Below are 92,938 nucleotides of genomic sequence, written 5' to 3'. Positions count from 1 at the left end.
CGGTCCCATTCCGAACCCGGTCGTTACGGCTTCCAGCGCCGATGGTACTGCACTCGCGAGGGTGTGGGAGAGCAGGACACCGCCAAACATATACATGCAGCAGCCCCGCCGGGCTACCCGGCGGGGCTTTTTCATACCCTCTCCCGGATCGGGGAGGGGCGGACGCCCACCATGAAAAAGACCGCAACCTTCCCGGTTGCGGCCCTTCACGCTGAATTCTTGGAGATCGGTGTTCGGGGGTAGTGGTATTACGAGGACATCATGTCCCGGAGCTTGTACATGCCGGCGCCGACGCCGAAGATGGCTCCTGCCACGAGGAACGCCATCAACGACACGCTGACGAGTAGGATCGCGACTCCAACAGCTCCGGTGACACTAAGAAATGTGCTCACTTGGCCTCCTCCATTGCAGGCTCGGGTGGCGGTCTGCCCTTCCAAGCATTGTCGCACATCGATGCATAGCTCGTTATGCGCATCACAAGTTAGACAGGTCACACTAGTGAACAGCAAACATATCTCGCGACTCCCGAACGCGCAACTTCCCGAGTCGGCCGGCCAGCGACTGGCCGCTGTCGGCCGCGACCCGATCAACCTCCATCGCGCCGTCGCCCATGCTCCGGCGATGCTGCTACCGCTGCTCGACCTCATTCACGCCGTGCGGTATGACGCCACCGTCTCACGGGCTCACCGGGAGCTGCTGATCTGCCGGATCGCGCAGATCGAGGACTCGGCCTACGAGCTGGCCCACCATCTCCCGATGGCGCGGGACGCCGGAATCGGTCAGGAGCAGCTCGACGCACTGGAACACTGGCACGACGCGGAGTGCTTCGACGCGCCGCAGCGGGCGGTGCTCGCGTACGCCGAGCATCTGGCGGCCGGCGCCGAACGAGACGACGATCAGCTCGAGGCACACTTCAGTGCGACCGAGCAGACCGAGCTCACCGTCGCCGGATCGGCCTACGTCGCCGTGGCCCGAATCCTCAGAGCACTCGACGTAGAGATCGATGACCATCTCTGTTGAGCCCTCACCGGCATTTGCGTCATTTCATATCGCCCCGCACCGAACCGGCTTACGATTTCGGGCATGTAGCGGCCACAGGGCGGGTACGGGGGAGGATATGACGACGGACAATGAAGGACCGACCGAAACCGGAACCGTCAAGCCCACGGCAGTCGTGTTCGTTTCGGCCGCAGCAGCTCTCGGTGGATTCCTCTTCGGTTACGACACTGCCGTCATCAACGGGGCGGTCAACGCCCTGCAGTCAGGCTTCGAAATCTCGGCGGTAACGGTCGGCTTCGTCGTGTCCTCGGCGCTGCTCGGCTGCGTCGTCGGCGCCTGGTTCGCCGGCGCCCTGGCCAACCGGCTCGGGCGCACGCGAGTCATGCTCCTGGCGGCCATCTTCTTCTTCGCCTCCTCCTTGGGCAGCGCACTCTCCACCGGTCCGCTCGACCTGACCGCATGGCGCATCCTCGGCGGGCTCGCGGTCGGTGCGGCCAGTGTCATCACCCCGGCCTACATCGCCGAGATCGCGCCGGCGAACCTGCGTGGACGACTGGGTTCGTTGCAGCAGTTCGCGATCGTCACCGGCATCTTCACCTCCCTGCTGATCAACTACGTCATCCAGGCCTCGGCCGGCGGCGCCAGCGAGCTCGCGCCCTGGGGCGGCACGGCCTGGCGCTGGATGTTCGCCGCGGAGTCGATCCCGGCATTCCTCTACTTCATGATCGCGCTGCAGATTCCCGAATCGCCTCGCTACCTGGTATCGAAGCGACGGTTCAAGACGGCGAAGCAGATCCTGCAGAAGTATGTCGGAGGGGATGTCGAATTCCGTGTCCAAGAGATCGAGGAGTCGCTCCACAGCGACAAGCCCATTCGCTTCGCCGATGTGCGCGGGCCGCGGCTGGGGCTGATGCCGATCGTGTGGATCGGCATCCTGCTGTCGGTCTTCCAGCAGTTCGTCGGCATCAACGTCATCTTCTACTACTCCACGACACTGTGGCAGGCGGTCGGGTTCTCCGAGAACGACTCGTTCCTGACCAGCGTGCTGCAATCGCTGGTCAACATCATCGCCACCATCATCGCGATCCTGCTGATCGACAAGATCGGCCGCAAGGTGCTGCTGCTGTTCGGCTCGTCGCTCATGCTGGTCATGCTGACCGCGATGGCGATCATCTTCGCGACCGCTCCGATCGTCGACGGCGAACCGAACCTGACCGGCGCGGGCTCGGTTCTCGCGCTCATCGCCGCGAACCTCTACGTCGTCGGATTCGCGAGCTCCTGGGGCCCGGTCGTGTGGGTGCTGCTGGGAGAGATGTTCCCCAACCGGATTCGCGCCTCGGCACTGGCCATCGCGGCCGCGGCACAGTGGCTGGCCAACTGGGTCATCACCACGACCTTCCCGCAACTGGCCGAGATCGGTCTCGGTCTGGCGTACGGGCTCTACGCGAGCTTCGCCCTGCTATCACTGCTGTTCGTGTTCAAGGCCGTGCCCGAGACCAAGGGCATCGAGCTCGAGGACATGGAAGATCTGAAGAGGATCGGCAAGGCGCAGCCTTCGGCGTAGCGAGAGGGAAGGGGCGGCCCCGCGGGGCCGCCCCTTCGTTTCCGGTTTCCTGGACAGGTCTATTCGTACGCGATCGCTCCGAGGATGTTGACCTTCGAGGCGCGGACCGCCGGCGCGATGGCCGCCAGCAGGCCCACCACGACCGCCGCGCACACGTACCCGATCATCAGACCGGTCGGCACGGCGAACACGTCGATCCCCTCCTCGCTGAGCGCCTGCTGCAGCACCCAGGCGAGGCCGATGCCGACGCCGATGCCGAGCAGCGCCCCGAACAGGGCGATGGTGACACTCTCGACGGTGACCATGCGGGTGGTCTGGCCTCTGGTCATGCCGATCGCGCGCAGCATCCCCAGCTCGCGGGTGCGTTCGAGGACCGACAGGACCAGCGTGTTGATCACGCCGATCACCGCTACCACCATCGCCAGTCCCAGCAGCAGCTGAATCGCGATGATCGCGAAGTCGAAGAGCACCGTCACCTGCGCGAGGTACTCGTCGTGGTTCTGGACGCTCACCTCGGGTTCGTCGGCGAGGACGCCCTCCAGGTCGGCGGTCACGGCCGCGATGTCGGCGTCGTCGGCCACGTCGACCAGCGCCATGGTCGGCTTGGTCGTGAAGAACTCCTCGGTGTGGGCCGTGGAGACGTACCAGCCGTCGGTGTTCTCGTTGTCGGCCAGGACCGCGGCGACGGTCAACTCGTGCGCCTCACCGCCGCGGCTGAACGTCGCCTCGACCGTGTCCCCGAGGCCCACCCCCAGGTCTTCGGCGCCTGAGGCGTTCACGGCGATCTCATCGTCGGCCAGGTCCGAGATGGAGCCTTCGGCGAGCTCGCCGCCGAACAGGTCGATGATGCCGTCGAAGTCGGTGGTGGCGTTGACGTACTGCTCGGTGCCGTCGATCTGGGACACGTCGTAGTACACGTCGACCGCGGTCTCGACGCCGTCGACGGCCCTGATCCGGTCGACCGAGGCCGGCTCGAACGTGGCCGGGATCGTCGAAGTCGCCGGACCGGTGACGAACAGCTCGGCCTCGATAGTGTCGTCGAAGTAGTTCTCGAAACTGGTCTTGACGCTGGTGAGCAAGGTCGCCGTGGCCGTCACCAGGGTGACGCCGATCATGAGCGCGGCGGCGGTGATGGCCGTTCGCCGCGGATTGCGGGCGGCGTTGCGTCGCCCGAGCTTCCCGGCGAAGTTCCACGACCACAGGCCGCCCAGAAGCCCGACCAGCGGCCGCGAGAGCCACGCGGTCAGCAGCGTCGCTCCGATGAACACCGCTCCGGCCCCCAGCGCGGTGCCCATGAGGTTCCGGTCGCCGAGATTCTCGGTCAGTCCCAGGGCGATCAGGCCGACGCCGACGGCGGTGACGATCGCGCCGGCGACGGTGACGCCGGTGACCGGCTTGTCGGTCTTGGCCGCGTCGCGCATCGCCTCGACCGGTGCGACCCGCGAGGCGCGCACGGCCGGAACCAGCGCCGCCAGGACCGTGACGCCGATGCCGACGATCAAGGCGGCGAGCACCGCCGAGAGCGGGACCGACTGGGCGACCTCAGCGGTGTCGAGGAGCACGCTGGAGGCCAGCCTCGTCAATCCGATGCCGCCGGCGACGCCGACAGCGGCGCCGATGATCGCGGCGATGGATCCGAGGACCAGCGCTTCGGTGAGGACCGAGCGGACGATCTGATCGCGACTGGCGCCGATGGCGCGCATCATCGCGATCTCCTTGAGGCGTCCGGCGATCACGATCGAGAAGGTGTTGGCGATCAAGAACACCGACACGAAAACGGCGATGGCCCCGAACCCGAGCAGGAAGTTCCCGATGATGCCGGTGGCCTCGGCACTCTCGGCGCTCTCCTCGGCGACGAACTCCTCGTGGGTGACCACCTCGGCGTCGTCGCCGACGGCCGCGGCGAGCCGGTCGCGCAGTTCGGCGGCGGTGGTGCCCTCCTCGGCGTGAACGGCGAACGCGGAGTACGAGTCGGCGCCGTCGAACACGAGCAGCTGCGCCGTGGCGGTGGTGAAGGCCAGCTCGGTGGAACCGTCGATCGAGTCGCGGCCTCCGGGATAACCGTAGACGCCGACGATGTCGTATTCGGTCTTGTCGCTCGAGAGCGAGTAGGCGGTGACGGTGTCGCCGAGGCCGAGACCGGAGTCGGCGGCGAACTCGGCCGAGACGGCGACCTCATGGTCGGCGGACGGACCGCGGCCCTCTCGCAGTTCGCGTTCGGTCCACTCGTCGCCCCAGTTGACGGCCATGGTCGGCACGAAGCCGCCCACGAGCTTCCCGTCGGCGCCGATGGCGTTGACCATCCAGGAGACGCTGGTGGTCACTTCGGCGACGCCGTCGGCGGCTTCGACCGCGGTCAGCGTCTCGCCGCTGATCCCGTCACGCACCATCCGCTCGCCCCGCGTCTCGGGCTCGACCGGCTCGACGATCACGTCGACGCCGGCGTACTGGTCCGAGTTGAGGTCGTTGACGGTGGCCTCGATGGAGGCGGTGAGGACCAGCGCCGCGGCGATGAAGGCCGAGCCCAGGACGACGGCGAGGCTGGTGAGGGCGAGGCGGGCCTTGCGGCCGGCCATGCCCTTGAGCGTGGCTCGCAGCATTGCTAGAGGGAACCTCCATGTGCGAGCTTCTCGAAGCCGCGCATCGTGTCGATGACCGAGTCGGCGCTCGGTTCATGCAATTCCTCGACGATTTGTCCGTCGGCGAGGAAGACGACGCGGTCGGCGTAGGCGGCGGCGGTGGGGTCGTGGGTGACCATGACGATGGTCTGGGCGAATTCGTCGACGGAGGTGCGCAGGAAGCGGAGGACTTCGGCTCCGGAGCGGGTGTCGAGGTTGCCGGTGGGTTCGTCGGCGAAGACGACTTCGGGGCGGGAGGCGAGTGCGCGGGCGCAGGCGACGCGCTGCTGTTGTCCGCCGGAGAGTTCGGTGGGTTTGTGGTCGAGGCGGTCGCGCAGGTCGAGGGTGTCGATGATGCGCTTGACCCATTCGGGGTCGGCTTTGGATCCGGCGATGGCCGAGGGGAGGGTGATGTTCTCTTCGGCGGTGAGGGTGGGCAGGAGGTTGAACTGTTGGAAGATGAAGCCGATTTTGTCGCGGCGGAGTTTGGTGAGGGCTTTGTCGCCGAGGCCGGTGATGGTGGTGTCGCCGATGGTGACGGTGCCGCGGTCGGTGTTGTCGAGGCCGGCGAGGCAGTGCATGAGGGTGGATTTGCCGGAGCCGGAGGGGCCCATGATGGCGGTGAACGCGCCGGAGGCGAACTCGACCGAGACGTCGCGCAGCGCGACGACCTGCGCCTCACCAGAACCATAGGCCCTCCAGAGGCCGGAGGCGGAGACGGCCGTGCGCGTCGCGGGCGGCGCCGGGGGATTTGCTATTGGCACGGGATGGCCTTTCTAGGACGGCGTTCCTTGCTTCTGGCCCAAGGCTATGGGCGCGCCGCTCCGGATGCTTCGGCCCGCGGGCCGGACTTCTCCTCATACCGAAGGCGGAGAAGTCCGGCGCGACTCGGCCGAATGGCGGAGACCCGGCGCCTGTGCCGAGCGAAGCCGTCGGCGGACGGGACGGCGAAAGGGGACGGCGCATCGCGCCGTCCCCTCCTTTCCCGGTTTCCTTCAGAGAAAGCTGTTACTCGTAGGCGATGGCCCCCAGCACGTTGAGCTTGGCCGCCCGCGCGGCGGGGGCGATAGCCGCCAGCAGGCCCACGACCACCGCCGCGATCAGGTAGATCACGATCAGGAGCCATGGCAGCGCGAAGTGGGACAGTCCCTCGGACTCGAGCGCCTGCTGGACCGTCCATCCCAGACCTATGCCGACGCCGATGCCCAGCACCGCGCCGAACAGGCAGATGATGATGCTCTCGACGGTGATCATCCGGCGCGCCTGACCGCGGGTCATGCCCACCGCCCGCAGCAGACCCAGCTCCCTGGTCCGCTCGAGGACGGACAGGACCAGCGTGTTGATCACGCCGATGATCGCGATGATGATCGCCAGCGCCAGGAGGACCTGCACCGAGGCGACCAGTGTGTCGAGCCCGGCGGTCTGCTGCTCGACGAACTCGGCGTTGTTGGTGACGCCGACCTCGGGCTCGTCCACGAGGACGTCCTGGACCCGTTCCTGGACCACCGTCACGTCGGATCCTTCGGCGACGTCGATGTAGGCCTGCATCGGCTTGGGGATCGAGAAGTGCTCGATCTGGTCGGGGGCGACCCACCAGCCGTTGGTCAGCGTGTAGCCCTCCAGGAGCGCGTCGACGCGCAGTTCAGCGGTCGTGCCGTCGGCGTAGGAGACCTCGACCGTGTCGCCCAGGGCCAGGCCCCGGTCCTCGGCGGTGCCCTCGTCGATCACGACCGAATCCGGCGCTAGATCGGCCACCGATCCCTCGGCGACGGTGCCGCCGAAGATCGCCAGCGACGATTCGAGGTCCTCACTGGAGGACAGCGCCGCCGGCTGCCCGTCGACTTCGACGCCCATGTAGTCGATGTAGACGTCGCCGACCGACGCGACGCCGGACACCTCCTTGAGCTCGGTGAGCGTCTCACGCGAGAACGTCGGGACGTTGGCGCCGGTCTGGGCGCCGCTGACGACCAGGTCCGAGTTCAGGTTGAGCTCGAGCGTCTCGGTGGTGGTGGCCTTGAGGCTCTGGACGATCGTGGCGATCCCGGTGATGAGCGCGACGGCGATCATGAGCGCCGATGCGGTGATCGCCGTTCGGCGCGGGTTGCGGCCGGCGTTGAGCCTGCCGAGCTTGCCCGCGAACGTCCAGGACATCAGCGCCCCGAGCCCGGCCACGAGCGGGCGCGACAGGAACGGCGTGAGCATGGTGATGCCGACGAACGCGATCCCGATGCCGCTGAGCATGCCGGTCAGCGTCTGGTCGCCGAGGTTGTCGGTGAGGCCGAGGGCGATCAGCGCCACGCCGACGGCGGTGACGATCGCGCCTGCGATGGTGATGCCGCGCAGCGGCTTGGGCGGGTTGACCGCCTCGCGCATCGCCGCGACCGGCGGCACCCCGGAGGCCTTGACCGCGGGGAACAGCGCCGCGAGCACCGTCACTCCGATGCCCACGACCAGCGCCCAGAGCGTGGTCGGCGGGACCATCAGTGTGACCGGCAGGCCGTCGAGGGCCATCGAGCTGACCGCCTGCGACAGGCCCCAGCCCAGCAGGACGCCGAGTCCGAGTCCGACGACGGAGGCGATGGCGCCGATGATGAGCGCTTCGGTCAGCACCGAGCGGACCACTTGCCCGCGTTCGGCGCCGATGGCGCGCAGCAGCGCCAGTTCGCGCTGGCGCTGGGCCACGATGATGGTGAAGGTGTTGATGATCAGGAAGACCGAGACGAACACGGCGACCAGGCCGAAGCCGAGGAAGATGTAGCCCATGACGTCGGCGACGACCGCGAAGCCCTGAGCGGCCTCTTCGCTGGCCTCTTGGCCGGTCTGGACCTTGTATTCGGGGCCGAGCGCGGCGGCCAGGTCGTCGGTGTCGACGTCGCCTTCGATGTAGATGTTGGAGTAGACGTCTTGGCCTTCGGTCATGAGCCGCTGGGCCTCGTCGGTGGTGAAGATCATCTGCGTCTCGCCGACGAGCGAGTCGCGGCCGCCGCTGAGACCGTAGACGCCGACGATGGTGTAGTCGGCCCGGTCGGCGGTGTAGGAGTACACGGTGACGGTGTCGCCGATGTCGAAGCCCGACTCGGAGACGAACTTGGCCGACACGGCCGTCTCGTCGTCGGCGGTCGGCCCGCGGCCCTCCCGCATTTCGACGTAGCCGTCCTGGGCCTCCAGGGACTCCCAGTTGAAGCCGATCGTGGGGGCGAAGGTGCCGACGAGCTTGCCGTTGGAGCCGATGGCGTTGATCTCGCCTTCGATCGCCGGACCGACGTCTTCGACGCCCGGGACGGATGCGACCTGCTCGACCGCTTCGGCCGGCACGGTGCCGGTGGGGCCCGCGCCGGCGGCCCAGTCGGTCTCGGACTCGTCGGCGGAGACCACGGCGTCGACGCTGGAGTAGCCGTCGGAGATGGTGCCCCGGACCGAGTTGTCCATGGTGGCGGTCAGGATCATGGCCGCCGCGACGAACATGGTGCCGAGGACGACGGCGAGGCTGGTGAGGACGAGGCGGGCCTTGCGGCTCGCCATGCCTTTGAGAGTTGCTCGGAGCATGGGTCAGGCGACCTTGCTTTCCACGGCGGCGACCAGTTCCTCGAAGTGCTTCATCTTGTCGATGATGGCGTCGGCGGTGGGGTCGGCCATGTCTTCGACGATTTGTCCGTCGGCGAGGAAGACGACGCGGTCGGCGTAGGCGGCGGCGGTGGGGTCGTGGGTGACCATGACGATGGTCTGGGCGAATTCGTCGACGGAGGTGCGCAGGAAGCGGAGGACTTCGGCTCCGGAGCGGGTGTCGAGGTTGCCGGTGGGTTCGTCGGCGAAGACGACTTCGGGGCGGGAGGCGAGTGCGCGGGCGCAGGCGACGCGCTGCTGTTGTCCGCCGGAGAGTTCGGTGGGTTTGTGGTCGAGGCGGTCGCGCAGGTCGAGGGTGTCGATGATGCGCTTGACCCATTCGGGGTCGGCTTTGGATCCGGCGATGGCCGAGGGGAGGGTGATGTTCTCTTCGGCGGTGAGGGTGGGCAGGAGGTTGAACTGTTGGAAGATGAAGCCGATTTTGTCGCGGCGGAGTTTGGTGAGGGCTTTGTCGCCGAGGCCGGTGATGGTGGTGTCGCCGATGGTGACGGTGCCGCGGTCGGTGTTGTCGAGGCCGGCGAGGCAGTGCATGAGGGTGGATTTGCCGGAGCCGGAGGGGCCCATGATGGCGGTGAACGCGCCGGAGGCGAACTCGACCGAGACGTCGCGCAGCGCGACGACCTGCGCCTCACCAGAACCATAGGCTTTCCATACGCCTTGGGCCGCTACGGCTGTGGTCTTGACAGGGGATGCGGTGGACACGAGGCTCTCTCTTTCCACGATGGTGGGTGTTCCGTTGATGAAGCTAAGTGACATCGATGAGTCAGTTGATGGCATCATACATGACGTCATCTAGCATCGCTGTACTCGAGAAGTCATGCCTCGAACCTAGGCGACGGTGCGGGCGTTCGCATCCGCTTTCAGAACGGTCTATCGCTCCGCCTTGCGACGTAGGGAGGAGTACCCCGGTACTACTCGCTGAGGAGTCCGGCCAGGGGAGTCCTCCGAGGCGTCACCGCGAGGGCTTGACCAGGCCGCTTTCATAGGCGAGGACGACCGCCTGGACCCGGTCGCGCACCCCGAGCTTCGTCAGGAGGTGTCCTACGTGCGTCTTGACCGTCGTCTCGCCGACGGTCAACCGGTCGGCGATCTCGGCGTTGGTCAGTCCCTTCGCCAGCAGCATGAGCACTTCGCGCTCCCTCGAGGTCAGCGACTGGAGCAGCGCCGGCGCCTGGTCGTTCTCGGTTCGGTGCGCCTGGGCGAACCGGCCCAGCAGCGTGGAGAGGATGTGCGGGGCCACCACGGCCCCGCCCCGGTGCACGGTGCGAATGGCCTCGACGAGGTCGCTGGCCGGGGCGTCCTTGGTCAAGAAGCCTGCGGCGCCGGCGCGGAGCGCCCCGACGACGTATTCGTCGAGGTCGAATGTGGTCAGTACCAGCACTCTGGTCTGCAATGACGCCTCGACGATGTCGCCGGTGGCGGCAACCCCGTCGCGTCGCGGCATGCGGATGTCCATGAGCACGACGTCGGGGACGAGGCGTCGGCACAGGTCGAAGGCCTCCACGCCGTCGCCGGCCTCGCCGACGATGTCGATGTCGGGTTCGGCGCCGAGCACCATCTTGAAGCCGGCGCGCAACAGCTGCTGGTCGTCGGCAAGGATCACGCGGATCGGTCGCTCGCTCATCGTTCGACTCCCTGGAGGTGGGCGTTCTTCGGGAACCTCGCCTCGATGAGGTAGCCGCCGCCGGGCTGCGGTCCGGATTGGAGGCTACCGCCGTAGAGCGTGGCGCGTTCGCGCATGCCGATGAGTCCGTGGCCGCCCGAGAATCCGGCCGCGACCGGCGCGCCGCGCCCCGAGTCGCCGACCGACACCCTGAACTCGCTGTCGCCGTAGTCGACCACGACCCCTGCCTTCGCCTTCGGCCCTGCGTGCTTGATGGTGTTGGTGAGTGCTTCCTGGACGATCCGGTAGACGGCCAGGCTGACGCCGGTCGGCAGCGGGTACTCCTCGCCGCGGACGCTGTATCGCACCGGCAGCCCGGCCTCCTTCGTCTGGCTCACCAGCGCTCTGAGGGAGTCGACGGTCGGCTGCGGTTCCAGGTCGGCGCTGTAGCCCTCGTCCTGGCCGTGGCGCAGCACGGTGAGGATGTCGCGCATCTCCCGCAGCGCGGTGCGCGCGGTCTGGTTCACGGTCGTGAGCGCTTCCTCGGCGGCGTCCGGGTCGGTGCGCAGGACTCGTTTGGCCCCCTCGGACATGACCCCGATGACGGAGATGTGGTGGGCCACCACGTCGTGCAGCTCGCGGGCGATGCGCCGCTGCTCTTCGGCCACGGCCTGCGCGGCGAGCGCCGCCTGGGTCTCCTCGGCGATGCGGGCCCGGTCCGAGAGCTCCTCGACTTTGATACGCCGGTTGCGGATGACCCATCCGATGAAGAAGGCGGTGGAGGCCAGCAGGCAGTTCACCAGCGTGTTGAGGGCCGCGATGGTGGTCTCGCCGCCCGTCCCGTCCAGGTAGTGGAAGAAGATCGCCACCGAGCCCGGCACCCACACCGCCAGGCTCACGGCGACCGCTCGCAGCGGCCTGCGGTAGGCCGCCGCGGTGTAGGTCAGGGCGAACCAGGTGATGCCGCTGTCGCCGACGAACCACGGCTGATCGAGCAGGAGCCACGCGGCCAGCGCGGCGTTGGTCAACACCACCGCGATCCACAGCGCCCGGCGGCGCAGCGCGATGGGGCTCATCCCGGCGGCCATGATCGCCGCCTGCCCCCACCCGAACTCGGTGCCTTCGAACGCCGCGGGCGCAGAGGTGTTGGCCACGGCGCAGATGAGCGTCACGATCGCCCACAGGGTGGCCGCGAGGAGGGTGTCGGCGATCAGTGGTCTGGTGCGGAGCCAGAGGCGGAGGCGGGTGAAACGGGAGGCGGCGTGCACGTCTTAAACGGTATATGCCGAACGCCCCGACCTCATCGAACGTGAGAATGACTACCGTCTCCCTCTCAAGTAGGAGGCATCTCCAAACCCGGGAGGACGGTCGGCAGCGGATAGTCGGGCGGCTCGCCGCCGAACTCGGGGCACTGCGCCCGGAAGGAGCACCAGCCGCACAGCTTCGACTTCTGCGGGCGGAACTGGCCGGTGGCGATCGCCTCGCGCATGGTCGCCCACAGGGCCTTGACCGACTTCTCGAAGCTCTCGAGCTCGGCCTCGGTGGGGGAGTAGTCGAGCACTTGGGCGTTGCCGAGGTACATCAGTCGCAGCAGCTTGGGCACCGTCCCCCGGGTGCGCCACCAGACCAGGGCGTAGAACTTCATCTGGAACAGCGCCTTGTCGGCGAAGCGGTCCGGCGGACGCTTGCCGGTCTTGTAGTCGACCAGCCGCACCAGGCCGTCGCGGTTCACGTCGGCGCGGTCGATGAAGCCCTTGAGCTGGGTGCCGTCGTCGAGCGTGGTCGTCACCAGGCATTCGGTGCGGTGCGGCTCGAGCCGCGTGGGGTCCTCCATCTTGAAGTAGGTCTCCACCAGCCGCCGGACCCCGCGCAGCCACGTCGTCTCGTCGTCGAGTCCTTCGAACAGCGCCGAGACCTCGTTCCCGGCCTGCAACTGCGTCCATTCGGGCTCGATCATCGCCAGCGCCTCCTCGGGGGTGCGCCGGCCGGCGTCGACCTCGTAGAGGCGCTCGAGCACGGAGTGGACCAGGGTGCCCTGCACCTGGGCCTTCGACGGCGGCTCGGGCAGCCGGTCGACCGCGCGGAACCGGTAGAGCAGCGGGCACTGCTTGAAGTCGGCGGCGCGCGAGGGTGACAACTGGGTCGGACGGGTGGCCTGCGGCATTCTTCGAGCATATGACGGCCCGGCTCGCACCGATCAAGGGCCACCGGCCCCTCCGGGACTATCTAACATAACGGATGTACTGTTAAATCATGCACGCCGACGACACGCCTCCGCCCGGGCCCCGAGCGCTCTCCTTCGGCCAAGCCGCCGACCTCTACGACGCCGCCCGGCCCCAATACCCTGCCGAGGCCCTGGCCTGGCTCACCGGCGACCGGCCCGCGGACGTGGTCGACCTCGGCGCCGGAACCGGACTGCTCACCCGCGGACTCATCGCCCTCGGCCACCGCGTCACCGCCGTCGAACCGGACCCTCAGATGCTCGACAAACTGGCCGCGACCAGCCCCGGCCTGACCGCCCATCACCGAGGTCCCGCAGAAGACCTGCCCCTGCCCGACGCCAGCGCCGACCTCGTCTGCGCCGGCCAGGCCTACCACTGGTTCGACCCCGACCGCGCCCTCCCGGAGATCCGCAGGGTCCTGCGGCCCGACGGCGTCTTCGCGCCCGTCTGGAACACCCGCGACGAGACCGTCGACTGGGTCCGCGCGCTCTCGGCGATCATCGGCACCTCCCAAGGCGAGCACGCCGCCGTCGCCGCCACCGAGCCCGGCCACTTCGGTCCCCACTTCGCCGACCCCGACATTCGCGTCTTCCGGCACGAGAAGACCTTCGACGCGGCCGGCCTCATCCGCCTCGCCCAGTCCCGCTCCCACTACCTCACCGCCGACCAGGACCGCCGAGACGCCATCGTCGAAGGCATCCGGGAACTGCTCGCCACCCACCCGCGGCTGGCCGGACGCGACACCGTCGCCATGCCGTACGCCACCTATGCCTTCCGGGCCCGCCCCGCCCGAACATGAGGAACACCGCAGCGACTGCGGCGACCGGGCCCCGCCCGGCCGCGTAGCATTGCCGCCGATGTCCACCGTGTCGCCGCTGCGCCGCTCCGGTTTCACCCTCTGCCGCGTCAGAGGCATCCCCGTCGTGCTCGGCTACACCTGGCTGCTCCTGGCCGCGATGGTCGTGGCCGTCTACGCCCCGATCGTGGGCCGCTCGATCGACGGCCTCTCCGAGGGTGCCGCTTATCTCGTCGCCGCCCTGTTCGCACTCACGCTGCTGCTGTCGGTCTTCCTCCACGAACTCGGGCACGCACTGGTCAGCCTGCGCGCCGGCATCCCCGTCCGCCAGATCAACCTCGACGCGCTCGGCGGCTTCACCGAGATGGAGCGCGAAGCCGCCCGGCCCGGAACCGCCGCCGCCATCGCGCTGGCCGGCCCGGCCGTCTCGGCCGCCCTCGGCGCCGTCGGCATCGGCGGCCTCGTCCTCACCGAGCCCGGCACCCTCTCCTGGCAGCTGAGCTTCCACATCTGCCTCGCGAACCTCCTGGTGGCCGTCTACAACCTCCTGCCCGGCCTGCCGCTGGACGGCGGCAAAGCCGTCCAGGCCGGCGTCTGGGCCGCCACCGGCAACCGGTGGACCGGCTACCGCCTCGCCGGGTGGACCGGCCGCGTCATCGCCGTCGCCACCGGCGCGGGGGCCCTCTGGCTGTTCTCGGTCGGCTGGTTCTCCTGGATCGGCCTGATCCTGCTCGCCTTCGTCGCGGTCGAACTGTGGCGCGGGGCGTCCTCGGCGATCAAGGCCGGCGACATGGGGCCCAAGATCAACTCACTCAACGCCGCCGCGCTGGCCCGGCCGGTGGTCATGGTGCCGGCCACCGCGACGTTGGCCGAGGCCCTCGAGGCCGCCGACGGCGGCGAGGTCGTCGCCGTCGCCGACCGGCCGGTGGGCATCCTCGACCACGCCTCGGCCCGGGCCGTCCCGGCCGACCAGGTCGCCTCGATGCCTCTGAGCGGCCTGCTGCGCTCGGCGCGGTCGATCCCCGGCATCGAGGCCGGGCTCGGCGGCCAGGCCCTGGTCGACGCGATCGGCCGCAGCCGCGCCGAGCAGTACTTCATCGTCACCGAGGGCCGCCTGACAGGCCTGCTCTACACCGCCGACGTGGTCAAGGCCCTCCGCTAAGATGCTTCGGGCCCATCACCCGAAGGAGAAGGAAACACCGTGGAATCAGACGTGCTCAAGGCGGGCGACCGCGTCCAGTTGACCGACGCGAAGGGCCGCAAGGCCACCATCACCCTGACCGACGGCGGTGTCTTCCACACCCACCGGGGGCAGATCCTCCACGACGACCTCCTCGGCCGCCCCGACGGAGTGACCGTGACCTCCTCGGGCGGGACCGCCTACCTGGCGCTGCGCCCGCTCCTTCCCGACTACGGGCTCTCGATGCGGCGCGGGGCCCAGGTGATCTACCCCAAGGACATCGCCCAGATCCTCACCTTCGGCGACATCTATCCCGGCTCGCGCGTGGTCGAGGCCGGGGCCGGCTCGGGGGCGCTGACCAACTGGCTGCTGCGGGCGGTCGGACCCGAGGGCCGGGTCCACTCCTGGGAGCTGCGCGAGGACTTCGCCGAGATCGCCCGTCAGAACGTGGCCGGCTGGTACGGCAAGGAGCCCGACAACTGGAGCCTCACCGTCGGCGACGTCGCCGAAGCCGACCTCGAGCCGGTAGACAGGGTGATATTCGACATGCTCAGCCCCTGGGAAGCTCTGGACACTGTAGACCGGATCCTGCGTCCCGGAGGCGTCTTCGTCGGCTACGTAGCCACCACCACGCAGATGTCCGACCTGGTCGAAGCCCTCCGGGAGCGGCGCGTGTTCACCGAGCCGGAGGCCTGGGAGACGATGCTCCGCGGCTGGCATCTCGAAGGCCTGGCCGTGCGGCCCGACCACCGCATGGTCGCCCACACCGCCTTCCTGGTCACCGCCCGCAAGCTCGCGCCCGGCACCGTCGCCCCGACCCGCAAGTACAAGCCCTCCAAGGGCCAGCAGGCCCTGCGAGAGCGCAACGCCCGCAACGCCCGGCGGGCCGACGAGGCGGAGTCGGATTCCTGACCGTCAGCGGTCGGTCCTAATCGGCGCCGGGCCCGGCCACCGGCTGCTTGTCGGCGCGGTCCCGGACGTAGATGCACTCGCCCGGGCAGTCATGAGCCGCGTTCACAATGTCCAGACGCCGGTGCTCGGGCACCGCCGCCTGCGCACCTTCGGTGGTCATGAGCTCACCGTCGGTGCTCTTGACGTAGGCCAGGCCGTCGATGTCGAACTCGAACACGTCGGGCGCGTACTGTACGCACAAGCCGTCTCCGGTGCAGGCGTCCTGGTCGATCGACACTTCGAGTTCCCGTTCCTCAGCCATGTCCCCCACATTAATTGCCGCCGAGAATGTAGCGCAATGTCGGTGTCGAGTCTTACTATTGGCGTCCCCAGCCAGCTACGGTTGGAGTAGGACCCTCACTCGGGAGGTGTGACCCGTGGCACGCAACAATGATGACCGTCGACAGGGACTGGGTCGGGACTCAGAGCACGACGAACTGTCAGGACAGGTCGAAGAGCTCCAGGAGGAACTGGCCGCGGCCCGGCGTCGACTCACCGAAACGCCCCGGCATGTCCACATTCTGGAAGAGCGGCTCGCCGCCGCTCAATCCCAGATCGACAGGCTGTCGGAGCAGAACGAACGCCTCGTGGCGACGCTCAAGGAGGCCCGCGAGCAGATCGTCTCGCTGAAGGAGGAGATCGACCGGCTTGCGCAGCCGCCGTCCGGCTACGGCGTCTTCCTGGGCGCCCGCGAGGACGGCACCGTGGACGTGTTCACGTCCGGCCGGAAGTTCCGGGTCGCGCTGGCCCCGTCGATCGACGTGGACGAGCTCGAGCGCGGGCAGGAAGTCCTGCTCAACGACGCCATGAACGTGGTGGAGGTGCTCGACTACGAGCGTATCGGCGAGGTGGTGACGCTCAAGGAGCTCATCGAGTCGGGGGAGGGCGGCCCGCCGGACCGGGCCCTGGTGACCAGCCACGCCGACGAGGAGCGGGTCGTGCTCCTGTCGGACGCGCTGATGAACCAGCCGCTGCGCGCCGGCGATTCGATCATGATCGAACCAAGGGCCGGCTACGCCTATGAGCGCATCCAGAAGAGCGAGGTCGAGGAGCTGGTCCTCGAGGAGGTGCCGGACGTCGACTACTACGACATCGGCGGCCTCGACGGCCAGATCGAGCTGATCAGGGACGCGGTCGAGCTGCCGTTCCTGCACGCCGACCTGTTCCGCGAGCACCAGCTGCGCGCCCCCAAGGGCGTGCTGCTGTACGGCCCGCCCGGCTGCGGCAAGACGCTCATCGCCAAGGCCGTCGCCAACTCGCTGGCCAAGAAGGTCTCCGGGATGCGCGGCGACGACGCCTCGACCAAGAGCTACTTCCTCAACATCAAGGGCCCGGAGCTGCTGAACAAGTACGTCGGCGAGACCGAGCGGCACATCCGCCTGGTCTTCCAGCGGGCCCGCGAGAAGGCCTCGGAGGGCATGCCGGTCATCGTCTTCTTCGACGAGATGGACTCCATCTTCCGCACCCGCGGATCCGGGGTCTCTTCCGATGTGGAGAACACGATCGTCCCGCAGCTGCTCAGCGAGATCGACGGCGTCGAAGGCCTGGAGAACGTCATCGTCATCGGCGCCTCGAACCGCGAGGACATGATCGACCCGGCGATCCTGCGGCCCGGCCGCCTGGACGTCAAGATCAAGATCGAGCGGCCCGACGCCGAGTCGGCCAAGGAAATCTTCTCCAAGTACATCACCGCCGAGCTGCCGCTGCACTCCGACGACCTCGCCGAGCACGACAAGGACCGTGACGCCACGGTCGCCTCGATGATCCAGGCGGTCGTCGAGCGCATGTACTCCGAGGTCGAGGAGAACCGGTTCCTGGAGGTGACCTACGCCGACGGGGACAAGGAGGTCCTGTACTTCAAGGACTTCAACTCCGGCGCCATGATCGAGAACATCGTGGCACGGGCCAAGAAGATGGCCATCAAGGACTTCCTGACCCACGAATCCAAGGGCCTGCGCCTCAACCACCTCATCGACGCCACCGTCGACGAGTTCCGCGAGAACGAGGACCTGCCGAACACCACCAACCCGGACGACTGGGCGCGGATCTCCGGCAAGAAGGGCGAGCGGATCGTCTACATCCGCACGCTCGTCTCCGGCAAGGGCTCCGATTCCGGACGCAGCATCGACACCGTGTCGAACACCGGCCAGTACCTGTAACGCGCGCTTCGCGCGTGCCGGACGAATCCGGCACCGAGTGGGAGTCACGATCGGCCGGCGGGAGGACCCGCCGGCCGATCGGCTCGCTCGGGCACCTGCAAGATCAGCAGCGACAGATCGTCGCGGCGCACATAGCCGCCCTTGTAGAAATCGTCCCTGAGCCTCGACCGGAGCGCGTCGGGATCCCGGTGCCCGGCGGCCACGTGCGCGTTGATCCGCGAGACCAGCGGGAACGCCTCGCCGTTGCGGTTGCGGGCCTCCACCAGCCCGTCGGTGTAGGCCACGATCAGATCCCCGCGCAGCAGCGGCGCCTCCAGCAGCTCGGTTCCCGACGGTGAGGAATCGGCCACGCCCAGCGGCGGGCAGACCTCGGGGGCCAGGCGCTCGACCCGCTGGTGCACCAGCAGCGGCGCCGGGTGCCCGCACAGCACCACCCGCACCAGCGTCTCCCCGGGCGGGATCTCGATCAGCGCCGCGGTCGCGAACGTCTCCTCCCATTCGGCCCGCCCCCGGTTGTCCAGGGTCGCGCGCCGCTCCAGGCGGGCCGCCAGCGCGCACAGGTCGCCGTCGTCGAGCACGCCCTCCCGGAAGCTCCCCAAGAGCGCCTCGGTGAGCCTCACGGCGGTCAGATCGTGGCCCTTGACGTCACCGACGACCATGCGCACCCCGTACTCGGTGTGCTGGACGTCGAAGAAGTCCCCGCCGATCAGCCCCGGGCTGCCCTCGGGAGTCCGGTAGACCGCGGCGACCCGCAGCGACCCGACCTGCGAGGGCACCTCGGGCAGGATCGCCATCTGGGCCGCCTCGGCCACGTTGGTCATCCGCAGCAGCCGCAGCACCACCCGGTCCCTGACCCACGCCAGCAGGATCGACAGCGACCCCAGCGAGAGCACCGCCGCCACGTCGAGCCAACCGCTGGCGGGCAGCGTGAGCAGGCCCAGCGCCTCCGAGCCCGAGGCGACGAACAAGGCCACCGCCAGCACGGCGAACGACGTGGCCACCGGGCCGTTGACCAGGGCCGTCAGGACCGGGAACGTGAAGATCAGATACGTGTAGCGCAGGAAGTCCTGGTTGAAGGCGAACAGCACCAGCGGGGTCATCGCCAGCAGCGGCAGCAGCCGCAGCCACAGCACCGACCGCGGGTCCCCGCCGGTCATCCGCGACCACGGGCTCCCGTTCGTGGTGTACGACCGCGTGACGCCCTGGTCCCGCAGCTCGCCGCTCGCCCCCATCGGGGTGATCGTAAGCGCCCGCTCCGGATCGGGCGGGAAGAACGCGCACACCGCCGCCGGTCGGCGCGCCGCCGGGGCGTGAGACGGCGCGGAAATTTCAAGCGGCCTCGTGCTGGAGGGGTGCACGGGCCGCGGGACCGACTACGCTCGAAGGCATGACCGTTCGCCGCATTATGGGCACCGAGATCGAATACGGGATCAGCGTGCCCGGCCAGCCGGGGGCCAACCCCATGGTGACCTCATCTCAGATCGTCAACGCCTACGCCGCCCGCCCCGAGCTGTCCAAGGGCGGCCGCGCGCGGTGGGACTACGAGGAAGAGACCCCCCTGCGCGACGCGCGCGGCTTCACCTACACCGGGGCGCTCTACGACCCCGCCGAGAACCTGGCCGACGAGGACACCGGGCTCGCCAACGTCATCCTCACCAACGGGGCGCGCCTGTACGTCGACCACGCCCACCCCGAGTACTCGACGCCGGAGGTGACCAACCCCCGCGAGGCGGTCCTGTTCGACAAGGCCGGCGAGATGACCATGGCCGAGGCCGCCCACCGGGCCGCGCACACGCCCGGCATCGGAGCGATCAACCTCTACAAGAACAACACCGACAACAAGGGCGCCTCCTACGGCGCGCACGAGAACTACCTGATGAGCCGGCGGACGCCGTTCGCCGACATCGTCGCCCACTTCACCCCGTTCCTGGTCACCAGGCAGGTGTTCTGCGGGGCCGGGCGCGTCGGCATCGGCCAGGACGCCTCCGAGCCGGGCTTCCAGATCTCCCAGCGGGCCGACTTCTTCGAGGTCGAGGTCGGCCTGGAGACCACGCTCAAGCGCCCGATCATCAACACCCGCGACGAGCCGCACGCCGACGCCGAGCGCTACCGGCGCCTCCACGTCATCATCGGCGACGCGAACCTGGCCGAGTACGCCACCTTCCTCAAGGTCGGCACCGCCTCGATCGTGCTGGCGATGATCGAGGCCGGCGCCTTCGACGACTCGCTGGCCGTCAGCGAGCCGGTCGCCGAGCTGCGCGCGGTCAGCCACGACCCTGGCCTGACGCACAAGATCGAGCTGCGCAACGGCAAGCGCATGACCGCCGTCGAGTTGCAACAGTCGATCCTGGAACAGGCCGAGCGCTTCTGCGGCGACGACGCCGACCCCGACACGCGCGAGGTGCTCGACAAGTGGGCCTTCGTGCTCGACGCGCTGGCGCGCGACCCGTTCGAGCTGTCCGACATGCTCGACTGGCCCGCCAAGCTGGCGCTGCTGCACCGCTACCGGGACCGCGAGGACTTGGAGTGGGGCTCGTCGAAGCTGCAGGCGATCGACCTGCAGTACCACGACGTGCGTCCGGAGAAGGGCCTGTACCACCGGCTCATCGCCCGCGGGTCGATGCAGCGGCTGCTGACCGACCGGGAGGTCATGGAGGCCATGGTCGAGCCGCCCGAGGACACCAGGGCGTTCTTCCGCGGACGGTGCCTGGCCCGCTATCCCTCCGAGGTGGTCGCCGCCTCGTGGGACTCGGTCATTTTCGACGTGGGCGCCGATTCGCTGGTGCGGGTGCCCATGATGGAGCCCGAGAGAGGCACCAAGGCGCATGTGGGGGATCTGTTCGACCGGTGCGAGGCCGCCAAGGACCTGCTCGATGTGATCACCGCGGAGTAGACCGCCGGCAGGCGGCGCCCGCGAATGGAAAGAATTCTCTTATCGGTTTCGAGTCCGCCGCGGCCGCACTCTTGAGATGTGGATCACATGCCGTTCGGCGCTGGCGGGCGGCCCTGACCTGGCACTTTCGGTGGTCGCCTCATCGCCGAGGGTGTCCGGATCCGGCGCCACCGGGCCCGCGCCGGGGCGGAATATTGCCCGTCCGTATGGCGTCGTACGTGGCGTGGTGTCGCATCTTCGCGGTACGGTTTATGCACCGTCGGTCGAAGGTAGAAGGGAACAGCGATGGCAGCGAAAGACTCCGGCGGGCAGTCGCAGTCGCAGCGGTCACGGCAGGAAGAAGATGCCGAGACCACCGAGGCCGCTGTCGACCCTGAGATTGCCGAGCGTCACGAAGAGATCACCGAGGAAGTAGACGACCTGCTCGACGAGATCGACGAGGTCCTGGAGACCAACTCCGAGGAATTCGTCCGATCGTTCGTGCAAAAGGGCGGCCAGTAGACGGCCCCCTGCATTACGGACATAGGGTTACCTGGTGTGCGGTCCGGCAGCGGTTCTCAAGCCCTGATCGGTACGGCGCACCAGGTGCTCTATATCATCGACGGCCCTCGGGCCCGAAAGGCCGCAAGCGGCGGGCCGCGCTGTTGAATATAGAAATAGGGAGGTCAAGTCGTGACAGGTGAAGGATTCCCAGGCAAGCTACCGAGCGCGTATATGACGGCTGGAACCTCCTCGTTCTCGGAGTTTCTTACGTCCGCCGCCCCGGAACTGCTCCCGGGCCGGCGCCCTCTGCCCCCCGGCGACCACGCCGAGATCAGTTCGCACGCCACCACGATAGTCGCGCTCAAGACCGCCGACGGCGTCCTGATGGCCGGCGACCGGCGGGCCACAATGGGCAATTACATCTCGAGCCGCGACATCGAGAAGGTCTTCTCGGCGGACGGCTACTCGCTCATCGGCATCGCCGGGACCGCGGGTCTCGGCATCGAGCTGGTCAAGCTCTACCAGGTCGAGCTGGAGCACTACGAGAAGATCGAGGGTTCGCCGCTGACGTTGAGCGGCAAGGCCAACCGGCTGGCCACGATGCTCCGCGGCAACCTCGGCATCGCCCTCCAGGGCCTGGCGGTGCTTCCGCTGCTGGCCGGATTCGACAACGACGCCGCCGAGGCGGCAGAGGCCGGAAAGATCTTCAGCTTCGATGTCGTCGGCGGGGTCTACGAGGAACGCGACTTCGACTCGATCGGCTCGGGCTCCATCTTCGCCAAGAGCTCCTTGAAGAAGCGCTTCCGGCGCGGGATCGCCACCGACCACGCCATCGGGATCGCGATCGAGTCGCTCTACGACGCGGCCGACGACGACTCGGCCACCGGCGGCCCCGACCCCACCCGCGACCTCTACCCGGTGGTCATGACCGCCACCGCCGAGGGCACCAAGCGCATCGACGAGGCCACAGTGGCCGAGGTCGCGCGCTCGGTCATCGCGTCTCGCACCGAGAACCCTTACGGCTGAGAGAGGATCACGGACTATGGGAATGCAGTTCTACACCAGCCCCGAGCAGATCATGCGGGACCGGGCCGAGTACGCCCGCAAGAACATCTCCCGGGGCCGCAACGTCGTGGTGCTCTCCTGCGCCGACGGAGTCCTGTTCGTCGCGGAGAACGTCTCCTCGGCCCTGCACAAGCTCTACGAGCTCTACGACCGCATCGGCTTCGCGGCCGTGGGCCGCTACAACGAGCTGGAGAACCTGCGCACCGCCGGCGTCAGGATGGCCGACCTGCGCGGCTACTCCTACGACCGCCGCGACGTCACCGCCGGCAGTCTCGCCAAGGCCTACGCCCAGACGCTCGGCGCGATCTTCTCCGAGCAGACCAAGCCGTTCGAGGTCGAGATCTGCGTCGCCGGCGTGGGGTCCACCCCCGAGGCCGACGAGCTGTACCGACTCACCTTCGACGGCTCGATCCTCGACGAGCCCGGCTACCTGGCCATGGGCGGCCAGGCGGAGCAGCTGGTCGAGGTCCTCAAGGACGGCCACGACTACCACATGCCGCTGGCCGACGCCTTCGAGCTGGCGCTCGGCGCCCTCACCTCCGGCGGCGACAACGGCTCGCGGCGCGAACTGACCACCGACGTCATGGAGGTGGCGGTGCTCGATCGCTCCCGCCCCGGCCGGGTCTTCCGCCGCATCGAAGGCCTGGCGCTCGAGGCGCTCATGCCCTCGACCGAGGCCTCCGGCGAATCCGAGTCGGAGGGGTCCGGCGGATCCTCCGACACCGAGTCCTGACGCCGATCCGCGGACCCCGTCGCCCGATCCCGGTTTCCGCCGGCGGGCGGCGGGGAACCACGGAGAGTCCGGCCGAAGCCGCGATCCAGTGGCCCGGCCGGTCCGGTGCGGGACGCATCGATCCCACTCAAGTGGACGGTCGCCGCCGCCCACTTCAGGTGGTCTCCTAGTTCTCCATAGCACCCGTAGCGGTCCGGAATCGGTTGATCGCAAGGGGTGTTCACCTCAAGCGAATCGGGGTAGTGTTTCGACATGGACAGGCGAATTTTCGGACTAGAGACCGAATACGGGGTCACTTGTACTTTCAGGGGACAGCGCCGCCTGTCTCCCGACGAGGTGGCCCGGTACCTCTTCAGGCGCGTGGTCAGCTGGGGCCGCTCGTCCAACGTCTTCCTCCGCAACGGCGCCCGCCTGTACCTCGACGTCGGCAGCCACCCCGAGTACGCCACCCCCGAGTGCGACTCGGTCGAAGACCTCGTCCGCCACGACCGCGCCGGGGAACGCATCCTCGAAGGCCTCATGATCGACGCCGAGAAGCGCCTCCACGACGAGGGCATCGCCGGCGACATCTACCTGTTCAAGAACAACACCGACTCCGCCGGCAACTCCTACGGCTGCCACGAGAACTACCTGGTCAGCCGCCACGGCGAATTCGGACGCCTCGCCGAGGTCCTCATCCCGTTCCTGGTCACCCGCCAGCTCATCTGCGGCGCCGGGAAGGTCCTGCAGACCCCGCGCGGAGCCCGGTACTGCCTCTCCCAGCGCGCCGAGCACATCTGGGAGGGCGTCTCCTCGGCCACCACCCGCTCGCGGCCGATCATCAACACCCGCGACGAGCCGCACGCCGACGCCGAGCGCTACCGACGCCTCCACGTCATCGTCGGCGACTCCAACATCAACGAGATCACCACGATGCTCAAGATCGGCACGGCCGACCTGGTCCTGCGCATGATCGAGACCGGCGTGACCATGCGCGATCTGACCTTGGAGAACCCGATCCGCGCCATCCGCGAGATCAGCCACGACACCACCGGCAAACGCCTGGTGCGCCTGGCCTCGGGCCGCGAGGCCTCGGCCCTGGACATCCAGCGCGAATATCTCGAGAAGGCCATGGACTTCGTCGACCAGCGCGGCGCCGACGCGGTGACCAAGCGCGTCCTCGAACTGTGGGGCCGCGTGCTCCAGGCCGTCGAGACCGGCGACCTCGACAACGTCTCCCGCGAGATCGACTGGGTCGCCAAGCTCAAGCTCATCGAGCGCTACCGCGAGAAGCGCGGCCTGGCCCTGTCCAGCCCGCGCGTCGCCCAGCTCGACCTGGCCTACCACGACATCCGGCGCGGCAGAGGCCTGCACCACCTGATGGAGGCCCGCGGGGACGCCGAGCGCCTCACCCACGACGTCGAGGTCTTCGAGGCCAAGGAAGTGCCGCCGCAGACCACCCGGGCCCGCCTGCGCGGGGAGTTCATCCGCCGCGCTCAGGAACGCCGCCGTGACTTCACCGTCGACTGGGTCCACCTCAAGCTCAACGACCAGGCCCAGCGCACCGTCCTGTGCAAGGACCCGTTCCGTTCCCGCGATGAGCGAGTCGACAAGCTCATCGCCAGCATGTGAGGACCCCGGTGAGCCGCGACCACCGCGCCGACCGGCCCGACCAGCGCCGCAGGCGATTCGACATGTACGACATGTACGAGCGCCGCAAGGCCCGGATCCGCGAGGAGATCGCCCGCAACCGCCGCGGCGAGTACACGGTGCCCACCTGGGTGCTCTCGCTCGCGCTGGCGGGCGTCATCGCCCTGTGGATCGTGGTGCTGTTCGTCCTTTAGGCCGCGTTCAGCAGCCTCGCCGCGTGGCGGCCGGCGGCGGCCTCGGCCACGAAGTAGACCCGGTCGCGGTCCAGGCCGCGGCCCATCGTCGACAGCCGCACCGGCAGCGCCTCCATCGCCTCGACCAGCCCCGAGCAGTCGACCTCGACGAGCCGGTGCCGCTCGGGCAGCCGCGCCAGCTGCGCCTTGATCCTGTCCTCCAGCTCGGCCGGCAGCTCGTCGGGCACCGGGATGTCGGCCGGCGCGAGCGCGACCTTCCCGTACGAGGTCAGCGAGTGGTGCGAGACGCCCAGGTGCCGCTCGCGGGCGTCGCCCTCGGAGATCCGCAGGCTGGCCACCGGCCGGCCCTCGAGCACGGCGGCCGCGTTGACCGCCTCGCCGGCGGCGGTGCCGGAGAAGCCCCACACCGTCCCGGTGCCGAGGTTGCCCGGGCCTTGAGCGACGACGGCGATGTCGGCCCCGCCGACGACCTTCGCGGCGATGAGCGCATTGTGCACGTTGGTCGCCTCCAGGTCGCCGCCGAAGCACTGCCCGGCGGTCACGACCGTGCACAGGCGGTCGGCCAACCGGTCGAGCTGGCGGGAGAACCACGCCGGCAGCGATCCGCCGTCGGTCATCACGTAGGCGACCTTCGCCTCCGGCGCGGTCGCGGCGATGCCGGCCAGGACCGGCGCGAGCGCCGAATGCAGGTCGGCCACGACCACCGGCATGCCGTCGAGGCCCTCGCAGCCCTCCACGGCCGCGCGGTGCGGCGAGTCGTCCTCGTCGACGGCCAGCCGCATCGCCTGCATCGGCGTGTAGCGGGCCTTGACGATGTGCCCGGGCGCGTCGACGTCCGGCGGCAGCCGCTCGGGCACGGCCACCACCAGCGCGTATCCGCCGGTGCCCAGGCCCTTGGCGATGGCGTTGCAGTTCAGCAGCACCCGCTCGCCCTCCCGAGGGACGCCCACGAGCTCGTCGTACGCCAGCGCCTTGCAGGCGAAGGCCGCCTCGCCCTCGCGGGGCTCGACGTCGACCTCGAGTTCGGTGCAACCGCGCCAACCGCCCCGAACTTCGCGAACGGTTCCGTATCGCCATCTGATCACGACCGGACACTATCAAGCGACGCACGCAGGACCCGTCCATGCCTCACCTGCCGCGCCGATGGGCGACCTGTGTGGCGCGCGACGACTCGACGGCATAACCTGGGCAGGTGTCGAACGAACGCACTGAACGGCTGGTGAACCTGGTGTTGTGCCTGCTGTCGTCGCGGCGGTTCCAGACGGCGAGCAAGATCGCCAGGACCGTCCCGGGATACGAGCACGACCCCGAGGACAAACGCGCCCACGAAGCGTTCCAGCGCAAGTTCGAACGCGACAAGGCCGAGCTGCGCCGCATCGGCGTCCCGCTCCAGTCCGGCGTCGACCCCTACTTCGACACCGAGCCGGGCTACCGCATCGCCCGCGGCGACTTCGAGCTGCCGCAGATCGAGTTCACCGACGCCGAGGCCGCCGCCGTCGCCGCCGCGGCCCGGCTCTGGCAGCAGCCCGACCTCCAGTCGGGGACCGCGCAGGCGCTGCGCAAGCTCCGCGCCGCCGGCATCGACGTCGAGTCCCACACCGCCGTCTCCCCGGTCAAGAACCTCCCCGGAACGGAGGAGTCGCTCTCGCCGCTGCTGGAGGCCATCGCCTCCCGGCGCGCGGTCGCCTTCGACTACCTGGGCGCCCGCGACGAGGCCCCGCAGAAGCGCCGCCTCCAGCCGTGGGGCTGCGCGGCCTGGCGCGGCCGCTGGTACGTCGCCGGCTACGACCTCGACCGGACCGCCCAGCGGGTATTCCGGCTCTCCCGCATCACCAGTCGGGTGCGTCTGACCGGTCCCGAGGACGCCTACACCATCCCCGCCGGCGTCGACGTGCTCGCCTTCGCCTCCGAAGCCGAGGCCCGGCAGGCGCCCTCCCGCGCGAAGGTCCTGGTGCGGCCGCGCCGCGCCTGGGGCGTGCGGCGCCGCGCCGACCAGATCGGCCCCCGGCGCGCCGAGGGCGACGAGGTGTGCTTCTCCTACACCGACACCGCCTTCACCGCCTCCTGGCTGGCCTCCTTCGGCCCCGACGTGCTCGTCCTCGAGCCCCCGGAACTGGTCAAGGAGACCGTCGCCTGCCTGCAGCACCTGGCCGAGGAGGACCCCCGATGAGCGTCAACACGCGACTGGCGCGCCTGCTGAACCTCGTGCCCTACCTCGTGGCCCGCCCCGGAGGGGTCCCCATCGAGGAGCTGGCCGCCGACTTCGACGTCTCGGTCGCCCAGATGCGCGCCGACCTGACCCTGCTGTGGATGTGCGGCCTGCCCGGGTACGGGCCGGGGGACCTGATCGACATCGCCTTCGACGCCGACGCCGTGCGCGTCAACTTCGCCGCCGGCATGGACCGGCCCGTCCGCCTGGCCGGCCACGAGGCCCTGGCGCTGTCGGTCGCGCTGCGCGTGATGGCCGACACGCCCGGCGTAGGCGACCGCGCCGCCATCGAATCGGCGCTCGGCAAACTCGCCGCCGCCGCCGGAGTCGAGACCGCCGACGTGCCGGTCCGCGACACCGTCGCCGAATCCGACGTCGAGCGTTACGCCGGCCTGGTCGCCTCCGGGCGGGCCGCCCGCATCACCTACTACTCGGCCAGCCGCGACTCCACCTCCGAGCGGGTCGTCGACCCCATCGAGGTCGTCGCCGCCGACGGCCACGCCTACCTGCGGGCCTGGTGCCGCACCGCCGGAGAGGTCCGCCAGTTCCGCCTCGACCGCATCGACGCCTGCACCGAACTCGACGAAGAGGCCGCGGCCGGGCTCGCGAGCGGAAACCCGGCGCAGTCGCCGCGGTCGGCCGAGCCGGCGCCGACGGCCTTCCTCGAGGGCGAACTGCCGATCATCGAGCTGCGCCTGAGCCCGGGCGCGAAGTCGATCACCGACTCCCACCCGTGCGAGGAGATCATCGGCGAGCCCGACGGCCACCGGCGCGTCAAGATGCGCGCCCGCGACCTCGACTGGGCCCGCCGCTTCGTCCTCAGCCTCGGCGGCGAGGCCCGCGTCCTGGCCCCCGCCGAACTGCGCGAGGCGGTCAGAACCACCGCGAAGGCAGCACTTGACCGATACGAGGACGCCGCTAGACTGTCGCCATGACCATCTGGGCTGTATCGGGCATATTGGCGCTGGCCGGGCTCGTGCTCCTGGCCGTGGCGGCGATCAAGCTCATGGCGCGAGTACGCGAACTCAACGTCGGCCTCGACCGCCTCAAGGACCGCGCCGAGCAGGCGCAGGAACTGCAGGAACGGCTGAACATCACCATGGCGGACGGACAGCGAATCGCGGGCGAAATGCCCGGAAAGTGACCCTCTCCCCGCGCGCACGCCACATTCTGGTAAAGATCCGCCTAAGCGAAGGCCCCCGTGTTGACGGAGGCCGAAGCGGTCGGGCATGCTTGTCCGGCTCGACGATCCCATGCCTCGGCCGCCCCACGGCCGAAGCGGGCCTCCGAGGCTCAGTGGCCGGCGGCGATCGGGGGGCATACGATGGTTGACGTATCTGACTTGTATCCGGAGGGATCGAACAATGGGCGCATTGAAACCCTGGCACATCATCGTTCTCGTCATTGTGATCCTGCTGCTGTTCGGCTCGAGGAAGCTTCCGGACATGGCCAGGGGACTGGGACGCTCCATGCGCATCCTCAAGTCCGAGACCGAGGCGATGAAGTCCGACTCGAGCAACCCCGACTCCGACACGGACGACCGTGCCGAGCCGAAGCACTCGCGTGAGCCGCTGGAGCCGCCGGCGTCGGTCAAGGACGACGTCATCGACGGCGAAGCGGTCCAGTCCGACCGCAAGAAGACGCAATAGCGTTTAGCAGCCGCGCACTCAGATGGCTGTTAAACCCCGACGCGAGCGGAGACGCAGGAGCAAGTTCCAACGCGCCGCCGACGGCTCCATGACCCTCATGGAGCACCTGCAGGACCTGCGCACCCGCCTGATGATCGCGATCATCGTGGTCCTGCTCGGCACCGCGCTGGCGATGGTCTTCTCCAAGACCGTCATCGAGTTCCTCGCCGAACCCTACTGCAACGCCCAGGGCTCGGGGGCGAACGTCGAGGACAGCGAGCAGGTCCTCTGCAACTTCACGTTGAACTCGCCGGTCTCCCACATCGGCCTCTACCTCAAAGTCTCGCTCTACATGGCCCTGGTCGGCACCGCCCCGGTCTGGCTCTACCAGCTGTGGGCCTTCATCGCCCCGGGCCTGCACCGCAACGAGCGCCGCTACGCCTACATGTTCATCGGCATCGCCGCGCCGCTGTTCCTCGCCGGCGCGGCCCTGGCGTACTTCGTGGTCAGCCACGGCATCCAGTTCATCCTGCTGCTCCAACAGGACACCGGGCTCGCCATCGCGCTGAACCTCGAGAACTACATCAACTTCTACCTGGCCGTCATGATCGTGTTCGGCCTCGGGTTCGAGTTCCCGCTGATCATGCTGATGCTCAACGTCCTGGGCATCGTGACCGCCAAGCGGATGCTCGGCTGGTGGCGAATCGTGGTCTTCGTGAGCTTCCTGTTCACCGCGGTGTTCACCCCGACCCCCGACCCGTTCGGCATGACCGCGCTGGCGATCTGCATGCTCATCCTCTACCTGGGCGCCTGCGGCATCGCCTACCTCAACGACAAGCGACGCGGCGTCTACGACGACCCCGAGTGGTCCGACGACGAGGCCGGTGACATCGGCGAGGTCGACGAGGTCGGGGCCGTGGCCCCGGTCGGACCGGAGGAGCTCGACGGCGACGACGAGGAGCAGGTGCGACGCAACCGCCTTGGCCGCCGCGTCGACGGATACGACGACATCACCTGACGGCGGCCCGAGGGTCGTGAAGAAGAGGACAGCGCATTAGGACGGGCCGGGTCTCAGCACCCGGCCCGTACCAGTCGCAGCACGGCCTCGAGGCCGACGATGCGGCCGGCCTCGGTGTGCGGCAGCAGGTAGGTCCGGGCCCCGATCCGGCCGGCGCCCGCGTCGGCGATCGAGTCGCCGACCATGAGCACCCGCGAGGGCTCCACGTCCAAGGCGTGGCAGGCGGCGTAGAAGATCTTCTCGTCGGGCTTGCAGTACCCGACCTCGTACGACAGGATCCAGGCGTCGATGAACCGGTCCAGACCCAGATGCCGCAGCACCGGGCGGGCGTCGAAGCCGATATTGCTGACCAGCGCGATCGGGTAGCCCTGCGCCTTGAGCGCCACCAGCGTCGCCAGGGTGTCGGCGTAGGCCACCCAGCCCTCCGGCGACGAGAGGCGGTCGTAGAGCGCATCGGCCAGCCCGTCGAAGACCCCGTGGGCCTGCGCGGCCAGCTCCGTGAAAGCGATCCGGTGGGATTCGGCGTCCAGGTCCCGGTCGGCCCACGCGTCGGCGAAGTGCGGCCGCACCCGGGCCTCCAGGCCCGATCCGAGCCAGCCCTGGGCGCCGATGGCATCGGCCAGCGCCGTGGCCGCCAGGGGAGTGAGCCGCTTCCCGCACGCCTCGGCGGCGAGCGACACCGATCGTGTCAGCGGTTCGAGTTGCGCGAGCGTGCCGTGGAAATCGAACAGGACCGCGTCGACGCCCCCGCGGCCACCCTCATCGTCGCCTGGTGAGGAATCCTGATGCACAACCGGACGATACCCGGCCGTGTAGGCGTCGTCACAACCGGGTGAGCATTCGCAGCGCCGGAGTGTCGTTGTCGCCCCAGGCCACTAGGCTTGAGCGCATGGTGTCTTCCACCGGCGACGTGCCCTACGCCGACGACCGATCCCCGGCCAAGCGCCACGCCGCCGCCAAGGCACGGCAGCAGTGGCCCGAGCTCGCCGCATTCGCCGGCTCCTACCCGTTCGAACTCGACGACTTCCAGGAGCGCGCCTGCCGCGTCCTGGAGGACGGCCACGGCGTGCTGGTGTGCGCGCCCACCGGCGCGGGCAAGACCGTGGTGGGGGAGTTCGCCGTCCACCTCGCCCTCGCCGAGGGCGCCAAGTGCTTCTACACCACGCCGATCAAGGCCCTGTCGAACCAGAAGTTCCACGACCTGGCCGAGACCCACGGGGCCGACAACGTCGGCCTGCTCACCGGCGACACGGTCATCAACGGCGAGGCCCCGATCGTGGTCATGACCACCGAGGTGCTGCGCAACATGATCTACGCCGGCTCGCCGACCCTCAAGGGCCTGCGCTACGTGGTCATGGACGAGGTCCACTACCTCGCCGACCGGTTCCGCGGCGCGGTCTGGGAGGAGATCATCATCGAGCTGCCCCAGGAGGTGCGCGTGGTGAGCCTCTCGGCGACCGTGTCCAACGCCGAGGAGTTCGGCGACTGGCTCAAGAGCGTCCGCGGCTCCACCGAGGTCATCGTCTCCGAGATCCGCCCGGTGCCGCTGTGGCAGCACATGATGGTCGGCGGCGCCCTGCTGGACCTGTTCGAACCCGACGGCGAGTACGTCTCCAAGGAACTGCTCAAGAAGGACCAGCGGGCCCGCGAGCGCACCGAGCGCCACGGCCGCCGCCGGGGACGACAGTTCGTCGACCGCGGCCGGGTCGTCACGCGCCTGGACTCCTCGGCGCTGCTGCCGGCGATCTACTTCATCTTCTCCCGCGCCGGCTGCGACGCCGCGGTCGACGAATGCGTCCGCGCCGGCCTGCGCCTGACCGACTCGGCCGATCGCGACGAGATCCTCGACTACGCCACGGCCGCCACCGCCCACATCGACGCCCGCGACCTGGAGGCGGTCGGCTTCGACCGGTGGCTCGACGGGCTCGCCGCCGGGATCGCGGCCCACCACGCCGGCCTGCTCCCGGTCTTCAAGGCCGTGGTCGAGAAGCTGTTCGAACGCGGCCTGCTGAAGGTCGTCTTCGCCACCGAGACCCTGGCCCTCGGCATCAACATGCCCGCCCGCTCGGTGGTGCTCGAACGGCTCATCAAATACGACGGCTCCGACCACGTCATGCTCACCCCCGGCCAGTACACGCAGCTGACCGGCCGGGCCGGTCGCCGCGGCATCGACGTCGAAGGCCACGCGGTCACCGTCTGGGCCGAGGACATCCGCCCCAAGGAGGTCGCCGGCCTCGCCTCCAAGCGCACCTACCCCTTGAACTCGTCGTTCGCCCCCTCCTACAACATGGCCGTCAACCTCATCGGCGCCGCCGGCGTCGACCGCGCCTTCGAGGTCCTGGCCTCCTCGTTCGCCCAGTTCCAGTCCGACACCGAGGCCGTCCACATCGCCGAGCAGGCCCGGGCCGTCGGCCGCAAGGCCGCCGAATCGGCCGAGGCCGCCCGCTGCGACCAGGGCGACTTCCTGGAGTACTACGAGCTCACCCAGCGGCTCTCGAAGGCCGAACGCGGCGCCCAGAAGCGCCGCAAGGGCCTGCGCCGCGACGAGGCCCGGACCTCCCTGAGCAACCTGCGCGGCGGCGACATCGTCTGGATCGGCCGCGGCAAGCACAGCGGCTGGGCGGTGTTCCTGCGACCGACCAGCCACCGCAAGGCCGGCCACGACCCCCGCTGGTCGGTCGTCACCGCCGACGCCTGGACCGGCAGCATGGACACCTCCGTCTTCGAAGGCGGCCTCGAGGTCGCCGGCCGCGTCCGACTGCCCAAGCACTTCAACCGCAAGGACCCCCGGCAGCGGGCCGACGTGGCCGCGGCGCTGCGCGAGGCCACCCGCGACCTGCCCCGGCCCACCCGCCGCGGCGGCGCCCCCGAGACCCCCGAGATCGCCGAGCTGCGCGAACAGGTCAAGGCCCACCCGTGCCGCTCCTGCCCCGAGGCGGGCCAGCACACCGTCCACGCCTCCCGCTGGATGCGGCTGCACCGCGAAGAGGAGCACCTGCGCCGCCGCGCGGGCCGCCGCGAGCACTCACTGGCCCGCCAGTTCAGCGCCGTGCGCGAGGTCCTCAGCGAGTTCGGCTACCTCGACGGCGAGACGGTCACCGACGCCGGCCGGCTGCTGCGCAACATCTTCTGCGAGACCGACCTCCTGGTGGCCCAGTGCCTGCGCGACGGCGTCTGGGAGGGCCTGGACGCCCCCGCGCTGGCCGCGATCGCCTCCACGGTCATCTACAACTCCCGCTTCGAAGAGGACGAGTTCTTCGTGGCCGTCCCCGGCCCCATCAGCGAGCGGGTGGCCGCCACCGCGCGCCGCTGGGAGGCCATCCGCCGCGCCGAGAACTCCCGGGGCCTGTCGCTCACCGGCAAACCGCAGCTCGGCCTCGCCTGGCCGATGTACCGCTGGGCGCGCGGCGAGGAGCTCTCCAAGGCCCTGGCCGCCTCGGACGGGCCCTGGCCGATGCCCGGCGGCGACTTCGTCCGCTGGGCCCGACGCACCGCCGACCTGCTGCACCAGCTGGGCACGGCCGCCCGGCAGATCGGCACCAGACCGTCGAACGCGCTGGCCGACGCCGCGTTCGACGCGGTGGACTCGATCCGGCGCGGCGTGGTCGCCGACGTCTAATTCGGCCGCCGGGGTCCCGATCGCCTCGCCGAATCGGCGCATCGCCGATCCGATGCCCCACCGCTCGGTCAGCTCGGCGACCAGGTCCGCGTCGGCCGGGCCGGCCGGCAGCGCCGAGTCGGTCAGCGGCAGGTCGACGTCGTCGGCCACGGTCGAGACCGCCAGGGCCTTGTCGAGGTAGTCGCCGGCCTCGAGGATCGCCGCGCGCTGGCGTGCGGGCAGGTCGGAGCCCTCGTCGAGTGCCGCGGCCCGGATGCCGCTGATGCCGCCGTAGGCGTTGACCAGGCTCACGGCGGTCTTGGCGCCGATGCCCTTGACGCCCGGCAGGCCGTCCGAGGGGTCGCCGCGGAGCACGGCGAAGTCGACGTAGTGGTCGGGGCCGACGCCGAACTTCGCCGTCACGGCCTCCGCATCGAACAATTCGGCTTTGGATATCCCGCGCGCGAGGTATACAACGGTGCGGCCCCGCTCGTCGTCGACGAGCTGGAACAAGTCCCGGTCGCCGGTCACCGCGCACACCGGCTCGGCCGTGCGCGCCGCGAGCGTGGCGATCACGTCGTCGGCCTCGTAGTCCGGGTGCGAGGCCGTCGCGACCCCCAGCGCGGGCAGCAGCGCCTCAATGGCCGCGACCTGCTCGTCCAGGCCCTCCGGGGTGTCCTCCGAGCCGTCCTCCCTGGCCCGGGCGAACTTGTAGCCCGGCATGAGGCCGGTGCGCCACTCGGGCCGCCAATTGCCCTCCAGGCAGCACACCAGACCCGTGGGGGAGTAGCGCCTGACCAGCACGGACAGGCCGTCGAAGAAGCCGCGCACCGCACCCGACCGCGCCCCGCCGGGCGCCTTGATCGAAGAGGGCAGCGCGTAGTACGCCCGGTACCACAGCGAAGCGGCGTCGATGAGCATGAGCATGCCAACCACTGTCCCACAACCCGAACGCGACGCCCGTCGGCTTCACCCGTCGGCGGCGCCGGGCCGCCGCGGCGCTTTCGGTCGCCGCAAAACGCGAAACCGGCCATATTCCGGGCGAATTGCCAGACGATGGAAGGTGCCCGGTCCGCGAGAACGGGTCCCATCCGCACAGAACAAGGAGCGCCTCGGTGAACACCATCTCCCGCGCTGTCGCCGCCCTCGCCCTGATCGGGACCGGCCTGGCCGCAGCATGCACGTCCGACACCGGCGACGACGACACCCTGACCGTCTGCACGAACGTGCCCTTCGTGCCGTTCGAATCCCGCGAAGGCGACGAGTACGTCGGCTTCGACATGGACCTCATGCGACTGCTGGCCGACCGGCTCGGCCAGGAGATGGAGGTCGTCGAGATCGACTTCGACGCGATCCAGTCCGGCTCGGCCCTCAACTCCGGCACCTGCGACATCGCCGCCGCCGGGATCTCCATCACCGAGGAACGCCAAGAGGCCATGGCCATGTCCCAGGCCTACTTCCGCGCCGACCAGGCGCTCGTCGCCGTCGAAGGCGGCGACATCGGCGGACTGGACGACCTCGAGGGCGCCCGCGTGGCCGTCCAGTCCGCCAGCACCGGCGAGTCCCACGCGAACTCCATCGCCGAGGAGCACGGATTCGAAGTCGTCTCCTACGAGTCGATGGGCGACATCGTCTCCGCCCTGACCTCCGGCGGCGCCGACGCCTCCATCGCCGACCTGGCCACCTGGACCGAGATGGTCTCGCTCTCCGACGACCTCGCCCTCGTCGAGTCCATCGAGACCGACGAGCACTACGCCTTCGCCGTCCAGCAGGGCAACGACGAACTCCTCGCCGAAGTCAACGCCATGCTCGACGAGGCCTTCGAGGACAGCACCTACGCCGAGCTCTACGAGAAGTGGTTCCACGAGCCCTACACCGAGGAAAACGCCGAATAGTGACCGCCGAGACCACCAGCGGCCTGACGGTCCGCCAACGGCGGCGCCTGTCCCGGGCCGCCCAATACGCCGTCGCCGCGGCCGCGGTCGTCCTCATCGCCGTCTTCGCCGACTGGGGCCGCATCGCCGACGCCTTCCTGCGCACCGACATCGCCGCGGGCATGTTCCCGGCGGTCTGGACCGCCTTCGGCAACACCGTCGCCTACACGCTCCTGGCCTTCGCCTTCGGCATGGTCGTCGGCGTCCCGATCGCCCTGATGCGCACCTCCGGCTTCGGACCCTACCGCTGGTTCGCGACCGTCTACGTCGAAGTCTTCCGCGGCCTGCCGGCCCTGCTGGTGCTCTTCCTCGTCGGCTTCGGCGTGCCCCAGGCATTCCCCGGCATCCAGTACCCCGGCGGCGTCTACGGCCAAGTCGCCCTCGGCCTCGGCCTGACCTCCTCGGCCTACATCGCCGAAAGCGTCCGCGCCGGCATCCAAGCAGTCCCCAAAGGACAGATCGAGGCGGCCCGGTCGCTCGGCATGAGCCACACCCGCACCATGATCACCGTGGTCCTGCCCCAAGCCCTTCGCATCGTCGTCCCGCCGCTGACCAACGAACTGGTACTGCTCACCAAGGACTCCAGCCTCGTCTACGTCCTCGGCGTCACCACCGCCACCATGGAACTGACCAAGTTCGCCCGCTCCGAACTGACCACCACCGCCAACGCCACCCCGCTGCTGGTCGGCGGCCTGCTCTATCTGCTGCTCACCGTCCCGCTCTCGGCGCTGGCCCGCCGACTCGAGAACAGGGAGGGCCACAAGTGAACGCGCCGCTGGTCTCCATCAAGAACCTCCACAAGCGGTTCGGCGACCACGAAGTCCTCCGCGGCATCGACCTCGACATCGCCGAAGGCGAAGTCGTGTGCGTCATCGGCCCCTCCGGTTCCGGCAAGTCCACGCTGCTGCGCTGCGTCAACCTCCTGGAGACCCCCACCGCCGGCACCGTCCTGGCCGCGGGCCACGACATGATCGGCCCCGACGTCGACCTCGACGCCGCCCGCCGCGACATCGGCATGGTCTTCCAGCACTTCAACCTCTTCAGCCACCTGACCATCCTCGACAACGTCGCCATCGCCCAGCGCCGCGTCCTCGGCCGCTCCCGCGCCGACGCCGAAGCCGAAGCCCGCCACCGCCTCGACGAAGTCGGCGTCGAAGGCAAGGAGAAAGCCAAACCCGCCCAGCTCTCCGGCGGCCAGCAGCAGCGCGTGGCCATCGCCCGCGCGCTGGCCATGGGGCCCAAACTCATGCTGTTCGACGAACCGACCAGCGCCCTCGACCCCGAACTGGTCGGCGAAGTCCTCGGCGTCATGAAGCGCCTGGCCTCCGAAGGCATGACCATGCTCGTGGTCACCCACGAGATGAGCTTCGCCCGCGAAGTCGCCGACCGCGTCGTGTTCATCGACGGCGGCGTCATCGTCGAACAGGGCCCGCCCGGCGAAGTCCTCACCGAACCCAGGACCGAACGCGCGCGGAGCTTCCTCCACCGCGTCCTGCATCCGGTGGACTGAGACAATACGAGGCATGAGCCTCCAGAAGACACTGTGGCGCGGCGGACGCGTACTGAGCCCCACCAGCCCGGACGCGACCGCCCTCATCGTCGAAGGCGACACCATCACCTGGGTCGGCGCCGACGACGAAGCCCCGAGCGCCGACCGGACCGTCGACCTCGCCGGAGCGCTGGTGACGCCGGCGTTCGTCGACTCCCACGTCCACCTCACCGGCACCGGCGCCACCCTCACCGGACTCCACCTCGCCGGCCCCGCCTCGGCCGCGGCCTTGCTCGAGAAGGTCTCCGCCCACGCCGCCGCGCTCCCCGACGACGCGCTCGTCCTCGCCCACGGCTGGGACGAGACCACCTGGGACGACCCGGCCACGCCGACCGCACGCGAAGTCGAGAACGCCGCCGGAGGCCGCCTGGCCTACCTCTCCCGAGCCTGCGGACACACCGGCATCGCCGGACCCCGCGTCCTCGCCGAGCACCCCGAACTGGCCGCCCTCGACGGCTTCGACCCCGCCGGCGTCCTCACCCGAGACGCCCACAAAGCCGCCCGCGCCGCCCTCAACAGCGCCGTCCCCGTCTCACAGCGCCTGGCCCTGGCCCAGGCCGCCCTCGACCGGGCCGCGAGCCTCGGCATCGCCGCCGTGGTCGAGCACGCCGTCCCCGCCGACGCCGACCCCCACGCCGAAACCGAGTTCACCGGACTGGTCGCCCTCGGCGCCGAACCGGGCAACCCGCACGTCTACGCCTGGTGGGGCGAACTGTGCGCCGCCGACAAGGCCCGCGACCTCGGCGCCCACGGCTGCGGCGGCGACCTGTCCGTCGACGGGTCCCTCGGCGCGCGCACCGCCTGCCTGCGCGAGCACTACCGCGACGACCCCTCCACCTCCGGGGCCCGCTACCTCACCGCCAGGCAGGTCCGCGACCACCTCGCCGACTGCCACCGCGTCGGCATGAGCGCGGCCTTCCACGCCATCGGCGACGGCGCGATCGCGACCGTCCTCGACGGCCTCGACGACGCCGAGACCGCCATCGGCCTGGAGGCCCTCCGCCAGGCCCGCCACCGCATCGAACACGCCGAACTGCTCGACACCGCCATGACCGCCCGCATGGTCCGCTACGGCCTCCACGCCTCGGTCCAACCGGCCTTCGACGCCGCCTGGGGCGGCGCCTCCGGCATGTACGCCGCCCGTCTCGGCACCGAGACCGCCCTCGAAGCCAACCCCCTCGCCTCCCTCTCCGGCGTCGGCGTACCCCTCGCCTTCGGCTCCGACGCCCCCGTCACCCCCCTGGACCCCTGGGGCGGCGTCAGAGCCGCCGTCCGACACCACAACCCCCGGCACCGGCTCGGCACCGCCACCGCCTTCACCGCCGCCACCAGAGGCGGCTGGCGCGCCCTCGGCATCGACGACGCCGGCGCCCTGTCACCGGGCATGCGCGCCGAATTCGCCGTGTGGGATCTCACCGACGACGCCCTCCCCGATCTGAGTGACCCGGCCGTCCCGCACCCGAAGTGCGCCACCACCGTCGCCGGAGGCCGCGTCATCCACGACGAGTCGTGACCTGCGCCGATGCGAACGCGCGCAGCGACGTGAGAAAAATTGCCGGGCCAATATCGCCACCCGGTTGACGCCGACGGGGCGGTTTGGCTTACGGTGGTCTGGTCCTCGGCGATCAGCCCGAAACGGGCAATCGCCGAACGTCGGGGGCGACTCGACTTGCTTTGCTCCCACGCAGACTGGACAAGACAGCAACGCGGCCGCATTGCTGTCGGCGGCCAGGTCCAGATCGCGGGGGTCGGCGGAGGAAGGCGAGCCGGTCGCCGGTGGTGGACCCGCAGCAGACGTAGGTGATCCCTAGACAACAACCCGCAGTCGGTCAGCCAGACGGCTGCGAGTTGGTCCGAAGATCACCAGCCGACGCCGCCGGGGACACCGGCCGTACAGGGACTGGGAGAAACCCGTGCGAGGGGCGTAGCCGGACACAGCTACGCCCCTTTGCCGTCCCTGCGGGTAGGCTGGATCAGCCCCCGACACGCACAAGGAGCACCTCGATGAGCACCGTCATCGACGACCGCGCGGCCACGGACGAGCCCGAAACCGCTCCGCGGCCCCGTCGCCGGCCGCTCACCGACACCCCCCTCGGCCCCCGCCTCAACCTCCCGGCCGCGCTCGCGCTCGCCGCGCTCTCCGGCGCCCTCGCCGTCCCCGCGTTCCCGCCCTACGGCTGGTGGCCCCTCGCGGCGATCTCGGTCGCCGGCCTCGGCGCCGCCGTGCACCGCCGCCGCCTCCGCGCCGGCCTGGGCCTCGGCTTCGTCTACGGCCTGGCGTTCTTCCTGCCGCTGCTGTCGTGGACCTCCACGCAGGTCGGCCAGTGGCCCTGGGTCTTCCTCGGCGCCCTCGAAGCGCTCGGCACCGGCCTGCTCGGCGCCGGCCTGGCCGCCTGCTCCCGCCTCATCGACCGCCACCGCTGGATCTGGGCGCCGCTGACCGGCGTCGCCTGGGTCGCCCAAGAGGCCCTGCGCGACCGCCAGCCCTTCGGCGGCTTCCCATGGGGCCGCCTGGCCTTCAGCCAAGCCGACGCGCCCACCGCCGCCGCCGCATGGCTCGGCGGCGCACCCCTGGTCACCTTCACCGTCGCTCTCACCGGCGGCCTGCTCCTGACCGCCGTCCACCGCCGCCCCGACTGGCGCAAAAGCGCCTCCTTCATCGCCGCCGCGGCCCTGACCACTCTCGCTCCCGCCGCCCTCCCGACCGACGCTACCGCCCCCGACGGCCCCACGATCAACGTCGCCGTCGTCCAAGGCAACGTGCCGCGCCTGGGCCTGGAGTTCAACGCACAGCGCCGCGCCGTCCTCGACAACCACGTCACCGCCACCTTCGACCTCGCCGAAGCCGTCGACGCGGGCACCGCCGAACGACCCGACCTGGTCGTCTGGCCCGAGAACGCCTCCGACATCGACCCGCTGCGCAACCAGGACGCCCACGACCTGATCAGCCAGGCCGCCGCCGCCATCGACGCGCCCATCGTCCTGGGCGGCATCGTCCACGGCGACAACGGCGAGCGCTACAACATGAGCATCGTCTGGGACCCCGCCGACGGCCCGGTCTTCCAGTACGCCAAACGCCACCCGGTGCCCTTCGCCGAATACGTCCCCCACAAGGACTTCTTCCGCACCGTCGCCGGCTGGATCGACCAGCGCATGGCCGACGGCATCGACTCCGTCGCCGGCTTCGAGGCCGGAACCGAACCCGGCGTCATCGAAGTCGGCGACACGACCCTCACCGGCCTGATCTGCTTCGAGATCGCCTTCGACGCCGAGACCACCGCCTCCGTCCGCGACGGCTCCCAGCTGTTGGCCGTCCAGACCAACAACGCCACCTTCAACACCGCCGAAGCCCGCCAGCAACTGGCCATGGTCCGGATGCGCTCGATCGAACACGGCCGCGACGGCCTCATGGCCTCCACCGTCGGCGTCTCGGGCTTCACCGACCACACCGGCACGGTCCACCAGGCCACCGGATTCAACACCGCCGCCGTGATCCAAAAAGATCTCACCCTCTCCGAGCGGTCCACACCGGCCACGCGAGCCGGTATCCTGCCCGAAGCAGCACTCACCGGCGCCGCCGCGGCCGCACTGGTGGCCGCCGGAGCGATCGGCCTGCGCCACCGCCGCGCCGACCGGCACCGGCCGGACACCGCCACGTCGACGCCAGCGGAGACGTAGCCCCACCAAGAAAGCACCGTCATGAGCACCACTCCGGACCGGCCGACGACCGGCAACGACACCGGCCCGGCGCTCGTCGCCATTCCCACCTACAACGAGATCGACAACCTCGAACACACGGTCGCGGCCGCCCGCGCCGCCTGCCCCACCCTCGAGGTCCTCATCGTCGACGACAACTCTCCCGACGGCACCGGCGACCTCGCCGACACCCTCGCCGAACGCGACGACCGCATCCACGTCCTCCACCGGCCCGAGAAGCACGGCCTCGGCGCCGCCTACCTGGCCGCCTTCGACTGGGCCTCCCGACACGGCTTCCGCACCGTCGTCGAAATGGACGCCGACGGCTCCCACGACCCAGCCGACCTGCCCCGCCTCCTGGAAGCCCTCGACGAAGCCGACCTGGCCATCGGCTCGCGCTACATCCCCGGCGGCCGCGTCCGCAACTGGCCCTTCCACCGCCTGGCCCTCTCCCGCGGCGCCGGCATGTACACCCGCCTCCTGCTCGGCCTCGATGTGCAGGACGTCACCGCCGGTTACCGCGCCTACCGGCTCGACGCGCTCTACAAGCTCGAACTCGACACCGTCGCCTCCATCGGCTACTGCTTCCAGATCGACCTCACCTGGCGCGCGGTCAAAGCCGGCCTCGCCATCCGCGAAGTCCCCATCACCTTCACCGAACGACGCGCCGGCGCCTCCAAGATGAACCGCTCCATCACCGTCGAAGCGCTCCGCAACGTCACCCGCTGGGGCCTGGCCCACCGCACTCGGCGACTGCGGAACGCGTTCAGGCGTGGCAGAATCGAAGCGTGACCCACAGCCGAACGCCGCAGACCCCGACCAGGGCGCCCTATCCGATTCGGCTGGCGCTGGCGGGGTGGATCGTCGCCGAGGCCGCCGCGTTCTTCGGGCTGGCCCACCTGATCGGCGCCGGCTACACCGTCCTGGTCTTCATCGCCACCAGTCTCCTGGGCCTCGCCGCGCTGCAGTACGCCGGCGCGAAGTCGCTCAAGGCCGCGCGCGAGTACCTCGACTCCGGCGGCGATCCGTCGCGCCGGCCGCCGGGCGGCTACGCCGTGGCCGGGGCGATCTGCCTGATCGTCCCGGGGTTCGTCACCGACCTGGCCGGAGTGCTGCTGCTGTTCCCGCCCACGCGGGTGCTCTTCCGCGGCCTGGGCCGTTACCTGGCCTCGCGGACCCCGCCGTTGCGGTTCGGCCGCCGCCGCGGCGGCGACGTCATCGACGGCGAGGTGCTCGACGAGCGCGACGCCGGACCCGAATCCGGGCACGGAAAAGGGCCCCGGTCCCTAGAGTGACCGGAGCCCGTGAGCCGCTTGACCGCTAGTTCTCGCCGCGGCGGGCGCGCATCTCCTGGAGACGCTCGTCGAGGATCTCTTCGAGCTCCTCCATCGACCGGCGCTCCAGCAGCATGTCCCAGTGCGTGCGCGGCGGCTTGGTCTTCTTCGTCTCGGGCTCCTCGCCGTCGACGAGCTTGGCCGTGGAACCGTCGAGACGGCACTCCCACGTGAGCGGGATCTCGGCCTCGACCGCGAAGGGCACCTCGAAACGGTGGCCCTGCGGGCACACGTAATCGCGGGTCTGGCGCGGGGCCAGCTCCGTGTTGCGGTCTGATTCGTAGCTGACGGCCCCCAGACGCGAGCCCCTCAGCATTCTGTCGCCCATGTTCCCCTGCACTTTCTTGAGCACTTGCCCGGAAAAACGCTGCCGGCCTTCTCGGCCGCCCCGCCCATCACGCCGAATCGCGGGGGTTCGCAGTGTGCAACGCCGTGGCCCGTCCGAATGTTTCCTGACGCCGACCCCCAAGTCTGACGCGGTAGGGCTTCGGTCGCCACGGTCGTCCCCTTGAAGTGTGACACAACACCGTCTCATTTCCGCCACGGCGAACTCCCACGCCGGTAACGGTGTCCCAAAGCACGGGAACAGTGTACCGCTATGTGGCAACGCGAGCGCGGATCGTCAAAGCCGGTGCGGCGGCGTGTTCCCGACCGCCTCGATCGCCCGACGCATCGGCACCAGCGCCAACAGCAGCAGACCCAGCGCGAAGAACGCCACCAGCCCCACCACGCCGGCCCGCATGTTCCCGGTGAACTGCACGACCAGACCGAACATCAACGGGCCGATCCACGAAGTGCCCCGATCGGCGATCTGGTACACCCCGAAGTACGCCGCCTCCTTGCCCGCGGGGACCAACTGGCTGAACAGCGACCGCGACAGCGCCTGCGTGCCGCCCATGACACACCCCAGCAGCACCCCCAGCCCCAGGAACGCCAGCACGTTCCCCACCGGCAGCCAGTAGGCCGCGACGACGATGCCGCTCCAGCCCACCAGCCCGAGCATGACCGTCTTGTACGCCCCGATGCGCACCGCGATCTGCTTCATGCCCAAAGCGCCGCCGAAATTGACGAACTGCACCAGCAGGATCGCCAGCACCAGCGCGTCGGCGCCCAGCAGCAGCTCCTGGTCCCCGTAGGTGCCCACCATCGCCAGCACCGTCGAGATCCCGTCCGAATACAGCAGGAACGCCGCCAAGAACAGCAGCGTGTGCGGATAGCGGCGCATCTCGGCGAGCGTCGACCCCAATTGCCGCAGCAGCGGCACCGTCGTGTCCACCACCGGCCGGCGGTCCGGGAGCCTGACCAACGCGAACAGCGTCCAACCGGCCCACCACAGCCCCGTCGCGGCTATGCCGTACTGCACCGCCGTCAGCTCCGAGACCCCCAACGCCTGCGCGGTGTTGATCGAAACGAGGTTCAGCGCCAAGAACACCGCCGCCGCCAAGTAGGCGAAGGCCCACCCGGTCGCCGACATCCGGTCCCGATCATTCGGGCCGGCCATCTGGGGGAGGAACGAGTCGTAGACCACGATCGAGGCGCCGTAGCAGACGTTCGCGGCCAGCACCAGGAACGCCGCGAGCAGATACTGCCCCGAATCGGCCGCCACGAAGATGAACGCGAACACCAGCGCCGACCCGGTGAAGGCGAACACCGCCAGCATCCGCCGCTTGTAGCGGGTCCGATCGGCCGCCGCCCCCACGATCGGCAGCGCCACCACCGTCAACAGCACCGAAGCCGAAGTCGTGTACGCCCACAGCGACCCGATCGGCACCGCCGCCCCGAACACGTCGACCCGCACGCTCGAACAGCCCTCCGAGCAGCCGGCGGCCACCGACGCCAGGCGAGTGAGATACACCGTGCCCAGCACCGTCATGACCGTCGTGATGAACGGCTGGTTCGCCCAGTCGTAGGCGTACCAGCCGATCCGTTCGCGACGGGTCGAACGCGGCTGTGATTCCATGAGCAAGGACAACTTCGGGCTCGCTTTCGAATACCGGGCCGGGCGAGTGCCACGGGAGCTCCGACAAGGGCAGACAGCCATCCTCCCACCGTCCCGGTGAACGCCTCTCATCGCCCGCGTGAACACTGACAGGGTCTCATCGCCGATGCGCGGCACCAGTAAGGTGTGGGCAGACTTGGCTCATTTACGGCTCGCAAGCATCGCCGAGGGAGAGTTCTCACATGCACGTGCTCGGAATCGATTTCGGAACCTCGAACACCGTCGCCGTGCTGCGCTCGGCCGACGGGCGCGTCCGGCCGCTCCTGTTCGACGGTGCGCCGATCCTGCCCTCGGCGGTCTACTACAACTCCGACGGCCGCATGCTCGTCGGCCGCGACGCCGAACGCAACGCCCGCATGGACCCCGCGCGATTCGAGCCCAACCCCAAGCGCCGCATCGACGACGGCTCGATCTTCCTCGGCGCCTCCGAGATCCCGGTGCCCCAAGTGTTCGCCTACGTCCTCCAGCAGGTCGCCCTCGAAGCCCAGCGCCAAGCCGGCCAGATGCCCGGACAGGTCCGCCTGACCCACCCGGCCCGCTGGGGCGAACGCCGCCGCTCGATCCTCGTCGACGCCGCCCGCCTCGCCGGACTGCCCCAGCCCCAGCTCATCCCCGAACCGGTCGCCGCCGCCTCCTACTTCACCTCCGTGCTCGGCACCGCCGTCCCGCCCGGCCGCAGCCTCGCCATCTACGACCTCGGCGGCGGCACCTTCGACGCCACCGTCGTCCGCCGCACCCAGACCGGCTTCGAAGTCCTCTCCGAAGAAGGCATCGGCGACATCGGCGGCCTCGACTTCGACCACGGCATCGTCGAACACCTCGGCAAGACCTACGGCGTCTCCCACCCCGACGACTGGCGCCGCCTGCTCAGCCCCGCCGACGACCGCGACCGCCGCTACCGGCGCATGCTCTACGAGGACGTCCGCGGCGCCAAGGAGACCCTCTCGCGCACCGCCAGCGCCGACATCCACCTGCCCGCGCTCGAAGTCGACGCCCACCTGACGCGCGCCGAATTCGAGGACATCGCCCGCCCGCACCTGGAGCGCACCGTCGACTGCCTCCAGCGGGCCATCGGATCGGCGCGCATGAACCCGGCCGACCTGGTCGGCATCTTCCTGGTCGGCGGCTCCTCGCGCATCCCGATGATCTCGCAGCTGATCCACACCAAGCTCGGCGTGCCGCCGCAGACCTTCGAACAGCCCGAGACCGTCGTCGTCGAAGGCGCCGTGCGCGCCTCCACCGGCCCGGCCCACCCCGAGACGCCCGCAGGGCCCACCTCCGGCGGGCCCGTCTCGCCGTCGGCGGGCATGAACGCGGGCCCGCGCCCGCCCGTGCAGGCCCCGCAGATGCTGCCGCCGCAGACGCCGATGCGCCCGCAGGCCACCACCCCGCAGCCGATGGCCCAGCAGCAGCCCGCCAGGCGCCCCCTCCACCAGGAGCCGGCGGTGCTGGTGACCGTCGCTTCGGTGGTGATCTTGTTCGTGGTCTTCTTCGTGCTGCTGGCGAACATCCTCAACTAGGGCCTAGTCGCCGGCGCGCTGGCGGACGGCGGTGTAGCCCGCGCGGCGGTTGAGTTCGCCGATCTGGCGCTCGAGCCATTCGATCTCGGTGAGGTTGACCGAGCGGTGGATCTGCATGAGTCCTTTGCGGAACGGTGATTCGAGCAGTTCGGGCGGCACGGGCCTGCCGTGCTCGTCGAAGAACAGCTGGGTCGGCTGATGGAGGAATTCGCGCCGCCTGGCCAGCACGATGGCCTGTTCGCGCGGGTTCTCCAGGTGGTGCATGAACGCCAGGAGGACGTACCACTTGTTGTCGTCGGTGATGAACGTCTGCTCGGGGTTGCGCAGCCAGCGGCGCAGCTGGTCGGTGCCGTCCTGAGTGATCTCGAGCATATGGCGGGGCGCGGCGACCGAGCCGGGCGCGGTGCGCCTGGTGAGGCAGCCGGCCTCTTCGAGCTTCTTGATGGTCGGGTAGAGGGTGCCGTCCGCGATGGGGCGGACGTGGCCGGCCAGTGCCGCGACGCGGTTCTTGAGGTCGTACCCGTGCAGCGGGAAGTCCCGCAGGAATCCAAGTATCGCCATCTTCAACATGCGTCCATTATGGCAGAAACTGCAATATATATCGACACCAATGTAAGAAGCATTTGTCAGCGTCCGCCGCATTCGAACACCCCAATGAGGAGCGCGGGCTCCGCCCGCGTCATCGGCGACGATCTTCAGGGTCGCAACGGCGTTCTCGGCGTGCCGATTCCACATGGGGCCGCGGTGCGTCGACCCAGGGAGCGGCGAAGTAGTTGATGGATTAAGAGATATATCGACTCCGAGGTAAGTGACCTCGTCGCATTCCTCACCTTAAGGCCAAACCGAAAAGGCGCGCGGGCTCCGCCCGCGCACTCACCGAAAAACAATGCGGAGTGACCTTAGAGGAGGCCGAAGAAGCGGAGTGCCATGTAGCCGGAGGCGCCGAGAAAGGCGATGAGGAGCAGGAGTACCACCCATCCCGCGGCGGCTTCGAAGAGGCTCGGTCGGCCGCTGTCGCCGGTGGCCTGGACGACCGGCTCCCAGTGCTCGTCGTCGAACAGGCGCATCGGGGCGATCGCTTTGGCCGGCGGGTACCAGGCCTTGGCCTGGCGGTCGGCGGCGGTGCGGTTGACCGGTTGGATGCGGCCGCGCCGGTTGTATGTGAAGATGGCCACTTCGGACTCGTCGGCTTTGGTCGCCAGCTCCTGGGAGCACGGCATGGAGCAGTACAGGTGCCGTTTGACGTGCGGGGAACCGGTGCCGACGATCATGGGGATGTCGCCGGCCCCGAGTTCCCGGCCGGGGGGTTTGATGGCGGCCACGGTCCGGGCGGACTCGACCGCGGCGGTCCACTGGGGTGTCGCCAGTCCGTCGGCGTCGTCCTTGTCCAGGTGGCGCAGGTGGCTGCGCATGAGGCTCTGCAGTGCGAAGGCGTGCGGCGGGACGTTCGGAGCGATGTCCATGCTCGATATCCTTTCGGTTCCGGGCGACCGTGGACGTCGACGGCGCCGCCGAGGCGAGACGGAGCCACCTGCTGCAGTCTCACACAAATCGGGCGTCTCAGTCGTCCCAGAAGACCTCGATTTCGGCCCCGAGTTTCCGCAGGCGCTCGACCAGCTGCTCGTAGCCGCGGTTGATGACGTTGACATGCCGGAGCACCGAGGTGCCCTTGGCCCGGAGCATCGCCAGCAGCAGCACGACCGCCGGGCGCAGCGCCGGCGGGCAGACCACCTCGGCGCCCGACCAGCGCACCGGACCGTCCACATAGATTCTGTGAGGGTCGAGCAGTCGGACTCTGGCGCCCAGTCGGTTCAGCTCGGTCAAATAGATCGCGCGGTTCTCATAGACCCAGTCGTGAATCAGCGTCGAGCCCTCGGCGCACGAGGCGATCAACGCGAAGAACGGCAGATTGTCGATGTTCAGACCCGGGAACGGCATCGGGTGGATCTTGTCGATCGGAGCGTGCAGCTGCGAGGGATAGACCGTGACGTCCACCAGTCTGGTGCGCCCGTTCGCCGCCAGGTACTCCTCGCCGCAGGAGTACCGCAGCCCCATCTCCTCGGCGCACGCCAGCTCGATCTCGACGAACTCGATCGGCACCCGGTTGACCGTGACCTCCGACTCGGTCACGATCGCCGCCGCGATCAGGCTCCACGCCTCGATCGGGTCCTCAGAAGGCGCGTAGTCCACGTCCACGTCGATCTGGGGCCGTCCGTGGACGGTGAGGGTGGTCGTACCCACCCCTTCTATCCGCACGCCCAGGCGCTCAAGGTAGAAGCACAGGTCCTGGACCATGTAGTTGCACGAGGCGTTGCGAATGGTCGTGGCCCCCGGGTACCTGGCGGCGGCCATGATCGCGTTCTCGGTCACCGTGTCCCCGCGCTCGGTCAGCACGATCGACTCCGGCGCCTCGACCTCGTCCTTGACCGAGGCGTGGTAGCACCCGTGCGAGGTCTCCACCGACAGGCCGAAGCGCCGCAGCGCCACCATGTGCGGCTCGACGGTCCGGTCGCCCAGCTCGCAGCCCCCGGCGAACGGCAGCTCGAACTCCTCGTAGTCGTGCAGCAGCGGCCCGAGGAACATGATGATCGACCTGGTGCGCCTGGCGGCGTCCACATCGATCTTCGACAGGTCGAGCCGCTCGGGCGGGGTGATCTCCAGGTCCCCGTCGATGCCGAGCCAGCGGTACCGCACGCCCATGCTGCCGAGGACCCTCAGGATCCGGTTGACCTCCTCGATGCGCGCCACGTGCCGCAGCGTGGTGGTGCCGCGGTTCAGCAGGCTCGCGCACAGCAGCGCGACCCCGGCGTTCTTCGAGGTCTTGACGTCGATGGAACCCGACAGCGTCGCGCCGCCGCGGACGCGCAGGTGAATGGGGGCCGTCGCCGGAGCCGCACCGATATCGCTCGCAGACATGGCGCCAGACTAGCCGAAGTGCACCCCCGGCCGTGCCGATCGCGCCCAGGATCTCGCACCGCTGCCACCTGGCAACCGATCGAAAAGCGCCGCTTGCGGTTTCAGACGACCTCGTCGTAGTCGTCGGGCGCCGGGCCGATGCCCTCGGCCTCGCGCACCAGCTCGCCGAGCAGCTCCATGACCGCCGACACGGCCGGGCGCGCCTGACCGCCGCGCAATGTGACCGCTCTGAAGTGCCGGAACGGCGTGAACGGCCCCGAGACCGGCACCCGGACCAGGTCCAGGTGCGGCGGGAGGTCCACCAGCCGTGGAATGAGCGCCACGCCCAGGTGATGTGCCACCATGATCGCGATCACGGTCCACTCCCGGGCCTCGCCGACGATCGTCGGCCGGAATCCGGCGTTCGAGCAGGCCGTCAGCACATGCCGGCGGTGAATCGATCCGGGCACGCCGAGCACCCACGGCTCGCGCTCGAGCGACCGCAAATCGACCGCCTCGAGTTCGGCGTAGGTGTGACCGCCGGGCACCACCAGGTCGAACGGGTCGTTGAAGACCGTCTGCGAGTCGAAACGGATGTCCTCGGGAGGCGGATTGTCGGGTGTGGCCTCCACCAGCGCGAGGTCGGCCTCGCCAGCGAACAGCAGGTCGAAGCTTTCGGTGGCGTCGGCTTCGCGCAGGCGCAGTTCCATCGCCGGGTAGCGGTCGCGGGCCCGGTCGACCAGCGGCGCCAGGAGCGTGGCGATGGCGGTCGGGAAGCCGCACAGGCGCAGCAGTCCGGACGGTTCGCCTTCGGTGGCCTGGAGTTCGGCTTCGGCCAGGCGCCACATGGCTTCGATCGCGTCGATGTGGGCCAGCAGCACTTGGGCGCCGGAGGAGAGCCGCACGCGGCGTCCGTGCGGTTCGAGCAGCGGCACGCCCAGTTCCTTTGACAGCAGGCGGATCTGTTGAGAGGCGGCAGAGGTCGACATGTGCAGTGCCTTGGCCGCGCCCGAGACGGTCCCGTGGTGGGCTATGGCGCGCAGCACATGGAGTCGGCGCAGATCGATCACGGGAGCAGCCCCTCCAATGTTTAAGCCTTCACTTCACGATGAGTTTCGCAAACTCGAGCGGCCGCCGTGTTGTCCCCCGGGCGATAGAGGACTTACATTCGAGAGGCGGGCTCTTCGACCCGCACCATCCATTGAATTCCAGGCACTCTGTGAGGAGGAAGGCCCATGCTGCGCTGCCCGTTTTGCGATAGGCCCGACGATGAGCCGGTGACCACCGTGTCAGTCCATTCGTCGCCGTCGGGGGTCACCATGTGGACCCGTTGCGGCTGCGGTTCCCTCCAGACCAGGGAACTGCGCGGATCCCGGGCCGTGGTGACCGCCCGGAGCCGGCCGTCTCAGCAGCCCGCCGCCGCTTAAGGCCGCGGGCTCACCCCAAGCCCCCTTTCCACATGACGCCGCAGCCATTGCGGCTGCGTCGTCGTGCCCGATTCTCCTGCCCTCAACCTCATGCACGATTGGAAAGCTGACCCGAGATGCCGGACCTCGACCTGCGCATGGTGCTGCAGATCAGCGGAGCGCTGCTCTGCGTCGTGAACTACATCCTCATCCAAATTCGGCGTATTTCGGCCACCCAGCCTACGTCGCTGTTCATCGTCGCCTCCGGCGGCATCATCCTCCTGTCCTCGGCGATCATGGGCGAGGACTGGGGGCTCATTCTCCTCGAAGTCTCGTGGCTGGTCATGGTCTCGGTGACCCTGTTCGTCCGGTACCGCGAGACCACCGCGAACGCTTCGATGGCGAATGCCGCGGCCGTTCCGGCGGCCTTGACCACCACCGGCGAGTTCGAACTGGTCGGCGTCGGCGAGATGGAGAATGCCGCGGACATCCCCTCGGCCTTGACCACCACCGGCGAGCTCGAGTTGGCAGGCGTCGGCCGATAGTCTGCACGTGTGACAATCCGAGTGCTCATCGCCGACGATCAGGAGATGGTGCGGGCCGGGTTCCGGGCGATCATCGACGCGCAATCCGACATGGAAGTGGTGGCCGACGCCGCTGACGGTGTGGATGCCGTGTCGTTGACTGGGGAACTCCGGCCCGACGTGTGTCTGTTCGACATCCGCATGCCGCGTCTGGACGGCCTGGAGGCCACCAGGACGCTGCTGGCGGAGTCGAACGGGTCGGCTCCGCGGATCGTGGTGGTCACCACTTTCGACACCGACGAGTACGTCTACGGGGCGCTGCGCTCGGGCGCGACGGGATTTCTGTTGAAGGACTCGGGTCCGACGCTGCTGGTCGAGGCCGTGCGGGCGGCGGCCGACGGTGAGTCGCTGGTGTCGCCGTCGGTGACGGTGCGGCTGCTGGAGCGGTTGAGCGAGCCGGTGGCGTCCGGTTCGGGGGCCGAGCGGATCCTGACCGAGCGCGAGCTCGACGTGGTCGAGCAGGTGGCGCGGGGGCGGACCAACGCCGAGATCGCCGAGGCGCTGTTCGTGTCGGTCTCGACGGTCAAGACCCATCTTGAGGCGATCCGCATGAAGCTCTCGGCGCGCAACCGCGTCGAGATCGCCGCCTGGGCCTGGGAACACGGCGTCGTGGGGTAGTGGCGTGTACTCCCTCGCCGCCGATGAGCACACCAGTGAGACGGTCGTGAACAAGTCGCGGTTCGTCTGCACGCTCTACCGGGTGGCCTCCGAGGCGCAGGCGCGTGAGCGGATCGCCGCTCACCGCAAGGCGAATTGGGAGGCTTCTCACAATTGCACGGCCTATGTGCTGGACGGTGTCCAGCGGTCGGCCGATGACGGGGAGCCGGCCGGCACGGCCGGGGCGCCGATGCTGGAGGTTCTGCGCGGGCGGGAATTGATCGACACGCTGGCGGTGGTCACGCGGTACTTCGGCGGCGTCAAGCTCGGGGCCGGCGGTCTGGTGCGGGCCTATGGCGCGGCGGTGTCGACGGCGGTCGATGAGGCCGGCGTGGTGGCGCTGGCAGTGTGGTCGCGGTTGCGGGTGACGGTGGGGTATGCGCAGGCGGGTGCTCTGGAGGGTCTGCTGCGCGGCCGTGGTGACGTGCGGCTGTCGGAAGTGGATTTCGGCGCGGAGGTGCGGTTCGATCTGGCCTGCGCCGATGCGGTGGCCCTGACCGCTTGGCTGGCCGAGCAGACGGCGGGGGCGGCCGAGATCGAGGCGGCCGGTGAGCTCCGGGTGGAGCTGCCGGCCGGCGGAGCGGTGTGAGCGGAGGGTCGGTCGCCGTGGAGACCACTGCGAGTGTTAACGATAATGCGAGTCCGCTCGTCGAGCTGAAGGCCGACCCGATCCCGGCGGCGGCCGCATCGGGGCCTTGTAGGCTACGTTCGCCGGAGGAAGGGGGTGGTGCTCGGTGGCCGCACGTGGCGGTTCGGAGTCGCAGCAGCGGTTGAGCCGTGAGCGGGTCCTGCGTTCGGCGGTGGCGATCGCCGACGAGGGCGGGATCGGTGCGTTGACGATGCGGAGCCTGGCCTCGGCGCTGGGGGTGGAGGCGATGTCGCTGTACCACCATGTGGCCAACAAGGAGGCGGTCCTCGACGGTCTGGTCGAGGTGATCATGGTCGAGATCGAGCGGGCGGTGGCCGCCGTCGAGGGGCCGTCGCCGGAGTCCGATTGGAAGGGCGCGCTGCGGGCGCGGGTGCTGGCGGCGCGGTCGGTGATGCTGCGTCACCGGTGGGCGCCGGGGGTGTTCGAGACGCGGCGCGGCACGCATCTGGCGGTGGTGCGCTATTTCGACGGCCTGGTGGGCCTGATGCGCTCGGGTGGGCTGAGTTTCGACTTGATCCATCATGCGATGCACGCGCTGGGCAGCCGTGCGCTGGGTTTCAGTCAGGAGTTGTTCCAGCCTGAGAGCGGCCAAGAGGACGCCGCGGGTGAGGAGATGGCCGCGATCGCCGAGCAGGTGCCGAATCTGGCGGCGATGCTGGGCGAGGTGGCGCACGAGGATCCGGATTCGACGCTGGGCTGGTGCGACGACCAGTTCGAGTTCGAGTTCGGGCTGGATCTGATGTTGGACGGCCTCGAGCGTCTTCACGAGGCCGATTGAGCGGATCGCTTTCGCGTGATGGCGGATCGCTGCGCCCCTTGACAGCCTTACAAGGTAAGACTAGCGTGTGTCTTACAACGTAAGTTTCTTGAGGAGCGTCCATGAGAGCCGTCGTCCAACGCCGTTACGGCGCCCCCGAGCAGGTCCTCGAACCGGCCGAGGTCGACCGGCCCGAGCCCGGCCCGGGAAAGGTCCTGATCCGGGTACGCGCGGCCAGCGTCAACACACCCGACTGGATCGCCGTCACCGGCACCCCCTACGTCCTGCGCGCCAAGACCGGGCTGCGCCGCCCGGCCGCACCGATCCGCGGCACCGACGTGGCCGGCGTGGTCGAAGCGGTCGGAGCGGACGTGGCCGACCTGGCCGCCGGCGACGAGGTGTTCGGATCGTCCTGGGACGGCGGCTTCGGCGAGGCCGGGACCTTCGCCGAGTACACCGTGGCCCCGGCCGCGCAACTGGCGCGCAAACCCGCCGGGATCGGCTTCGCCGAGGCGGCCTGCTCGGTCATGTCCGGGCTGACCGCGCTGGCGACGGTGCGCGACACCGGCGTGGCCGGTCCGGGCCGGAGCGTGCTGATCAACGGCGCCTCCGGCGGCGTGGGGACCTTCGCGGTCCAGATCGCCCGGCACCTGGGCGCCGACGTCACCGGGGTGTGCGGGCCGAGCAACGCCGATCTGGTGCGCACCCTCGGCGCCGACCACGTCATCGACTACACCACCACCGACTTCACCTCCGGAGAGGCCCGCTTCGACCTCATCGTCGACAACGTCATGAACCACCCGCCCCGGCGCACGGCCCGCGCCCTGGCCGCCGGCGGCGTGCTCGTACCCAACAGCATCGGCACCTCCGGGCGCTGGCTCGGTTCGCTGCCGCGCATGGCCGCGGCCGCTGTGCTCGCCCGGGGGCGGACGACGGTGCGGTTCGCCGGATGCGATTACACCCGAGCCAACCTCGAGGCGATCGGGGAGCTGGTCGAATCCGGGGCGGTCAAGGTCGTCCTCGACGGGACCTTTGAGCTGGATCACGCGCCGCAGGCGGTGGCCCGGATGCTCAGCCACCGCGCCCGAGGCAACATCGCGGTCACCGTCGACTAATCGGAGGTGTCGCGGCGCAGCCGCTTGATGTTGGAGCGGCGCCGTTTGGCCTCGAGGCGGCGGCGCTTGGCGCCTTTGGACGGTTTGGTCGCGCGCCGAGCCGGCGGGGGAGCGGCGATGGCCCTTCGGAGCAGCTCGCCCAGTCGCTCGGCGGCCGCTTTGCGGTTCTGCAGCTGCGAGCGGAACTGCGAGGCGGTGACGGTGACGGTGCCCTCGACCAGACGCCCGGACAGTCGCGACCGCGCCCGCTCGGCCAGCGCCGGCGGCAGTGCCTTGGTGGTGTCGAGGTCGAAGGTGAGGGTGACGCGGGAGTCGGTGGTGTTGACGCTTTGGCCGCCTGGTCCGGAGGAGCGGGAGAACCGCCAGGTCAGTTCGGCGTCGGGGATGACGATGTCGTCGGTGACGCGGACGGGCACGGTCGGCCTCCTCTCGGGCGTGTTGGGGTCAATTGTGTCAGGTGCCGAGGTGGGGGCACGGGTTGCCGATGGCGTGGATGCAGTCGATGCCGAGCAGGTGGCGCATCCATTCGCGGCCTGGTCCGGTGTTGTAGGAGTGTGGGTCGATGGCTCGGTCGCCGGTGCAGTGGCCTGGGGTGGTGTCGCAGGAGCGGACGTCGATGACCAGTGCGGTGCGGAGGGGTTGGGGGTCGCGGGTGGCGGCGTTGTAGCGGACCCATCCTGACAGTGGTGTGCTGGTTGGTTTTTGGAACGGTTCGGTGGCGAGTTGGTGGAAGCTCTGTGGGTTCATGCCGCCGCGGTGGTTGACCGGTATGCATGCGGGGGTGAGGAGTTGTTCTTCGGCGGGGTAGGCGAAGTGTTGGGGGGATCCGGCGATGCGTTCGGGGGCGGTGCGTCGGTGCTGTGCGGGGTCGGGGTACTGGTCGGTGAGGTGGAGGTCGTCGATGGCGAGGATGAAGTTGTGGGGGCGTCCGTCGCAGTGTTGGAGGTTGGTCATCGGTTCGGTCCAGTTGGGGCCCCATAGGCCCGATTCGTTGGCGTCGCCGAGGTTGAGGCCGAGGCCGTAGTAGTCGATCTGTGTGGTGTCGCTGTAGTCGGCGGGGTCGAGGTTGGCGGTTTGGGTGACGAAGAGGTGGTCGGGGCTCCAGTCGTCTGATTCTTCTTTGCCGAGGAATTCGGCCATGTCGACCGGGGGGTGCTGGTCGGAGCGGGTGCAGGTTTGGACGGTGGTCTCGCCTGCGGGGGTGGTGATGCGGGCGTTGAGGCATTCGGGGCCGGTTTGGGTGTGGGTGTGGGCGGCGATGCCGAGGCGGTGGCCGGTGCCGTAGGCGTCGGTGTAGGTCTCCAGTCGGATGTCGGTGATGGTGAGCGTCGGTTCCCAGAGCAGGTCGAGGGTGAGGTTTTCGGCCGGTACTGGGAGGGTGCGGGCTTCGGCTGCGGTGGGGTCGTCGATGCCGGGGAGGAGTTCGGTTTGGTCGGTGAGGGCCTCGGCGGTGGTGAGGTCGTCGGTGTTCCAGGCGTAGGTGTGGCTGGAGGTGGGGGTGAGTGCGCCGCGGAGGGTGTCGTGCCAGCCGAAGTTCCAGGCGGTCATGATGGCGGCGGCGGTCAGTACGGCCGTCCAGCGGGCGCGGGTGGGTGCGGGGTGGAGTGTGGTGGGGCTCAACAGGCGGGGCACGGCCGCGATGCTATCAATGCGCGGCGGTGGTGTGGGGTTCCGTCAGTCCGTGAAGTCCTCAATGGTCATGATGACGGCGCCGGCTTCGTCGCTGGCGTCGAGGTCGACGGTGAAGACCATTGCCCAGTCGCGGTCGCCGGCGGGGTCGTCGATGACTTGGCGGACGGTCCAGGTGCGGCCGGATTCGGTGATGTCGAGGAATTCGCGTGAGCGTGAGGCGGTGTCGGTGCCGATGTCGTCGTGGGCGGCGAAGTACCGCTCCAGGGCCGTGTCCCATTTGGAGGCGGGCCAGCCGGTCTCGAGGGCCGCGAGCGCTTCGGGTCGGTCGGCGGCGGCGTGTTCGACGTGGCGCCAGGCGGCGTTGCGGACGGCGATGGTGAAGGCGCGGTGGTTGTCGGTGAAGGCGGTGGCGGGGCGGCCGACGTCGATGTCGTCGTCGGTGTCGGCGGGGTTGGTCAGTTGTTCCCATTCGTTGATCAGGGAGGAGTCGGTTTGGCGGATGGTTTCGCCGAGCCAGGTGGTGAGGTCGTCGAGTTCGTCGCCGCCGGCGTCGGCCGGGAGGGTTTGGATGAGGGTTTTGTAGGCGCTGGAGAGGTAGCGCAGGAGGAGGCCTTCGGCGCGGGGGAGTCGGTAGGCGCCGATGTATTCGCCGAAGGTCATGTGGTGTTCCCAGATTTCTCTGAGGATGGATTTGGGTTCGAGGTGGTAGTCGGCGGCCCAGGGGTGTGTGAGGCGGTAGGCGTCGAAGGCGTCGTGGAGGAGGTCGGCGAGGGGTTTGGGGTAGTCGATGTCGTCGTCGTCGAGTCGGTTCATGCGGTCGTAGTAGTCGAGGCCGTCGGCTTTCATCGCGTCGATGGCTTCGCCTTTGGCTTTGTTGCGTTGGGCGGCGAGGATTTGGCCGGGGCCTTCGAGGGTGGCTTCGACGATGGAGACGATGTCCATGGGGTAGGTGTCGGATTCGGGGTCGAGGAGGTCGAGTGCGGCGAGGGCGAAGGGGGCGAGGGGTTGGTTGAGGGCGAAGTGGTCGGGGAGGTCGACGGTGAGTTTGACGTCGCCTTGTTCGATGGTGATGATGCCGGCGTCGCGGAGGGTGCGGGCGATGGTGAGGGAGGTGCGGGCCATGCGCAGTTGTTGGGGGCGGTCGGCGTGGGAGTGTTCGATGAGGCGGCGTACGTGGGCGAAGGTGTCGCCGAGGCGGGCGAGGAGTCCTACGAGCATGGCGTGGCTCATGTGCATGCGGCTGGTGAGGGGTTCGGGCTGGGCTTCGGTGAGGTTGTGGAAGGTGTCTTCGGTCCAGCCGACGAAGCCTTCGGGTGGTTTCTTTTTGGCCATTTTCTTGCGTTTTTTGGGGTCGGTGCCGAATTTGGCCAGGGCTTTTTCGTTTTCGATGACGTGTTCGGGGGCTTGGCAGACGACGTAGCCGCGGGTGTCGTATCCGGCGCGGCCGGCGCGGCCGGCGATTTGGTGGAATTCGCGGGCGCGGAGGCGGCGGGTGCGGCGGCCGTCGTATTTGGTCAGGCCGGTGAAGACGACGGTGCGGATGGGGACGTTGATGCCGACGCCGAGGGTGTCGGTGCCGCAGATGATTTTGAGCAGGCCTTGTTGGGCGAGGCGTTCGACGAGGCGGCGGTATTTGGGGAGCATGCCGGCGTGGTGGACGCCGATGCCGGATCGGACGAGGCGGGCGAGGGTGTGGCCGAATTTGGTGGTGAAGCGGAAGCCGCCGAGGGCGGCGCTGATGGCGGTTTTGGCGTCTTTGTCGATGAGTTTGAGGCTGGCGAGGGCCTGGGCGGTCTCCAGGGCGGCGGCTTGGGTGAAGTGGACGATGTAGGCGGGTGCGCGGTCGTGGCCGACGAGGTTTTCGACCGTTTCGTGGAGGGGGGTTTTGCGGTATTCGTATTCGAGGGGGACGGGGCGGGCGGCGCCGGCGACGAGGGTGGTTTCGCGGCCGGTGCGGGCGGTGAGGTCGTCTTCGAAGAAGGTGGTGTCGCCGAGGGTGGCGGACATGAGGGTGAATTGGGCGCGGGTCAGTTCGAGGAGGGGGACTTGCCAGGCCCAGCCGCGGTCGGGGTCGGCGTAGAAGTGGAATTCGTCGGCGACGACGGAGTCGCAGTCGAGGTCGGCTCCTTCGCGGAGGGCGAGGTTGGCGAGGATTTCGGCGGTGCAGCAGATCAGGGGCGCGTCGGGGTTGACGGCGGCGTCGCCGGTGAGCATGCCGACGTTGTCGGTGCCGAATTGTTCGCACAGTTCGAAGAATTTTTCGGACACGAGCGCTTTGATGGGGGCGGTGTAGAAGGAGGTGCGCTGATGGGCGAGGGCGTTGAAGTGCGCGGCGGCGGCGATGAGGGTTTTGCCCGAGCCGGTGGGGGTGGCGGCGATGACGTTGGCGCCCGAGCAGATCGCCATGAGCGCTTCCTCTTGGTGGTCGTAGAGGTCGATGCCGTTGTCGGCGGCCCAGGTGGTGAAGGCGGTGTAGATGTCGTCGGCGTCGGGCGTGTCGGTCGCGGGCAGGTAGTCGATGAGGCTCACAGCGTTCAATGGTGCCCGTCCGGGTTCGGCTCGGCCAGTCGGGTCACAGGTCGTAGGTCACCAGGACCGGGGCGTGGTCGGACCAGCGCTGGTCGTGGGAGGGGGCGCGGTCGACCCAGGCTTTGGTGGCTTTGGCGGCCAGGGCGGGGGTGGCGACTTGAAGGTCGATGCGCCAGCCGGTGTCGTTGTCGAAGGCGCGGCCGCGGTAGGACCACCAGGAGTAGGGGCCGTCCTGGTCGGGGTGGAGGGCGCGGACGATGTCGACCAGTCCGCGCTGGTCGTACAGTTCGGTCAGCCAGGCGCGTTCGTTGGGGAGGAAGCCGGCGTGTTTCTTGTTGCCGCGCCAGTTCTTGAGGTCGGCTTCGCGGTGGGCGATGTTGAAGTCGCCGCCGACGACCAGTTCGCGGCCTTGGGAGGCGGCGCGGGCGGCCGCTTCGCTCAGGTAGGGCCCGAATTCGGCCATGAACCGTTCCTTCTCGTCCTGGCGGGGCGTGTCGGTCTGTCCTGAGGGCAGGTAGAGGCTGCCGATGGTCAGGCCCGGGAGGTCGACTTCGGCGTAGCGGCCGCAGGTGTCGAATTCGGCCGAGCCGAAGCCGATCCGGGCTCCTTCGGGTCTCGTTCGGGTGAGTACGGCCACGCCGGCGCGGCCTTTGGCGCCGTGGTTCTCGGCCGGGGCCAGGACCCACTGCCAGGGGCCGGCGTCGGTGACCGCGGCGGGGATCTGGTCGGCGGTGGCGCGGACCTCTTGGAGGAGCACGACGTCGGCGCCTACGTCGTTGAGCCATTCGACCAGGCCTTTCTTCGCTGCGGCCCGGATTCCGTTGACGTTGGCGGTGGCGATGGTGAACACGTCGCCCAGCCTAACCCCGGCGCCTCCCAGGGGGCTCGGGGCCAGGGGGTGAGCTGTGTTTCGCCGCGTCGGGATGCGCCCGGCTCGGGGCGGGCAGCGCATAGACTACGGAACATGAATTCGGCGGCGGTGAGCTCGGTGGACCGAGCGGGCGGGCGATGGCTGCATCGAGCAGGGGCCCTGGCAGCCGGGCTGGTGTGCGCGCTGGCGGCCCTGGCGGGGCCGGCTTCGGCGCAGAGCACGAGCGAGGCCGAGGCCGGGGGGGTCATCATCGTCGGTGTCCCGGGCCTGTCCTGGGCCGACATCACGCCTTCGGAGACACCGGCGCTGTGGGACCTGGCCGGGCGGGGCGCGACCGGTTCGATGAGTGTGCGCACCATCGGGTCGTGGACGTGCGCCGAAGCCGGGTGGGTCAGTCTGGGCGCCGGTGAGCGCGCCGGTGGCCTGGCCGCCCGCGACGCCCACTGCATGGCGCAGTCGCGGATCCCGGCGCCGGTGGCCAGCGGCGGCGAATGGACGCTGCCGTGGTGGCCCGAGCTCGAGGACGCCAACGCCGCCTACAACTACGGGGCCCGGCTCGGGTCCCTGGCCGACGCGGTGGAGCACATGGCCGCCGAGCAGCAGCGTGCGGCCGAGGAGGCCGAGGTGGCCGGTGCCGAACCGGTCGAGGTCGAACCGGGCCTGTGCGTGGCCGCGATCGGCCTCGGCGCGGCCCTGGCCGCCGCCGACACCGAAGGCACCCTCGCGTTCTGGGGTCCGGATCTGGATGCGCTGCCCGAGGCGATGAACGCCTGCGACGTCGTCATCGTCGACCCCGGCGTCATCGTCGGCGACGAGACCGACGCCGACCCCGAGTCGACCAGCACCGACTACGACGCGATCGGTGAAGACGACACCGACGTGGCCACCGGCGAGACCGAGACCGACGACAATACCGCCGAGCCCGACCCGATCCGCATCGCCGCCGCCTCCGAAGCCGACGCCGCCATCCAGGACATCAGCGCCGCCCTGCCCGAACGCTGGCGCCTGATCGTCGCCGGCATCGCCGACGCATCGGCCCCCTCCGGGCTCCACCCGGTCATCTACTCCGGGCACGGCATCGAACCGGGATCGCTGACCTCGGCGACGACCGGCCGCAGCGGCTACGTGCAACTGGTCGACCTCGGGCCCACCGCGCTCGACGTCATCGGCGCCGACATCCCCGCGGCCATGTCCGGGCGACCGGCGACCGTCGAGGCCGACCCCGGCCACACCAGCGCCGGCGCGGTCGAACGCGGCACCGACGAAACCCAGGCGGCCGCCGCGGTCGCCGAGATCGGCTGGAAGTTCTACCTCGCCCTGGCCGCGCTCGGCATCATCGCCGTCGCCGCGGCCGCCTACCTCCTGACCGGCCCACCCCGCCTGCGAGCCACCGCCCGCAGCGTCTGCGTGTTCGTCTCGGCCATCCCCGTCGCCGGCGTCGCCGCCGGCATCCCCGGATGGTGGCGCACCGACAACCCCGAGACCACGTTCTGGCTCATCATCGCCGCCGTCGCCGCCGGACTGACCGTCCTCACCTGGCTGCCGCGGCTGCGCGAAGGCGCCCGCCCGGCGCTGCTGGTCGCCGCCGCCACCGCCGCCCTGATCGGCTTCGACCAGTTCACCGGCGCGACCTGGCCGCTGCACACCCCCATGGGCTACACCGCGCTGGCCGGCGCCCGCTTCGCCGGCCTGGGCAACTACTCCTTCGCCGTGTTCGCCGCCGCGATCATCCTGGTCATCACCCTCACCCCCTGGAGCGGCCGCGGCCGCTTCCTCGGGCCCGCCCTCATCGGCGCCGCCGCCATCGCCGTGGTCGGCGCCCCCACCCTCGGCCGCAACGTCGGCGGCACCCTCACCCTCGTGGCCGCGCTCGTCCTGGCCTGCCTGCGATTGTGGGGCCGGCGCCTGTCGGCCGGCGCGATCGCCGCCTCCGGCGGCATCGCCGCCGCCGTCCTCGCCCTCGCCGGCGTCCTCGACTACCTGCGGCCCGAAGCCGACCAGACCCACCTGGGCCGATTCGTCGGCACCGTCCTCGAAGGCACCGCCGGCGAAGTCCTGCTCCGCAAGATCGCCTCAGCGGTCGGCACCATCGGCACCCCCCTGACCTACCTCGTGGTCGCCGCCGTCATCGCCGCCGCCTGGATCTGGCACCGCCGCGGCCCGATCACCACCGACCGCACCGCCGCGGCCGTCACCGGCCTGCTCGCCGTCGCCGTCATCGGCTTCAGCGTCAACGACTCGGGCATCGCCATCCCCGGCTTCGCCATCGCCCTGGCCTTCGGCCTCCTCGCGGTCACCGTCGGACCGGCCGAGGCCGCGCCCGGCCACGCCGGGCCCGCAGCCGTCCAACACGCCGGCGACCGGGCCCCGGCCGCACCACACCACCGGCGGTGACCAGCGCCCAAAGACGCGTCGGACGAAGCGAGTATCGTGTGGCCCATGCGCGTGGCGACCTGGAACATCAACTCGCTCAAAGCCCGCCTCGACCGGCTGCTGGACTGGCTCGAGACCGCAGGGCCCGACGTGGTGTGCCTCCAAGAGATCAAATGCGCCACCGACCAAATCCCCGAAGCGGCCATCGAAGCGGCCGGCTACCGGATCGCCGCCCACGGCTCGGGCCGCTGGAACGGCGTCGCGATCCTCTCACGCATCGGCATCAGCGACATCGAACGCGACCTGGACGACCAGCCCGCATTCGACGGTGCGGTCGAAGCGCGCGCCATAGCCGCCACCTGCGGGCCGCTGCGCATCTGGTCGGTGTACGTCCCCAACGGCCGCGACGTAGACCAGCCCCACTACCGCTACAAACTCGACTTCCTGGCCGCCCTCAAAACCACCGTCGAAGCCGCCGCCGCGGCCCCCGCGCCCTTCACCGTGGCCGGCGACTTCAACATCTGCCCGACCGACCAGGACGTGTGGGACCCCGAGGAATGGTCCGGCACCACCCACATCACCAAAGCCGAACGAGCCGCCCTGGCCGACATCGAAGCGACCGGACTGACCGACATCATGCCCCGGCCCCTCAAATACGACCGTCCCTTCACCTTCTGGGACTACCGCAACCTCGACTTCCCCAAGAACCGCGGCCTGCGCATCGACCTGGCCCTGGCCAACGGCCCCGCCCGCGCCGCGGTCACCGACGCCTACGTCGACCGAGACGCCCGCAAAGGCAAAGGCGCCTCCGACCACGCCCCCGTCGTGCTCGACCTCGACCTGTAAGCTGCCCCATCTAGGAAGGCTCCCCGAACCAAGTGCGACGACCAATCCTCCCCACGGTGTGCCTCGCAGTGCTGTTGGCCCTGGTTCCCACCAGCGCGGCCGAAGCCGACCCCGACGAGGCGACCCTCGAAAGCGACCTGGCCGATGCCATCGAAGCCGTCGCCGACGCCGAAGACGACGTCACCGCCGCCGAAGAACGCGCCGAGGCCCTGGCCGAACAGATCGAACAGACCCAGGGCCTGCTCGACGAACTCTCCGGCGACCTCAACGACTACGCGGTCTACCTCCACACCGAAGGCGACCTGCGCACCACCGCCGCGCTGCTGTCGGCCGAGACCCCCGACCGGATGGTCGACGCGATGACCTTCACCGGCTACCTCGCCGACGAACGAGCCGCCCTCGTATCCGAAGCCTCGACGCTGCTGACCGAACTCGAAGCCGAACAAGCCGCCCACGCCGACGAAGTCGCCGCCGCCGAAGAAGCACTCGAAGCAGCCGAGGAAGCCGCCGACGACCTCGAAGACCAACTCGAGGAACTGCGCGCCGAACAAGCCGCCGGACCCAGCGGCGACGGCGGCGCCGGCGCACCCGACCCGGCCGGCAGCACCGGCTCCGAAGGCTGCACCGAAGACGACCCCACCACCGACGGGTGCCTGACCCCCCGCACCCTCCACCTCTACTACGAGACCCGCGAAGCCGGCTTCACCCGCTACGTCTCCTGCTACCGCTCCGGCGGCTCCGGTGAGCACCCCAAAGGCCGCGCCTGCGACTTCTCGGCCAACTCCAGCGGCTTCCAGAACACCGACGCGACCGGCGGCGACAAGGACTACGGCGACCGGCTCGCGGCCTGGTACGTCAACAACGCCGACGCCCTGGCCGTCCAATACGTCATCTGGTACCGCCAATTCTGGTCGCCCTCCTCGGGGTGGCGGTCCTACTCGGGCGCCAACGGCACCCCCGCGGCCGACCACACCAACCACGTCCACGTCTCCGTACGCTAGAAAGCACCAGCCTTGACACCGACCAGGACCCGATTCCTCACCGCCGCGCAGGCCGCGACCGACCTGCTCGCACACCCCGGCCTCGACCCGGCGTGGGAACAGCCCTCAGCGCTGGAGGGCTTCACCGTCGGCGGCCTGGCCGCCCACTTCGCCGCCCAGATCACCTCCGCGCAGGCCGCGATCGAAACCGACCCGGCCGACAAACCCGTCCTGGGCCTGTTCGACCACTTCGCGCAGGCCGCGTGGCTCGGAGGCGACATCGACAACGACTACAACACCGCCATCCGCTCCGGCGGCGAACAAGCCGCCCAGGCCGGGCCCGAGACCGTCCTGGACGACGCCCGAGCCGCCCTGGCCTTCCTCGAACGGGCCCTGCCCGGCCAGGACGCGGACGCGATCGGCGGCAACCCGCGCTGGCCGTACGCCACGACACTGGACGACTTCCTGACCACCCGGATCATGGAGATCGTCGTCCACGCCGACGACCTGGCCCACTCCCTGGGCATCCCGACACCGGTCTTCGACGCGGACGTGTTCGACACCGCCATGTGGGTGCTGACCCGCCTGGCCGCCGCTCGTCACGGCCAAAGGGCCCTCATCGGCGCCCTGGCCCGCGCCGAGCGGGCCCCCGAACGGATCTGCGCGCTCTGACACACCGATCAGAACGAACACCGGGGTGCATGTAGGGTCTCGAGATGGTCTCGCCTCCACCGACGGGCAAGCGCCGTGCCGCAGCCGCGGCAGCCTGGCTGGCCGTCACCTTCTGCGGCCTGGTCGGCGCGGTCTGGGCCGTCGGCTGGGCCCTCGGCGGCGGCAGCGCCCCGAGCCTGGCGACCCTCGAGCAGGCCACCCGCCTGACCTACCCCGGCGGCACCGACGTCATCGACGCCGACCTCGCCGAGACGGCCGCACCGACGCCCGGGTCGGCCGCCGAAGCGACCGTCGCCATCCCCGAAGCCGAATTCGGCGCCTTCATCGCCGGCAACGACATGGCCCCGCCGCTGCTGTCGGGCACCACCCCGGCCGGACACGCCACCGGCATCATCCCCGCCGGCTGCACCAGCGAGGTGTGCTACACGGCCACGTTCATCGTCACCGACGACGCGGTCACCGTCGAACTGCGCGTACGCCTGCTCTAGGCCGCGAACAGGTCGCGCTCGCCGCGTTCGAGCGCCAGCAGCCGCTCCTTGCGCCACAAGCCGCCCGCGTAGCCGGTCAGCTTCCCGTTCGCGCCGATCACCCGGTGGCACGGCACCACGATCGCCACCGGGTTCGCGCCGTTGGCCAATCCCACCGCCCGCACCGCCGCCGGATTGCCGATCCGGGCCGCGATGTGCGCATACGACACCGTCACCCCGTAGGGGATCTCGCGCAGCGCCGCCCACACCCGACGCTGGAACGGCGTGCCGTCCGGATCCAACGGCAGATCGAACTGCCGCAGGTCGCCGGCGAAATACGCCTCGAGCTGCTCGACGGCCGAGGCCAGCAGCGGCGTCGAACCCTCGGCGCCCCAAAGCGGCTCGACCCGATCGGCGCCGGTGTGCACGTACTTGATCCCGGTCTCGGTCGCCGATACCGCGATCGGCCCCAACGGCGAATCGGTCCGCACGAACCTCACTTCAGCGCTCACCGCGCCACCTCCTTCATCGTCGAAGCACCGGAGGGCACCGCGCCGGTCGGGTGCTCACTCCAGGCCCACAGGTACTGCGTCGCGTACGAGCGCCACGGCCGCCACGCCTCGGCGGCCTCGGCCAGCGCCTTCGGTCCGGTCGGCAGGCCGAACGCTTCGGCGCCGCGGACGACCCCGAGGTCGGAGACCGGGAACGCGTCCGGGTCGCCCAGGGCCCGCATCGCGATCATCTCGACCGTCCACGGCCCGATACCGGGCAGGCTCGCCAGGGCCGCTCGGGTGCGGGCCCAGTCGGCGCCCGGGCCGACTTCGATGCTCCCGGAGGCCAGCGCGGCGGCGAGGGCCTGGAGGGTCCGTTTGCGTGATGCGGGCATCGGCAGGTCGGCCGGGTCTGCTGCGGCCAGTGCCTCAGGGGTGGGGAAGAGGCGCGACAGGCCCCCTTCGGGGTCGTCGATCGGTTCGCCGTGGGTCTGGGCCAGCCTGGCGGCGATGGTGGCGGCCGAGGCGGTGGAGACCTGCTGGCCGATGACGGCTCGGAGCGCGTATTCGGTGTTGTCGGCTTTGCGGGGTACGCGGCGGCCGGGGGTTTTGCGGGCCGCGGGGCCGATGACGGGGTCGGCTTCGAGGGCGGCGGCGATGGCGACGGGGTCGGCGTCCAGGTCCAGGGCGCGGCGGCAGCGGGCGACGGCGGCGGTCAGGTCGCGCAGGTCGGTCAGGTGGAGGCGGCATTGGATGTGTCCGGGGCCGGGTTTGAGGGCGGCGATGCCGGTGCCGTGGGGGAGTCTGAGGGTGCGCCGGTAGGCGCCGTCGCGGCATTCTTCGAGTCCGGGTGCGGCCGTGGCCGCGAGGTGTGCGAACAGGCTTGCGGGTGCGAACGGTTCGCGGTAGGGCAGGCGCAGGCTGATCGCGCCGCCGGTGTCGGTGCTGGTGTGGCCGAGTCGGGCTCGCAGTTCGGTGGGGGAGCAGGCGTAGACCTCGGCGACGGTGCGGTTGAACGCTCTGATGGAGGTGAAGCCGGCGGCGAAGGCGATGCGGCCCATGTCGAGGTCGGTCGATTCGATGAGGGTGCGGGCGGTCTGGGCGCGGGCGGCGCGGGCCAGGGCGGCCGGGCCGGCGCCGACTTCGGCGGTCAGGAGGCGTTCGAGTTGTCGCAGTGAGTAGCCGAGCCGGTTTGCCAGGGCGGCGGCGCCGTCGCGGTCGACGACGCCTTCGGCGATCAGGCGCATGGCGCGGGCGCACACGTCGGAGCGGTAGTCCCATTCGGGGGAGCCGGGGGCCGCGTCGGGGCGGCAGCGTTTGCAGGCGCGGTATCCGGCTGCTTGGGCCGCGGCGGCCGAGGGGTAGAAGCGCATGTGGGCGTGTTTGGGTTTGACCGCCGGGCAGGAGGGGCGGCAGTAGATGCCGGTGGTGGTGACCGCCAGGTAGATCCAGCCGTCGAATCGGGCGTCGCGGCCGGTGACGGCGGAGGTGAGTTGGGCGGTGTTCAGGTGCATGTGCTCTAGCGTGCCCGCGGGGGCCGACACTGGCTAGCCGGAATGCGACATCACGTTTCGGGCAGGTGGAGGCGGTCGACCGCTTCGCGGCTGCGGCGGGCCGGGCGGCGGTCGTAGCGGGCGGTGGTGGCCGGGGAGGCGTGGCCGACCAGCGACTGGGTGATGGCCAGGTCGACGCCGGCGTCGAGCAGTTCGCCGATGAAGGTGCGGCGGAAGTCGTGGGGGGTGCGGCGCTGTTGGCCGGCTTCGACCAGGCGTTTGGTGAGCAGGTCGGCGATCGCCTGCCCGGTCATGCCGGAGAGGCGGTTGCCGTCGCGGCGCAGGCGCCCGGCCTTGTTGATCGGGCAGAACAGGGCTCCGGGGCCGTTGCCGCGGGTGGTCATCCAGCGTTCGAGGCGCTGTTGGGCCGCTTCGGTGAGGTAGACGTGGCGTTCTTTGTTGCCTTTGCCGATGATGCGGATGGACCGTTCGGCCCGGTCGTAGTCGGTCAGGCGCATCGCGGCGATCTCGCTGCGGCGGCAGCCGGTGGAGTAGAGGGTGGCCAGGACCGCGGCGTCGCGGGCGCCGGCCGGGCCGGGGTCGATGTCGCAGGCGTACAGGGCCGCGCCGAGCGCTTCGGCGTCGACCGCGGAGCCGACCGGCAGGCGGCGGGCCTTGACCGGGGCGATGTCGCAGGCGCGCTGGTAGTCCTCGGCGGTCATCAGGTCCAGGCGCCAGGCTTCTTTGAGGACGCGGCGCAGCGCGGCGAGGTGCTTGTTGATGTAGGCGCCCGACCAGCCGGCGTCGAGCATGGCCGCGCGCAGCCGGGAGGTGTGCTCGTAGCGCAGCAGGTGCCAGGGCTGGCCGGCGCCGGTGACCGATGCGTCGCCGGCCAGGAGGCCGGCGATGCGGTCGAGGCAGCCGCGCATGGTGCGGCGGGATTCGGCCGAGCCGAGCGAGTCGAGGTAGGCCCGGTAGGGGTCGGGTGCGGTGGTGGGGGCCGGTCGGGACTGCCATGGGGTGCGGTCGAGTTCGGCGGAGGACATGGGTCCCACCATAGTCGAGTCCGGGTTCGTTTCCGGGCTCGAATCGGGGCTGGGGCGGTGGGGCGGGCCCGGTCGTGGCAGGATCGGGGTATGGGCGCAGATTTCCACACCACTACGCTGCAGGTCCGGACCGGTTCGGGGGAGGCGGTCCAGGACTTGACCGGGGAGTGCGAGTCGTTCTTGTCGGACTCGGGCGCCGGGGACGGGCTGCTGAACGTGTTCGTGCCCCACGCCACGGCCGGGGTGGCGATCATCGAGACCGGTTCGGGCAGTGAAGCGGATCTGCTTCAGGCGCTGGGCGAGGTGTTGCCGCGCGATGAGCGGTGGCGGCACCGGCACGGCTCGCCCGGTCACGGCAGGGACCACGTCCTGCCGGGTCTGGTGGCGCCGCACGCGACCGTGCCGGTCGTCGACGGTCGGGCGGCCCTGGGCACGTGGCAGTCGATCTGCCTGGTCGACACCAATGTCGATAATCCTGACCGGACGGTCCGTTTGACGTTCCTGGGCTAGCGAGCCCGCTGCCCGCCCGCGAGTCACGCCGGAGAGCCCATGCGACGCACCACCGCCCGCCTGCACTGGTACAACGCGGTCCTGTGGCCGACGCTGCGGACCCGCCGGGAGTCCGATGCGGTGTTCGAACGGATGCGCCAGCGCGTGCGCTCGGCCTACGGGGATCCGCCGTTGTCCGATGCCGACCGGCGGGCGTTCGATGATCTGCGGGTGCTGCTGCGCTGTTTCGCGGGGTTGCGGGGCCTGTCACCGGTCGGGTGGCGCAGTGCGCAGGACCTGGTGCGGGTGCGGATCGAGAACCGGTACCGGCTGCGGCGGCTCAAGGCCGACCATCCGGGGATCGACGACGAGCCGATCGAGCGGCCGATCTTCGTGGTGGGGCTGCCGCGGACGGCGACGACGTTGACCCACCGGATCCTGGCTCGCGCCGCGGGCTGCCGGGGGCCGAAACTGTGGGAGATGCTCAACCTCGGTTTGGCGGTCGGCCAGTCCAGGCGCGATGAGCTGGTGCGGCGCACGCAGGAGCGGATGGACCGGACGTTGGCGATCAGTCCCGACTGGGATGTGATCCACCCGATCTCGGCCGACGGCGAGGATGAGGACTACTTCCTCAAAGACCATTCGCCGATGCACTGCGCGGCCGCTCCGATGTGGCGGTACCTGGACTTCCTGGCCGGGCACGATTTCCGGGCCGACTTCGCGTTCCTCAAAGAGGCCCTGCAGGTGCTGTCGTATGGGCGGCAGCGGTCGCGGTGGGTGCTCAAGCATCCGGGGAACCTGTTCAGCCTCGGCGCGATCGACGCGGTGTTCCCCGATGCGGTCATCGTGTGGACGCACCGGGCCCCGGACACGGTGATGGGGTCGATGTGCTCGATGGCCGAGAGTCTGCACCGGCTCCATTTGAAACCCGAGGCGGTCGATTTGGGTGAGATCGGGCGCATGTGGCTGGGGTTGCTGTCCGAAGGGGTGGCCGACGCCCGGGCGCAGCGGTCGGTCCTGGACCGGACCCGGTTCCACGACGTGGGCTACCACTGGTTGATGTCCGATCCGCACGAGTACGTGCCCGAGTTGTTCGAGCGGCTCGACCTGGCCTGGACGGCGTCCGACCGGGAACGGTTGGACGCGGCCTTGGATCGGCCGGCCGGGCGGCGGCGCCACGAGTACACCCTCTCGCGGTACGACCTCGACCACGAGCAGGTCGAGGAGGCATTCGGCGACTACTTCGACTTCGTCATCGGTCTCAACCAGCGGCGGCGCTGAGTCCGGCTCCAGGAGGGGCGACTACCCTTGGCAGGCGTGGTTGCAGAACTGGCCTCTCCGTCCGGGTACTCGATCGGCGAATGCGCCCGCCGGTCCGGTTTCAGCATGGACACCCTCCGCTACTACGAGCGGGTCGGCTTGATCGACGGCGTCGGCCGCACCCGCGCCGGGCAGCGGCGCTTCACCGACGCCCACCTCGAATGGCTCGGCACCCTCAAATGCCTGCGCGACACCGGCATGCCGATCGAGCAGATGTGCCGCTTCGCGGCCCTGGTCCGCGCCGGCGATGCCACCATCGACGAGCGCATCGAACTGCTGGAGTCCCACAAGCGGGCCGTGGACGATCGCATCGCCGACCTGGAGGCCAAACGGCGCTACATCGAAGGCAAGATCGACTACTACCGGGACGTGCGCTGAAACCGGTCGACGAGCCGCCCGCCCGGGGCGATACTCGCCGAGTGGACCACACCGAGCACGCCCGCGCCATTGCCGCACGATGCGCCGCGGCCCTGGCCGACCGGTGGGCGGCGACCGGTCTGGTCGGCCTGGCCGAGGAGGTCCACAAAGTCGCCGGGATGCTCACCGGCGGCCGAGCCCGCGCCGCCGCGGCCAACCGCGCGATCCTGGCCCTGCAGCTGCCGTCCCTGATCGCCGCGACCGCCTGCACTACATCAGCGAGAACGACCTGTGGGACGCCGTAGTCGCCTCCCGCGGCCCCGACTGGGCGCAGGCATGGGACAGCGCCTGCGGCGTGGCCCGGGTCGAACCGGCAGCCGGCTGCCGGGCGGCGCTGCGGCTCTACCGCTTGGCCGCCGACCGCCTCGGGCCCCTCCTCGACCTCCACCAGGCTGCCGTCGTCGACCTCGCCTGCACCGTCGCGGCCCGAGCATGAGGCCGACCTCACACCGGCCGGGACGGGCCCAGATCATCCGGCAGCGCCCCCAACCCTGCCAGCAACTCCAGCCGCCCGTTCTCGTCGAGCGCCTCATAGATGCCCTGGTCGAGCCGGTCGGTCTCGGCCTCGATCCGGTCGCGCCGCGGACCGGGACCCAGCGACTGGATCTCCTCGGCGGTCAAACCCGCATCGCGCCACGCCCGGCGGTGCGCATCGGCCCGGTGGTGGCGCAGCACCGCCAGCCGCGAGGTCAACACCGTGGCCGCATCGGCCCCGTCCGGCTCGAACACCGGCCGCAGCCCCGAAAACGCCGGCCTGCCGACCACCCCCGGGGCCTCCAACAACACCCCGACCAGCTCGTTCAACCGGTCCAGGCCGTCGAGGCCCGGCATGGTCGCGATCGGCCGCGACGCCCACAACTCCTCCGCGGCCGCGCCGACCGCCTCCTGCACCGCCGACGCCAACTGGCGGCCCTCAGCGGTCAAGCGCCACGCCCGGTCCTCGATCACCGCGATACCGCGTTCGATCTCCGCGGCCGGCTCGAACCGGTCACGGTAGACCGTGGCCGCCTCAATCGCCTCGACCGGGACCGCGTGGTCCAGCAGGCCAGGGTAATAGTCCGACTCCAGGCCCGGATGCAGCTCCCACTGCTCATAGATCGCCCGCAGCCGCGGCCGGGCGGCGATCCGCACCGCGATGTGCACCCGGTCGATCACCGGCCTGACCAGACGTGCGTACCTCACCGTCGGTTTCCCTTCCGCCCCCGATAGCATCGTGTGCCATGGTCGCATCTCCCGCACTGTCGGCGCTGGCCATCGAGTGCGAGCGGTTGTCGAAAGTCGTAGCGCGACTCGAGGCGCGGGACTGGGCGTCCCCGACCCGCTGCGAGCCGTGGGACGCCGCGGCCCTGCTGTGCCACATCACCGGCACACTCAGCCGGCTCGGACCGATGCTGGCCGGCGCCCGCCCGGCCTCGGTGAACGTGGACGCGGCCGGCTACTACCGGCCCGACGCGCGCTTCGGCCCCTCGACCAACCGCTCCCGCATCGACGAAGCGGCCCGAGCCGCCCGCGCCGGGGGAGCGGCCGCGGCCGCCGCGTTCGAGGCCACCTGGAGAGCCACGATCGACCGGTGCCGCGGCGAAAACGACCACGCCCACGTGACCACCCGCCACGGCGATGCGATGCGCCTGGCCGACTACCTGGTCACGCGCGTAGTCGAAGTGGCCGTGCACGGCATCGACCTGGCCGACGCGCTCGGCCGCGACCGGTGGACCAGCGACGCGGCCGCCCGCACCGTCACCGGCCTCCTCCTCGGCGAGGACGCGCGGCGACTCGACGCCCTCGGCTGGGACCGGGTCACCTTCATCGCCAAAGCCACCGGCCGCGACCCGATGAACACGACCGAACGCGACCGGGTCGACCGCCTCGGCCTCACCTGGCTGACCCTGGCGTTAACACTCGGCGGCGTAACCGAGCAGCGCGGCCCGCTCCTCAGGATCGACCGTCAGACCCCATTCGCGTTTGACCTCGACCCACGCCCACACATACGGACACCAGACCGCCTCGAGCGTCGGCATCCACTCAGCGGGATCCTGATCGGACTTCGACCGGTTCGACGAGGCGGTCACCGCCACCAGATGCCACGGCGCCGCCAACGAATTCGCGTAATCCTGCCGCCGCTCGGCCGTCCAAGCGTGCGCGCCCGAACCCCACGCCTCCTTGAGCGGCACGAAATGATCGATGTCCAGATCCCCGGACTCGGTGACGGTCTCACCGTCGTACATCGACACCCACTGGCCGGTCATCGACTCCCCGCAGGAAGCCTCCGTCAACCGCCCCGACCGGTCCTCGGCCACCAGCGTGTCATCGCGGGCGTCACAGCCGTTGCCGTCAGCGTCGCGCCAATGCGCGAACAGGCTCCGGTCATAACCCTCATCGGCCTCCTCAGCGACCTCCAGCGCCTCGATCGCCTCAGTCAGCGCGGCCGCATCGACCTCCACCGAGAACGGCAGGTACTGACCCATCTCCTCACCGGCGCCCGAACCGCCCGCCGCACCGGTCTCCTCGACCATCCGATCGAGCTCTTCCTCCACGGCCGCGCACGCGGCAACCAGCACAAGCACGGCCAGCGCGCACAACGCGGCCAGACGGGAACGGGTGGACATGATGCGGGGTCCTGTCTCAACAATCGAAAACGGGGGCGAGGCCGGCGGGTCGGGGAACCGCGCGACGCGAACGCAACCTAACACATCCGCGCCCGCCGCGACAGGGCCACGACCGCCGCCCCGGCGCGAAAACCCGCCACCCGAACGACCGAACAGACCCAAAACGTCACACCCGCGCGCGAGGATGAAAACGACAACATCCACATCCCGGCAAGGAGGCTCGGACATGGGATACCTCGCCCTCATCGGCACCAAGAAAGGCCTGTTCACCGCCACCAGCGACGACCGCCGCTCCTGGCAGCTCAAAGGCCCGCACGCACTCGACGCCGACGGCTTCACCGCCGTCTCCGAAATCTACGCCACCGCCTGCGACCCCGAGACCGGCCGCATCCTCGTCGGCGCCGAATCACCGCACTTCGGCCCCAGCATCTGGCGATCCGACGACCTCGCCGCCACCTGGCACGAACCCGAAACCGCGCCACTGGCCTTCCCGCAAGACCTGCCCTACCGGCCCCTGGACTTCTCCGAGTCCGCCGGCGTCGACCGACCCGACTCCGACCAGACCAACACCGTCAAACGCATCTGGCAGCTGACCTTCGGCGTCCAACCCGGCCGCGTCTGGGCCGGCGTCGAACCCACCTCACTGTGGCGCAGCGACGACGGCGGCCAAACCTTCACCTTCAACCAGGCCCTGTGGGACCACCCCGAACACGAGACCTGGGCCTCCGGCGGCGGCGGCCCGGCCGTCCACACCATCGTCCCCGACCCCACCGACCCCGACACACTCACCATCGCCATGTCCTCAGGAGGCATCTACCAGACCCACGACGACGGCCACAGCTGGACCGGCGTCACCAAAGGCATCACCGTCGACTACGGACCCGACCCCGAACCGGCCTCAGGCCAATGCATCCACAAGGTCGCCCGCGACGCCGCGGGCACCTTCTTCGTCCAAAGCCACGGACCGGCCTACCGATCCGACGACCCCGAACAAGGCTGGACCAACATCTCCGAACAACTGCCCAGCGACTTCGGCTTCAACATCACCGCCCACCCGAGCCGACCGGGCGTGGCCATGGCCTACCCCGTCTCCGACGCCATGGACCGCTTCCCACCAGGCCACCGCATCGCCGCCTGGCGCACCGACGACGCCGGCGACACCTGGACCAGCTGGGGCACCGGACTGCCCGACCAGAACTACTACGGCATCGTCCTGCGCGACGCCGCCTGCACCGACAACACCGCCGACCCGGCCTGGTACTTCGGCACCCGCAACGGCGACGTCTGGGCCGCCGCCGACGCCGACGGCCACTGGCACCAAGTCGCCGCACACCTGCCCGACGTCCTCAGCGTCCGCGCCATGGAGACCCGCTGATGCGCATCGACCTGAAGATCCCCGCCGCGCTGGCCAGCGAGTGCGGCGGGGCCCGAGCCATCGGCGTCGACGTCGACCAGGACGCGAACCTGGGCGACCTGCTGGAGGCGGTCCGGGCCGAGTACCCGCGGCTGGGCCGGCGGTTGTGCGATGAGTCGGGGCGGCTGCGCCGCTACGTCAACGTGTACGTCGGCGACGACGAAAGCCGGCGCCTCCAAGGCCTGGAGACGCCGCTGAAGCCCGGGCAGAGCGTGCAGGTGCTGCCCTCGATCGCCGGAGGCGCCTAGGACCGACCGTTGATCGACTCGACGTCGACGACGAATACGAGCGTCTCACCGGGCGCGATGACACCGCCCACGCCCGCCTGGCCGTAACCGAGCTCGGGCGGGATGACGATCAGGCGCCGGTCGCCGACCTGGGCGCCGATGAGGCCGTCGTTCCAGCCCTGGATCACCGGCGCCGAACCCAGCGGGGTGACCTCGAACGGCTCGGCGCCGCGGTCCCAGGACGCGTCGAAACCCGACCCGTCGGACCAGGAGAACCCGGCGTACTGGACCGCCACCGCGTCACCGGCCTGCGCCTGGACGCCCGAGCCTTCGACGACGTCGGCGGTGAACAGGTCCGCCGGCGGATCGCAGTCGGGCACGGTCACCTCCGGTTTCGCCGACACATCGGTCGACACCTCGACCTCGCAGCCCGCACTGACCTCGACCATGCCCGCTTCCTCTCCGCCTCCGCAGGCGGCCGCCGACAACGCCAGAGCGGCGGCGATTCCTGCATGCGTGAACATTCGGCTCTGTGCCACCGACGGAACCTACCACGGGGCCGCTACTCGTTCAGCCCGGTGACCATCTGCACGTAGTCGCCGAACGCCTCCTGCACCCGGTCGGGGTCCAGGCCGTACCGCGAGAGCGTGTACTCGTGGCGGCGGTCGCGGATCGGGCGGGCCCCGTGTCGGACTCCGACCAGACCGCTCGTACAGCGGCGGCACATGCGTCCACGGATCCGAGGCCACCGCGTGGTAGTGAACGTCCAGGACCGAGCCGGGCCTCAGCAGCGGCCGGGCGGCCCGGCCCCGCTCGATCGCCGAAGACGGCACCTCCGACACCGGTCCGGCAGACCACCGAATCGGCGCATGGCCTCCCACACCCGACGCCGCTACGCTTCAATGCGAGGCCACCCCAGCGACACAAGGAGCGACATGACCGACGCCCGAGCGATCGGCCCCGTACACCCGCTGCGCCGCGCACTCGCCTTCTGGGGCGCCGTCATCGCCGCCATGTGGGCCCTGCTCATCGCCGACTGGATCATCCCGGTCCCCTTCACCCAGTGGGGGATAACCCCACGCGAAACCGAAGGCCTCTTCCCCGGATTCATCGCCGCCCCGCTCCTGCACGCCGGCACCGGACACCTCATCGCCAACATGGTGCCCCTGGCCGTCATGGGCACCATCGCCGCACTCCGCGACTGGAGAGCCTTCACCATCGCCCTGCCGATCACCGTCCTCGCCTCCGACCTCGGTGTCTGGCTCACCTCACCGACCGGAACGGTCACCATCGGCGCCTCCGGCGTCGTCTTCGGACTCTTCGGCTACCTCATCGGCCGCGGCATCTTCCTGCGCCGCATCGGCGACATCGCCATCAGCGTCCTCATCATCGCCGTCTACGGCTCCATGATCCTCGGCGTCCTGCCCACCCGGCCCCACATCTCCTGGCAGGCGCATCTGTTCGGCTTCATCGGCGGCCTGATCGCCGCGCTCGCGCTGGCACTCGCGCAGCGGTCCAGGGCTATGGAAGGCGGGGGAGCACCGCTGCGGTGACCGGTGGAGCCGGTGATGCGCGCACCGAGCGGGTAACGCCAGGGGAGCGGGGCCGCAGCGCGGCGGCGCCGGAACCGTCCAGGCTCCGGCGCCGCGACTCGGCAAGTGCTGCGGGTCAGGGCAGTGAGTCCTCGGTGGCGATGTCGACCATCCAGCTGATGCCGAACTGGTCGATGCAGGCGCCGAACTCGTCGCCCCACATCTGCTTCTCCATCGGCATCGTCACCGTCCCGTCCGCCGAGAGCCGGTCCCAGTAGCGGTGGAGCTCGTCGGTGTCGTCGCCGCTGACGCTGATGGCGATGTTCTGCCCGGGCCGGTACTCCATCCCCGGGGGCGTGTCCGAGGCCATGAGCGTGAACCCGGCCTCGGTCTGGAGCTGGGCGTGCATGACCTTGTCCTTGTTCGGGCCCTCGTCGCCCATCTCGCCGAAGGTGTTGATGATCAGCTCGCCGCCGAGCGCGTCGCGGTAGAACTCCATCGCCTCACGGGCGTTGCCGTCGAAGCTCAGATACGGATTGAGAACCGATGCCATCGCATGCTCCTTTGCCAGTCGATGTCCTAAGCGACATCCTGCCAGCGCCGACCGACACCGGCGGCCGAATCGAGCGACGCCTGTCCGTTCTCGGTGATCTCAGCGTCCGGCGCACCGCTCGACGATGGGCATTGGAGACGAGACCCGTCGCGAACCCTGCTTGCCGCCGACGGGAAGGGGTTGTGGGCCCCGCTCGACACATAACTTGCGGGAACGTCACTTCTCGTGAGTTATATGGAGGACGAGGAGGAGCTTTAATTTCCGGTTTTTAATTACTAATTACGGAAATAAATAATGGTATGGTACGGCCATGTCGAAAACCGTGACGTTGTGCAAGCGATGTGGGAAGCCGATACCGCAGCAGGCCGGGCGCGGCCGTCCGCGCCTGTATTGCGCCGAGGGCGACTGCGCCTCGCAGGCCAAGCGGCAGCGCGAGCTGCGGCGGGCCACACCGGGCCTCGAAGGCGCCTTGGCGCGGGCCGAGGAACTCTACGAGCAGATCGAGCAGTCCATGACCGCCGCCTTGTCGCCCCTGGCCGAGGCGCTGCGGGCCGAGACCGACCCGGCCCAGGTCGAGGCCCGCCTGGCCGAGGTCCGGTCCGAGGCCGCGGCCGCCGTCGCAGCCGCCAGAGCCGAACGCGACGAGGCCGCAGGGCGATCCGAGGCCCTCGCAGAGCAGCTGGCCGACGCCAGGTCCGACCTCGAGCGCCTGCAAAGCCGGGCCGATGAAGCCGAGGACCGCGCCAAAGCGGCGGTCGCATCGCGACTGGAGGCCGTCCGCGCCGCCGAAGCGGCCGCGGACGACGCCCGGGCCGCGCGGTCCGAGACCGAGGAGGCGCTGGCCGCCAGGGATGCGGCCCGCTCCGAGGAGGCGGCCGCTCGAAGCGCGGCCGAGGCGGCCGGCGCCGAGCGGGACGAGGCGATCGAAGCCAGGGAGGCGGCCGAAGCGGCGGCGCTGGCCGCTCGCGGCGAAGCCGAGACCGCCCGAGCACGCGAAGCCGAGGTCGCCGCAGAGGCCGCATCGGCGGTCCGGGCCGCTGAGGCGGCGCTGCGGCGCTCCGACGAGCGCGCTTCGGCGCTGGTGTCCGAGCGGGATGCCGAGCGCGGTCGCGTCGAGGCGCTGCTGGCGGATCTGGCGGTGGCCCGGCGGGAGGCGCAGCTCTCGGCGCGGGAGGCGGCCGAGGCGCGGGAACGCTTGGCCGGCAAGGCCGATGAGGTCGAGGCATTGGCCGGTGACAAGCGGGTCCTGGCCGCGCGCCTGGAGTCGACCGGTTCGGACCTCGCGGCCGCCAGGGGCGAGGTCGATTCGTGGCGTGAACGCGCGCTGGCCGCCGAGGCCCGCTTGGAACGCGACCGGAAGTAAGGTCCGGTCGTCGCTGCTGCTCCCCTGGTCGGTCGCGACTGGACGATGCCGGGCCCCGCACCACCCGACCGGTGCGGGGCCCGCGCTTGGGGACCGGTCAGCCTGCCTCGCAGCTGACTTCGGGCGTGGCGGCGGCGCCGGAGCCGACGAAGCCCCAGGCTTCGACGGTCTGTCCGGCGCTGATGCCGGCGTTCCAGCCGACGTCGCGGGCCATGACCGTCGCCCCGGAGGCGGTCACGTCGGCGTTCCAGTGGCTGCTCAGGCTCTGGGAGCCCGGCCAGGTCCAGGTGAGGGTCCATCCGTCGACGTCGCTGCCGCCGGCGGTGATCTGGACGTTGCCCTGCCAGCCCGAGCCCCAGTCGTTGACGACGTTGATCTCGGCCGTGCAGCCGGTGTCGGTCGGCGGCGGGTCGGTGGGGTCGGGCGGGTTGGGGCCGTCCGGCGGCGCGGTCGCGCCGGTGCGCGGCGTGATGTCCTGGGTGAACACGGCCTGGATCTGGGCGACGTCCTGGTCGACGCTGGAGTCCGAGACGAGGTTCGACTGGTAGAGCGTGGCGGCCAGCTCGTCGAGCGCCGACTGGGCGAACCCCGAGTCGTACAGCTCGGACTTGAGTTCGAAGAAGGTCCGCTCGTACAGTTCGCGGAACTCCGGCACTTCCAGGGAGCGTTCGACGCACGGGCAGCCCCAGGTGGTGCGCCTGCCGTCGTTGGGGTCCTCCGGTCCGGGCGGCCGCGGCGGCGCCGGGAAGATGCCGTAGGACAGGTTGTGGTCCCAGGCGACGACGGTCATTTTGCCGGTGCTCGGCGTGTGCCGCAGGAAGCCGTTCTGGCCGGGGCCGTCGATGTCGTCCCAGTTGAGGATGAGGTCCTGGACGGCCAGATAGCGGGCGAACTTCTCGGTTTCGAGGCGGGATTCGAGTTCGGCGGCGTACTGGGCGTCGGAGGCGTTGTTCATCCAGTCGACGAACTCGAACAGCGGCTGCCAGTTGTCCTCGTCGCCGCCTTTGGGCTCCCAGGCCCCGTCGTAGGCGTCGGGGTCGTCGCCGAGGTATTCGAAGCCCTCGTCCCATTTCTTCTTGTAGAGCGTGCCGCCGTCCTTGGAGCCGTCGGGTGCCGGGAAGTGCTCTTTGTCGAAGGTCTTGTCGAGCTCCTGGACGATCAGGCGCAGCACCGGTTGCTCGCCGTTGACGCTGAAGGCGGTCGGGAAGCTCTTGGTGGTGGCCAGACCGGTCTGCTCGAGCACGCGGAGCGCGACCGCTTCGTTGAGGGAGGTCTCGGTGTAGTTGGAGCGGACGACGAAGCGTTTGTAGCCCTGGTAGTCCTGCTCGGTGTACTTGTCGAGGCGGATGAGCCAGGGCAGTGAGGAGGGCGAGGAGTCGGGCGTCAGACCGAAGAGGCTCGATTGGCCCTTCAGTTTGATGCCGGCCCCCAGAAGGGTGGTGCCGTCAATGGTGACATCGGCGCTGATCCACGTTTTGTCGCCGCTGTCGAGATACTCCTGGACCATCGCGTCGAAGTCGTTCTGGTCTACGGAGACGGCGACGTCGTGGATGATGCCGGAGTCCCAGACGTCGACCGTCTGCGCGGCTGCGGGGGTCGCGGTGAGGCCGGTCGCGAGCAGCAGTGCTGTCGCGAGCGCGGCGAGGGTAGTTCGTATCGGTTTCATCGGTGGCACCTCCGTGGCCACGGAATCGGGTTCCGTTCGTTTCGGATTCCCCGAACGCTAGCAACGGGTTCTATGGAAAGAATGTGGAAACGCTTGCCTTTCATAGGGTTCGCATAGTTTCCGCATAGGAACCGCCGTGTTCGCCGGGCAGGAGGCGATGGCGAGCAGGGGTGCCGCTCCCCCGCCGGCGGGGCCGTTCAGGCCGGTTTGAGGACGTAGCCGACGCCGCGGACGGTGTGGATCATCGGCGCGTCCTCGTTGCCTATCTTGCGGCGCAGGTAGGAGATGTAGAGGTCGACGATGCTGGAGCGGCCTTGGAAGTCGTGGCTCCAGACTTGGTGGAGGATCTGGCTTTTGCTCAGGACGCGGCGGGGGTTGCGCATGAGGTAGCGCAGGAGCCGGAACTCGGTGTCGGTGAGGTCGACGGGAGCGCCGCCTCGGTTGACTTCGCGGGCGGCCTCGTTGAGTTCCAGGTCGCCGACGACCAGTCGGGGCGGCGGGGCGTCGGTCGGGCCGGTGCTGCGGCGCAGGATGCATTTGAGGCGCAGCATGACTTCTTCGAGGTTGAAGGGTTTGGCGACGTAGTCGTCGGCGCCGGCGGCCAGGCAGCCGATGCGGCGTCCGGTGCCGTCGTCGGCGGCCAGGACCAGCACGGGGGTGTCGGGGAATTCGGCGCGGATGCGGCCCAGGAGGGCCAGTCCGTCCATGTCGGGCATCTGCAGTTCGGTGACGACGAGTCGGGGTCGCTGTGTCCGAAGGTGCGCCAGCGCGGTGGCGCCGTCGCGGGCGCCGATGGGGTGCCAGCCTTCGAGTCGGCAGGCGGTGTCGAGGATGTCGTGCACGTTCGGGTCGGGGTCGGCTGTGAGGATCCTAGTGAGGGTGGAGTCGGATCCGTCCAGCCTTGGTCGGTCAAGGGTGAACTCCACATGAACATTCTAATGCCGACAAACTACATATACCAATGTTCATCGATGCCTATTTGTCGTCGTCGGTGTCGTTCTTGCCGGCCGGGCGGGCTTTGACGTGGATCTTCTCGCCTTGCGGTCCGAACAGGCTCAGGAATTCGACCGGTTCGGGGCCGGGGTTGGCGAATCCGTGCGGGACGCGGGTGTCGAACTCGGCGGCTTCGCCGGCTTCGAGGATGAGGTCGTGGGGGCCCAGGACCATGCGCAGTCGCCCTGAGAGGACGTAGAGCCATTCGTAGCCGCCGTGGACGCGCTGTTCGGGTCTGCGGTCGGGGTCGGGGGCGACCGGGAGGATCTGCTTGTAGGCCTGGAGTCCGCCGAGGTTGCGGGTGAGGGGGATGAAGGTGTGGCCCCATCGTTTGAACGGGCGCATGTGGATGCGCGGGTCGCCGGTGGGCGGGGCGCCGACGAGGTCGTCGAGTTGGACGCCGTGGGCTTTGGCCAGTGGCAGCAGCAGTTCGAGGGTGGGTTTGCGCTGGCCGGATTCGAGGCGCGAGAGGGTGCTCAGGGAGATGCCGGTGGTGCTGCTCAGTTGGGTGAGGGTGGTGCCTTTGGCTTGGCGCAGGTCGCGCAGGCGTGGGCCTACGGCGGTGATGACGTCGGTCAGTTCGTGGTCTTCCATGCTCCCATTATTGCCGTATTGGCAAGATATTTGCCACTGGCGTGGGGGCGGGGGCAGGATCGTGGGGTATCGAGACCGAGGAGGACCGATGTCAGTAGACGAATTCGATGTGGTGGTGGTCGGCGGCGGGGCGGCCGGGTTGAGCGGGGCGCTCACGTTGGCGCGGGCCCGGCGTTCGGTGCTGGTCGTCGACGCCGGTCGGCCGCGCAACGCTCCGGCCGAGGGCATCCACGCGTACCTGACCCGTGACCGGATGAGCCCGCGCTCGTTCGTCGAGGCCGGCCGGGAGGAGGTGCGCGGCTACGGCGGTGTGATCCGCGAGGGGGCCGTGGCCGCGATCGAGACCGCCGAGGAGGGCTTCACGGTCGGTCTCGATGGCGGCGCGGCGGTGCGGGGCCGGCGGCTGCTGGTGGCCACCGGGCTGGTCGACGAGCTTCCGGCCGTGCCGGGCCTGGCCGAGCGGTGGGGGCGCGAGGTGCTGCACTGCCCGTACTGCCACGGCTGGGAGGTCCGCGACCAGGCCGTCGCGGTCCTGGCGACCGGTCCCCTTTCGGTGCATCAGGCGTTGATGTGGCGGCAGTGGACCGATCAGGTGACGCTGCTGCGGCATACCGCCGGGGCTTTCGCTCCCGACGAGGAGGAGCGCTTGGCGGCCATGGGGGTGGCGGTCGTCGACGGCGAGGTGGCGGCTGTGAACGTCGAAGGCGGCCGTCTGGCCGGGGTGGTGCTGGCCGACGGCGGGACCGTGGCGTGCCGGGCCTTGGTGGTGGCGCCGAAGTTCACCGCGTCGGCGGGTCTGCTGGCCGGTCTGGGTCTGGAGGCGACGCCGCTGATGCGCGAGGGGCACCAGATCGGCTCCTATGTCGAGACCGACCCGACCGGGGCGACGGCCGTGTCCGGGGTGTGGGCGGCCGGGAACGTCGCCAATCCGATGGCGCAGGTCGTGGCGGCGGCCGAGTCCGGGGTCCGGGCCGGGGCGGCGATCAACGCCGACCTGACCGAGGCCGCGGTCCGCTCGGCCGTGGAAGCCCGGAGGGCGGCGCTGGCGCGCTAGGGGCCGGACGGTTCAGAGTTCGGCCTGCTGGGCGTGGAAGATGCGGACTTCGGCCGGGGACTGGCGCAGCCGGTCGAGGACGGCCGAGGCGGCCCGGTGGTGGTCGGCCTCGAGGTGGGCTTTGAGGCTGTCGGCGTCGGTCCATTCTTCGAGGCACACGAACCGGGTGGGGTCTTCCAGGTCGGCGGCGAAGCTGTAGTGCAGGCAGCCTTCGTCGCCGGCCCTGGTCGCGTCTTGGAGGGCCTTGAGCGCTTCGATGAACTCCTGGCGGTGTTCTATCCGGCATTGCAGGAATACGTGTACGGCGATCATGAGGCCACGGTAGCCGGTCGTTCACCTCCCGGTCGCCGTTCGGGGCCGGTGGCCGCCACTCCCCCGCCGCTCCATCGGGTCCGGTCAGGCCGCGCCCGATGGTGCGAGGCGGTTCTCGAGTGCGGCCAGGTCGGGGGTGAACCAGACGGCGCGGCCGCGGTTGCTTTCGGCGACCAGGGCCCGCAGTGAGTCGCTGGCCGCGGCGCGGGAGGCGACGTCGCCGACCACGGCCAGGCCGACCTTGTAGTTGGCGCATTTCTGGGCGATGTCGCCGAACACGCCGGTGCGCAGGTCGAAGAACGCCTCGTCGAGCCGGGCGGCGGGGACGGCGAGCCACTCGGCTTGGTGCTCAAAGGCCGCGCCGATGAGGTCGGTGGCCTCCTCGCCGCTGCGGCCGAGCGCTTCGCCGTCGGGGTCGAACAGGAGCACCGGGGTTTGGTGGAGGTGGATCAGTTGCGCGGTCATCGCTTCGCTTCCTGGTTGGTGGGTACGGCCAGTCTCGCAAGCGCCGTGGCGGGGCGCAACCGGATTCGCTCAGCGTCGGCGTTCGCGCCAGGCGGCGAGGGCCGTTTCGGTCTCGACCGGCCCGAAGTGGAGCGGCGGGCCGTCCGGTGGGCCGATGAGGGCCGCCCGGATGCGTTCGTTCAGTTCATCGAGGTGGGCTCGCACGGCCGTCTCGTCCTCGAGCCGGTCCAAGGTGGTCTCGAGGTCGGCGACTTCGCGGCGCAGCCGCAGGTTGACCGGCAGCGCCTGGTCGCCGATGTTCTCCCTGGCGGCCTTCTGGCGCAGCCACCAGTCCTGGTCGAGTCGCTCGCCGATGCCCGGCAGCGGTTTGCCGGATCCCGGCAGGTTCTGGAACTCGCCTCGCTCTTCGGCCTCGCGGAGCATCCGCTCGACGCCGGCCGCCCGCCTGTCGCTCATGGCCGCCTCCTCGCTTTTGCCTGCATCGTAACCGGGTCAGGCGGCGGTGTGCACCACCAGCGCGACGGCGGCGAACTGGGTGGCGTAGGCGGCCAGGGTGAAGGCGTGGAAGACCTCGTGGAAGCCGAACCAGACCGGTCTGGGGTCGGGGCGTTTGCGCGCGTACACCACGGCCCCGGCGGTGTAGAGGACGCCGCCGGCGATGATGAGCGCGGTCGCCGCGGCCCCGGCGCCGTCGATCAGTTGCGGCAGCACGAACACGGCCATCCAGCCCAGGACGATGTACAGGGCCGTGTAGAGCCAGCGCGGGGCGCTGAGCCACAGGGTGCGGAAGGCGACGCCGGCGATCGCGCCGGTCCAGATGACGGTGAGCAGGCCGATGCGGGCGGCGCCGTCGAGGGCGAGGGCGGCGACGGGGGTGTAGGTGCCGGCGATGATGAGGTAGATGTTGGCGTGGTCGAGCCGTTTGAGTCGCATGGTGGCCGCGGGGCTGAGGGTGGCGCGGTGGTAGAGGGCGGAGACGCCGAACAGGGCCACTGAGGTGGCGACGTAGATCGCGCAGGCCAGTCGGGCGGTCTGGGTCGGTCCGGTGGCGATGAGGATGAGGCCGGCGGCCAGTGCGGCTGGGAGGGCGGCGAGGTGGAGCCAGCCGCGCAGGCGGGGTTTGACGGCCTCGAGGACGGTTTCCATGGGTCGACGATACCGAGTGAAGTTACTGTCTGGTAGTGCTTTGGGTCCCCTATCGCCGGTGGGCCTGGGCCCACCGATTCGCCGCTGTCATGCCGTCGGGACGGGCCTGGTGCGGTGTCTGGCCTCGAGCGCCTGCCGGTAGTAGCCGATGAGGGCGTCGCCTTCGGCTTCCCAGGTGCGGCCGAGGACTTTGGTGCGGCCTCTGCGGCCCCATCCGCGGAGCATGGCCCGCTGTTGGGCCAGGGCGGCGACGGCGGCCGCCAGCGCGTGGGAGTCGCCTTGGGGGAAGCGGGCGCCGTCGACGCCGGGGTCGACCAGTTCGGCGGCGCCGCCGGCGTCGACGGCCAGGACGGGGACGGCGGAGGCGTGGGCTTCCTGGATGGTCTGCCCGAAGGTCTCGAATGGTCCGGTGTGGATGAACAGGTCGAGGGTGGCGTAGAGGCGGGAGAGGTCTTCGCCGTGGAGGTTGCCGAGGAACGCCGCCTGGGGCATGAGCCGCTCGAGGCTGCGGCGCCGGGGGCCGTCGCCGGCGATGACCAGTCGCACGCCGGGCAGTTCGGAGGCGGCTTTGAGCAGGTGGAGGTGTTTTTCGCGGGCGAGTCTGCCGACGTAGCCGATGAGCAGTTCGCCGGCTCCGGCCAGGGTGCGGTGGAGGGACTGGTCGCGCCAGGCGGGGTCGAAGCGGGCGGTGTCGACCCCGTGTGGGAGGACGGCGACGCGGTCGATGCCTTGGGCGGCCAGGGCCCGGGCGGTGCAGTGGGTGAGGGCGAGGTTGATGCTGGCTTGGGAGTGGATGCGGCGCAGGCGTCGCCAGACGAGTTGTTCGAAGGCGGTCAGGTGGTAGGCGCGGGTGTAGGCGGGCAGGTCGGTCTGCCAGACGGCGACGGTGGGGGTGCCGGTGGCGGTGGCGTAGTCGGCGGCGCGGGCGGTGTATCCGAACGGTGAGGCCAGGTGGATGATGTCGGGCCGGTGCCGGTCGAGGGCGTCGGTGAGGGCGCGTCCGGCCAGGCCGGCGCGAAAGTTGCGGTAGGCGGGCACGGGCACCGAGCGGACGTGGACGACCGGCCAGGGGTGGGCCGGGGCGGTGCGCGGTCCGGGGTCGGGGGCGATGACGACCGGTTCGAGGCCGCGGTCGTGGAGGTGCTGGGCGGTGCGGGCCACTGAGCGGGCGACGCCGTTGACCTGGGGCGGGAACGATTCGGTGACGAGGGCGACTTTCATATGCGCAGCGTATGGGGCTCTGGCGGCGTTGGCCCTAACCGGAAATGGCGTGGGTTTGAACCGTTGCCGACCTTCTCGGTGCGGGGTGGTGTCACAGGCCTGGTGTAGGTGTTGGAGGATGCAGCCGTTGCCCATGGAAGGAGCCCCGTGATGTCACTGTCGAGTGCCGACATCTCCCATCTGGAATCGGTGTTGGCCCAAGGGAAGAAACCGAAGGTGGTGTTCACCGACTCGGCCGGGCAGGTGGCCGGCAGGTCGGGCAAGGTCGTGTCGTTGGACGCCTCGAGGGAGGGCGATTTCGTGCTGGTGGCCTTCGGGTCCGACCAGTTGCCGTTCGCCCCTGCCGAGTTGCGTCTGCCCGAGCGCGGTGAGGCCGCTCGGGCCAAGCCCCCGCGGCAGCGGACCGGCCCGGTCGAGCCGAAGGCGCCGTCCGGTCCCGGTCTGCTGCCCGATGAGCCGGCGGCCGCCAAGGCCGCCTCGAGTGAGAGGAAGAACAGCGGCGTGAGTCAGAGCAGTGAGGCGGCGCCTGCCGCTCCGGCGCGCAAGCGCGCACCGCGGCAGCGGTCGGCGAAGGACAAGCACCCGGAGTTGACGGTCACGTTGACCTATGAGGACGGCGAGTGGGCGGTGTCGGCCGCCAAGGGCGCGCGCACGATCGTCAAGGGCGCCTCGGTCGGTCATGCCGCGGCGCTGGCGATGTGTCAGGCGTGCGAGTCGGTGGAGGTCTCGGAGGTGGTGACCGAGGTGGTCGAGAAGATCCGTTCGGAGGCCGCCGAGGAGGCCGCGGCGCTGCGCAAGCGTCTGGAGGAGGCCGAGGCGCGTCTGGCCGAGCTCGGCGCGACCGAGTAGCGGCCGGCGGTCACCCGCGGGCGTGTTTGATGTAGATCATGACCGCTTCGCGGGTGGTCTTGACCCCGAGTGTCGCTCGGGCGGCGGCGATGCGGCGGTTGGCCGTCCGCAGTGACACGTATTCGGCTTCGGCCGCGGCGGCGATGGTCGATCCGGCGGCGAGCCGGTTGAGCAGTGAGCGCTGCTCGGCGTCGAGGTCGAGGCCGTCGTCGACTTCGGCTTTGCCGGGCATGAGGCCGACCGGGCCGATCCGCCTGAGGTCGGCGGCGAGGGCGAGGGCGATCTTGCCGCCGGCGACGGCGACGACGCCGGCGCCGCGGGCGGCGGCCAGGACCGCTTGGGAGGCGGTGTGGTCGTCGCCGACCGGGCCGTGGGCGAGCAGGCGGCGTTCGGTCAGGTCCCAGGTCTGCTCGAGCAGCGCGAAGCCGCGGTGGGCCCTCCAGCCGGCGGCGGTGCAGCGGCGGATGATGGCGTCGCCTTCGCCGCCGGTGGCGACGACGTGGAGCGGGAGCGGTTCGGTCATGCCGCACCGGGCCCGGTGTCGAGCAGGACGGCCGCTTCGGTGCGGGTCTTGGCGCCGAGTTTGCGCATCCCCGAGCGGATGTGGGTCTCGACCGTCTCGGCGGTGATGCCGAGGATTTCGGCGATGCGGCGGGAGGGGTGGCCGCCGGCGACGTGGCGGAGCACTTCGATCTCGCGTTCGGTCAGTCCGCCGGCGCCGCGGGCGCTGCGGCGGTCGCGGCGCACGTCGTGGCGGCGCAGGGAGCGTTTGGCGCGTCCGGCCAGGACGGTCAGGCCGTGGGTCTCGGCGATCTGTTCGGCCGTCTCGAGCGCTTCGACCGCGGCGGCGGCCTCGCGGGTGTGGGCGGCCAGGGCCAGCAGGCAGCGGACCTGCTCGCGTGCGGCCAGTCCGGCCCAGGTGTCGGCGGCGGCGGCGAAGTCCTCGCCGCGGGCGGCGTCCCAGGCTTCGATGGTGGTCTGGACGGGGCCCGGCCAGCTCGCCTGGGCGCTTTCGGCCGGGTCGGTGCCGGTGTCGTAGGCGATCCAGCGGCCGGTGATGTGGGCCAGGCCGCCGACCAGGCCGGCCCCGGCCTCGCACGGCCTCGGGTCGGGTTGGCCGTCGAGCCAGGCCGTTTCGTGTCCGAGCCAGTCGACCAGGCCTTTGAGGGCCGCCGGCGGGTCCTCCAGTCCGGCCAGGCGGGCGCGGGCGGCCCCCAGGGCGCCGGTGTCGGCTTCGGCCAGGGCGAGCGCGGCGGCGATGAGGGTGTCGGCCACGGCCGGGAGGGCGTGGTCGGCGAGGGTCTGGGCGGTGGCGATGAGGTGGTCGAGGCCGGTGCCGGACAGGACCAGGCACCATGCGGCGGCGGCGAGGAACCGCGTCTGCCACGAGTAGGCCCCGGCCCGGGCGCAGGCGGCGGCGGCCTCGCGGGCGGCCGCTTCGGCTTCGGCCAGGCGGGCGTCGTCGGCCAGGGCGATCACGCGGGTCCAGGCGCACCAGTTGGCGCAGCGCAGGTCGCCGGCGTTCCGGGCGAGGGCTTCGGCCTCGGCGAGGGCGTCGGGGTCGTCGCCGGCGAGCGCGGCGGCCAGGCCGGGGTGGTCGAGACCGTCGGCGTAGGCGGTGCGCAGTGCCGCGGCGAGGTCGTCTCGTTGGTCGGGTTCGGCGCTCAGCAGCCGCAGTTGGTCGGTTTCGGGTCCCGGCGGGGCCGCGGTCAGGGCCTGGTGCGCGCCGGCCCGGTCGCCGAGGGCCAGCAGCGCCCAGGCCCGGGTCCGGGCCGTTTCGGGGCCGGTGTGGTCGGCCAGGGCCGCCAGGGCGGCCCGGGGGCGGCCGGCGGCCAGGGCGGCGGCCGCCGCGGCGGTGCGGGTGGCCGGGTCGAGTGCGACGGCCAGCAGGAGCGCTTCGGCGCGGGCCGAGGGCCCGGTCGCGGCCCGCGCCGCGGCCAGGGCGGCGGCCTTGGCCCGGTCGGTCAGTCCGGCGGCGTGGGCGTGGCGGGCCGACTCCAGGCCGGTGGTCGATTCGGCCAGGTGGGCGTGCATGGCCGCTCGGGCGTCGCGGTCGAGGATGCCGGCGGCGATCTCGGCCATCCAGGGGCTGGCCGCTCGCAGGTGGGCGCCGTCGGCGACGGCGATGCCGGCCTCGACCAGGAGGGCGGCGCCGTCGCCGAGCAGGCTGGGGTGCGCCGGGCGGCCCAGCAGCCCCAGGGCGGCCAGGGCGGTGCGGCCCGCTCGTGGCAGGTCGGCGATCGCGTCGGCCGCGGCGGCGGTGGGGTCGGCCGCGGCGGCGGTGGGGTCGGCGACGCGTTCGAAGTCCGGTTCGGCGTCGGTGTGGCCGGCCCGTCGCGCCAGCGCGGTCAGTGCCAGGGGGTTGCCGCCGCCGCGGGCCAGGATCGCCGCGACGCGGTGGCCGGGCAGGGCGGGGGCGGCCTCGCGGACGAGGGCGGCCGCTTCGGTCTCGGTCATCTCGGGCACGTCGATGACGGTGGCGACGGCCCGGAGCCGGTCGAGGACGGCCTGGTCGAGCCGGTTGGGGGTGCGCAGGGCCGCGGCGACCGGGACTCGTTCGGCCAGGGCCGGCAGGACCGCGAGGGTGGCCGCGTCGCACCATTGGAGGTCGTCGATGAGCAGGACGCCGCCGCGGGTGCGGGAGTGGACCGCTTCGGTCAGCAGCGCCAGGTCCTGGGCGGGCATGCGGGCGCGGGTGGCCCGTTCGAGCGCGAGCGCGGGCGCGTCCGAGAGCATGGCCAGGCCGCCGCCGGCGTGGACGGGCCGGCTGGCCGCTTCGGCGAGGCGGCCGAGCAGGTGGGTGCGGCCGCATCCCGGCGGTCCGGTGAAGACCACCAGGCCTTTCCCGGCTTGGAGGGCCGTGGCGGCGGTGCGGACCGCGTCGTCTCGCGGCCCTCGGGCGATCGGCGCGGCCGGTGGGGGCCGGTGTCGCTTCAGGCCGGGGGTGGGAGACGACGGGGCGGCCAAAAGGGGGCTCCTTACGCTGTGGCACGAATGGGGGAGGCGGCGCGACGCTGCCGGTTTGTATCGTCGTTGGCAGTCGACGGCTCGCCGACGCCTCTCATGATATTGCGGAAGCTCTGATGCCGCAGACCGGCGTCGGCGGCGCGGTGCTCGAGGCGTCAGTGGAAAGGGCGGATACGGCTTCATGGTGGCAGGGCGACTCTCCACGAGTGTGGCGAGCATGTGCGAGGAGCTGACCGGGAAGGTCAGCGACGGCTCGCGTGCCGTGATCGAGGAGGTGGCCGCCCGATTGGGACAGCCGTTGCGGGTGGCCGTGGCCGGGCGGCTCAAGGCCGGGAAGTCGACATTGGTCAACGCGCTCATCGGCCGGCGCGTGGCCCCGACCGCCGCCGGGGAGTGCACCAGGGTGGTCACGCAGTTCCGGTACGGCCCGGCCGACCGGGTCGAGGTGATCGACCGGGCCGGCCGCAAGCACGCCGTCCCCCTCGACGCCAGCGGTATGATCCCGACCACACTGCCGGTGGCGGCCGACGACGCGCAGCTGATCGACGTGCAGCTCTCCAGCGACCGCCTGCGCGACCTGATCGTGGTCGACACCCCCGGCCTCCAGTCGGTCAACACCGACATCTCCGAATCGGCCCGCCAGATGCTGTTCGCCGCCCCCATCGCCGACGACGTCGACGACGACTCCCGCGAGGCCGTCGCCGGAGCCGAGGCGATCATCTACGTGTTCACCCAGCAGGTCCGCGGCGACGACGTCGAAGCGCTCGAAGCGTTCGCCAAAGCCTCCCAGCAGCTGTCCAGCTCCCCGATGAACTCGCTGGCGCTCTACAACAAGGCCGACAAGCTCGCCCCCGGCCCCGGCCAGGACCCCTGGCCGGTGGCCGGCCCGATCGCCGACGAGCAGGCCACCATCCTCAAACGCGCCGTCTGCGACGTCGTCCCGGTGGTCGGCCTGCTGGCCGAGACGGCCGAGGCGGGACTGCTGACCGCCGCCGACTGCGAAGCGCTGCGCACCCTCGCCGGCCTCGACGAGGACAAACGCGCCCTCATGCTCGCCAGCGCCGGCCTGTTCGTCTCCACCGAAGGCCCGGTCGACCAGTCGCAGCGACAGCGGCTGCTCGAGCGGCTCGACCTGTACGGCATCCACTTCGCGATCGCGCACCTGCAGGCCAACCCGCACCTGGCCACCGGCGAGCTGGTGCGGCTGCTGTTCGCCGCCTCCGGGTTCCCGCGGCTGCGCACCACCCTCCACCAGATCTTCGGGGTCCGCGCCGATGTCATCAAGGCCGGCTGGGCGCTGTCCCGGCTCGACGCCGCCGCCGCCTCGGGGCCGGCCGCGGACCGGGACCTGCTGCGCGGCGCGGTCGAGTCGATCGTCGCCCGCCCCGAATACCACCGGCTGCCGCTGCTGGAGGCCGCCGCTTCGGTCACCACCGGGCAGGTGCCGCTGCCCGAGGACATGGAGGCCGAGGTCGCGCGACTGGCGTTGACCGACGACGCCGGGGTGGTCCTGGGCATGCCCGAGGCGGCCCGGCCGCAGCTGCGCCGCGCGGCCATCGAGGCCGCCTCGCGGTGGCGGGCGTTCGCCAACGGCGGCGCCACGCCCGCGCAGGCGCGGGTGGCGAACGTGGTGCATCGTGGATTCCATCTGCTGGCCCAACGACTCGGCTAGAGACGTAAGGAGAACATTGTGACGATTCGACTCGGCGGGCCCCTGGTCGGGGCGCTGGCCGGCCTCGCCGCCGCCGGACTGGGCGCCGTGCTCCTGCCCGGCGGCCCGGACTGGGGCGCCCTCGCGGTGGCCTGCGCCGCGGTCCTGGTCGCCTCCGTCGTCGCCGTCGCCACCGGCCGGTCGATCACCCCGGCCCCGCAGAGCCCGGCGCCGCCGCCGGTCGCGCCGCAGGCCGCGCAGGCCGAGACCGACCGGGCCGCGCTGGTCGAGACGTGCATCTGGGTCAGAGACCGCGCCACCTCCCCGGCCCTGGCCTCACACCTCGACCAGACCTTCAGCCGCGTCGGCGTCAGCGCCGTCGACGCCACCGGGCAGCGGTTCGACCCCTCGGTCCACGAAGCCGGATCCACCGTCGCGGCCCCCGGCCCGGCCGAGGACGGCATCATCGCCCGCACCGAGACGCCCGGCTACTCCGACCGCGGCCGGCTCCTGCGCCACCCGGTCGTGACCGTCTACCGCGGGCAGGTCAGCGCATGAGCGCCGAGGCCCCCGCCAAATCCAAGCCGAAACCGAACCCGGCCGCGCAGATCCACAAACTGTGCGCCAAGGCCGCCAAAGCCGGGACCGCCTCGCTGCGCAGCGTCGACGCCAAGGCCGCCGCCGAAGTCGACGAGGTCGCCCGCTGGCAGCCCGACAAACCGGTCGCCGTCATCGTCGGCGAAACCAAACGCGGCAAGTCCTCGCTGGTGAACGCGCTGCTGGGCACCCCGGGCCTGTCGCCGGTGGCCGCGCAGGTCGCCACCAGCGCCTACCTGGAGTTCGCCCACGCCGAACAGGCCAGCGTCCGCGCCTGGCAGCCCGGCGCGGCCGACCCGATGCTGCTGGGCGTCGGGGACCTGCGCGACTGGGCCACCCGGCTGGGCACCCTCCCCGAAGGCATGGTCCCGCCCCGGCGCATGCTCGTGGGCCACCCCGCGCCGCTGCTCAAACACCTCTCCATCGTCGACACCCCCGGCACCGGCGGACTCGACCCCGACCACGCCCAGATCGCGCTCGAAGCGGTCTCCAGGGCCACGTGCCTGATCATGGTCACCGACGCCTCCAGCCCGATGGCCAAGACCGAACTGGACTTCCTGACCGAGGCGTCCAAACGGATCAACTTCGTCGTCTTCGCCCTGACCAAGACCGACACCTACCCGGGCTGGCGGACCGTCCTCGAAGAGAACCGGGCCCTGATCGAAGCCCACGCGCCCCGGTTCCGCCACGCCCCCCACTTCCCGGTCTCGGCCATGCTCGCCGAACACGCCCTCGCCTCGACCGGCCCCACCCGCCAGGCCCTGGCCAAGGAATCGGGCATCGGGCGGCTCCAGCGAGCGCTGGTGCGCATCTCCACCTCCGGCAAGGCCCTGGTCGCCGCCAACGTCGTACGCGCCGTCCGCACCGAATTCGCGCGCCTGGCCGCGGCAGCCGCCGACGACATGAAGGCCTACGACCCCGACCCGGCCCAGGCCGACCGCCTCAAAGAAGAGAAGAAACAGGTCCTGGCCGCCCGCCGCGGCGAGACCAAGAAAGCCAACCTCGCCCTGCGCGTGGAGACCCAGCGAGCCAAGATCGAAGTCCAAGGCCGGGTCAGGACCCACCTCCAACAACTCGAAGAGGCCCTGCTCGACGAGATCGAGAAAGCCGGCAAGAACGCCCTGGAGACCCTCCCCCAGCGAGTCGACATCGCCCTCCAAGGCATCGCCGCCCGCCTGTCGGGCGAACTCCACCAACGGTTCGTCCTCCTGGCCGAAAGGGTCCTGCGGCAGGTCTTCACCGAAGAGGAACTGCGCCAAGCCACCGGGTCGATCACCGCACAACTGCGCGCGGCCGCCTCCGGCCGCGCCCGCCGCGACGCCGGCGCCGACGGGGCACTGCTCATGGCCTCCAGCGCCGGCGTGGCCATGATGGCCGGCCGCGCGGTCACCGGCGGCGCGGCCGTGGTCGGCCTCAGCGCCGCCACCGGCATCGCCTCGGTCGCGCTGGCCGCCTCCGGTATCGGCGTGGGCCTGGCCGCGGCCGGATTCCTGCTGTACCGCCGCAAGATCCAAGGCAACCGGCAGGCCGCCAAACAATGGGTGCAGCGCGTCATCGCCGAGGCCCGCGCCAACCTCAACGAGGAGATCGGCTTCCGCTTCACCGAAGTCGAATTCGTCTTCAACTCCACACTCGACGACGCTCTGGAGCGGCGCGGCGCCGAATACGACGCCCGCATCCAAGCCGCCGAACAGGCCGCCAAAGCCGACCAGGCCGCCAGGGCCAAAAAGAAAGAAGCCCTCAAGCAGCGTCGCGATTCCATGGCGCAGAAGGTCAAACAGCTCGACGAGGTGCTGGCCAAAGCCCGCACGCTCGTGCCAGGCGAGGAGGATGCCGATGGATGAGTTCGACCGATTCGACCCCGACCCGACCGGCGAACCGTTCGACGACCCGGGCCTGGACGACCAGACCGAAACCTCCCCCGCCTTCGACCCCTTCGACGACGCCGAGGTTCCCGCCGGCGACGACTTCGACCCGTTCGACGACTTCGACTCCGGCGCCGAGACGATCGAGACCGAACCCCTCGGCCCCTTCGACGTCGAGACCGACCTCGATGCGCCCGAGGACCCGACCGGACCGGGCGAAGAGACCGCCTACACCGCCACCGCAGAGGACCTCCTGGTCGACCGGGCCGACAACCCGCCGGCGTTCCCGCCCGAACTCGACCTCGACCTGCCCGAACCGGTCGACGGCTACCCGTGGGTCGACCTCGACACCCTCGGCGCGGCCGAGACCGAACCGTGGGTCAACACCGTCGACGACTCCGCATTCGCCGAAGCCGACCTCGACGACCCCGCCGCCGAAGCACTCGCCCGCTTCTGGCAGATGTAAGCAAAGCGTAAGCCCCGCTACAGCCCCACACCCGCCTCGGCGGAGGATCATGGAGACGTGACCGATCCGACCACCGACCACGGGCCCGGCCCGCGCGCCTGGGCCGCCGCCGGCGTCGCCGCGGCACTGACCGGCCTGGCCCTGGCCCACCTGACCGCGGCCCTGTTCACCGCCCGCGCCGCACCCCTGTCGGCCGTCAGCGACGTCATCATCGCCGCCAGCCCACCACAAGTCACCCAGTGGGCCATCGAAACGTTCGGCACCGCCGACAAACCGCTCCTGCAGGCCGGCATCCTCACCGCCCTGGCCGCCGTCGGCGCCGCCGCCGGCCTCGCCTGGCGACGCGACCCGCGCCTGGGCGCCGCGATCGTCCTGGCCAGCGCCGCGGCCGGCGCCGCAGCGGCCACCACCCGCCCCGGACTCGGCCCCACGGCCGCCGCCCCCGCCTTGGTCGCCGCCGCCTGGGCCGGCGCCTGCCTCCACTGGTGGGCCACCCGCGCCGCAGAAGTC

General features: G+C 70.2%; 91 protein-coding genes, 1 rRNA gene and 3 pseudogenes. 54 read left to right on the top strand and 41 right to left on the bottom strand.

Going from position 1 to position 92,938, the window contains the following annotated elements:
* Nucleotides 1–88: ribosomal RNA gene (gene rrf / locus ACYVL2_RS15670) — 5S ribosomal RNA — on the top strand; the annotation flags it as partial.
* 160 nt (nucleotides 89–248) lie between these two features.
* Here the strand turns inward: rrf and ACYVL2_RS15665 are convergent.
* The gene (locus ACYVL2_RS15665) at nucleotides 249–392 is read right to left on the bottom strand and encodes a hypothetical protein (protein WP_460544979.1); all 144 of its coding nucleotides are present in this window, start codon (nucleotides 390–392) and stop codon (nucleotides 249–251) included.
* 106 nt (nucleotides 393–498) lie between these two features.
* Between ACYVL2_RS15665 and ACYVL2_RS15660 the strand changes: the two genes are divergently transcribed.
* A complete protein-coding gene (locus tag ACYVL2_RS15660) occupies nucleotides 499–1,020 on the top strand; it encodes a carboxymuconolactone decarboxylase family protein (RefSeq protein WP_460544977.1) in 522 nt (173 codons plus the stop codon).
* 97 nt (nucleotides 1,021–1,117) lie between these two features.
* Entirely contained in the window at nucleotides 1,118–2,563 is a 1,446-nt protein-coding gene (locus tag ACYVL2_RS15655) for an MFS transporter (RefSeq protein WP_460544982.1), read from the top strand.
* A gap of 59 nt (nucleotides 2,564–2,622) precedes the next feature.
* On the opposite strand, the gene ACYVL2_RS15650 is transcribed toward ACYVL2_RS15655, so the two are convergent.
* The 7 genes from ACYVL2_RS15650 to ACYVL2_RS15620 form a co-directional block, all read right to left on the bottom strand.
* Complete coding sequence (locus tag ACYVL2_RS15650) at nucleotides 2,623–5,163, bottom strand: ABC transporter permease (RefSeq protein WP_460544974.1); 2,541 nt, start codon at nucleotides 5,161–5,163, stop codon at nucleotides 2,623–2,625.
* Nucleotides 5,164–5,165: 2 nt separating this feature from the next.
* Nucleotides 5,166–5,939 carry an ABC transporter ATP-binding protein gene (locus ACYVL2_RS15645; RefSeq protein WP_460544981.1) on the bottom strand — a complete coding sequence of 258 codons (774 nt, stop codon included), beginning with the start codon at nucleotides 5,937–5,939 and terminating at the stop codon, nucleotides 5,166–5,168.
* Nucleotides 5,940–6,189: 250 nt separating this feature from the next.
* On the bottom strand, nucleotides 6,190–8,727 hold the full coding sequence (locus ACYVL2_RS15640; RefSeq protein ID WP_460544972.1) for an ABC transporter permease: 2,538 nt from the start codon (nucleotides 8,725–8,727) through the stop codon (nucleotides 6,190–6,192).
* A 3-nt stretch (nucleotides 8,728–8,730) separates the two neighbouring features.
* The gene (locus tag ACYVL2_RS15635) at nucleotides 8,731–9,561 is read right to left on the bottom strand and encodes an ABC transporter ATP-binding protein (RefSeq protein ID WP_460544969.1); all 831 of its coding nucleotides are present in this window, start codon (nucleotides 9,559–9,561) and stop codon (nucleotides 8,731–8,733) included.
* Between the two features lie 196 nt (nucleotides 9,562–9,757).
* On the bottom strand, nucleotides 9,758–10,429 hold the full coding sequence (locus ACYVL2_RS15630; RefSeq protein WP_460544967.1) for a transcriptional regulator: 672 nt from the start codon (nucleotides 10,427–10,429) through the stop codon (nucleotides 9,758–9,760).
* On the bottom strand, nucleotides 10,426–11,676 hold the full coding sequence (locus ACYVL2_RS15625) for a sensor histidine kinase (protein ID WP_460544965.1): 1,251 nt from the start codon (nucleotides 11,674–11,676) through the stop codon (nucleotides 10,426–10,428). Before ACYVL2_RS15625 ends, ACYVL2_RS15630 begins: the two co-directional genes overlap by 4 nt.
* 65 nt (nucleotides 11,677–11,741) lie before the next feature.
* The gene (locus ACYVL2_RS15620) at nucleotides 11,742–12,572 is read right to left on the bottom strand and encodes a RecB family exonuclease (protein ID WP_460544963.1); all 831 of its coding nucleotides are present in this window, start codon (nucleotides 12,570–12,572) and stop codon (nucleotides 11,742–11,744) included.
* Nucleotides 12,573–12,661: 89 nt separating this feature from the next.
* Here ACYVL2_RS15620 and ACYVL2_RS15615 point away from each other — a divergent pair, with 89 nt between their 5' ends.
* Genes ACYVL2_RS15615 through ACYVL2_RS15605 form a run of 3 tightly spaced genes read left to right on the top strand, consistent with a single transcriptional unit; the run spans nucleotide 12,662 to nucleotide 15,518 of the window.
* The gene (locus tag ACYVL2_RS15615; RefSeq protein ID WP_460544961.1) at nucleotides 12,662–13,429 is read left to right on the top strand and encodes a class I SAM-dependent methyltransferase; all 768 of its coding nucleotides are present in this window, start codon (nucleotides 12,662–12,664) and stop codon (nucleotides 13,427–13,429) included.
* Nucleotides 13,430–13,487: 58 nt separating this feature from the next.
* On the top strand, nucleotides 13,488–14,588 hold the full coding sequence (locus ACYVL2_RS15610) for a zinc metalloprotease (RefSeq protein ID WP_460544959.1): 1,101 nt from the start codon (nucleotides 13,488–13,490) through the stop codon (nucleotides 14,586–14,588).
* A gap of 39 nt (nucleotides 14,589–14,627) precedes the next feature.
* On the top strand, nucleotides 14,628–15,518 hold the full coding sequence (locus ACYVL2_RS15605; RefSeq protein WP_460544957.1) for a tRNA (adenine-N1)-methyltransferase: 891 nt from the start codon (nucleotides 14,628–14,630) through the stop codon (nucleotides 15,516–15,518).
* Between the two features lie 16 nt (nucleotides 15,519–15,534).
* Here ACYVL2_RS15605 and ACYVL2_RS15600 read toward each other — a convergent pair whose 3' ends face one another.
* The gene (locus ACYVL2_RS15600) at nucleotides 15,535–15,819 is read right to left on the bottom strand and encodes a ferredoxin (protein ID WP_460544955.1); all 285 of its coding nucleotides are present in this window, start codon (nucleotides 15,817–15,819) and stop codon (nucleotides 15,535–15,537) included.
* Between the two features lie 115 nt (nucleotides 15,820–15,934).
* Between ACYVL2_RS15600 and arc the strand changes: the two genes are divergently transcribed.
* On the top strand, nucleotides 15,935–17,716 hold the full coding sequence (gene arc / locus ACYVL2_RS15595) for a proteasome ATPase (protein WP_460544953.1): 1,782 nt from the start codon (nucleotides 15,935–15,937) through the stop codon (nucleotides 17,714–17,716).
* Nucleotides 17,717–17,760: 44 nt separating this feature from the next.
* Here arc and ACYVL2_RS15590 read toward each other — a convergent pair whose 3' ends face one another.
* Nucleotides 17,761–18,948, bottom strand: a complete 1,188-nt coding sequence (locus ACYVL2_RS15590) for a PP2C family protein-serine/threonine phosphatase (protein WP_460544951.1) — start codon at nucleotides 18,946–18,948, stop codon at nucleotides 17,761–17,763.
* Between the two features lie 155 nt (nucleotides 18,949–19,103).
* Here ACYVL2_RS15590 and dop point away from each other — a divergent pair, with 155 nt between their 5' ends.
* The 6 genes from dop to ACYVL2_RS15560 all read left to right on the top strand — a co-directional run bounded on the left by dop (nucleotide 19,104) and on the right by ACYVL2_RS15560 (nucleotide 24,713).
* On the top strand, nucleotides 19,104–20,609 hold the full coding sequence (gene dop, locus ACYVL2_RS15585; RefSeq protein ID WP_460544948.1) for a depupylase/deamidase Dop: 1,506 nt from the start codon (nucleotides 19,104–19,106) through the stop codon (nucleotides 20,607–20,609).
* A gap of 285 nt (nucleotides 20,610–20,894) precedes the next feature.
* A complete protein-coding gene (locus ACYVL2_RS15580; RefSeq protein WP_460544946.1) occupies nucleotides 20,895–21,110 on the top strand; it encodes a ubiquitin-like protein Pup in 216 nt (71 codons plus the stop codon).
* Nucleotides 21,111–21,323: 213 nt separating this feature from the next.
* Nucleotides 21,324–22,118, top strand: coding sequence for a proteasome subunit beta (gene prcB / locus ACYVL2_RS15575; protein ID WP_460544944.1), 795 nt, complete (start codon nucleotides 21,324–21,326; stop codon nucleotides 22,116–22,118).
* 16 nt (nucleotides 22,119–22,134) lie between these two features.
* Nucleotides 22,135–22,890: a proteasome subunit alpha gene (gene prcA, locus ACYVL2_RS15570; protein ID WP_460544942.1), complete on the top strand. Its 756-nt coding sequence runs from the start codon at nucleotides 22,135–22,137 to the stop codon at nucleotides 22,888–22,890.
* Between the two features lie 252 nt (nucleotides 22,891–23,142).
* Complete coding sequence (gene pafA, locus ACYVL2_RS15565) at nucleotides 23,143–24,501, top strand: Pup--protein ligase (RefSeq protein ID WP_460544940.1); 1,359 nt, start codon at nucleotides 23,143–23,145, stop codon at nucleotides 24,499–24,501.
* A gap of 8 nt (nucleotides 24,502–24,509) precedes the next feature.
* On the top strand, nucleotides 24,510–24,713 hold the full coding sequence (locus tag ACYVL2_RS15560; protein WP_460544984.1) for a hypothetical protein: 204 nt from the start codon (nucleotides 24,510–24,512) through the stop codon (nucleotides 24,711–24,713).
* Here the strand turns inward: ACYVL2_RS15560 and ACYVL2_RS15555 are convergent.
* Nucleotides 24,710–25,798 (bottom strand): DUF3866 family protein, encoded by a 1,089-nt coding sequence (locus ACYVL2_RS15555; RefSeq protein WP_460544938.1) that lies wholly within the window; start codon nucleotides 25,796–25,798, stop codon nucleotides 24,710–24,712. The two genes, ACYVL2_RS15560 and ACYVL2_RS15555, sit on opposite strands and share 4 nt — an antisense overlap.
* 107 nt (nucleotides 25,799–25,905) lie before the next feature.
* Between ACYVL2_RS15555 and ACYVL2_RS15550 the strand changes: the two genes are divergently transcribed.
* The 5 genes from ACYVL2_RS15550 to tatC all read left to right on the top strand — a co-directional run bounded on the left by ACYVL2_RS15550 (nucleotide 25,906) and on the right by tatC (nucleotide 29,568).
* Complete coding sequence (locus ACYVL2_RS15550) at nucleotides 25,906–26,883, top strand: helix-turn-helix transcriptional regulator (RefSeq protein WP_460544936.1); 978 nt, start codon at nucleotides 25,906–25,908, stop codon at nucleotides 26,881–26,883.
* Nucleotides 26,880–27,857: a helix-turn-helix transcriptional regulator gene (locus ACYVL2_RS15545; RefSeq protein WP_460544934.1), complete on the top strand. Its 978-nt coding sequence runs from the start codon at nucleotides 26,880–26,882 to the stop codon at nucleotides 27,855–27,857. The genes ACYVL2_RS15550 and ACYVL2_RS15545 overlap by 4 nt, the downstream gene beginning before the upstream one ends.
* Nucleotides 27,854–28,066 carry a hypothetical protein gene (locus tag ACYVL2_RS15540; protein WP_460544932.1) on the top strand — a complete coding sequence of 71 codons (213 nt, stop codon included), beginning with the start codon at nucleotides 27,854–27,856 and terminating at the stop codon, nucleotides 28,064–28,066. The genes ACYVL2_RS15545 and ACYVL2_RS15540 overlap by 4 nt, the downstream gene beginning before the upstream one ends.
* A 220-nt stretch (nucleotides 28,067–28,286) precedes the next feature.
* Nucleotides 28,287–28,571 carry a Sec-independent protein translocase family protein gene (gene tatA / locus ACYVL2_RS15535; protein WP_460544930.1) on the top strand — a complete coding sequence of 95 codons (285 nt, stop codon included), beginning with the start codon at nucleotides 28,287–28,289 and terminating at the stop codon, nucleotides 28,569–28,571.
* 22 nt (nucleotides 28,572–28,593) lie between these two features.
* Nucleotides 28,594–29,568, top strand: a complete 975-nt coding sequence (tatC, locus tag ACYVL2_RS15530; protein ID WP_460544928.1) for a twin-arginine translocase subunit TatC — start codon at nucleotides 28,594–28,596, stop codon at nucleotides 29,566–29,568.
* Nucleotides 29,569–29,621: 53 nt separating this feature from the next.
* Here tatC and ACYVL2_RS15525 read toward each other — a convergent pair whose 3' ends face one another.
* Entirely contained in the window at nucleotides 29,622–30,359 is a 738-nt protein-coding gene (locus ACYVL2_RS15525) for an HAD family hydrolase (protein ID WP_460544926.1), read from the bottom strand.
* Between the two features lie 98 nt (nucleotides 30,360–30,457).
* Between ACYVL2_RS15525 and ACYVL2_RS15520 the strand changes: the two genes are divergently transcribed.
* Nucleotides 30,458–33,187 carry a DEAD/DEAH box helicase gene (locus tag ACYVL2_RS15520; RefSeq protein WP_460544924.1) on the top strand — a complete coding sequence of 910 codons (2,730 nt, stop codon included), beginning with the start codon at nucleotides 30,458–30,460 and terminating at the stop codon, nucleotides 33,185–33,187.
* Nucleotides 33,188–33,289: 102 nt separating this feature from the next.
* Here the strand turns inward: ACYVL2_RS15520 and ACYVL2_RS15515 are convergent.
* Nucleotides 33,290–34,087 (bottom strand): annotated as a pseudogene (locus ACYVL2_RS15515) (5'-3' exonuclease); the annotation flags it as partial.
* 194 nt (nucleotides 34,088–34,281) lie between these two features.
* Between ACYVL2_RS15515 and ACYVL2_RS15510 the strand changes: the two are divergent.
* The 7 genes from ACYVL2_RS15510 (at nucleotide 34,282) to ACYVL2_RS15480 (ending at nucleotide 41,640) form a co-directional block, all read left to right on the top strand.
* The gene (locus ACYVL2_RS15510; protein ID WP_460544922.1) at nucleotides 34,282–35,061 is read left to right on the top strand and encodes a type 2 periplasmic-binding domain-containing protein; all 780 of its coding nucleotides are present in this window, start codon (nucleotides 34,282–34,284) and stop codon (nucleotides 35,059–35,061) included.
* Nucleotides 35,061–35,867: an amino acid ABC transporter permease gene (locus ACYVL2_RS15505; protein WP_460544920.1), complete on the top strand. Its 807-nt coding sequence runs from the start codon at nucleotides 35,061–35,063 to the stop codon at nucleotides 35,865–35,867. The genes ACYVL2_RS15510 and ACYVL2_RS15505 overlap by 1 nt, the downstream gene beginning before the upstream one ends.
* Nucleotides 35,864–36,610, top strand: a complete 747-nt coding sequence (locus tag ACYVL2_RS15500; protein WP_460544918.1) for an amino acid ABC transporter ATP-binding protein — start codon at nucleotides 35,864–35,866, stop codon at nucleotides 36,608–36,610. Before ACYVL2_RS15505 ends, ACYVL2_RS15500 begins: the two co-directional genes overlap by 4 nt.
* A gap of 13 nt (nucleotides 36,611–36,623) precedes the next feature.
* Nucleotides 36,624–38,162, top strand: coding sequence for an amidohydrolase (locus ACYVL2_RS15495; RefSeq protein ID WP_460544916.1), 1,539 nt, complete (start codon nucleotides 36,624–36,626; stop codon nucleotides 38,160–38,162).
* A 491-nt stretch (nucleotides 38,163–38,653) separates the two neighbouring features.
* Nucleotides 38,654–40,327, top strand: a complete 1,674-nt coding sequence (gene lnt, locus ACYVL2_RS15490; RefSeq protein WP_460544914.1) for an apolipoprotein N-acyltransferase — start codon at nucleotides 38,654–38,656, stop codon at nucleotides 40,325–40,327.
* A 21-nt stretch (nucleotides 40,328–40,348) separates the two neighbouring features.
* Nucleotides 40,349–41,137, top strand: a complete 789-nt coding sequence (locus ACYVL2_RS15485) for a polyprenol monophosphomannose synthase (RefSeq protein WP_460544913.1) — start codon at nucleotides 40,349–40,351, stop codon at nucleotides 41,135–41,137.
* A complete protein-coding gene (locus ACYVL2_RS15480) occupies nucleotides 41,134–41,640 on the top strand; it encodes an FxsA family protein (protein ID WP_460544911.1) in 507 nt (168 codons plus the stop codon). The genes ACYVL2_RS15485 and ACYVL2_RS15480 overlap by 4 nt, the downstream gene beginning before the upstream one ends.
* A gap of 25 nt (nucleotides 41,641–41,665) precedes the next feature.
* Here the strand turns inward: ACYVL2_RS15480 and ACYVL2_RS15475 are convergent, their stop codons facing one another.
* Both ACYVL2_RS15475 and ACYVL2_RS15470 read right to left on the bottom strand, forming a co-directional pair.
* Nucleotides 41,666–42,007: an RNA polymerase-binding protein RbpA gene (locus ACYVL2_RS15475; protein WP_460544909.1), complete on the bottom strand. Its 342-nt coding sequence runs from the start codon at nucleotides 42,005–42,007 to the stop codon at nucleotides 41,666–41,668.
* Between the two features lie 294 nt (nucleotides 42,008–42,301).
* Nucleotides 42,302–43,639 (bottom strand): MFS transporter, encoded by a 1,338-nt coding sequence (locus tag ACYVL2_RS15470; protein WP_460544907.1) that lies wholly within the window; start codon nucleotides 43,637–43,639, stop codon nucleotides 42,302–42,304.
* Nucleotides 43,640–43,860: 221 nt separating this feature from the next.
* On the opposite strand from ACYVL2_RS15470, the gene ACYVL2_RS15465 reads away from it, so the two are divergent.
* Nucleotides 43,861–45,198 (top strand): Hsp70 family protein, encoded by a 1,338-nt coding sequence (locus ACYVL2_RS15465; protein WP_460544905.1) that lies wholly within the window; start codon nucleotides 43,861–43,863, stop codon nucleotides 45,196–45,198.
* Nucleotides 45,199–45,201: 3 nt separating this feature from the next.
* Here the strand turns inward: ACYVL2_RS15465 and ACYVL2_RS15460 are convergent, their stop codons facing one another.
* From ACYVL2_RS15460 to ACYVL2_RS15445, 4 genes are all read right to left on the bottom strand, one after another.
* Complete coding sequence (locus ACYVL2_RS15460; RefSeq protein ID WP_460544903.1) at nucleotides 45,202–45,768, bottom strand: PadR family transcriptional regulator; 567 nt, start codon at nucleotides 45,766–45,768, stop codon at nucleotides 45,202–45,204.
* Between the two features lie 329 nt (nucleotides 45,769–46,097).
* A complete protein-coding gene (locus ACYVL2_RS15455; RefSeq protein WP_460544901.1) occupies nucleotides 46,098–46,661 on the bottom strand; it encodes a hypothetical protein in 564 nt (187 codons plus the stop codon).
* A gap of 97 nt (nucleotides 46,662–46,758) precedes the next feature.
* Nucleotides 46,759–48,114 carry a UDP-N-acetylglucosamine 1-carboxyvinyltransferase gene (locus ACYVL2_RS15450; protein ID WP_460544899.1) on the bottom strand — a complete coding sequence of 452 codons (1,356 nt, stop codon included), beginning with the start codon at nucleotides 48,112–48,114 and terminating at the stop codon, nucleotides 46,759–46,761.
* 101 nt (nucleotides 48,115–48,215) lie between these two features.
* Complete coding sequence (locus ACYVL2_RS15445; RefSeq protein WP_460544897.1) at nucleotides 48,216–49,163, bottom strand: LysR family transcriptional regulator; 948 nt, start codon at nucleotides 49,161–49,163, stop codon at nucleotides 48,216–48,218.
* 473 nt (nucleotides 49,164–49,636) lie between these two features.
* Here ACYVL2_RS15445 and ACYVL2_RS15440 point away from each other — a divergent pair, with 473 nt between their 5' ends.
* From ACYVL2_RS15440 to ACYVL2_RS15420, 5 genes are all read left to right on the top strand, one after another.
* Nucleotides 49,637–50,044 carry a hypothetical protein gene (locus ACYVL2_RS15440; RefSeq protein ID WP_460544895.1) on the top strand — a complete coding sequence of 136 codons (408 nt, stop codon included), beginning with the start codon at nucleotides 49,637–49,639 and terminating at the stop codon, nucleotides 50,042–50,044.
* A 9-nt stretch (nucleotides 50,045–50,053) separates the two neighbouring features.
* Nucleotides 50,054–50,701: a transcriptional regulator gene (locus tag ACYVL2_RS15435; protein WP_460544893.1), complete on the top strand. Its 648-nt coding sequence runs from the start codon at nucleotides 50,054–50,056 to the stop codon at nucleotides 50,699–50,701.
* 4 nt (nucleotides 50,702–50,705) lie between these two features.
* Nucleotides 50,706–51,329: an IMPACT family protein gene (locus ACYVL2_RS15430; protein WP_460544891.1), complete on the top strand. Its 624-nt coding sequence runs from the start codon at nucleotides 50,706–50,708 to the stop codon at nucleotides 51,327–51,329.
* Nucleotides 51,330–51,474: 145 nt separating this feature from the next.
* Entirely contained in the window at nucleotides 51,475–52,167 is a 693-nt protein-coding gene (locus ACYVL2_RS15425; RefSeq protein ID WP_460544889.1) for a TetR family transcriptional regulator, read from the top strand.
* Nucleotides 52,168–52,268: 101 nt separating this feature from the next.
* Entirely contained in the window at nucleotides 52,269–53,261 is a 993-nt protein-coding gene (locus ACYVL2_RS15420; protein WP_460544887.1) for an NAD(P)-dependent alcohol dehydrogenase, read from the top strand.
* Here the strand turns inward: ACYVL2_RS15420 and arfB are convergent.
* From arfB to ACYVL2_RS15400, 4 genes are read right to left on the bottom strand one after another with little or no spacing between them, the layout of a single operon-like run.
* Nucleotides 53,258–53,677 (bottom strand): aminoacyl-tRNA hydrolase, encoded by a 420-nt coding sequence (gene arfB, locus ACYVL2_RS15415; RefSeq protein ID WP_460544885.1) that lies wholly within the window; start codon nucleotides 53,675–53,677, stop codon nucleotides 53,258–53,260. The two genes, ACYVL2_RS15420 and arfB, sit on opposite strands and share 4 nt — an antisense overlap.
* Before the next feature lie 37 nt (nucleotides 53,678–53,714).
* Nucleotides 53,715–54,893, bottom strand: a complete 1,179-nt coding sequence (locus tag ACYVL2_RS15410; RefSeq protein WP_460544883.1) for a hypothetical protein — start codon at nucleotides 54,891–54,893, stop codon at nucleotides 53,715–53,717.
* 42 nt (nucleotides 54,894–54,935) lie between these two features.
* A complete protein-coding gene (locus tag ACYVL2_RS15405; protein ID WP_460544881.1) occupies nucleotides 54,936–57,422 on the bottom strand; it encodes a DEAD/DEAH box helicase in 2,487 nt (828 codons plus the stop codon).
* Nucleotides 57,423–57,465: 43 nt separating this feature from the next.
* Nucleotides 57,466–58,272, bottom strand: coding sequence for an exodeoxyribonuclease III (locus ACYVL2_RS15400; protein WP_460544879.1), 807 nt, complete (start codon nucleotides 58,270–58,272; stop codon nucleotides 57,466–57,468).
* 114 nt (nucleotides 58,273–58,386) lie between these two features.
* Between ACYVL2_RS15400 and ACYVL2_RS15395 the strand changes: the two genes are divergently transcribed.
* Genes ACYVL2_RS15395 through ACYVL2_RS15375 form a run of 5 tightly spaced genes read left to right on the top strand, consistent with a single transcriptional unit; the run spans nucleotide 58,387 to nucleotide 63,652 of the window.
* On the top strand, nucleotides 58,387–60,687 hold the full coding sequence (locus ACYVL2_RS15395) for a hypothetical protein (RefSeq protein WP_460544877.1): 2,301 nt from the start codon (nucleotides 58,387–58,389) through the stop codon (nucleotides 60,685–60,687).
* A gap of 45 nt (nucleotides 60,688–60,732) precedes the next feature.
* The gene (locus tag ACYVL2_RS15390; protein WP_460544875.1) at nucleotides 60,733–61,512 is read left to right on the top strand and encodes an exodeoxyribonuclease III; all 780 of its coding nucleotides are present in this window, start codon (nucleotides 60,733–60,735) and stop codon (nucleotides 61,510–61,512) included.
* A gap of 32 nt (nucleotides 61,513–61,544) precedes the next feature.
* Nucleotides 61,545–62,513 (top strand): coiled-coil domain-containing protein, encoded by a 969-nt coding sequence (locus ACYVL2_RS15385; protein ID WP_460544873.1) that lies wholly within the window; start codon nucleotides 61,545–61,547, stop codon nucleotides 62,511–62,513.
* Between the two features lie 12 nt (nucleotides 62,514–62,525).
* Nucleotides 62,526–63,164, top strand: a complete 639-nt coding sequence (locus tag ACYVL2_RS15380) for a DinB family protein (protein ID WP_460544871.1) — start codon at nucleotides 62,526–62,528, stop codon at nucleotides 63,162–63,164.
* Nucleotides 63,165–63,208: 44 nt separating this feature from the next.
* Entirely contained in the window at nucleotides 63,209–63,652 is a 444-nt protein-coding gene (locus ACYVL2_RS15375; protein ID WP_460544869.1) for a hypothetical protein, read from the top strand.
* Here ACYVL2_RS15375 and ACYVL2_RS15370 read toward each other — a convergent pair.
* Genes ACYVL2_RS15370 through ACYVL2_RS15360 form a run of 3 tightly spaced genes read right to left on the bottom strand, consistent with a single transcriptional unit; the run spans nucleotide 63,649 to nucleotide 66,661 of the window.
* Complete coding sequence (locus ACYVL2_RS15370; RefSeq protein ID WP_460544868.1) at nucleotides 63,649–64,143, bottom strand: methylated-DNA--[protein]-cysteine S-methyltransferase; 495 nt, start codon at nucleotides 64,141–64,143, stop codon at nucleotides 63,649–63,651. The genes ACYVL2_RS15375 and ACYVL2_RS15370 overlap by 4 nt on opposite strands.
* Nucleotides 64,140–65,636 carry a DNA-3-methyladenine glycosylase 2 family protein gene (locus ACYVL2_RS15365; protein ID WP_460544866.1) on the bottom strand — a complete coding sequence of 499 codons (1,497 nt, stop codon included), beginning with the start codon at nucleotides 65,634–65,636 and terminating at the stop codon, nucleotides 64,140–64,142. The genes ACYVL2_RS15370 and ACYVL2_RS15365 overlap by 4 nt, the downstream gene beginning before the upstream one ends.
* Nucleotides 65,637–65,686: 50 nt before the next feature.
* A complete protein-coding gene (locus tag ACYVL2_RS15360; protein ID WP_460544864.1) occupies nucleotides 65,687–66,661 on the bottom strand; it encodes a tyrosine-type recombinase/integrase in 975 nt (324 codons plus the stop codon).
* Between the two features lie 90 nt (nucleotides 66,662–66,751).
* On the opposite strand from ACYVL2_RS15360, the gene ACYVL2_RS15355 reads away from it, so the two are divergent.
* The 5 genes from ACYVL2_RS15355 to ACYVL2_RS15335 are packed head-to-tail and all read left to right on the top strand — an operon-like array spanning nucleotide 66,752 to nucleotide 69,323.
* Nucleotides 66,752–67,171, top strand: coding sequence for a YjbQ family protein (locus ACYVL2_RS15355; protein WP_460544862.1), 420 nt, complete (start codon nucleotides 66,752–66,754; stop codon nucleotides 67,169–67,171).
* A 39-nt stretch (nucleotides 67,172–67,210) separates the two neighbouring features.
* Nucleotides 67,211–68,431, top strand: a complete 1,221-nt coding sequence (locus ACYVL2_RS15350; protein ID WP_460544860.1) for a sulfotransferase family protein — start codon at nucleotides 67,211–67,213, stop codon at nucleotides 68,429–68,431.
* 36 nt (nucleotides 68,432–68,467) lie between these two features.
* Nucleotides 68,468–68,848 (top strand): MerR family transcriptional regulator, encoded by a 381-nt coding sequence (locus ACYVL2_RS15345; protein WP_460544858.1) that lies wholly within the window; start codon nucleotides 68,468–68,470, stop codon nucleotides 68,846–68,848.
* A 41-nt stretch (nucleotides 68,849–68,889) separates the two neighbouring features.
* Entirely contained in the window at nucleotides 68,890–69,132 is a 243-nt protein-coding gene (locus tag ACYVL2_RS15340) for a hypothetical protein (protein ID WP_460544856.1), read from the top strand.
* 50 nt (nucleotides 69,133–69,182) lie between these two features.
* A complete protein-coding gene (locus ACYVL2_RS15335; protein ID WP_460544854.1) occupies nucleotides 69,183–69,323 on the top strand; it encodes a hypothetical protein in 141 nt (46 codons plus the stop codon).
* A gap of 8 nt (nucleotides 69,324–69,331) precedes the next feature.
* Here ACYVL2_RS15335 and ACYVL2_RS15330 read toward each other — a convergent pair whose 3' ends face one another.
* The gene (locus ACYVL2_RS15330; protein ID WP_460544853.1) at nucleotides 69,332–70,042 is read right to left on the bottom strand and encodes a hypothetical protein; all 711 of its coding nucleotides are present in this window, start codon (nucleotides 70,040–70,042) and stop codon (nucleotides 69,332–69,334) included.
* 65 nt (nucleotides 70,043–70,107) lie between these two features.
* On the opposite strand from ACYVL2_RS15330, the pseudogene ACYVL2_RS15325 reads away from it, so the two are divergent.
* A pseudogene (locus tag ACYVL2_RS15325) lies at nucleotides 70,108–70,731 on the top strand (maleylpyruvate isomerase N-terminal domain-containing protein); the annotation flags it as partial.
* Between the two features lie 48 nt (nucleotides 70,732–70,779).
* Here the strand turns inward: ACYVL2_RS15325 and ACYVL2_RS15320 are convergent.
* Nucleotides 70,780–71,493 carry an HNH endonuclease family protein gene (locus ACYVL2_RS15320; RefSeq protein ID WP_460544851.1) on the bottom strand — a complete coding sequence of 238 codons (714 nt, stop codon included), beginning with the start codon at nucleotides 71,491–71,493 and terminating at the stop codon, nucleotides 70,780–70,782.
* 226 nt (nucleotides 71,494–71,719) lie between these two features.
* Here ACYVL2_RS15320 and ACYVL2_RS15315 point away from each other — a divergent pair, with 226 nt between their 5' ends.
* Together ACYVL2_RS15315 and ACYVL2_RS15310 are read left to right on the top strand one after the other, a co-directional pair.
* The gene (locus ACYVL2_RS15315) at nucleotides 71,720–72,868 is read left to right on the top strand and encodes a WD40/YVTN/BNR-like repeat-containing protein (RefSeq protein WP_460544849.1); all 1,149 of its coding nucleotides are present in this window, start codon (nucleotides 71,720–71,722) and stop codon (nucleotides 72,866–72,868) included.
* Nucleotides 72,868–73,155, top strand: coding sequence for a ubiquitin family protein (locus ACYVL2_RS15310; protein ID WP_460544847.1), 288 nt, complete (start codon nucleotides 72,868–72,870; stop codon nucleotides 73,153–73,155). Before ACYVL2_RS15315 ends, ACYVL2_RS15310 begins: the two co-directional genes overlap by 1 nt.
* Here the strand turns inward: ACYVL2_RS15310 and ACYVL2_RS15305 are convergent.
* Both ACYVL2_RS15305 and ACYVL2_RS15300 read right to left on the bottom strand, forming a co-directional pair.
* Nucleotides 73,152–73,673 carry an FKBP-type peptidyl-prolyl cis-trans isomerase gene (locus ACYVL2_RS15305; RefSeq protein ID WP_460544845.1) on the bottom strand — a complete coding sequence of 174 codons (522 nt, stop codon included), beginning with the start codon at nucleotides 73,671–73,673 and terminating at the stop codon, nucleotides 73,152–73,154. The two genes, ACYVL2_RS15310 and ACYVL2_RS15305, sit on opposite strands and share 4 nt — an antisense overlap.
* A 23-nt stretch (nucleotides 73,674–73,696) precedes the next feature.
* Entirely contained in the window at nucleotides 73,697–73,861 is a 165-nt protein-coding gene (locus tag ACYVL2_RS15300) for a hypothetical protein (protein WP_460544843.1), read from the bottom strand.
* 208 nt (nucleotides 73,862–74,069) lie between these two features.
* Between ACYVL2_RS15300 and ACYVL2_RS15295 the strand changes: the two genes are divergently transcribed.
* Nucleotides 74,070–74,687 (top strand): rhomboid family intramembrane serine protease, encoded by a 618-nt coding sequence (locus ACYVL2_RS15295; RefSeq protein WP_460544841.1) that lies wholly within the window; start codon nucleotides 74,070–74,072, stop codon nucleotides 74,685–74,687.
* A gap of 115 nt (nucleotides 74,688–74,802) precedes the next feature.
* On the opposite strand, the gene ACYVL2_RS15290 is transcribed toward ACYVL2_RS15295, so the two are convergent.
* Nucleotides 74,803–75,219 carry a VOC family protein gene (locus ACYVL2_RS15290; protein WP_460544840.1) on the bottom strand — a complete coding sequence of 139 codons (417 nt, stop codon included), beginning with the start codon at nucleotides 75,217–75,219 and terminating at the stop codon, nucleotides 74,803–74,805.
* 310 nt (nucleotides 75,220–75,529) lie between these two features.
* Here ACYVL2_RS15290 and ACYVL2_RS15285 point away from each other — a divergent pair, with 310 nt between their 5' ends.
* Entirely contained in the window at nucleotides 75,530–76,582 is a 1,053-nt protein-coding gene (locus tag ACYVL2_RS15285; RefSeq protein ID WP_460544838.1) for a coiled-coil domain-containing protein, read from the top strand.
* Between the two features lie 97 nt (nucleotides 76,583–76,679).
* On the opposite strand, the gene ACYVL2_RS15280 is transcribed toward ACYVL2_RS15285, so the two are convergent.
* From ACYVL2_RS15280 to ACYVL2_RS15270, 3 genes are all read right to left on the bottom strand, one after another.
* On the bottom strand, nucleotides 76,680–78,248 hold the full coding sequence (locus ACYVL2_RS15280) for a CotH kinase family protein (protein WP_460544836.1): 1,569 nt from the start codon (nucleotides 78,246–78,248) through the stop codon (nucleotides 76,680–76,682).
* Between the two features lie 197 nt (nucleotides 78,249–78,445).
* Complete coding sequence (locus ACYVL2_RS15275; RefSeq protein WP_460544834.1) at nucleotides 78,446–79,174, bottom strand: response regulator transcription factor; 729 nt, start codon at nucleotides 79,172–79,174, stop codon at nucleotides 78,446–78,448.
* A gap of 49 nt (nucleotides 79,175–79,223) precedes the next feature.
* Entirely contained in the window at nucleotides 79,224–79,835 is a 612-nt protein-coding gene (locus ACYVL2_RS15270; RefSeq protein ID WP_460544832.1) for a helix-turn-helix domain-containing protein, read from the bottom strand.
* An 88-nt stretch (nucleotides 79,836–79,923) separates the two neighbouring features.
* On the opposite strand from ACYVL2_RS15270, the gene ACYVL2_RS15265 reads away from it, so the two are divergent.
* Entirely contained in the window at nucleotides 79,924–80,889 is a 966-nt protein-coding gene (locus tag ACYVL2_RS15265; RefSeq protein WP_460544830.1) for an NAD(P)/FAD-dependent oxidoreductase, read from the top strand.
* A gap of 12 nt (nucleotides 80,890–80,901) precedes the next feature.
* On the opposite strand, the gene ACYVL2_RS15260 is transcribed toward ACYVL2_RS15265, so the two are convergent.
* From ACYVL2_RS15260 to ACYVL2_RS15240, 5 genes are all read right to left on the bottom strand, one after another.
* Nucleotides 80,902–81,201: a putative quinol monooxygenase gene (locus tag ACYVL2_RS15260; protein ID WP_460544828.1), complete on the bottom strand. Its 300-nt coding sequence runs from the start codon at nucleotides 81,199–81,201 to the stop codon at nucleotides 80,902–80,904.
* 84 nt (nucleotides 81,202–81,285) lie between these two features.
* Complete coding sequence (locus ACYVL2_RS15255) at nucleotides 81,286–81,666, bottom strand: DUF4180 domain-containing protein (protein ID WP_460544826.1); 381 nt, start codon at nucleotides 81,664–81,666, stop codon at nucleotides 81,286–81,288.
* Nucleotides 81,667–81,735: 69 nt separating this feature from the next.
* Nucleotides 81,736–82,122, bottom strand: coding sequence for a DnaJ family domain-containing protein (locus ACYVL2_RS15250; protein WP_460544824.1), 387 nt, complete (start codon nucleotides 82,120–82,122; stop codon nucleotides 81,736–81,738).
* 36 nt (nucleotides 82,123–82,158) lie between these two features.
* Nucleotides 82,159–82,812 (bottom strand): PAQR family membrane homeostasis protein, encoded by a 654-nt coding sequence (gene trhA / locus ACYVL2_RS15245; protein ID WP_460544822.1) that lies wholly within the window; start codon nucleotides 82,810–82,812, stop codon nucleotides 82,159–82,161.
* Between the two features lie 87 nt (nucleotides 82,813–82,899).
* Nucleotides 82,900–84,033, bottom strand: a complete 1,134-nt coding sequence (locus tag ACYVL2_RS15240) for a glycosyltransferase family 4 protein (protein ID WP_460544820.1) — start codon at nucleotides 84,031–84,033, stop codon at nucleotides 82,900–82,902.
* 150 nt (nucleotides 84,034–84,183) lie between these two features.
* Between ACYVL2_RS15240 and ACYVL2_RS15235 the strand changes: the two genes are divergently transcribed.
* The gene (locus ACYVL2_RS15235) at nucleotides 84,184–84,882 is read left to right on the top strand and encodes a DUF6319 family protein (RefSeq protein WP_460544818.1); all 699 of its coding nucleotides are present in this window, start codon (nucleotides 84,184–84,186) and stop codon (nucleotides 84,880–84,882) included.
* Between the two features lie 10 nt (nucleotides 84,883–84,892).
* On the opposite strand, the gene ACYVL2_RS15230 is transcribed toward ACYVL2_RS15235, so the two are convergent.
* Entirely contained in the window at nucleotides 84,893–85,405 is a 513-nt protein-coding gene (locus ACYVL2_RS15230) for a LuxR family transcriptional regulator (RefSeq protein WP_460544816.1), read from the bottom strand.
* A complete protein-coding gene (locus ACYVL2_RS15225) occupies nucleotides 85,402–87,849 on the bottom strand; it encodes a helix-turn-helix transcriptional regulator (protein WP_460544814.1) in 2,448 nt (815 codons plus the stop codon). Before ACYVL2_RS15225 ends, ACYVL2_RS15230 begins: the two co-directional genes overlap by 4 nt.
* A gap of 181 nt (nucleotides 87,850–88,030) precedes the next feature.
* Between ACYVL2_RS15225 and ACYVL2_RS15220 the strand changes: the two genes are divergently transcribed.
* The 5 genes and pseudogenes from ACYVL2_RS15220 to ACYVL2_RS15200 form a co-directional block, all read left to right on the top strand.
* Complete coding sequence (locus ACYVL2_RS15220; RefSeq protein WP_460544812.1) at nucleotides 88,031–89,521, top strand: dynamin family protein; 1,491 nt, start codon at nucleotides 88,031–88,033, stop codon at nucleotides 89,519–89,521.
* Between the two features lie 18 nt (nucleotides 89,522–89,539).
* On the top strand, nucleotides 89,540–90,058 hold the full coding sequence (locus ACYVL2_RS15215; protein ID WP_460544811.1) for a nucleotide exchange factor GrpE: 519 nt from the start codon (nucleotides 89,540–89,542) through the stop codon (nucleotides 90,056–90,058).
* On the top strand, nucleotides 90,055–91,941 hold the full coding sequence (locus ACYVL2_RS15210; RefSeq protein ID WP_460544809.1) for a dynamin family protein: 1,887 nt from the start codon (nucleotides 90,055–90,057) through the stop codon (nucleotides 91,939–91,941). The genes ACYVL2_RS15215 and ACYVL2_RS15210 overlap by 4 nt, the downstream gene beginning before the upstream one ends.
* Nucleotides 91,934–92,428 carry a hypothetical protein gene (locus tag ACYVL2_RS15205; protein ID WP_460544807.1) on the top strand — a complete coding sequence of 165 codons (495 nt, stop codon included), beginning with the start codon at nucleotides 91,934–91,936 and terminating at the stop codon, nucleotides 92,426–92,428. Before ACYVL2_RS15210 ends, ACYVL2_RS15205 begins: the two co-directional genes overlap by 8 nt.
* 57 nt (nucleotides 92,429–92,485) lie before the next feature.
* Nucleotides 92,486–92,938, top strand: a pseudogene (locus tag ACYVL2_RS15200) (molybdopterin-binding oxidoreductase); the annotation flags it as partial.

The sequence above is a fragment of the Glycomyces halotolerans genome (assembly GCF_054779575.1).
This window is presented reverse-complemented; position numbering and strand designations above follow the sequence as displayed.

What these genes read in the sequence shown, in the direction of transcription:
- ACYVL2_RS15655 (WP_460544982.1), top strand. Translation starts at nt 1,118, where the DNA reads ATGACGACGGACAATGAAGGACCGACCGAAACCGGAACCGTCAAGCCC.
- ACYVL2_RS15650 (WP_460544974.1), bottom strand. Translation starts at nt 5,163, where the DNA reads ATGCTGCGAGCCACGCTCAAGGGCATGGCCGGCCGCAAGGCCCGCCTC.
- ACYVL2_RS15640 (WP_460544972.1), bottom strand. Translation starts at nt 8,727, where the DNA reads ATGCTCCGAGCAACTCTCAAAGGCATGGCGAGCCGCAAGGCCCGCCTC.
- ACYVL2_RS15635 (WP_460544969.1), bottom strand. Translation starts at nt 9,561, where the DNA reads ATGTCACTTAGCTTCATCAACGGAACACCCACCATCGTGGAAAGAGAG.
- ACYVL2_RS15630 (WP_460544967.1), bottom strand. Translation starts at nt 10,429, where the DNA reads ATGAGCGAGCGACCGATCCGCGTGATCCTTGCCGACGACCAGCAGCTG.
- ACYVL2_RS15620 (WP_460544963.1), bottom strand. Translation starts at nt 12,572, where the DNA reads ATGCCGCAGGCCACCCGTCCGACCCAGTTGTCACCCTCGCGCGCCGCC.
- ACYVL2_RS15615 (WP_460544961.1), top strand. Translation starts at nt 12,662, where the DNA reads ATGCACGCCGACGACACGCCTCCGCCCGGGCCCCGAGCGCTCTCCTTC.
- ACYVL2_RS15610 (WP_460544959.1), top strand. Translation starts at nt 13,488, where the DNA reads ATGTCCACCGTGTCGCCGCTGCGCCGCTCCGGTTTCACCCTCTGCCGC.
- ACYVL2_RS15600 (WP_460544955.1), bottom strand. Translation starts at nt 15,819, where the DNA reads ATGGCTGAGGAACGGGAACTCGAAGTGTCGATCGACCAGGACGCCTGC.
- ACYVL2_RS15590 (WP_460544951.1), bottom strand. Translation starts at nt 18,948, where the DNA reads ATGGGGGCGAGCGGCGAGCTGCGGGACCAGGGCGTCACGCGGTCGTAC.
- dop (WP_460544948.1), top strand. Translation starts at nt 19,104, where the DNA reads ATGACCGTTCGCCGCATTATGGGCACCGAGATCGAATACGGGATCAGC.
- ACYVL2_RS15580 (WP_460544946.1), top strand. Translation starts at nt 20,895, where the DNA reads ATGGCAGCGAAAGACTCCGGCGGGCAGTCGCAGTCGCAGCGGTCACGG.
- prcB (WP_460544944.1), top strand. Translation starts at nt 21,324, where the DNA reads ATGACGGCTGGAACCTCCTCGTTCTCGGAGTTTCTTACGTCCGCCGCC.
- prcA (WP_460544942.1), top strand. Translation starts at nt 22,135, where the DNA reads ATGGGAATGCAGTTCTACACCAGCCCCGAGCAGATCATGCGGGACCGG.
- pafA (WP_460544940.1), top strand. Translation starts at nt 23,143, where the DNA reads ATGGACAGGCGAATTTTCGGACTAGAGACCGAATACGGGGTCACTTGT.
- ACYVL2_RS15545 (WP_460544934.1), top strand. Translation starts at nt 26,880, where the DNA reads ATGAGCGTCAACACGCGACTGGCGCGCCTGCTGAACCTCGTGCCCTAC.
- ACYVL2_RS15540 (WP_460544932.1), top strand. Translation starts at nt 27,854, where the DNA reads ATGACCATCTGGGCTGTATCGGGCATATTGGCGCTGGCCGGGCTCGTG.
- tatA (WP_460544930.1), top strand. Translation starts at nt 28,287, where the DNA reads ATGGGCGCATTGAAACCCTGGCACATCATCGTTCTCGTCATTGTGATC.
- tatC (WP_460544928.1), top strand. Translation starts at nt 28,594, where the DNA reads ATGGCTGTTAAACCCCGACGCGAGCGGAGACGCAGGAGCAAGTTCCAA.
- ACYVL2_RS15520 (WP_460544924.1), top strand. Translation starts at nt 30,458, where the DNA reads ATGGTGTCTTCCACCGGCGACGTGCCCTACGCCGACGACCGATCCCCG.
- ACYVL2_RS15495 (WP_460544916.1), top strand. Translation starts at nt 36,624, where the DNA reads ATGAGCCTCCAGAAGACACTGTGGCGCGGCGGACGCGTACTGAGCCCC.
- lnt (WP_460544914.1), top strand. Translation starts at nt 38,654, where the DNA reads ATGAGCACCGTCATCGACGACCGCGCGGCCACGGACGAGCCCGAAACC.
- ACYVL2_RS15485 (WP_460544913.1), top strand. Translation starts at nt 40,349, where the DNA reads ATGAGCACCACTCCGGACCGGCCGACGACCGGCAACGACACCGGCCCG.
- ACYVL2_RS15475 (WP_460544909.1), bottom strand. Translation starts at nt 42,007, where the DNA reads ATGGGCGACAGAATGCTGAGGGGCTCGCGTCTGGGGGCCGTCAGCTAC.
- ACYVL2_RS15470 (WP_460544907.1), bottom strand. Translation starts at nt 43,639, where the DNA reads ATGGAATCACAGCCGCGTTCGACCCGTCGCGAACGGATCGGCTGGTAC.
- ACYVL2_RS15465 (WP_460544905.1), top strand. Translation starts at nt 43,861, where the DNA reads ATGCACGTGCTCGGAATCGATTTCGGAACCTCGAACACCGTCGCCGTG.
- ACYVL2_RS15460 (WP_460544903.1), bottom strand. Translation starts at nt 45,768, where the DNA reads ATGTTGAAGATGGCGATACTTGGATTCCTGCGGGACTTCCCGCTGCAC.
- ACYVL2_RS15455 (WP_460544901.1), bottom strand. Translation starts at nt 46,661, where the DNA reads ATGGACATCGCTCCGAACGTCCCGCCGCACGCCTTCGCACTGCAGAGC.
- ACYVL2_RS15450 (WP_460544899.1), bottom strand. Translation starts at nt 48,114, where the DNA reads ATGTCTGCGAGCGATATCGGTGCGGCTCCGGCGACGGCCCCCATTCAC.
- ACYVL2_RS15440 (WP_460544895.1), top strand. Translation starts at nt 49,637, where the DNA reads ATGCCGGACCTCGACCTGCGCATGGTGCTGCAGATCAGCGGAGCGCTG.
- ACYVL2_RS15420 (WP_460544887.1), top strand. Translation starts at nt 52,269, where the DNA reads ATGAGAGCCGTCGTCCAACGCCGTTACGGCGCCCCCGAGCAGGTCCTC.
- ACYVL2_RS15395 (WP_460544877.1), top strand. Translation starts at nt 58,387, where the DNA reads ATGAATTCGGCGGCGGTGAGCTCGGTGGACCGAGCGGGCGGGCGATGG.
- ACYVL2_RS15390 (WP_460544875.1), top strand. Translation starts at nt 60,733, where the DNA reads ATGCGCGTGGCGACCTGGAACATCAACTCGCTCAAAGCCCGCCTCGAC.
- ACYVL2_RS15375 (WP_460544869.1), top strand. Translation starts at nt 63,209, where the DNA reads ATGGTCTCGCCTCCACCGACGGGCAAGCGCCGTGCCGCAGCCGCGGCA.
- ACYVL2_RS15365 (WP_460544866.1), bottom strand. Translation starts at nt 65,636, where the DNA reads ATGCACCTGAACACCGCCCAACTCACCTCCGCCGTCACCGGCCGCGAC.
- ACYVL2_RS15360 (WP_460544864.1), bottom strand. Translation starts at nt 66,661, where the DNA reads ATGTCCTCCGCCGAACTCGACCGCACCCCATGGCAGTCCCGACCGGCC.
- ACYVL2_RS15355 (WP_460544862.1), top strand. Translation starts at nt 66,752, where the DNA reads ATGGGCGCAGATTTCCACACCACTACGCTGCAGGTCCGGACCGGTTCG.
- ACYVL2_RS15350 (WP_460544860.1), top strand. Translation starts at nt 67,211, where the DNA reads ATGCGACGCACCACCGCCCGCCTGCACTGGTACAACGCGGTCCTGTGG.
- ACYVL2_RS15320 (WP_460544851.1), bottom strand. Translation starts at nt 71,493, where the DNA reads ATGTCCACCCGTTCCCGTCTGGCCGCGTTGTGCGCGCTGGCCGTGCTT.
- ACYVL2_RS15315 (WP_460544849.1), top strand. Translation starts at nt 71,720, where the DNA reads ATGGGATACCTCGCCCTCATCGGCACCAAGAAAGGCCTGTTCACCGCC.
- ACYVL2_RS15310 (WP_460544847.1), top strand. Translation starts at nt 72,868, where the DNA reads ATGCGCATCGACCTGAAGATCCCCGCCGCGCTGGCCAGCGAGTGCGGC.
- ACYVL2_RS15300 (WP_460544843.1), bottom strand. Translation starts at nt 73,861, where the DNA reads ATGTGCCGCCGCTGTACGAGCGGTCTGGTCGGAGTCCGACACGGGGCC.
- ACYVL2_RS15295 (WP_460544841.1), top strand. Translation starts at nt 74,070, where the DNA reads ATGACCGACGCCCGAGCGATCGGCCCCGTACACCCGCTGCGCCGCGCA.
- ACYVL2_RS15290 (WP_460544840.1), bottom strand. Translation starts at nt 75,219, where the DNA reads ATGGCATCGGTTCTCAATCCGTATCTGAGCTTCGACGGCAACGCCCGT.
- ACYVL2_RS15285 (WP_460544838.1), top strand. Translation starts at nt 75,530, where the DNA reads ATGTCGAAAACCGTGACGTTGTGCAAGCGATGTGGGAAGCCGATACCG.
- ACYVL2_RS15280 (WP_460544836.1), bottom strand. Translation starts at nt 78,248, where the DNA reads ATGAAACCGATACGAACTACCCTCGCCGCGCTCGCGACAGCACTGCTG.
- ACYVL2_RS15270 (WP_460544832.1), bottom strand. Translation starts at nt 79,835, where the DNA reads ATGGAAGACCACGAACTGACCGACGTCATCACCGCCGTAGGCCCACGC.
- ACYVL2_RS15265 (WP_460544830.1), top strand. Translation starts at nt 79,924, where the DNA reads ATGTCAGTAGACGAATTCGATGTGGTGGTGGTCGGCGGCGGGGCGGCC.
- ACYVL2_RS15260 (WP_460544828.1), bottom strand. Translation starts at nt 81,201, where the DNA reads ATGATCGCCGTACACGTATTCCTGCAATGCCGGATAGAACACCGCCAG.
- ACYVL2_RS15255 (WP_460544826.1), bottom strand. Translation starts at nt 81,666, where the DNA reads ATGACCGCGCAACTGATCCACCTCCACCAAACCCCGGTGCTCCTGTTC.
- ACYVL2_RS15250 (WP_460544824.1), bottom strand. Translation starts at nt 82,122, where the DNA reads ATGAGCGACAGGCGGGCGGCCGGCGTCGAGCGGATGCTCCGCGAGGCC.
- trhA (WP_460544822.1), bottom strand. Translation starts at nt 82,812, where the DNA reads ATGGAAACCGTCCTCGAGGCCGTCAAACCCCGCCTGCGCGGCTGGCTC.
- ACYVL2_RS15240 (WP_460544820.1), bottom strand. Translation starts at nt 84,033, where the DNA reads ATGAAAGTCGCCCTCGTCACCGAATCGTTCCCGCCCCAGGTCAACGGC.
- ACYVL2_RS15235 (WP_460544818.1), top strand. Translation starts at nt 84,184, where the DNA reads ATGTCACTGTCGAGTGCCGACATCTCCCATCTGGAATCGGTGTTGGCC.
- ACYVL2_RS15230 (WP_460544816.1), bottom strand. Translation starts at nt 85,405, where the DNA reads ATGACCGAACCGCTCCCGCTCCACGTCGTCGCCACCGGCGGCGAAGGC.
- ACYVL2_RS15220 (WP_460544812.1), top strand. Translation starts at nt 88,031, where the DNA reads ATGGTGGCAGGGCGACTCTCCACGAGTGTGGCGAGCATGTGCGAGGAG.
- ACYVL2_RS15210 (WP_460544809.1), top strand. Translation starts at nt 90,055, where the DNA reads ATGAGCGCCGAGGCCCCCGCCAAATCCAAGCCGAAACCGAACCCGGCC.
- ACYVL2_RS15205 (WP_460544807.1), top strand. Translation starts at nt 91,934, where the DNA reads ATGGATGAGTTCGACCGATTCGACCCCGACCCGACCGGCGAACCGTTC.